The 111989-nt window shown below is 65.4% G+C and carries 108 protein-coding genes and 1 other RNA gene (2 of these 109 cut by a window edge); 51 read left to right on the top strand and 58 right to left on the bottom strand.

The features are described 5' to 3' along the window. Positions 1–25: the end of a hypothetical protein gene (locus TSA1_RS24265; RefSeq protein WP_100178533.1), read on the top strand. 200 nt of this gene lie to the left of the window's left edge; the window shows 25 of its 225 coding nt (coding positions 201–225); the start codon falls outside the window, past its left edge; it ends in the stop codon at positions 23–25. 222 nt (positions 26–247) lie between these two features. Here TSA1_RS24265 and TSA1_RS24260 read toward each other — a convergent pair whose 3' ends face one another. After that, positions 248–490 carry a PilZ domain-containing protein gene (locus tag TSA1_RS24260; protein WP_174719056.1) on the bottom strand — a complete coding sequence of 81 codons (243 nt, stop codon included), beginning with the start codon at positions 488–490 and terminating at the stop codon, positions 248–250. 181 nt (positions 491–671) lie between these two features. Here TSA1_RS24260 and TSA1_RS24255 point away from each other — a divergent pair, with 181 nt between their 5' ends. Continuing rightward, positions 672–965 (top strand): HdeA family protein, encoded by a 294-nt coding sequence (locus tag TSA1_RS24255; protein ID WP_174719055.1) that lies wholly within the window; start codon positions 672–674, stop codon positions 963–965. A gap of 114 nt (positions 966–1079) precedes the next feature. Here TSA1_RS24255 and TSA1_RS24250 read toward each other — a convergent pair whose 3' ends face one another. Further along, positions 1080–1544 carry a PaaI family thioesterase gene (locus TSA1_RS24250; RefSeq protein ID WP_100178530.1) on the bottom strand — a complete coding sequence of 155 codons (465 nt, stop codon included), beginning with the start codon at positions 1542–1544 and terminating at the stop codon, positions 1080–1082. A gap of 364 nt (positions 1545–1908) precedes the next feature. Here TSA1_RS24250 and TSA1_RS24240 point away from each other — a divergent pair, with 364 nt between their 5' ends. Together TSA1_RS24240 and TSA1_RS24235 are read left to right on the top strand one after the other, a co-directional pair. Then, positions 1909–2199: a hypothetical protein gene (locus tag TSA1_RS24240; RefSeq protein WP_100181309.1), complete on the top strand. Its 291-nt coding sequence runs from the start codon at positions 1909–1911 to the stop codon at positions 2197–2199. Between the two features lie 109 nt (positions 2200–2308). Continuing rightward, complete coding sequence (locus TSA1_RS24235; RefSeq protein ID WP_100178529.1) at positions 2309–2563, top strand: hypothetical protein; 255 nt, start codon at positions 2309–2311, stop codon at positions 2561–2563. 1 nt (position 2564) lies between these two features. Here the strand turns inward: TSA1_RS24235 and TSA1_RS24230 are convergent, their stop codons facing one another. Then, the gene (locus TSA1_RS24230; RefSeq protein ID WP_100178528.1) at positions 2565–2798 is read right to left on the bottom strand and encodes a DUF6894 family protein; all 234 of its coding nucleotides are present in this window, start codon (positions 2796–2798) and stop codon (positions 2565–2567) included. Positions 2799–2948: 150 nt separating this feature from the next. After that, entirely contained in the window at positions 2949–3143 is a 195-nt protein-coding gene (locus TSA1_RS24225) for a hypothetical protein (protein ID WP_100178527.1), read from the bottom strand. A gap of 224 nt (positions 3144–3367) precedes the next feature. On the opposite strand from TSA1_RS24225, the gene TSA1_RS24220 reads away from it, so the two are divergent. The 11 genes from TSA1_RS24220 (at position 3368) to TSA1_RS24170 (ending at position 12191) form a co-directional block, all read left to right on the top strand. Further along, entirely contained in the window at positions 3368–3625 is a 258-nt protein-coding gene (locus tag TSA1_RS24220) for a DUF2798 domain-containing protein (protein WP_100178526.1), read from the top strand. A gap of 742 nt (positions 3626–4367) precedes the next feature. Beyond that, a complete protein-coding gene (locus tag TSA1_RS24210) occupies positions 4368–5453 on the top strand; it encodes an IS5 family transposase (RefSeq protein WP_100174552.1) in 1086 nt (361 codons plus the stop codon). Between the two features lie 216 nt (positions 5454–5669). After that, the gene (locus tag TSA1_RS24205) at positions 5670–6356 is read left to right on the top strand and encodes an MAE_28990/MAE_18760 family HEPN-like nuclease (protein WP_100178525.1); all 687 of its coding nucleotides are present in this window, start codon (positions 5670–5672) and stop codon (positions 6354–6356) included. Between the two features lie 24 nt (positions 6357–6380). Next, on the top strand, positions 6381–6668 hold the full coding sequence (locus TSA1_RS24200) for a type II toxin-antitoxin system HicB family antitoxin (protein ID WP_100178524.1): 288 nt from the start codon (positions 6381–6383) through the stop codon (positions 6666–6668). 88 nt (positions 6669–6756) lie between these two features. Then, on the top strand, positions 6757–7170 hold the full coding sequence (locus TSA1_RS39845; protein ID WP_142248845.1) for a hypothetical protein: 414 nt from the start codon (positions 6757–6759) through the stop codon (positions 7168–7170). After that, positions 7170–7841, top strand: coding sequence for an OmpA family protein (locus TSA1_RS39840; protein ID WP_142248846.1), 672 nt, complete (start codon positions 7170–7172; stop codon positions 7839–7841). The genes TSA1_RS39845 and TSA1_RS39840 overlap by 1 nt, the downstream gene beginning before the upstream one ends. A 171-nt stretch (positions 7842–8012) precedes the next feature. Continuing rightward, positions 8013–8531 (top strand): Mpo1 family 2-hydroxy fatty acid dioxygenase, encoded by a 519-nt coding sequence (locus TSA1_RS24190; RefSeq protein ID WP_174719054.1) that lies wholly within the window; start codon positions 8013–8015, stop codon positions 8529–8531. Positions 8532–8559: 28 nt separating this feature from the next. Beyond that, positions 8560–9591 carry an NAD-dependent epimerase/dehydratase family protein gene (locus tag TSA1_RS24185; RefSeq protein WP_100178521.1) on the top strand — a complete coding sequence of 344 codons (1032 nt, stop codon included), beginning with the start codon at positions 8560–8562 and terminating at the stop codon, positions 9589–9591. Positions 9592–9618: 27 nt separating this feature from the next. Beyond that, positions 9619–10245, top strand: a complete 627-nt coding sequence (locus tag TSA1_RS24180) for a methyltransferase family protein (protein WP_100178520.1) — start codon at positions 9619–9621, stop codon at positions 10243–10245. 284 nt (positions 10246–10529) lie between these two features. Then, entirely contained in the window at positions 10530–10739 is a 210-nt protein-coding gene (locus tag TSA1_RS24175; protein ID WP_100178519.1) for a hypothetical protein, read from the top strand. Positions 10740–10886: 147 nt separating this feature from the next. Further along, complete coding sequence (locus TSA1_RS24170) at positions 10887–12191, top strand: PQQ-dependent sugar dehydrogenase (protein WP_100178518.1); 1305 nt, start codon at positions 10887–10889, stop codon at positions 12189–12191. 231 nt (positions 12192–12422) lie between these two features. Here the strand turns inward: TSA1_RS24170 and TSA1_RS24165 are convergent, their stop codons facing one another. Then, positions 12423–13247, bottom strand: a complete 825-nt coding sequence (locus TSA1_RS24165; RefSeq protein WP_100178517.1) for an aspartate dehydrogenase — start codon at positions 13245–13247, stop codon at positions 12423–12425. Between the two features lie 34 nt (positions 13248–13281). Continuing rightward, on the bottom strand, positions 13282–14199 hold the full coding sequence (locus TSA1_RS24160; protein WP_100178516.1) for a LysR substrate-binding domain-containing protein: 918 nt from the start codon (positions 14197–14199) through the stop codon (positions 13282–13284). Between the two features lie 144 nt (positions 14200–14343). Between TSA1_RS24160 and TSA1_RS24155 the strand changes: the two genes are divergently transcribed. After that, a complete protein-coding gene (locus tag TSA1_RS24155) occupies positions 14344–15417 on the top strand; it encodes a tartrate dehydrogenase (protein ID WP_100178515.1) in 1074 nt (357 codons plus the stop codon). Between the two features lie 100 nt (positions 15418–15517). Here the strand turns inward: TSA1_RS24155 and TSA1_RS24150 are convergent, their stop codons facing one another. Both TSA1_RS24150 and TSA1_RS24145 read right to left on the bottom strand, forming a co-directional pair. After that, positions 15518–16465, bottom strand: a complete 948-nt coding sequence (locus tag TSA1_RS24150; RefSeq protein WP_100178514.1) for a LysM peptidoglycan-binding domain-containing protein — start codon at positions 16463–16465, stop codon at positions 15518–15520. Positions 16466–16610: 145 nt separating this feature from the next. Continuing rightward, positions 16611–17228 carry a CGNR zinc finger domain-containing protein gene (locus TSA1_RS24145; RefSeq protein ID WP_100178513.1) on the bottom strand — a complete coding sequence of 206 codons (618 nt, stop codon included), beginning with the start codon at positions 17226–17228 and terminating at the stop codon, positions 16611–16613. Positions 17229–17347: 119 nt separating this feature from the next. On the opposite strand from TSA1_RS24145, the gene TSA1_RS24140 reads away from it, so the two are divergent. Continuing rightward, positions 17348–18199 carry an alpha/beta fold hydrolase gene (locus TSA1_RS24140; protein ID WP_100178512.1) on the top strand — a complete coding sequence of 284 codons (852 nt, stop codon included), beginning with the start codon at positions 17348–17350 and terminating at the stop codon, positions 18197–18199. A gap of 103 nt (positions 18200–18302) precedes the next feature. Here TSA1_RS24140 and TSA1_RS24135 read toward each other — a convergent pair whose 3' ends face one another. Beyond that, on the bottom strand, positions 18303–19022 hold the full coding sequence (locus TSA1_RS24135; protein WP_100178511.1) for a hypothetical protein: 720 nt from the start codon (positions 19020–19022) through the stop codon (positions 18303–18305). Positions 19023–19309: 287 nt separating this feature from the next. On the opposite strand from TSA1_RS24135, the gene TSA1_RS24130 reads away from it, so the two are divergent. Together TSA1_RS24130 and TSA1_RS24125 are read left to right on the top strand one after the other, a co-directional pair. Further along, positions 19310–20233, top strand: coding sequence for an ABC transporter ATP-binding protein (locus TSA1_RS24130; protein ID WP_100178510.1), 924 nt, complete (start codon positions 19310–19312; stop codon positions 20231–20233). Beyond that, a complete protein-coding gene (locus TSA1_RS24125) occupies positions 20230–20991 on the top strand; it encodes an ABC transporter permease (protein ID WP_100178509.1) in 762 nt (253 codons plus the stop codon). The genes TSA1_RS24130 and TSA1_RS24125 overlap by 4 nt, the downstream gene beginning before the upstream one ends. A 53-nt stretch (positions 20992–21044) precedes the next feature. On the opposite strand, the gene TSA1_RS24120 is transcribed toward TSA1_RS24125, so the two are convergent. Then, positions 21045–21368, bottom strand: a complete 324-nt coding sequence (locus tag TSA1_RS24120) for a hypothetical protein (RefSeq protein ID WP_100178508.1) — start codon at positions 21366–21368, stop codon at positions 21045–21047. Positions 21369–21706: 338 nt separating this feature from the next. Here TSA1_RS24120 and TSA1_RS24110 point away from each other — a divergent pair, with 338 nt between their 5' ends. Continuing rightward, positions 21707–22492 (top strand): L,D-transpeptidase, encoded by a 786-nt coding sequence (locus TSA1_RS24110; protein ID WP_245448400.1) that lies wholly within the window; start codon positions 21707–21709, stop codon positions 22490–22492. A 2-nt stretch (positions 22493–22494) separates the two neighbouring features. Here TSA1_RS24110 and TSA1_RS24105 read toward each other — a convergent pair whose 3' ends face one another. Continuing rightward, on the bottom strand, positions 22495–23757 hold the full coding sequence (locus TSA1_RS24105) for a hypothetical protein (RefSeq protein ID WP_174719053.1): 1263 nt from the start codon (positions 23755–23757) through the stop codon (positions 22495–22497). A gap of 129 nt (positions 23758–23886) precedes the next feature. On the opposite strand from TSA1_RS24105, the gene TSA1_RS24100 reads away from it, so the two are divergent. Beyond that, on the top strand, positions 23887–24870 hold the full coding sequence (locus TSA1_RS24100) for a glycerophosphodiester phosphodiesterase (protein WP_100178505.1): 984 nt from the start codon (positions 23887–23889) through the stop codon (positions 24868–24870). 106 nt (positions 24871–24976) lie between these two features. Here the strand turns inward: TSA1_RS24100 and TSA1_RS24095 are convergent, their stop codons facing one another. After that, on the bottom strand, positions 24977–27256 hold the full coding sequence (locus TSA1_RS24095) for a fused MFS/spermidine synthase (RefSeq protein ID WP_100178504.1): 2280 nt from the start codon (positions 27254–27256) through the stop codon (positions 24977–24979). Between the two features lie 208 nt (positions 27257–27464). Here TSA1_RS24095 and TSA1_RS24090 point away from each other — a divergent pair, with 208 nt between their 5' ends. Next, entirely contained in the window at positions 27465–29075 is a 1611-nt protein-coding gene (locus TSA1_RS24090; protein ID WP_100178503.1) for a phytoene desaturase family protein, read from the top strand. Between the two features lie 478 nt (positions 29076–29553). Here the strand turns inward: TSA1_RS24090 and TSA1_RS24085 are convergent, their stop codons facing one another. Next, complete coding sequence (locus TSA1_RS24085) at positions 29554–29709, bottom strand: Flp family type IVb pilin (RefSeq protein WP_091961919.1); 156 nt, start codon at positions 29707–29709, stop codon at positions 29554–29556. A gap of 163 nt (positions 29710–29872) precedes the next feature. Here TSA1_RS24085 and TSA1_RS24080 point away from each other — a divergent pair, with 163 nt between their 5' ends. Then, positions 29873–30760, top strand: coding sequence for a 50S ribosomal protein L11 methyltransferase (locus TSA1_RS24080; protein ID WP_100178502.1), 888 nt, complete (start codon positions 29873–29875; stop codon positions 30758–30760). Between the two features lie 119 nt (positions 30761–30879). Here the strand turns inward: TSA1_RS24080 and TSA1_RS24075 are convergent, their stop codons facing one another. Beyond that, complete coding sequence (locus tag TSA1_RS24075) at positions 30880–31059, bottom strand: hypothetical protein (RefSeq protein WP_100178501.1); 180 nt, start codon at positions 31057–31059, stop codon at positions 30880–30882. 187 nt (positions 31060–31246) lie between these two features. Here TSA1_RS24075 and TSA1_RS24070 point away from each other — a divergent pair, with 187 nt between their 5' ends. From TSA1_RS24070 to TSA1_RS24055, 4 genes are all read left to right on the top strand, one after another. Next, entirely contained in the window at positions 31247–33076 is a 1830-nt protein-coding gene (locus TSA1_RS24070; protein WP_100178500.1) for an aminopeptidase P family protein, read from the top strand. A 301-nt stretch (positions 33077–33377) separates the two neighbouring features. Then, on the top strand, positions 33378–34655 hold the full coding sequence (locus tag TSA1_RS24065; protein ID WP_100178499.1) for a multidrug effflux MFS transporter: 1278 nt from the start codon (positions 33378–33380) through the stop codon (positions 34653–34655). 157 nt (positions 34656–34812) lie between these two features. Further along, positions 34813–35256, top strand: a complete 444-nt coding sequence (locus TSA1_RS24060; RefSeq protein ID WP_100178498.1) for a hypothetical protein — start codon at positions 34813–34815, stop codon at positions 35254–35256. A gap of 25 nt (positions 35257–35281) precedes the next feature. Beyond that, entirely contained in the window at positions 35282–36640 is a 1359-nt protein-coding gene (locus TSA1_RS24055) for a radical SAM/SPASM domain-containing protein (RefSeq protein ID WP_100178497.1), read from the top strand. A 27-nt stretch (positions 36641–36667) separates the two neighbouring features. Here TSA1_RS24055 and ligA read toward each other — a convergent pair whose 3' ends face one another. Then, entirely contained in the window at positions 36668–38815 is a 2148-nt protein-coding gene (gene ligA / locus TSA1_RS24050; RefSeq protein ID WP_174719051.1) for an NAD-dependent DNA ligase LigA, read from the bottom strand. Positions 38816–38929: 114 nt separating this feature from the next. On the opposite strand from ligA, the gene TSA1_RS24045 reads away from it, so the two are divergent. Next, positions 38930–39217 carry a GIY-YIG nuclease family protein gene (locus TSA1_RS24045; RefSeq protein ID WP_100178495.1) on the top strand — a complete coding sequence of 96 codons (288 nt, stop codon included), beginning with the start codon at positions 38930–38932 and terminating at the stop codon, positions 39215–39217. Positions 39218–39309: 92 nt separating this feature from the next. Here the strand turns inward: TSA1_RS24045 and recN are convergent, their stop codons facing one another. The 20 genes from recN to rsmH form a co-directional block, all read right to left on the bottom strand. After that, positions 39310–40983 (bottom strand): DNA repair protein RecN, encoded by a 1674-nt coding sequence (gene recN, locus TSA1_RS24040; protein ID WP_100178494.1) that lies wholly within the window; start codon positions 40981–40983, stop codon positions 39310–39312. A 13-nt stretch (positions 40984–40996) separates the two neighbouring features. Continuing rightward, on the bottom strand, positions 40997–41902 hold the full coding sequence (locus TSA1_RS24035; protein WP_100178493.1) for an outer membrane protein assembly factor BamD: 906 nt from the start codon (positions 41900–41902) through the stop codon (positions 40997–40999). Positions 41903–42146: 244 nt separating this feature from the next. Further along, a complete protein-coding gene (gene lpxC, locus TSA1_RS24030; RefSeq protein WP_100178492.1) occupies positions 42147–43109 on the bottom strand; it encodes a UDP-3-O-acyl-N-acetylglucosamine deacetylase in 963 nt (320 codons plus the stop codon). Positions 43110–43473: 364 nt separating this feature from the next. After that, positions 43474–45276, bottom strand: coding sequence for a cell division protein FtsZ (ftsZ, locus tag TSA1_RS24025; RefSeq protein ID WP_100178491.1), 1803 nt, complete (start codon positions 45274–45276; stop codon positions 43474–43476). 87 nt (positions 45277–45363) lie between these two features. Further along, complete coding sequence (gene ftsA / locus TSA1_RS24020) at positions 45364–46686, bottom strand: cell division protein FtsA (RefSeq protein WP_097663106.1); 1323 nt, start codon at positions 46684–46686, stop codon at positions 45364–45366. After that, entirely contained in the window at positions 46683–47711 is a 1029-nt protein-coding gene (locus tag TSA1_RS24015; RefSeq protein WP_100178490.1) for a cell division protein FtsQ/DivIB, read from the bottom strand. Before TSA1_RS24015 ends, ftsA begins: the two co-directional genes overlap by 4 nt. 349 nt (positions 47712–48060) lie before the next feature. Then, a complete protein-coding gene (locus tag TSA1_RS24010) occupies positions 48061–49047 on the bottom strand; it encodes a D-alanine--D-alanine ligase family protein (RefSeq protein ID WP_174719050.1) in 987 nt (328 codons plus the stop codon). 70 nt (positions 49048–49117) lie between these two features. Next, positions 49118–50038: a UDP-N-acetylmuramate dehydrogenase gene (gene murB, locus TSA1_RS24005; RefSeq protein ID WP_100178488.1), complete on the bottom strand. Its 921-nt coding sequence runs from the start codon at positions 50036–50038 to the stop codon at positions 49118–49120. Between the two features lie 187 nt (positions 50039–50225). Further along, positions 50226–51629, bottom strand: a complete 1404-nt coding sequence (murC, locus tag TSA1_RS24000; RefSeq protein ID WP_100178487.1) for a UDP-N-acetylmuramate--L-alanine ligase — start codon at positions 51627–51629, stop codon at positions 50226–50228. Positions 51630–51849: 220 nt separating this feature from the next. Next, positions 51850–52680, bottom strand: a complete 831-nt coding sequence (locus TSA1_RS23995; RefSeq protein WP_100178486.1) for a class I SAM-dependent methyltransferase — start codon at positions 52678–52680, stop codon at positions 51850–51852. 92 nt (positions 52681–52772) lie between these two features. After that, the gene (gene murG, locus TSA1_RS23990) at positions 52773–53873 is read right to left on the bottom strand and encodes an undecaprenyldiphospho-muramoylpentapeptide beta-N-acetylglucosaminyltransferase (protein WP_100178485.1); all 1101 of its coding nucleotides are present in this window, start codon (positions 53871–53873) and stop codon (positions 52773–52775) included. 167 nt (positions 53874–54040) lie between these two features. Next, positions 54041–55192, bottom strand: coding sequence for a putative lipid II flippase FtsW (gene ftsW, locus TSA1_RS23985; RefSeq protein ID WP_100178484.1), 1152 nt, complete (start codon positions 55190–55192; stop codon positions 54041–54043). A 193-nt stretch (positions 55193–55385) separates the two neighbouring features. Next, on the bottom strand, positions 55386–55781 hold the full coding sequence (locus TSA1_RS23980; RefSeq protein WP_100178483.1) for a hypothetical protein: 396 nt from the start codon (positions 55779–55781) through the stop codon (positions 55386–55388). A 2-nt stretch (positions 55782–55783) separates the two neighbouring features. Further along, entirely contained in the window at positions 55784–57181 is a 1398-nt protein-coding gene (gene murD, locus TSA1_RS23975; RefSeq protein ID WP_100178482.1) for a UDP-N-acetylmuramoyl-L-alanine--D-glutamate ligase, read from the bottom strand. A 112-nt stretch (positions 57182–57293) separates the two neighbouring features. After that, positions 57294–58397: a phospho-N-acetylmuramoyl-pentapeptide-transferase gene (mraY, locus tag TSA1_RS23970; RefSeq protein ID WP_100178481.1), complete on the bottom strand. Its 1104-nt coding sequence runs from the start codon at positions 58395–58397 to the stop codon at positions 57294–57296. Between the two features lie 166 nt (positions 58398–58563). Continuing rightward, positions 58564–59943, bottom strand: a complete 1380-nt coding sequence (locus TSA1_RS23965; RefSeq protein WP_100178480.1) for a UDP-N-acetylmuramoyl-tripeptide--D-alanyl-D-alanine ligase — start codon at positions 59941–59943, stop codon at positions 58564–58566. Beyond that, positions 59940–61397 carry a UDP-N-acetylmuramoyl-L-alanyl-D-glutamate--2,6-diaminopimelate ligase gene (locus TSA1_RS23960; protein WP_100178479.1) on the bottom strand — a complete coding sequence of 486 codons (1458 nt, stop codon included), beginning with the start codon at positions 61395–61397 and terminating at the stop codon, positions 59940–59942. Before TSA1_RS23960 ends, TSA1_RS23965 begins: the two co-directional genes overlap by 4 nt. An 84-nt stretch (positions 61398–61481) precedes the next feature. Beyond that, positions 61482–63224, bottom strand: a complete 1743-nt coding sequence (locus TSA1_RS23955; RefSeq protein ID WP_100178478.1) for a peptidoglycan D,D-transpeptidase FtsI family protein — start codon at positions 63222–63224, stop codon at positions 61482–61484. Further along, a complete protein-coding gene (gene ftsL, locus TSA1_RS23950) occupies positions 63221–63613 on the bottom strand; it encodes a cell division protein FtsL (protein ID WP_097663117.1) in 393 nt (130 codons plus the stop codon). The genes TSA1_RS23955 and ftsL overlap by 4 nt, the downstream gene beginning before the upstream one ends. A gap of 3 nt (positions 63614–63616) precedes the next feature. Beyond that, entirely contained in the window at positions 63617–64606 is a 990-nt protein-coding gene (rsmH, locus tag TSA1_RS23945) for a 16S rRNA (cytosine(1402)-N(4))-methyltransferase RsmH (RefSeq protein WP_174719049.1), read from the bottom strand. Positions 64607–65132: 526 nt separating this feature from the next. On the opposite strand from rsmH, the gene TSA1_RS23940 reads away from it, so the two are divergent. Further along, positions 65133–65915, top strand: coding sequence for an N-acetylmuramoyl-L-alanine amidase (locus TSA1_RS23940; protein ID WP_100178476.1), 783 nt, complete (start codon positions 65133–65135; stop codon positions 65913–65915). 169 nt (positions 65916–66084) lie between these two features. On the opposite strand, the gene TSA1_RS23935 is transcribed toward TSA1_RS23940, so the two are convergent. After that, positions 66085–67317, bottom strand: coding sequence for an RNA polymerase sigma factor (locus tag TSA1_RS23935; RefSeq protein WP_100178475.1), 1233 nt, complete (start codon positions 67315–67317; stop codon positions 66085–66087). A gap of 13 nt (positions 67318–67330) precedes the next feature. Then, positions 67331–67684, bottom strand: coding sequence for a YciI family protein (locus TSA1_RS23930; RefSeq protein ID WP_100178474.1), 354 nt, complete (start codon positions 67682–67684; stop codon positions 67331–67333). A gap of 150 nt (positions 67685–67834) precedes the next feature. Between TSA1_RS23930 and rnpB the strand changes: the two genes are divergently transcribed. Continuing rightward, positions 67835–68261: RNase P RNA component class A (gene rnpB / locus TSA1_RS23925), an RNA gene on the top strand. 243 nt (positions 68262–68504) lie between these two features. On the opposite strand, the gene TSA1_RS23920 is transcribed toward rnpB, so the two are convergent. Both TSA1_RS23920 and TSA1_RS23915 read right to left on the bottom strand, forming a co-directional pair. Beyond that, positions 68505–69218, bottom strand: a complete 714-nt coding sequence (locus tag TSA1_RS23920; RefSeq protein ID WP_174719048.1) for an alpha/beta fold hydrolase — start codon at positions 69216–69218, stop codon at positions 68505–68507. 70 nt (positions 69219–69288) lie between these two features. After that, entirely contained in the window at positions 69289–69753 is a 465-nt protein-coding gene (locus tag TSA1_RS23915) for a DUF983 domain-containing protein (protein ID WP_283811649.1), read from the bottom strand. A 49-nt stretch (positions 69754–69802) separates the two neighbouring features. On the opposite strand from TSA1_RS23915, the gene TSA1_RS23910 reads away from it, so the two are divergent. Beyond that, positions 69803–71173 carry an aminotransferase-like domain-containing protein gene (locus tag TSA1_RS23910; RefSeq protein ID WP_174719047.1) on the top strand — a complete coding sequence of 457 codons (1371 nt, stop codon included), beginning with the start codon at positions 69803–69805 and terminating at the stop codon, positions 71171–71173. 7 nt (positions 71174–71180) lie between these two features. Here the strand turns inward: TSA1_RS23910 and TSA1_RS23905 are convergent, their stop codons facing one another. Further along, positions 71181–71441 (bottom strand): hypothetical protein, encoded by a 261-nt coding sequence (locus tag TSA1_RS23905; protein ID WP_174719046.1) that lies wholly within the window; start codon positions 71439–71441, stop codon positions 71181–71183. Positions 71442–71660: 219 nt separating this feature from the next. Here TSA1_RS23905 and TSA1_RS23900 point away from each other — a divergent pair, with 219 nt between their 5' ends. After that, positions 71661–72404: a sulfite exporter TauE/SafE family protein gene (locus TSA1_RS23900; RefSeq protein ID WP_100178469.1), complete on the top strand. Its 744-nt coding sequence runs from the start codon at positions 71661–71663 to the stop codon at positions 72402–72404. Positions 72405–72529: 125 nt separating this feature from the next. Then, on the top strand, positions 72530–73297 hold the full coding sequence (locus TSA1_RS23895) for an FkbM family methyltransferase (protein WP_100178468.1): 768 nt from the start codon (positions 72530–72532) through the stop codon (positions 73295–73297). Here TSA1_RS23895 and TSA1_RS23890 read toward each other — a convergent pair. The 5 genes from TSA1_RS23890 to TSA1_RS23870 all read right to left on the bottom strand — a co-directional run bounded on the left by TSA1_RS23890 (position 73294) and on the right by TSA1_RS23870 (position 81355). Further along, a complete protein-coding gene (locus TSA1_RS23890) occupies positions 73294–74568 on the bottom strand; it encodes an O-antigen ligase family protein (RefSeq protein WP_100178467.1) in 1275 nt (424 codons plus the stop codon). The genes TSA1_RS23895 and TSA1_RS23890 overlap by 4 nt on opposite strands. A 65-nt stretch (positions 74569–74633) precedes the next feature. After that, the gene (locus TSA1_RS23885; protein WP_100178466.1) at positions 74634–76040 is read right to left on the bottom strand and encodes an MATE family efflux transporter; all 1407 of its coding nucleotides are present in this window, start codon (positions 76038–76040) and stop codon (positions 74634–74636) included. A gap of 82 nt (positions 76041–76122) precedes the next feature. After that, a complete protein-coding gene (locus TSA1_RS23880; protein WP_100181308.1) occupies positions 76123–77922 on the bottom strand; it encodes an ABC transporter ATP-binding protein in 1800 nt (599 codons plus the stop codon). A gap of 505 nt (positions 77923–78427) precedes the next feature. Further along, entirely contained in the window at positions 78428–80011 is a 1584-nt protein-coding gene (locus TSA1_RS23875) for a DHA2 family efflux MFS transporter permease subunit (RefSeq protein WP_100178465.1), read from the bottom strand. Positions 80012–80041: 30 nt separating this feature from the next. Beyond that, on the bottom strand, positions 80042–81355 hold the full coding sequence (locus tag TSA1_RS23870; RefSeq protein ID WP_100178464.1) for an HlyD family secretion protein: 1314 nt from the start codon (positions 81353–81355) through the stop codon (positions 80042–80044). A 196-nt stretch (positions 81356–81551) separates the two neighbouring features. On the opposite strand from TSA1_RS23870, the gene TSA1_RS23865 reads away from it, so the two are divergent. Together TSA1_RS23865 and TSA1_RS23860 are read left to right on the top strand one after the other, a co-directional pair. After that, a complete protein-coding gene (locus TSA1_RS23865; protein WP_100178463.1) occupies positions 81552–82187 on the top strand; it encodes a TetR/AcrR family transcriptional regulator in 636 nt (211 codons plus the stop codon). A gap of 44 nt (positions 82188–82231) precedes the next feature. Continuing rightward, complete coding sequence (locus TSA1_RS23860) at positions 82232–82573, top strand: DUF6665 family protein (protein ID WP_100178462.1); 342 nt, start codon at positions 82232–82234, stop codon at positions 82571–82573. 79 nt (positions 82574–82652) lie between these two features. On the opposite strand, the gene TSA1_RS23850 is transcribed toward TSA1_RS23860, so the two are convergent. Both TSA1_RS23850 and TSA1_RS23840 read right to left on the bottom strand, forming a co-directional pair. Next, the gene (locus tag TSA1_RS23850) at positions 82653–83858 is read right to left on the bottom strand and encodes an extensin-like domain-containing protein (RefSeq protein ID WP_100178461.1); all 1206 of its coding nucleotides are present in this window, start codon (positions 83856–83858) and stop codon (positions 82653–82655) included. 475 nt (positions 83859–84333) lie between these two features. Continuing rightward, positions 84334–85191 carry a DUF2147 domain-containing protein gene (locus tag TSA1_RS23840; protein WP_100178460.1) on the bottom strand — a complete coding sequence of 286 codons (858 nt, stop codon included), beginning with the start codon at positions 85189–85191 and terminating at the stop codon, positions 84334–84336. 192 nt (positions 85192–85383) lie between these two features. Between TSA1_RS23840 and TSA1_RS23835 the strand changes: the two genes are divergently transcribed. Then, the gene (locus tag TSA1_RS23835; RefSeq protein WP_100178459.1) at positions 85384–86178 is read left to right on the top strand and encodes a DUF2147 domain-containing protein; all 795 of its coding nucleotides are present in this window, start codon (positions 85384–85386) and stop codon (positions 86176–86178) included. A gap of 273 nt (positions 86179–86451) precedes the next feature. After that, positions 86452–87927 (top strand): FecR domain-containing protein, encoded by a 1476-nt coding sequence (locus tag TSA1_RS23830; RefSeq protein WP_174719332.1) that lies wholly within the window; start codon positions 86452–86454, stop codon positions 87925–87927. A 189-nt stretch (positions 87928–88116) separates the two neighbouring features. Here the strand turns inward: TSA1_RS23830 and TSA1_RS23825 are convergent, their stop codons facing one another. Both TSA1_RS23825 and asd read right to left on the bottom strand, forming a co-directional pair. Next, entirely contained in the window at positions 88117–88704 is a 588-nt protein-coding gene (locus TSA1_RS23825) for an NUDIX hydrolase (protein ID WP_100178457.1), read from the bottom strand. A gap of 67 nt (positions 88705–88771) precedes the next feature. After that, positions 88772–89635, bottom strand: coding sequence for an archaetidylserine decarboxylase (gene asd / locus TSA1_RS23820; RefSeq protein ID WP_100178456.1), 864 nt, complete (start codon positions 89633–89635; stop codon positions 88772–88774). Between the two features lie 35 nt (positions 89636–89670). On the opposite strand from asd, the gene TSA1_RS23815 reads away from it, so the two are divergent. Then, a complete protein-coding gene (locus tag TSA1_RS23815; protein WP_100178455.1) occupies positions 89671–91335 on the top strand; it encodes an aminotransferase class III-fold pyridoxal phosphate-dependent enzyme in 1665 nt (554 codons plus the stop codon). Positions 91336–91568: 233 nt separating this feature from the next. On the opposite strand, the gene TSA1_RS23810 is transcribed toward TSA1_RS23815, so the two are convergent. The 3 genes from TSA1_RS23810 to TSA1_RS23800 form a co-directional block, all read right to left on the bottom strand. Further along, positions 91569–92228, bottom strand: a complete 660-nt coding sequence (locus tag TSA1_RS23810) for a hypothetical protein (RefSeq protein ID WP_100178454.1) — start codon at positions 92226–92228, stop codon at positions 91569–91571. A 139-nt stretch (positions 92229–92367) separates the two neighbouring features. Further along, entirely contained in the window at positions 92368–93057 is a 690-nt protein-coding gene (locus TSA1_RS23805; protein ID WP_100178453.1) for a class I SAM-dependent methyltransferase, read from the bottom strand. Positions 93058–93089: 32 nt separating this feature from the next. After that, a complete protein-coding gene (locus TSA1_RS23800) occupies positions 93090–94142 on the bottom strand; it encodes a glycosyltransferase family 4 protein (protein ID WP_174719045.1) in 1053 nt (350 codons plus the stop codon). A 274-nt stretch (positions 94143–94416) separates the two neighbouring features. Here TSA1_RS23800 and TSA1_RS23795 point away from each other — a divergent pair, with 274 nt between their 5' ends. The 3 genes from TSA1_RS23795 (at position 94417) to TSA1_RS23785 (ending at position 96189) form a co-directional block, all read left to right on the top strand. Continuing rightward, positions 94417–95124: a L,D-transpeptidase gene (locus TSA1_RS23795; protein WP_100178451.1), complete on the top strand. Its 708-nt coding sequence runs from the start codon at positions 94417–94419 to the stop codon at positions 95122–95124. 113 nt (positions 95125–95237) lie between these two features. Beyond that, positions 95238–95657: a c-type cytochrome gene (locus tag TSA1_RS23790; protein WP_100181307.1), complete on the top strand. Its 420-nt coding sequence runs from the start codon at positions 95238–95240 to the stop codon at positions 95655–95657. Between the two features lie 193 nt (positions 95658–95850). Next, on the top strand, positions 95851–96189 hold the full coding sequence (locus TSA1_RS23785; protein ID WP_100178450.1) for a GIY-YIG nuclease family protein: 339 nt from the start codon (positions 95851–95853) through the stop codon (positions 96187–96189). Positions 96190–96279: 90 nt separating this feature from the next. Here TSA1_RS23785 and TSA1_RS23780 read toward each other — a convergent pair whose 3' ends face one another. Together TSA1_RS23780 and TSA1_RS23775 are read right to left on the bottom strand one after the other, a co-directional pair. Next, positions 96280–96561 carry a hypothetical protein gene (locus TSA1_RS23780; RefSeq protein WP_100178449.1) on the bottom strand — a complete coding sequence of 94 codons (282 nt, stop codon included), beginning with the start codon at positions 96559–96561 and terminating at the stop codon, positions 96280–96282. Beyond that, entirely contained in the window at positions 96554–97345 is a 792-nt protein-coding gene (locus TSA1_RS23775; RefSeq protein WP_430649803.1) for a DUF899 domain-containing protein, read from the bottom strand. The genes TSA1_RS23780 and TSA1_RS23775 overlap by 8 nt, the downstream gene beginning before the upstream one ends. 142 nt (positions 97346–97487) lie before the next feature. On the opposite strand from TSA1_RS23775, the gene TSA1_RS23770 reads away from it, so the two are divergent. Both TSA1_RS23770 and TSA1_RS23765 read left to right on the top strand, forming a co-directional pair. After that, positions 97488–98708: a helix-turn-helix domain-containing protein gene (locus tag TSA1_RS23770; RefSeq protein ID WP_100178447.1), complete on the top strand. Its 1221-nt coding sequence runs from the start codon at positions 97488–97490 to the stop codon at positions 98706–98708. Positions 98709–98737: 29 nt separating this feature from the next. Next, positions 98738–99376 carry a Vgb family protein gene (locus TSA1_RS23765; protein ID WP_100178446.1) on the top strand — a complete coding sequence of 213 codons (639 nt, stop codon included), beginning with the start codon at positions 98738–98740 and terminating at the stop codon, positions 99374–99376. Between the two features lie 62 nt (positions 99377–99438). On the opposite strand, the gene TSA1_RS23760 is transcribed toward TSA1_RS23765, so the two are convergent. Both TSA1_RS23760 and TSA1_RS23755 read right to left on the bottom strand, forming a co-directional pair. Further along, positions 99439–99936 carry a hypothetical protein gene (locus tag TSA1_RS23760; protein ID WP_100178445.1) on the bottom strand — a complete coding sequence of 166 codons (498 nt, stop codon included), beginning with the start codon at positions 99934–99936 and terminating at the stop codon, positions 99439–99441. Beyond that, a complete protein-coding gene (locus tag TSA1_RS23755; RefSeq protein ID WP_145984363.1) occupies positions 99923–100306 on the bottom strand; it encodes a hypothetical protein in 384 nt (127 codons plus the stop codon). Before TSA1_RS23755 ends, TSA1_RS23760 begins: the two co-directional genes overlap by 14 nt. Positions 100307–100547: 241 nt before the next feature. Here TSA1_RS23755 and TSA1_RS23750 point away from each other — a divergent pair, with 241 nt between their 5' ends. From TSA1_RS23750 to TSA1_RS23720, 6 genes are all read left to right on the top strand, one after another. Further along, entirely contained in the window at positions 100548–102116 is a 1569-nt protein-coding gene (locus TSA1_RS23750) for a DUF4403 family protein (RefSeq protein ID WP_100178443.1), read from the top strand. A gap of 244 nt (positions 102117–102360) precedes the next feature. After that, a complete protein-coding gene (locus tag TSA1_RS23740) occupies positions 102361–103470 on the top strand; it encodes an ABC transporter ATP-binding protein (protein WP_100178442.1) in 1110 nt (369 codons plus the stop codon). A gap of 66 nt (positions 103471–103536) precedes the next feature. After that, positions 103537–104586 carry an ABC transporter substrate-binding protein gene (locus tag TSA1_RS23735; protein WP_100178441.1) on the top strand — a complete coding sequence of 350 codons (1050 nt, stop codon included), beginning with the start codon at positions 103537–103539 and terminating at the stop codon, positions 104584–104586. A gap of 241 nt (positions 104587–104827) precedes the next feature. After that, complete coding sequence (locus TSA1_RS23730) at positions 104828–106078, top strand: ABC transporter permease (protein ID WP_100178440.1); 1251 nt, start codon at positions 104828–104830, stop codon at positions 106076–106078. Beyond that, the gene (locus TSA1_RS23725; RefSeq protein ID WP_174719044.1) at positions 106075–106905 is read left to right on the top strand and encodes an ABC transporter permease; all 831 of its coding nucleotides are present in this window, start codon (positions 106075–106077) and stop codon (positions 106903–106905) included. The genes TSA1_RS23730 and TSA1_RS23725 overlap by 4 nt, the downstream gene beginning before the upstream one ends. A gap of 288 nt (positions 106906–107193) precedes the next feature. Further along, on the top strand, positions 107194–108405 hold the full coding sequence (locus TSA1_RS23720) for an ABC transporter substrate-binding protein (protein WP_100178439.1): 1212 nt from the start codon (positions 107194–107196) through the stop codon (positions 108403–108405). A 103-nt stretch (positions 108406–108508) separates the two neighbouring features. Here TSA1_RS23720 and TSA1_RS23715 read toward each other — a convergent pair whose 3' ends face one another. Both TSA1_RS23715 and TSA1_RS23710 read right to left on the bottom strand, forming a co-directional pair. Then, the gene (locus TSA1_RS23715) at positions 108509–109036 is read right to left on the bottom strand and encodes a PRC-barrel domain-containing protein (protein ID WP_100178438.1); all 528 of its coding nucleotides are present in this window, start codon (positions 109034–109036) and stop codon (positions 108509–108511) included. 228 nt (positions 109037–109264) lie between these two features. After that, positions 109265–109828, bottom strand: a complete 564-nt coding sequence (locus tag TSA1_RS23710) for a hypothetical protein (RefSeq protein ID WP_174719043.1) — start codon at positions 109826–109828, stop codon at positions 109265–109267. Positions 109829–110008: 180 nt separating this feature from the next. Here TSA1_RS23710 and TSA1_RS23705 point away from each other — a divergent pair, with 180 nt between their 5' ends. Continuing rightward, positions 110009–110794, top strand: a complete 786-nt coding sequence (locus TSA1_RS23705; RefSeq protein ID WP_100178437.1) for a response regulator — start codon at positions 110009–110011, stop codon at positions 110792–110794. A 14-nt stretch (positions 110795–110808) separates the two neighbouring features. Beyond that, positions 110809–111989, top strand: the 5' portion of a protein-coding gene (locus TSA1_RS23700) for an ATP-binding protein (protein WP_100178436.1). The gene runs 142 nt beyond the window's last position; 1181 of the gene's 1323 nt are visible here — the first part of the coding sequence; the start codon lies at positions 110809–110811; its stop codon lies off the right edge, out of view.

Below are 111989 nucleotides of genomic sequence, written 5' to 3'. Positions count from 1 at the left end.
CGAACCCGCCAAGAAGTCGAAATAGAGTCGGGCCTTCGGATCGCACGCCGGTGCGCTCGCGGTGGACGGGCTCGGCATCGCGACTCAGTTGCGCTCCGCCAATCGTTGCGTCAGCCACACTTACGGGATCGACCACGAGGCGCCCGCGAGCGGCGCGCGAGCCTTGCGATGACGTCGCAACTCGCCGCATCACACGATCATCATCGTGATGTGGATGCGATGCGAACGCTCGTTCACATCGCGCGCGCTATTGCACAAAGGCGAGGCCGACGCGCTTGTCACGGCGCCAAACTGTGCGACAATTCCGTACGAAATCGTCGCACGAGATCGAGAGCGTGAACGATTGCGGCAACATGACGGGAGCATCGAGGTCGATCGCCGCGCCGCCAACCGACATGTTTCGCACGGTGCAGGGGATGCCGCCGTTTTCGAAGGTGATCGTTCCACCCTTGAAAACACGGTGACGCTGCGCTGTACGCTTCTCGATCATCGGCGTCGATCCATCATGATGATCTTGGAGTAGTGCATAGAAATTACGTTGAAATAAACTCAATACTGGCGCTACTTCGATGGCGTTTCAGACTTCGTTTACGACGTTCGCGCGGAGAGCCTCTCCGCCGACTTTCACGAAAAGCCTTCTTTTATGGCGCTGTGCGCCGATGGAGATTCTGATGAAGACCACGCTTTCGCTTCTGCTCGCCGCAGCGTTCTCGCTGTCGTCGATGCCGGCCCACGCGGTCAAGTGGGACCTTTCGACCATGACCTGCAAGCAGTTCCTCGACAGCGGCGAAGACAACATCGCGGTCGTGCTGACCTGGATGGACGGCTGGTACAAGGGCGACGAGGACAACGCGATCATCGACACCGAGGTGTTCATCGACAACGCCAAGAAATTCGGTGCCTATTGCGGAAAGAATCCGACCGTCAGCGTCGTCACCGCGGCCGACGAAATTCTCGGCAAGTAGCGCTCGCGAAGTTCGATGACCTCGGCGCGATCGGAACGCGCTTCGGTCTTGCGCTTCGACGACACCGTTGGAGAGCCGCGATGCGCCTTGCGCGCACGCGGCTCTCTTCTTTGATCAGCCCGGCAACATCGCGAAAGCGCTCGAGACCATCGCCACCGGCTTGTTGTCGCCAGCCGAGAGCAGCGTGACGCGGCCAAAGCTCATGGTGCGCCCGAGCCGCACCACGCGCGCATCCGCCAGCACGTCCATTGAGGACACCGCGCGCATGAAATGCGTGGTCTGGTCGACCGTGGTCATGGGGCGATAGCCGCGATTGGCGGCCAGGATGGCGATCACCATCGCGGTGTCGGCAAGCGCCATCAGGGCCTGTCCGCAGACCACGCCGCCGTTCCGGCAGAGCCGCTCCGAAAACGGCATGCGCAGCAGCGCGCCCGGCTGCCAGTCCGGCGCATCCGCCGGCTGCGCGTGCTCGATGCGCTCGACGGCGAGGTTGAGGTCCTGGACCCAGGGTGCAAAAACCTCGCCCAGGATGCGTCTGGCGTCGGACAGGCCGAATTCGGCGTCTGGCTGCATCTGCATTGCTGTCGCACTCTCCCCTATTGCCGGATGTTTCGCCCCATTGTGCGCGCATCGGCGCGGCAAAGTCACCCGGTCTCGCGGCGGTCCGGTCGGCTTGAAAATGCCCGACTTGGGCCGATATGATGGCCTGGTTGGGTAGGGGTGGATGATGTTGCGCCGGTGTGTCCTCTTTTTCTGCATGGCCGCGCTCGGCCTCGCGCTGAGCGGGTGCACCAAATGCGGCCCGATCTGGGACGACTGGCTGCATGGGCCCAAATCGTGCAGGTCGGATCGGCTCTAGCGGGCCTCCAGCGGCCCCGGGGGCGGCGACACGGATGACGAGGCGCGGGCGATCCGAGCCTCATGGATGATCAAGGAGTGGACGATGAAGCTTTTCCGTTTGGCCGCGGTGCTGGCCGTGGTGGCGGGACCTGCCTATGGGCAAATGCCCCAGCTCAATTTGCTGCAGGATGCCCCGAGCAAGACCCCCGAGGAGAAGGCCGCGGAAGCCGAGCGTGACAAGGCCTACAAGGAAACGCTGAAGAAGATTCCGGACACCAAGGCGTCCAACGATCCCTGGGGCGGCATGCGCGCCGATCCGCCGAAGCAGCCGGCACCGAAGGCATCGGCCGCGACCAGCGCGCCGAAGAAGAAGAGCGGCACGGCCGCCAACTGACCGCCGCTCGATTCCGGCAGGCCGACAGCGCCTTCCGGACGGGACTCCTCTTCCCTAGGCCGGCGCCCTACATCTGGCTGAGCGTGAGTTGCGCAGGGGAGGGCAGGCCATGGCCGATCGTCCGCGGGATCTTGCCGAGCGGATGGCGCGCCGGCGCAAGCTGGCCGGCAAGCCCGGCCAAACGGTCGGCGACGGCTATCTGCGCGAGACCTTCACATTGCCGCGCGCGGCAGCACGGGAGAGGGCGCAGGCTTTCTTCGCCCGCTACCCCAAGGCCGGCTATATGAGCGCGGTCGAGACCTGGCGCGAATTGCCCGGCGGCGACATCGAATTCACCATGCGGCGGCTGCCCAGCGCGGATTAGTCTAGTCGAGGGTTTCGGCGACGATACGGATCCGGAACACCGGCTCCTTGGCCTCGTCAAGCAGCTCCATCTGCCATTCGGAATTCTCCTGGAGCTTGCGGGCAATGCCGGCGGTCATGTCGGCACAGACGCTGGTCATCTCTTTCCAGGCCGAATCGCGATTTGCAAACTCCGTCGCCTGATCGGCGCAGCCGGAGTAACGGCCATTCCGGATTCGAAAGAAATAGAGCGGCATGGCTGGCACCGATCGCGCCCGTGATGGCCTCGCCCCCCAAGGCCATGGGCGCGCGCACTCCAATCCCAAACCGGCGCCAGATCAATTCCGGGCGGCTACGGATCATGCCGCCGCGGGGTTAGTCGCGGCGCAAGGTGCCGTGCGACAGTCCTAACCGGCGGGTTCAGCCCGTCCGGATCGCTTCAGCTCCCGGTCGATGCGCAGCTGCACGCGCCGGATCGCCAGCAGGTCAATCTTCGTCTCGGTCTTGCCGGACTTCAGCTGCTCGCCGATCCGGAACTGCCATTGCCAGATTCCGGGAATCGCCGTCTTGGCGACGGTGAACTCGATGCCCCTGTGATTCATGGCGACCTCCCACGATTCACGTCCTTGAGTGTTAACATGTTGGTCGTCATAATATTCCGAAAGACAAGCAAAATCCGTAGACCCCTCAGGTGCCCGTGGTTCTCCGACCATGAACAGAGTTCCTGAGCCGCGTCCGCAGGGCTGGTTCCCGCCGGGGAGATGTCCTGACCGCGGCGGCATGTGCCTTGCTTGGTGTCGTGACGGCAACCAGACATGGGCTCCACATGCTCGGCATTTCCCGCCGCTACAGTCATTTCGTCTTCGGCATCATCCAGTCCGGATTGACCTCGCTGATCGCCGCGGGGATCGCCAGCTTTCCCGCGGGCAGCACGACGAGCTTCGTCAGGCACTGGATGGTCTCGTGGCTGATCGCCTGGATCGCGATGCTGCCGGTGGTGCTGCTGGCGGCGCCCGCGATCCGTGCCTTCGCGCTGCGTCTGACGCAGGAGGACAGGGATTCGCCCGCCGGCGAGAAGGCATGAAAAAACCCCGCCTGGGGAGAGCCAAGCGGGGTCAGGAGTTATTGGAGGCTGAGGTGCTGGGCTGCAACACCATAGCCGCTTTACCCTAGCGGGCTCCGCTTACGGCAGCCTGACAGGTGGCGGATTTCCTCCCGAGGCCGCAGACAGGCCCTGCACCCGTCCAAATTTCGACATCCGTTCGCACAACTGCCGACACACAGGTCGGCAAGATTCCACGTCGTTCGGCGCAGCCATGGGGGAACGTGGCACGCCGGCAACGGGGTGGCATCATGGACAACGTTGAGCGGTCATTCGCCGCCGCGACAGCGGCTGGCTTCGTCGTGCTGGTGATCGGACTCGTGCTGCTGGCGCTGCTGTAGGAGAGACCCGCGGAATGGCCGCCGTCCCCTGCGGGATGAGGGCACACGGGCGTGCCGCATCCTCAAAAATTGCAAAACAACCCCATGCACAGTAGGCAGCATGGAAATTTCGTCGGCTTCTCAGTGCCTTAGGTGGTAGTATTTAGATACTTCCATCGCGCCCGGCCCGCTTTGTCGGGCCTTTGCCAGTCCCGGTGGCTTCTAGAGCGTTTTCGAGCGAAGTGGACACCGGTTCGCGTGAAGAAAACGCGTCAAAACAAGAATCTAGAGCTTCGGTTCTGATTCAATCAGAACCGAAAATGCTCTAGCAGTCTGCTGAAAAACTATCGTTTTTGTCGGAGTTTCGTGATTCACTGATTTGCATTGGATCTCGGAGGCTGGGGATGCGTGGCAAGTTCGAGGATCAGGGTGGACTGTTCTCGTATGTTTTGCCTGAGGCGCTGGTTCCGAAGGACCACCCGTTGCGCAAGATACGAGATCTTGTACGTGCCGTTCTGAGCGATCTGAACCGGACATTGAGCGGGCTGTATTCGAAGGAAGGTCGTCCTTCGATCCCGCCCGAGCAGTTGTTGAGTGCTCTGCTGCTGCAGGCCTTTTATGGCATCCGCTCGGAACGACAGCTGATGGAACAGCTGGACTATAATTTGCTGTATCGTTGGTTCGTGGGGCTTTCGCCGGATGATCCGGTCTGGGACCCGACAACGTTTACGAAGAACCGTGCCCGGTTGGAGAACGGCGAGGTGTTCGCCAAGTTCATGGCGAAGCTTCTGAACCATCCGGATGTGAAGCCCCTGTTGTCGAGCGAGCACTTCTCGGTGGATGGCACGCTGATCGAGGCCTGGGCTTCACAGAAGAGCTTTCGCCCCAAGGACGGCAGCGGCGACGATGATGACGGCGCCAACTTCCATGGCCAGAAGCGCAAGAACGACACCCATGCGAGCACCAGCGACCCTGACAGCCGGCTCTATCGCAAGGCGGCCGGGCGAGAGGCCAGGCTTTGCTATATGGGCCACGCCACCATGGAGAACCGGCACGGGCTGGCGGTAGCCGGCAAGGTCACGCATGCCAATGGTACCGCCGAACGCCGGGCTTCAGAGGCGATGCTGAAGGCGAGACGCAAAGCCGCAGGCCGCCGCATCACCGCCGGTGAGGACAAGGCGTACGATACGGCCGAGCATGTCGACAATCTTCGTGCCATCGGCGTGACGCCGCATGTGACCCAGAACCAGGCCGTCACCAAAACCGGCAAGACCCGCAACAGCGCCATCGACGAGCGCACAACGCGGCACCCGGGCTACAGCATGTCCCAGTCACGGCGGGCGATGGTCGAGTGCATCTTCGGATGGGGCAAGCAGCATGGCACCATGCGCAAGACCAAACATCGGGGCATCGCTCGCGTCGCCGCCGACTTCCTGCTCAATCTGATTGCCTACAACCTCGTCCGGATACCCAAGCTCGTCGCAGGTTGAGGTCGCCGATCGGAGAGGCAATCGCCGCTCCGACATCAAACTTCCGACCAAGGTCCAACCCAAACGCCAATCAGCAACGAATTTGCCGGTTTTTCAGCAGACTGCTAGAGCGGATTAAGCTCGATCCGGATTTCATCAGGATCACGACCGGAGGAGGAAAGAACTCGCCCGGCCCCCTCAATAATAGAATCAACTTTGTTTCCAGCAGGCTCAAAAATGAGTTTGCCTGATGACGTGTTTCGACAGATGGAGAGCGATCGATCTGTTCGCGAAGGCGAAATTCGCCTGATAGGCAATATCGCCCGACAGGTTCCGGGCGACAACGAACGGAACATGCTTTTCCGAACTTCGGTTCTGCTCACCTATTCGCATCTTGAAGGATTTTGCAAGTTTGCGCTTACAGCCTACGTGTCCGCTATCAACTCGCTTAATCTTGGTGCCGAGGAAGCGTCTCCACCCTTGGTCGCCGGATCGATGGCCGAGATCTTCGCTGCGCTGCGTCATCCCCAAAGTAAGCATGAATTCTTTTCTGGTCCGCTGCCCGACGACGCTAAACTTCATCTTTTCGCAAGAGAGAGGGAGTTCGTTGCAAACTTCAAAGCTGCCATGGCCCGTCCAGTTAAGCTGCCGGATGATTTGATCGACACCGAGTCAAATCTGAAGCCCATTGTCCTAATGAAGAATCTCTACAAGCTCGGACTAGATTATACTCAAGTCGAACCCCATAAGGGTACGGTGAATAAGCTCCTCGGCGTAAGGAACGCGATCGCGCATGGAGCCAGTTTGAAAGCTCCGACGTCAGAAGAAATCGACGAATATGTAAAAACCACGTTCGGTGTAATGGGCTTCGTTCAACAACAAATCTACATGGCCCTGAGGCAGGAACATTACCGTAAACGCTAATTTTCTCTACGTTAAATTGTAGTCATGCCCCACTACGTTGCCATCATTGAGAACGCCGGCCCGGACCACGCCGTTGGCGTGTGGTTTCCGGACCTGCCCGGCTGCATTTCTGGCGGCGACGACATCGATGAAGCCTTGGAGAACGCCCCCGAGGCGCTCGCGCTTTATGCGCAGGAGCTGAGCGCGGATGGCCGCGCGCTTCCCCCGCCGCGGACGCTGGAGGAACTGAAGGCCGATCCTGATGTCGCCGACGACCTCAAAAACCATACCGTTGCCCTGATCGACTGGCCGCCCCTCGACACCGCCGAGTGAGGACTGTTCGCCGCACTCGCCGAACTCTCGACAGATCTCCGCCGAACAGCCCTTGACCATCGCGAACTTCCCCGTATCAGATGCAGCCATGGTCCGGGGCATCGCACTGATCTTGCTGACATTGGGGATGCCGTCGCTTGCGGCGGCGGAGACCATGAGCTTTGGCGATTCGATCGGGCTCCTGGCCAAGAGCTGCGGTGCGGAAATCGTCGCCAATTGCCGCGGCGTCAACCCGGATTCGACCCGCCTGAAGGAGTGCCTGTCGCGCAACCGCGACGTCCTGTCCCAGCAGTGCGCGAGCGACTATCTCGGCGCGTTCGACGCCATCCAGAAGCGCGTCGCCGCGCGCGTCACGGTGGCGAACGCCTGCCAGCGCGAGATCGTCAAGGTCTGCGGCGGCTCGACCAAGGAGACCAGCAAGTCGATCCCCTGCCTGGTCTCGACGCCCAAGGGCATCAGCAACAACTGCCTGAAGGCCGTCGACGATGCGGGGTACCGCTGATGCGCGCGAACAGGTTCTTCATGGCCGGAACGGTCCTCGCGCTCGGCTTCGCTCTGCTCGCGGGCGCAGCCGGTGCCCAGACAACGGCGCCGACCCGCGACGACATTGTCGGCAAGCTCAACCATCTCGAAGAGCCCGGCGAGGTCGATCTTCCCGCGCTCAAGCAGCAGGTGATGGAGCGCGCCAAGGCCAGGATCAAGAACGATCCGGGCCCGGTGAACCGGCCGCCGATCGCCCCTGACCTCGCCAAGCTGCCGACCTTCAATGCGCAGATCCAGTTCGACGCCGACACGCCGATCATCCAGCCGGCCTCCTACCAGACCGTTGGCCGCATCGCGGACGCCCTGGTTCATTCCTCGCTGCTGCCCTACACGTTCCTGATCGTCGGCCACGTCGAATCCAATTCGAAGACGCGCGAGGCCAATGCGATTCTGAGCCAGCGCCGCGCGGACGCGATCCGCGACGTGCTGGTGAACACGTTCAAGATCTCGACCAAGCGGCTGCATCCGATCGGCCTCGGCGAGGAGCAGTTTCTCGATCGGGCCAAGCCGACCTCGGCCGTCAACAGCCAGTTGCAAATCCTGACCTATGCAAAGGTACCCGAGGACGCGCCTGCGCATCCGGCCGCGGCGCCAGCGCCTGCGGCGAAAAAGCCCGCCAAGAAGCGTTGAGCGAACGCGGCGTCGCAGCCAACGGAACCCTTTGAAGTCCTGATCGTTTTGCAACCTGTCCCGGGCGCACAAACACGGTTTCGCGCGACAAAAGCGCCGGTTTGTGCACCGCCCGGTCCAGTGCTATAGCCACTGTTCGCCCTTCCTGACCCCGTGCTGCATGAGACCGAAATGGGTGGCTTTTTCCAGCGCCAACTTGCCGTTTATGTCGAGTACCACCGCGACCCCCGGAACACGGCGATGCATGTGGTCGGCATACTCCTGTTGTTCACCGGCGCCGTGCTGCCGCTGACGCTGGTCAAGTTTCCGCTGTTCGGTTTCAACGTCAGCCTTGCGGTGATCCTGGCCCTGCCGGTTTTGATCTATTGGCTGCTGCTCGACGCGGCGCTCGGGATCGGCATCCTGGCGGTTTCCATCGTGCTGTTTTCGGTTGCGACGAGCATTGCGGCGCAAGTCAGCATCGCGACCATGTGGGCGATCTTCGCCGCCTTGGTGGTGCTCGGCCTCGCCGCGCAGACCATCGGCCACAAGGTTTTTGAGGGCCGCGAAGCCTCGTTGTTCACTTTTCCGTCGCACCTTTTGCTTGGACCGATGTTCGTGATGGCGAAATTATTCATTGCACTGGGCTTCCGTCGCGACCTTGCCGCGATTCTGGCGCCTCTTCCGGCCAATTCCCTTTCAACCCGATAGTTCTAGAAGCGAAACAGCAACCTTCTGCATGGCTCTCGTACTGGTTACCGGTGGCAGCGGCTTCATCGGACATCATCTCGTCGAAGCGCTCCGCGCCCGTGGGCAGCGGGTGCGTGTTCTCGATGTCCGCGCGCCGGCTGCGGCGAACGCCGACGTCGAGCACGTCCACGGCTCGGTGCTGGACGGCGCCGCCGTCGATGCCGCGATCGCCGGAGTCGATCAGGTCTATCACCTCGCCGGTCTGCCCGGCATGTGGGTCGCCAACAAGCAGGACTTTCACGACGTCAACTGCCGCGGCACCGAAATCGTGCTCGCGGCCGCAATGAAGCGCGGCGTCTCGCGCTTCCTGCACTGCTCGACGGAATCGATCCTGTTCCCCTATTCCGACCTCAAAGGCGCTCCCGCCGAAGAGGCGCTGCAGCCGGCCGAGGTGATGCCGGGCGCCTATACGCGCTCGAAGTCGCTCGCCGAGCATCATGCCGCAAAGGCGGCGGCCAGCGGCTTCCCGCTCGTGATCGGCACGCCGACCATGCCGATCGGCGCTGCCGACCACAATCTGACGCCGCCGACCGCGATGCTCTGGTACTTCCTGCAGAAGAAGGTGCAGCCGCATCTCAACTTCCTGGTCAATCTCGTCGACGTCCGCGACGTTGCCATGGGCCTCGTGCTGACGATGGAGCGCGGCCGCCTCGGCCAGCGCTACATCCTCGGCGGCGACTGCGTTCCGCTCGGCAACATCCTGCGCATGATGTCGGCGATGAGCGGCCGTCGGCAGTACCCGATCGTCGTGCCCGGCAAGATCGCCGAGCTCTCCGCGATCATGCTGGAATACATCTCCGATCAGTTCACGCGCCGGCCGCCCAACGGCACCGCCGAGGGCGTGCGCATTGCGCTCGCCGCGAGCGATCTTTCGATCGGCAAGGCCCGTAACGAGCTCGGCTATTCGCCGCGTCCGATCGAGCCGGTCTTGCGCGAAACCATCACCCATCTTCTCGCCCGCAACGGCCAGCAGCCCTCCGGCGCCATCGAGCATCGCGCGCTCTCCTCGCGCGCCAGCTGAAGCCGCCACCCAACGCAAAGAACCTTCATGTCCTTCGATTTCAGCAAGCTTGTCTCCGTCGCCTGGGGTGGCTGGACCACGACCTGGCCAACCGAACTCCTGGCCCTGCTCTGGCTCGCCTTTCTCGCCAGCTGGGTCGGCGCCTCGTTCTGGCAGGGGCAGACCAAGAAGCAGGTCATGACGCTGGAGTCGCAGCGCTATCGCCTGCCGATCCTGGTCGGCGGCATCCTGTACACGCCGTGGGTCGCGGAGATCCTGGGCTGGAAGCCGCTCTGGGTGCTCGGCAACACCGGCATCACCATCGCAGCGCTCCTCTCGGCCGCCGGCATTGCCTTCGCCTGGTGGGGCCGGCTGCATCTCGGAAAATTCTGGTCCAACACCATCACCCACAAGGAAGACCATCGGGTCATCGACACCGGGCCCTACGGCATCGTGCGCCACCCGATCTACACCGGCCTGATCTTCGGCATGCTGGTGACCGGCGTTGCGATCGGCCTGATGACGACGATCCTCGGCGCCATCCTGATTTCGCTCGGCATGTGGCAGAAGGGCCGGATGGAAGAGGTGTTCCTGTCCAAGGAGCTCGGCGAAGACGCCTACGGCGCCTATTGCCGCCGCGTGCCGATGATCATCCCGTTCCTGTCGCCGCGGTGAAGGGCTTCCGCTTTTTCAGCGTAGGACGCTTGTTGGTCCCGTCATCCTGAGGTGCGAGGTTCGCGATGCTCATGCATCGCGAACCGAGCCTCGAAGGATGTACGGCCGAGATGCAGCCGGGCCCTCCATCCTTCGAGGCTCCCCATGCGGCGCGTTGCGCCCCATGGCTCGCACCTCAGGATGACGGGAACGGAATGGCGCACCCGGAACATTCGCCCAGGAACTGCCACTCCGCCAGCTTGTTACCCATTCGACGCATGCAATTGGCCGCAGAGCATCGAGTCATGTCGGACGCCTACGATTATTTTCGCGAGCACGCGATCGCCGCCATCCGCAAAGCGCGGGCGTTGCCGCCGGGGCGGACGAAGCAGAAGCAGCGCACGGTGGCACGGGTCTATCATCTGCTGTCCAGAGAGGCGGCGCTCGCACCGAACGTCCATCACCTCGACGATTTTCGCGTGGCGCGGCAGCTCGAGCGGCAGATCGGCCGCTGATCCCGTAGCCCCCTTGGGCCCGCCTGCGTACGTCCCATGCAAATTCGATCGGCTGCCATTCCACGGGAATAGCCCCCGCCGGCCCGCCGCACCGGTTGACGTGGGCCCCGTCAGCCAGTTGGATGCGCGCGCAAACAGGGGCTCTTCATGACTTTTTCAGGCATCTTCGCGCAGTTCGTCGCATTCATTGGCGGCATCGCGCTGCAATGGCGCAAGATGACAGGCACCGAGCCCGCACCGGCCTGGGGAGAGAAGCCCGCGATCCCCGACGCGAAGCCGCAAGGCGCGATCCCGACACTGAAAATGCCGACCGCGCGCGGCTGGAGCGAAGGCCAAAAGCCGACGGTCGCGCCCGGGCTCAAGGTCAACGCATTCGCAGCCGGGCTCGACCATCCGCGCTGGATCGAGGTGCTGCCCAATGGGGACGTGCTGATCGCGGAGGCAACGCAGATCGCAGGCGCACCGCGCAGCGTGTTCCACTACGCGATGCAGGCGACGATGCGTCGCGCCGCAGCGCTCGGCGTGTCCGCCAACCGCATCACGCTGCTGCGCGACAAGGACGGCGACGGCGTTGCCGAAGTGCGCGGCGCCTTCATGGAAAACCTCAACCAGCCCTTCGGCATGGCGCTGGTCGGCGACACCTTCTACGTCGGCAACACCGACGGCGTGATGGCCTTCCCTTACGTTGCAAATGCCGACCGCATCACCGCGTCCGGCAGGCGGCTCACGACCTTCAAGCCGGGCGGGCACTGGACGCGCAGCCTGCTCGCCAGCCCCGACGGCAAGAAGCTCTATGCCGGCGTCGGCTCGCTCAGCAACATCGCGGAAATGGGCATGGAGGTCGAGGAAGGCCGCGCCGCGGTCTACGAGCTCGACCTCGTCGCCGGCACGCATCGCATTTTCGGCGCCGGCCTGCGCAATCCCGTGGGCCTTGCCTGGGAGCCAACTACGGGCGTGCTCTGGACCGTCGTCAACGAGCGCGACGGGCTCGGCGACGAGACGCCGCCGGACTATCTCACCTCGGTGCGCGATGGCGGCTTCTACGGCTGGCCCTATTGCTACTGGGGCAAGACGGTGGACGACCGCGTGCCGCAGGACCCGGCGATGGTCGCGAAGGCGATTCAACCGGACTACGCGCTCGGCGGCCATACCGCTTCGCTCGGCCTGTGCTGGATGCCCGCAGGGACCCTGCCCGGCTTCGGCGACGGCATGGTAATCGGCCAGCACGGCTCGTGGAATCGCAGCAAGCTGTCCGGCTACAAGCTGGTGTTCATCCCGTTCGAGAATGGCAAGCCGTCCGGCCCCGGTCGCGACATCCTCTCGGGCTTCCTGTCCCCGGACGAGAAGGAATCCTACGGCCGCCCGGTCGGCGTCGTGATCGGTTCCGACAAGAAGTCGCTGCTGATGGCCGACGACGTCGGCAACGTGATCTGGCGTGTGACGGGGGCGTAGGGGAGATATGTCGAGATAGGCGCTGCGGCGATCGCATTTCCGTTCCGTCATCCTGAGGTGCCAGACGCGTGGCGCAACGCGCCACGTGGGGAGCCTCGAAGGATGAACGGCCGCGATGCAGCCGGGCCGTCGTCCTTCGAGGCTTGCCCTGCGGCGCATTCGCTTCGCAGAGCAAGCACCTCAGGATGACGGTGGTGGAGCGTAGCGTCGTCTGAGGCCAATCGGGTCTCGTCACGTTCCTACACACAACGTGGCACGCTGCTTGCGGAGCAGCGCGATCACGGACAGTGCGGTGATGATCCCGGTCTTTGGATTTTCGGACGGGATGTTCTCGATGCTCATCGAGAAGCGCGCCGAATCCGCTTCGACCTCGATGCGGTGAACATTGCGCGTCACGGTGGGGTCGGCCCAGACCTGGATCTGGGTACGATCGGGCCCGATGCCCGCCAGCGACAGCGCGACGGCGACATTGACGTTCGCCGGAAAGCCCTTCGCCGCGTCGCGCGCGCTGCCCTCGAACAGTTTCAGCGGCTCGCGCAGATTGTCGATGTCGATGTTGTTCTGCACGATGAACGGCGCGCCCTTCAGCCCGTCGATCGGCTTGCGCGTCACCATCTTCACGGAATGAATGGTGCCGACCGCGGCGGCGTTGACGGCGTCGAGGCCGATCAGCGCGCCGGTCGGCACGATGATTCGGCCGCCATTGGCGCGGGCGAGATCGACGAGATCGAAATTGTCGAGCAGGCCGCCGACGCTGACCACGACCGCAGCCTTGCCGCGCTTCACCGCGGGCTCGACGATCGCGCGCAACTGGCTGCTCGGCGCGCACTCGACGACGATGTCGGCGGCATCGCCGAGCTGGTCGATCGGCAGGATTTTCGGCGGACGCTTCAGGCCGCCGATGAAAGCCTGATGCTTGGCGGGATCGCGCACGGCGACGGCCGACAGCGTCAGCCCTTCGATGCCCTGATCCAGCGCGGTCGCGACCTTGGTGCCGATCGAGCCCAGACCCGCGATGGCGACTCGCAATTCGTTCGATGCGCTCGGTTCAGTCATGGCAACACCTTCTCCGGTCCTTCGTCATAGCCGCTCACGCCTCCCGCGCATAGCTGCGCAGGCGCGCCTCCAGCACGGCCAGCATCGCATCGCGGGCCGGATCGCGCGAGCCGCGCAGCCAGGCGGCGGCAAGCGGCAGCCGGCCAACCGGGCCGCTCTGCCTCGGCCGCAGCGGCACGAAGCGCACGCCCGAGACCGCCATCCGCGTCGTCCAGCGCGGCACGATCGCGACGCCGAGCCTGGTCGCGACCAGATTGATGATGGTCTGCTTCTCGTCGGCGACCTGCACGATGCGCGGCATGAGGCCCGCCTGCTCGAACAGCTTGATGGTGAGGTCGTGGCTGTGCGGCCGCGAGCGGCGGTCCGGCACCAGCATCGCCTCGTCGGCGATGTCGGCCAGCGTGACCCACTGGCGCGCCGCCAGCGCGTGGCGTTGCGGGAACGCGACGATCGCGGTCTCCTGCAGCAGATCGCGGAATTCGAGCCGTTTGTCCGCCCGATCAGGCGGACGGACGAAGGCAAGATCGAGCGCGCCGGTCAGGATCTTCGGCAGCAGCCGGACGGTCTTGTCCTCGAGAAGCTGCACCGCGACCTCGGGATGCTTGCCGCGGAAATCGCGCAGCAGCGGCGGCAGCAAGCCCGCCGCGGCGCTGTCGATGGCACCGATCCGCAGCCGCCGCGCGGCGCCCGCGCGCGAGCGGTTGCGCAGATTACTCTCGACCGCCTCGACCTTGGCGAGGATCGCGCGGGCATCGCGCAGCAGCGTCGCGCCGTCCTCGGTGAGCGACACCGCGCGCGTCGTCCGCGCGAACAGCCGCCTGCCCAGATCCTCCTCCAGCAGCCTGATCTGGCGGCCGAGCGCCGACGGCAGCATCTGGAGCTGCTGCGCCGCGCGGCCGAAATGCAGCTGCTCGGCCGCCGCCACGAAGCATCGGAGCTGATGCAATTCCATCCCGCAATCCCCATCCACGCGATGATTATATCATTTTTTTGTATAAACCAGCGGCAATTGAGTTGCCCCCGCGCTCGCCCTAGGCTCGCCGCCGGGCGCAGATGGACGGATATGCGGGCGCCATTTCTCACACGGAGCCAATCCATGCGCACCCATTCGATCGCAGCCATTCCCGCCGACGGCATCGGCCCCGAGGTGATCTCGGCCGGTGTCCGCGTGCTCGAAGCGCTCGCCAAGCGCAGCGGCGACCTCGCCTTCAACGTCAAGACTTTCGACTGGGGCTCGGACTATTACAAGAAGCACGGCGTGATGATGCCGGCCGACGGCCTCACTGAGCTGAAGAAATTCGACGCGATCTATTTCGGCGCCGTCGGTGCGCCTGACGTGCCCGATCACATCACGCTGTGGGGCCTGCGCCTGCCGATCTGCCAGGGCTTTGACCAATACGCCAATGTGCGCCCGACCAAGATCCTGCCGGGCGTCGCCTCGCCGCTGCGCAACGTCGGCGTCGGCGATCTCGACTGGGTGATCGTGCGCGAGAATTCGGAGGGCGAATATGCCGGCATGGGCGGCCGCGCCCACAAGGGCCTGCCGGAAGAGGTCGGCACCGAAGTCGCGGTCTTCACCCGCGTCGGCGTCACCCGCATCATGCGCTATGCGTTCCAGCTCGCACAGTCGCGGCCTCGCAAATTCCTGACCGTGGTGACCAAGTCGAACGCGCAGCGCCATGGCATGGTGATGTGGGACGAGATCGCGGCCGAAGTCGCGACCGAATTCCCCGACGTCACCTGGGACAAGATGCTGGTCGATGCCATGACGGTGCGCATGACGCTGCATCCGAAGAGCCTCGACACCATCGTGGCGACCAACCTCCACGCCGACATCCTCTCCGACCTCGCCGGCGCGCTGGCCGGAAGCCTCGGTGTCGCGCCGACCGGCAACATCGATCCGCAGCGCCGCTTCCCCTCGATGTTCGAGCCGATCCACGGCTCGGCCTTCGACATCACCGGCAAGGGCATCGCCAATCCGGTCGCGACGTTCTGGACCGGCGCGCAGATGCTCGAGCATCTCGGCGAGACGGATGCGGCGTCGCGGCTGATGAAGGCGGTCGAGCGTGTCTGCGCGGCGGGCGTGTTGACGCCAGATGTCGGCGGCAAGGCGACGACGAAGGAAGTGACGGATGCGGTGATCGACGCGATCAACGGATCGAACGTGTGAGGCCATTGCCTCTATCAACGCCAGCCCAGGGGCTGGCTCGCTCCGCCTCCCCCGCTTGCTGGAGAGGGAGCGCACCGCGTGCGTGGCTACGGGTGAGGATCTACTTCCGCTTCGCGGTCGCTGCCGGCGGCGGCGTCACCATCGCCGAAGCAGGCTCGGGCGGCATCAAATGCCGCGGCACGATGATGGTTTGCCCCGGGGTGAGCGTCGCGTTCTCCGCAAGCGAATTGCTCTGCGCGAGCGTCCACAGCGGCACGCGATTGGCGGCGGCGATGCTCTCCATGGTGTCGCCGCGGCGCACCGGCACCCGCACGCCGCTGTCCCACAACTCGACCAGAGTGTCAGCGGGCACGAGATAGCGCAGCGGCACGGCATCGGCCTGGGTCTGCGGCGGAATGCGCGGCAGCTGCGTCACCATCGCGACGATCTGGCGATGGATGTCGTCGGACTTCTCGATGTTGATGTGCGAGACCCGCGCGTTTTCCTTCAGGTCGTAGCTCGCATAATGGCCGCGAAAGCCGGGCACCGCCACGACATCGCCGCCGCCGAGCACGCTGTCGGACAGGAAGATGTTGATGAAGCGCTCGACATTGAGCGGCACGTCGCCGGTCGCATGCGCGGGATCGATGGCGATGACGAGGCTGATCGGGATGTTCTCCTTGGCCGCCATCTCGGAAATGACGATCGAGCACAGCCCGCCCATCGAATGCCCGATCAAGACGATCGGCGCCGGGCTCTCCTTGTAGCTGGAGATGGCGCGATCGCCGATCCATCGGCAGATGGTGAATTCATAGACGTCGGCTGAGAAGCCGGCCTGCGTCAGTTTCTCGCCGAGCCGGTCCATGCCGGTCGAGAAGATGGGGCCCATGGCGCCGCGGAACAGGTAGATCTTCGGCGGCGGCAGCGGCTCGAATGGCGGAGGCGGCGGCGCAACCGGCATGGCGGCCGCAGCAGGCTTCGACTTGGCGGGTGAAGCGGCGGCAATGCCGGGATCCAGGGCGAACAGCGCAACGGCTGCCAGCACGACGAGGCGCCTCAGATCAATCATCAGTCCAGCAGTCCCACCACGGGAGGCAGAGGCCTCCCCTCGGGGCTTAGTGACGAGCGATTTGGTGCATTTTGGGGCGCGGGAACTGAGGCACGCGCCCCATCAAGGACCCGTGACCTCGTGGACGGGGACACTCTCGGCGCGGTCACTGTCTGTTCCTGAGCCGGCTGCGATGCGCGGCCTGCTTGGCGCGATTGCCGCAGACCGCCATGATGCACCATCGCCGTGCGCGCCTGCGGGTGTGGTCGGCGAACAGCATCGTGCAGTTATGACCCTCGCATGCCTTCACGTCGGAAAAATCCTCGTCGCAGACGAGCTTCGCCATTGCCTCGCCGATAGGCAGCAGCAGGGAGTCCGGCGACCGCCAGCGGCGCTTCATGCGCAGCGCGAGCACGCCGCCATCGTCCGGCCCGGGCTCGATCCGCCTGAACATTTCGTCGCGCTCGAGCAAGCTGTTCAGCGGACCGAGTTCGCGCAGTCCATCCACCGCCAGCGGCCGGCCCGCATGCTTGCGCACGAAGCCGCGAAACCACTCGCGCAAGGCACGGGCCCGATCGGCGACCTTGTCGAGCTCGCCCGGCTTCGCACGCGCCTTCAGTTCGTCCAGCTCCTCCGCCGGCACCAGCTTCGCCTGGGCCAGCCAGTCGATCAGGCCATCGCCGTCGTCGAGCCAGTCGACAGGCGTATCGACCGGCGTCGCCACCGAGTTGAGGAAATCAAGGCCGAGCGAGTCTGCGATGAACATCGCGGGTGGTCTGTCCATGGGCGGTCCCTGAAGCAAGCTCACAAAGATGTAACCTATTAAAATGGCATTGACAAGTTACCTCAGGAGAAGATAACCCTCAATTACGGATTTAACAGGTTAGTTCCATGGAGATGGCTATGACCCCAACCACCTATCGCACCGCCGATGTCGATGGCTTCAAGGTGTTCTATCGCGAGGCCGGCCCCAGGGACGCGCCAAAGCTGCTGTTGCTGCACGGCTTCCCGAGCGCCGGCCACATGTTCCGCGATCTCATCCCGCTGCTCGCGGACGGGTTTCACATCGTGGCGCCGGACCTTCCCGGCTTCGGCCAGTCCGACATGCCCGCGCGTGAAACCTTCCGCTACACGTTCGACAATCTCGCGCAGGTGATCGAGCGCTTCACTGAAGTCATCGGCTTCGATCGTTTCGCGGTCTATGTCTTCGACTATGGCGCGCCGACCGGCTTCCGGCTCGCGCTGCGTCACCCCGAGCGCATCACCGCCATCATCTCGCAGAACGGCAACGCCTATGAAGACGGGCTCAGCGACGGCTGGTCTCCGATCAAGGCCTATTGGCAAGATCCCACGCCTGCCAATCGCGACGCGTTGCGCAGCCTTCTCACGCCGGAGGCAACGCGCTGGCAGTACACGCATGGCGTTCCTGATCCGGCGACCGTGTCACCGGACGGACAGAACCTCGACAATTTCTATCTGGCGCGCCCAGGCTCGGACGACGTGCAGCTCGACCTGTTCGGCGATTACAAGAGCAACGTCGCGCTCTATCCGGCCTTCCAGGATTATTTCCGCAAGCACAAGCCGCCGTTCCTGGCAGTCTGGGGCAAGAACGATCCGTTCTTCATTCCGCCCGGCGCGGAGGCGTTCAAGCGCGACAATCCCAACGCCGTGGTGCAGTTCTTCGACACCGGCCATTTCGCGCTGGAGACGCATGCACGGGAGATCGCGCAGAGCATTCGCGCGTTCCTGAAATGACGGCGGGAGGCACGATGGCGCGCAGGCGCGCTCGCGAGCTTCACACGTGCAGGCATTGTCATCAAAAGAGTGCTGCGCGACGGATCCCCTCGCGCAGACCGGCTCAGTTCCTTGCCGGAGCCGTCGCCGCCGCCGAGCGCGCCTGACGCGGCGCCCCCTGTTCGGCAACCGGCAGCGCCGGCGCACGCGAGCGCATGATCGCGGCGTCGATCTCGGCGATGACGCGGCGCTGGATCGCCTCGTTCTTGTCGATCGAGATGTGGCCGACGCCGGTGCCGCGCACGTCGACATTGTCGAGCTTGCCGCGGAACCCGTTTGCGGCGCGCACCGGCTCGCCGGGACCGTCGCCGATATAGATGTTGATGTAGCGCTCCGCCCCGGTCGAGAGCTTGGTCTTGAACACGGAGTCGAGACCGATCGCGAGCTTCACGGGCACGCCGAGCTGATTGAGCTTGGCGATCATGTCCGGCAGCGCGGTGGCGCCGGAGGAATGGCCGACCAGGACGATGGTCTTGAGCCGGCCGGCCTTGTAGGCGGTCGCGGCTTCATCGGCGAGCGAGGACCATGAGACGAAGTTGGCGACCGTCACCGGGATGCCCTGCGCCTGCAGCCGGGCGCCGATGGTGTCGAGGCCGAGCGAAAAGATGTTGAGCACGCCACGGAGCAGATAGACATGCGTGGTCGCGACCTGAGCCTGGCTCGGGGCCGCCCGGGCCGGGGTCGGGCTGATGGCAACAGCTGACAGCAGGAGCAGGCCCATCGCCCAGACGCGGAGGGCGGACAACTGGCTGGCGCCGGCGGTGTGACGGCCGTTCGGTCTCATCGATCTTTTCCCTGGGGACAATACGCTTTGCGATTGGCCGGAATCGTAGCCACGGCGCGCTCGCAGACGCAACAAAGAGCCGCGTGAATGGCAATCTTAGCCACAGCCCGTGACCATCGCGCAACACCTGCCCGAAACCTGCCACTGAAGGGCCTGCTTTGAGACCATTTTTCTCCGGGCAATTGCGGCCGGGCAAGGCCGTTCCTATCTCAGGGCTCCGCTGACCCGCCCTCCCGGCAGGTTCCAGCCTCCCCTCCCCAGCCCCGCCCCTCAGCCCTGCGGCCATCATGTCCTCCATCATTTCCGTCGCCAATCTGTCGAAGACCTATGGGTCCGGCTTCAAGGCGCTCAAGAACGTCAATCTCGACATCAAGCGCGGCGAGATCTTCGCGCTGCTCGGGCCCAACGGTGCCGGCAAGACCACGCTGATCTCGATCATCTGCGGCATTGCCAATCCGAGTGAGGGCCGCGTGCTCGTCGGCGGCGAGGATATCCAGACCTCCTACCGCAAGGCCCGCTCGCTGATCGGCCTCGTGCCGCAGGAATTGCACACCGACGCCTTCGAGAGCGTTTGGGCGACCGTGAGCTTCTCCCGCGGCCTGTTCGGCAAGCCGAAGAACCCTGACCATATCGAGAAGGTGCTCAAGGACCTCTCGCTGTGGGACAAGAAGGACAGCAAGATCATCACGCTCTCCGGCGGCATGAAGCGCCGCGTGATGATCGCGAAGGCGCTGTCGCACGAGCCGCAGATCCTGTTCCTGGACGAACCCACAGCCGGCGTCGACGTCGAGCTGCGCAAGGGCATGTGGGAGGTGGTGCGCACGCTGCAGCAGTCCGGCGTCACCATCATCCTCACCACGCATTACATCGAGGAAGCCGAGGAGATGGCCGACCGCATCGGCGTCATCAACAAGGGCGAGATCGTGCTGGTCGAGGACAAGGCGACCTTGATGCAGAAGCTCGGCAAGAAGCGGCTGACGCTGCACTTGCAGAACAAGATCTCCTCGCTGCCGGAGAGCCTTGCCCATTACGAGCTCGACCTCTGCGATAGCGGCGCGACGCTGGTCTACGACTACGACACCAAGGGCGATCGTACCGGCATCACCAGCCTGCTCAGCGACCTGCGCAACGCCGGCATTCGCTTCAACGATCTCGACACGACGCAATCGTCGCTCGAGGACATCTTCGTCGACCTCGTGAGGACGTCATGAACCACCGCGCCATCCGCGCCATCTATCTGTTCGAAATGGCGCGCACCTGGCGCACGCTGCTGCAAAGCATCGTCTCGCCGGTGGTCTCCACCTCGTTGTATTTCGTGGTGTTCGGCGCCGCGATCGGCTCGCGCATCAGCCAGGTCGAGGGCGTCAGCTACGGCACCTTCATCGTGCCGGGCCTGATCATGCTCTCGGTGCTGACACAGAGCATCGCCAACGCCTCGTTCGGCATCTACTTCCCGAAATTCACCGGCACGATCTACGAGATCCTGTCGGCGCCGATCTCCTATTTCGAGATCGTGCTCGGCTATGTCGGCGCCGCCGCGACCAAGTCGATCATTTTGGGCCTCATCATCCTGGCCACCGCCGGCCTGTTCGTGCCGCTGCACATCCACCATCCAGTCTGGATGCTGGCCTTCCTGGTGCTGACGGCGGTGACGTTCAGCCTGTTCGGCTTCATCATCGGCATCTGGGCCGACGGCTTCGAGAAGCTGCAGATGATCCCGATGCTGGTGGTGACGCCGCTGACCTTCCTCGGCGGCAGCTTCTATTCCATCGACATGCTGCCGCCCGCCTGGCGCACGGTCGCGCTGCTCAACCCGGTCGTCTATCTGATCTCCGGCTTCCGCTGGAGTTTTTACGAGATCGCCGACGTCAGCGTCGCCGTCAGCATCGGGATGACGATTGCCTTTCTGGTGATCTGCCTGGTCGTGATCTGGTGGATTTTCCGCACGGGGTACCGGCTGAAGAACTGATGGCTGTCATTCCGGCGCGCCCGAAGGGCGAGCCCGGAATGACGACCGAAGACTCACCGATAGCAATGGAAGCGGTGGTAGCCGTCGTAGTAGCCGCGGCAGCGGCGGTAATGACGGTGGGGAATGCCGAGCGCACCTTCGACTGCGCCAACGGCGCCGCCGACACCGGCACCAACGACGCCTCCGACCGCACCGCCCACGGGGCCGGCGATCCGGTTGCCTTCATAGGAGCCTTCTTGGGCGCCGCGCACGATGCCTTGGGCGTGGCCGGGATGCGGCAACACCAGCAGCGCGAGCAAGAGGGCGGCGGCCGCGAACAACAGGCGGCCGGGCAAGCTGGCCGGCAGCTTGGCAGCGGCGATATGGGCTTTGTTCATTTTCGGTCTCGGGGAAAGGCCTGGAGGGAAGCGAGTGGCAGCGGCCACGCGCCAGGGGTGACCATCATCAACGCACCGAGCGGCCGAATGGTTGCGCCATTGTGACGAATTGTCGGCGTTGTGAACGCGCGCGCTCGCGAAAATGTCAGTACCGGCGCCCGCCGCGCGGCACAAAGCGGCCTTGCTTACGTCAGGCATCACGTTAACGATGGCCGGAAGGTTACCTTTGCAAGCTGCTGGAACGGAAGCCGGATTGCAGGCATATTGCAGGCCGGGGGACGGAGAGCCGCGGCGCCTTATGTGAACAGGCCGGAGCCAGAACTCAAATGCGTTTCCAGATGCGTCCATTTTTCATTGCTTTCACATCCCTGATGTTTCTCGGCGCAGGCAGCGCGCAGGCCAAGGTCGAGATCACCGTCGACAAGGATAATCAGCAGATGACCGTCGCGGTCGACGGCGTCGCGCGCTATCACTGGCCGGTGTCGACCGGCATCCCCTCGCGCGAAACGCCGAACGGCTCGTTCCGCACCTTCCGCATGGAGGAGGATCACTACTCCAAGGAATTCGACGACGCGCCGATGCCGCACGCGATCTTCTTTACCAAGGTCGGGCACGCCATCCACGGCACGGACTCGGTCGGCCGGCTCGGCTCGCCGGCCTCGCACGGCTGCGTGCGGCTGTCGCGTCAGAATGCCTCGACGCTCTATGCCCTCGTGCAGCAGCAGGGCGTGCTCAACACCACGGTGACGTTGACCGGCTCGGCGCAGGTGGCGCTGGCGCGCAATCCGCGCGGCCGCACCAACAACGCGGTGGCCCGCGCTCCGCAGCAGCCTGCCGAAGAGCAATACGCCACCACCGGCGATCCCGTGAACCTGACGCCGCCGGCACAGCCCGCCCGCCGGTACATGCCGCAGGACGACAGCTACATCTATCCGGCCGACGGCACCGACACCGGCGCGCGTTATCCGGCACCGCGCTCGATCACGCGCCCCTATGGCACGCAGGCCTATCAGCAACTGCCGCAGCCAACCTACGACCAGGGCTACGGGCAGCAGGGCTACTATTATCAGCAGCAGCAGCCTCGCCAGTACTATCAGCCGCGCAACTACTACTACCAGAACTGAGGCTATCTGAACGCGGCATCGCCGCGTTCGACGATCTTTCGCGCCGCATCGACGAAGGCCCGCGCGACGGGCTCGAGGATCTCGGGCCCGGTCGCGCCGAGATCATCCGACGGCGTATGGAACGTGCGATGCCGGCCGGCCATGCCGAGGAAATTGGCGTAGCCCGCCGCGTGCACGTCGCGTAACTCGCCGACCGCCTGTTTCTCCGTCACCAGGCGCTTCGCCGCGACCCTGGCGAAGGCCTCGTCGGTCAGAGCGACGGCGGACTTGCTGAGCACGAGATAGCGCTCTTCCTCGGGCCGGTCGGTGCGGACGCCTTCCGCAAAGGCGTAGCACGCGTTCGACGATCCGAAATGAATCCACGCCAGCGTGTCCTTCGGCGCCGGCGCCCCCTTTTTCAAGAACAGCTCCATGCCGCCATGGCCGATCTCGTGGCCGGCGGTGGCGATGAAGACGAGATGCGCCGGCCATTTCTCGGCAGTAGCGGTGCGCGCCAGCGCGAGAAAGTTGGCGATTCCGGGACCGCGCTCGCAGACGCAGGAATACCAGCCGGTCATCGGCGTGGAGACGACGATGGTCGGGCCGCGGCCGGCGCCGATCTCCGCAAGCACGTTCCGGCCGGCGACATCGCGCTCGTAATGGCCCTTGACGTCGAAGGTGACAGGCATGCCTGCGGCGAGCGCGCGCTCGAACTCCGCGCGCGACTTGGCACCGACCACCATCACCGGCACCGGCCAGGGCGAATCCTCCTGCGTGACGTTGTAGGCGAAGCGATCGTCGGCGAGGTTGCCGATCATCAGCAGGATCGCCGCCGGCTTCTTCGCTACCGCTTCGTTGATGGCGGCACGATGGGTCGGCCCTAGATAGGCGCCGCGATCGAACGGCAGATCGAGCAACAGGATCTTGCCGGCGACATCGCTATCGCGTGCGAGCGGCGCGGACAAATGGAAGCTCGCCCGATCCTCCGGCGGCCACCAAAATGGTGTCGCTTCAACCGTCGTGCCGGCAACTTCGGCGCTGGCCTGCTCGACGACATATTGCCGGCCGAGCACGACGGGCTGAAAGCTGACGTCGAAACCCGCCCGCTTCATCTCGCCGGCGATCCAGTCCGCGGTCGCGCGATCGCCGGTCGAGCTGAAGCGGTGCAGGCCGAATGAGGCATAGCGCGACACGTCTTCATAGAGGCTCGCGCCCGAAAGCACATCCCTGGCTGCCGCCTGTCCGACCATGAGAACCGCCATTGTTGCGATGAAGACCTGCCGCACGTGAGTGGCTCCCTGAACCTTATTTTTGCTGCGCAGTTTCCGCCTTCCGCGGCCGCCGTCAACCGCGAGACTGGACGAAGCGCGCAAAGATTTCATAAGCTGCTGTCTTCTCGAGCGCTGCGAACCCCGATGCCGTCACGTGCCACCACAATTCTGACTGTGCTCTCGGTTCTGATAACGGGGCAAGCCATGGGATTCGATATCGAGGCGCATCGCGGCGGCCGGGCGCTGCTACCGGAGAACACCCTGCCCGCCTTCGCCAACGCGCTGTCGATGGGCGTGGACACGCAGGAGCTTGATGTCGGCGTCACCGCTGACGGCGAGGTCGTCATATCGCACGAACGCGGGCTCAACGCCGATATCACGCGGGATGCGAGCGGCGCCTACGTGGTTCCGCCCGGGACGCCCTTTGTGAAGCTGCGGCTGGCCGACATCAAGGCCTATGACGTCGGCCAGATCCGGCCGGACAGCTCCTATGCGAAACAATTCCCCGATCAGCGCGCCGTGCCCGGGACACGCATCCCCACGCTCGGCGAGCTGTTCGCGCTGGTGCGCAAGTCCGGCAATACGCGCGTGCACTTCAACATCGAGACCAAGATCGATCCGAACCGTCCGGACGAGACGCTCGATCCGCAGGGTTTCGTCGCAAAGCTGCTCGCGGTGATCCAGGCCGAGGGATTTTCAGATCGCGTCATGATCCAGTCCTTCGACTGGAGGACCCTGCTCCTGATCCAGCAGCAGGCGCCGAAAATTCCGACGGTGTACCTGACGCTGCAGCGCGGCTCGGCTCCAACCATCGCGCTCGAGAAAGCGACCAGCTGGACGGCGGGTTTCAGCCCGGCCGATCACGGCGGCTCGCTGCCGCGGACGATCAAGTCTGCGGGCGGCGCGATCTGGTCGCCCTATTTCGGCGATGTGACCGCGACGCTTGTTTCCGAAGCCCATGCGCTCGGACTGCGCGTGGTGGTCTGGACGGTCAACAAGCGTGAAGACATGGCGCGGATGATCGAGATCGGCGTCGACGGGATCATTTCCGATAGACCCGACCTGTTGCGCGAGGTCGCCGGCGAAAAGGGAATTGCGCTGCCTTCGGGAACGCCTGTGGCGCCGTAGCGTCCCGCCGCCTTGTAGCCCGGATGGAGCGGAGCGCAATCCGGCGCCGCTCGCACGTTGGACGCAATCCCGGATTACGCTTACGCTCCATCCGGGCTACGGAGCATCACTCCCCGTCCCGCAAGCGCCGGTACAGCGCGCCGAGGATGTTGGAATAGTCGTCGGTCCACACCCGGACCCTGTCGTCGGCTTCAGTCTGCTCCCATGACTTGGAGGCGGCGAGCCGGCCGATGTCGGCGTCCTCGCGCGCGGAGATGACGACGTCGGTCGAGAAGATATAGTCCGCATCTCGCCCGGAATCCTCGTTGAAGACCCAGCTCTTGAGATCATTGGCGTCGGCGATGCCGACCACGACAGTCTCGAGATCGAGGTGGCGGTTGGACACATGCATCACCACGGCGCCGTGCGGGGCAAGCTTGTCCTTGTAGATCTTCATCGCCTCTTCGGTGGCGAGATGGATCGGGATCGCATCGGACGAATAGGCATCGACGATGATGAGATCGTAAGCGCCGTCCGCCTCCTTGGCGAAGGTGAGGCGCGCGTCGCCGATCACCGGCTTCAGGTCGGGCAGGCAGCTCGAGATGTAGCGGAAATTCTTGGGGTCGCGCGCGGCATCCACCATCGACTGGTCGATCTCGAAGAATTTCCAGTCCTCGCCGGGCTCGGCGGCGCAGGCGAGCGTGCCCGATCCGACGCCGATCGCCGCGACCTTGAGCGGCGCGCCCTTGCGCTCGCGGATCGCGCTGACGGCCTGACCGATGCCGCCGTCCTTGTGATAATAGGTGATCGGTTCGGGCCGGCGGGTGACCGGGGTGCCGTCATTGTTGCGGAAGCGCTCGGCGCCGTGGATGGTGGTGCCGTGCATCAGCACGTGGAAATAGCCGCCGGGCGTCTCCACGATCTTGTGCACGCCGAAGAAGCTGCGCACGGTGGTGACGCGGCCCTCGTCCGCCGGATAGATCCGGATCAATGCCAGCGCCAACGCGACGGTGGCAAAAATCTTCCAGCGGCTCACATTGAGCGCCAGTGTCAGCAGCGCGGCGAGCACGCCGACCGAGCCTGCGACCCAGACGCGGTGATCCTCGAACCAGGTCGAGAGGTTGCCCGTGGTGTAGGACGGCGCAACGAGCGCCACCGCGAGCGCGGCGAGCGCCAGCCAGTACCATTTGACGATGCCGGCGAGGCGCTCGTTCGTGGGCGGGCGGCACAGCGCGGCGAACGCGATCAGGATCGGATATTCAGCGATCCAGGAGAACGTGAAGGGCGCGACGAGGCCGGCAAAGAGGCCGCCGACCATGCCGCCGAACGACAGCGCGACATAGAATCCGGTGAGATATTTGGCAGCCGGCCGCGTCCGCGCCAGCTCGCCATGGCAAGCCATGGCGATGACGAAGAAGCAGAGTTGATGACCGCCGAGCGTCAGCAGCAAATTCTGCTCGCCGCCGAAAGCGAGCAGCACGACGACGCCCGCGATCGCGACCGGCTGGAGCATCAGCATCCATGTGTGCGGCAATAGCGGCCGCGACTGGAACACCACCACCCAGGTGAGCAGATACAGCGACAGCGGCAGCACCCAGAGCAGCGGCGCCGCCGCGACGTCGGTCGAGATGTGCGCGGTGACGGCGATGAGCAGGCCGGACGGCACCGCGGCCAGGAAGATCCAGCGCAGCCGCATCACGAGGCCGGGCGCCGGCGCATTGATCTCCTCGGTTCGCGCGTCGACCACCGCAAGCTTCGGCGAACGCAGCAGCAGCACGCCGCAGGCGGCGATCAGGAGAAGCAGCAGGCCATAGCCGCCGGTCCACAACCGGTTCTGGGTGTGCAACGTGAATATCGGCTCCAGCAGGAACGGATAGGACAACAACGCGAGGAAGCTGCCGATGTTGGAGGAGGCGTAGAGGAAATAGGGATCGTGGCCGGCGGGATGGCCGGTGCGGACGAACCAGGCCTGCAGCAGCGGGTTGTTGGCGGCGAGCGCGAAGAACGGCAGCCCGATCGAGACCACGAACAGGCCGAGCAGCCAGACCGCATAGCCCGAAGCCGGCGGCTCGCCATAGTCCGAGGCAATGCCGAGCGGCAGCGTGGCGAAGGCCGCGATCAGCAGCACCAGATGCACCGCGACCGGAATGATCCGGTTCCTCGCCTGCATCAACAGATGCGCATAGGCATAGCCCGCCAACAGCAGCGACTGGAAGAACACCATGGCCACCGACCACACCGCCGGCGAGCCGCCGAGCCGCGGCAGCACCATCTTCGTGAACAACGGCTGTACCGAGAACAGCAGCAGCGCGCTGACGAAGATCGCCGCGGTGTAGACCGTCAGCAGCAGCCGGTTGCGCGAGGCGGACGGCTGCTCCGTGGCGGCGGGTTGCACGATCGAATCCATGGAAGCTCCGGCTCAAACCCCGGCGGGCGCCGGACGCGCGCAATGGAGCACAAGCCGCCTGAACGGGCAATAAAGGGGCTCGTGATGTTGCAGCGAGGAATGCTTGATATACAGATGTCATTCCGGGGCGCCTCGAAGCGGCGAACCCGGAACCTCGAAATTCCGGGTTCGATGCTACGCATCGCCCCTGAATGATGCCAAGAGAATCATGACCGAAACCGACGTCCTCATCATCGGCGCTGGCCATAACGGCCTCACCTGCGCGGCCTATCTCGCGATGGCGGGTTTGCGCGTGCGCGTGGTCGAGCGCCGCAAGGTGGTCGGCGGCGCCGCGGTCACGGAGGAGTTTCACCCCGGATTCAGCAATTCGGTCGCGGCCTATACCGTGAGCCTGCTCAATCCGCAGGTGATCCGCGATCTCGGCCTCGCCGAGCAGGGACTGCGCATCGTCGAGCGGCGTGCCCAGAATTTCCTGCCCGCGCCCGACGGCAGCTATCTCCTCACCGGCGAGGGACGGACGAAGGCATCGGTCGCGCGGCTGAGTGCGCATGACGCAGGCGCGCTCGACGGGTTTTCACGCGAGCTGGAAGATATCGCCGACGTGCTCAGGCAGTTCGTGCTCCGTGCGCCGCCGAACCTCGTCGATGGTCTTGGCACGGCGGCTGTCCGCGAAGGCATCAACGCCTTCAAGACCGCCAGCATCCTGCGCGGACTCACCCTGGAGCAGAGCCGCAGCCTGCTCGATCTCTTCACCCGCTCCGCCGGCGAGATGCTGGATGAGCGCTTCGAGCATGATCTGGTCAAGGCGCTGTTCGGCTTCGACGCCATCGTCGGCAACTATGCCAGCCCCTACGCCGCGGGCTCGGCCTATGTGATGCTGCATCACGCCTTCGGCGAGGTGAATGGCAAGAAGGGCGTCTGGGGCCATGCCATCGGCGGCATGGGCGCGATCACGCAGGCGATGGCGCGCGCCGCCAAGGCGAGGGGCGTCGTGATCGACACGGATGCCGGCGTGCGCGAGGTGATCGTCGAGCGCGACCGCGCCGTCGGCGTCGTGCTGGAGAACGGGGAGACGATCCGCGCGAAATATGTCGCGGCCAACGTCAATCCAAAACTGCTCTATACGCGGCTGATCGCAGCCGACGCCCTGCCCCAGGACTTCCTCGCGCGCATCAAACACTGGAAGAACGGCTCCGGCACCTTCCGCATGAACGTGGCGCTGGACCGCCTGCCCTCCTTCAGCGCGCTGCCCGGTGAAGGCGATCACCTCACCTCCGGCATCATCCTGGCGCCGAGCCTCGGCTATATGGATCGCGCCTGGCTCGATGCGCGGGCGCAGGGCTGGAGCCGAGAGCCCGTCGTCGAGATGCTGATCCCCTCCACGCTCGACGACACGCTGGCGCCTTCGGGAAAACACGTCGCGAGCCTGTTCTGCCAGCACGTCGCGCCGGAGCTTCCCGATGGAAAATCGTGGGACGAGCATCGTGACGAGGTCGCCGATCTCATGATTGCAACGGTGGATAAATACGCGCCGGGTTTTGCGGCGAGCGTGCTGGGCCGTCAGATCCTGTCCCCGCTCGATCTCGAACGGCAGTTCGGCCTGCTCGGCGGCGACATCTTCCACGGCGCGCTGAGCTTGAACCAGCTGTTCTCGGCACGGCCAATGCTGGGCCATGCCGATTATCGCGGGCCCCTGAGGGGCCTCTACCATTGCGGTTCTGGCGCCCATCCCGGCGGCGGCGTCACCGGAGCGCCCGGCCACAACGCGGCGCAGGTGATCTTGAGCGATCACCGGTCGCTGTTCAAAAGCCGTGGGTAGACCTGTGGATGGGCTGTGGAAAGGCTGTTGGCAGGGCTGTGGCAAACCTACCGTCGTCTTTCAACACAAGCCTGGATCAAGCTGTGGAAAGGGCGCGGGATAAAGAGGGTATAAAGCTGTGGATGGGTCGCGAATAGCGCGCGCACAGGCTGTGGACGTCGAGTGGTATCTCGCATGATCGACGAGAATAGAAACGCAAAAGATATCCGCTGGAGCGAGCAAGTTGCGGCGTCGGTCGTGGATGAATAGCTGGTCGCCAAGCTGATTGCGGAAGATCAGGCCGAACGGGCGCGCCGGATCGTCGCCCAAGACATTCGTCTGCGGCGTCAGGCCACCAAATTCGGACTGAGATTCGACCGGCCTGCCTGCGAGAACCGGCTCCAAAACGACCTCGCCCGCCGGAGGCAATTCCCCGCGCGGGCGCTCGTCAGGCTCAGCCTATGAAGAAAGTGTCCCCGCTGGGAAATGAGGACGGAAATTACTTCAGGGAGCTGCTAATGGACGTGAACTTGTCGTTCAGGGTGACGCCCAGGCTGTTGACCACGGTAATGATCGCAAGAGCGATACCCGCGGCAATCAGACCGTATTCGATCGCCGTTGCACCGGACTCATCCGACCAGAACTTCTGAATCATGTTCTTCAAGACTCGCCTCCGTTTCAATTCCAAGCTGTGTTGGCTTAATTCAACATCCGGAAGGGTACGGAACACAAACTACGGCCCGGTTAACCCGGGAACCGCAACTTGTGGCGATAATTGGCCACAAAAGTTCCAAAAATTGAACTCAACGGAACCTTGAATGCAGCCTTCTCCCACCCATCGCGTCAGCTTTTCGATCGGTAGTGAAGCCGACGCCAGGCGCGTCGTCGACGTGCTCACCGAGATGTTCTTCGAGGGCGATGCGGCCGTTGCGGCCTTCGAACGCCCGGACGGAGAATGGGACGTCACGCTCCATTTCGCCGACGCGCCCGATCAAGCATGGCTACGCGAACTCATTGCAACTTCAGCAGGAAATGAGATCGCCGCGACGCTTGCCTTCGACACCGTCGAGGCCAAGGACTGGGTCAAGGCCAGCCTCGAAGATCTGGTCCCGGTCCCGGCCGGGCGCTTCGTCGTGCACGGCAGCCATGACCGCGATCGGGTGGCGCCGAACAAGCTCGCAATCGAGATCGAGGCGGCGCTCGCGTTCGGCACCGGCCATCACGGCACGACGCGTGGCTGTTTACTGCTGCTTGACCATGTCCTCAAGAGTTCCCGCCCGGCGAACCTGCTCGACCTCGGCACCGGGACGGGCGTGCTGGCGATCGCCGCGGCCAAGGCGCTGCACCGCGCCGTGCTCGCCTCCGACATCGATTTGCCCTCCGTGCGCGTGGCAGCTGAAAACGCCACCCTGAACAAAGTCGGCACGCATGTCCGGGTGATCCGCGCCACCGGCTTTGCCGCGCCGGACTTTGGACGCGCCGGTCCGTTCGACCTCGTTTTGGCGAACATCCTCGCCAACCCCTTGCGGCAATTGGCGGGCCCGATGGCGCGGCATCTCGCAACCGGCGGACGCGTCATCCTCTCCGGCCTGTTGACGCATCAGGCCCCCGCCGTGATCGCCGCCTATCGCGCGCGCGGCCTCGTGCCGCTGAAGCATCTGCGGATCGAGGGGTGGAGCAGCCTGTTGTTGAGGAAGATGGATTGAGCGAGGTGACGCAGGATGGGCAAAGCGAAGCGTGCCCACCCTTTCAGCCTCGAATGAAGCAAACATGGTGGCCACGGCGCCAAGCGCCTTTACCCACCCAACGGCATTATAAATGCCGCCTATTCCGACGGCTTATCGTCCCGCCGCAGCGCGCGCTCGTGCTGCAAGCTGCGCTTGGCTCGGCGCTCGGCAATGCGGTCGATCACCTGGCTGATGACGCTGCGCGGCTTCTTCGGTACCGGAGCAGCCGGGCTGCGGCGCGCCGGCGGCGAAATCTTCTCAAACGTGAACGCTGGCATCGTGTGTCCCCTCGCCGTTGAGATGAACCACCTGCTCGAATTTCCCTGTTGTCCGGACGAAGCGCAACTGCCGCATCCTTTACTCCACTCAATTCGAATGGAACCATTCAAGCACAGTCCATGCCAGATGCGGCGCGAAATGCGTCCAGATTGCGGACTCGTCCCCATGATCCTAAAGTGATCCACCATGTTCGAAGCACACTTCCAGACATTCGAGGAGCCGGAGGCCGGCGTCGCATTGACGGCGCGGCTGGCGGCACTTCGCGAAGAACTCGCCCGTCACAAGCTTACCGGCTTCGTCGTTCCGCGCGCCGATCAGCAGCAGAATGAATACGTACCGCCGTCGGAAGAGCGGCTGGCCTGGCTGACCGGCTTCACGGGCTCGGCGGGATTCGCGGTGGTTCTGAGCCAGGAAGCCGCATTGTTCGTCGATGGCCGCTACACGCTTCAGGCCGCCAAGCAGGTCGATGCAAAGGCCTGGGCCGTGGAATCGCTGATCGACCCGCCGCCGGAGAGTTGGGTCTCGGCGCATCTGAAGGCCGGCGACCGCCTTGGATTTGATCCGTGGCTGCACACTTTTGCGGCAGCCGAGCGCCTGTCCGCCGCTTGCGCCAAGGCCGGCGCCGAGCTCGTTGCCGTCGACAGCAATCCGGTCGACGCGATCTGGCAGGACCGTCCGCAGCCGCCGCTCGCCCCCGTCGCCGTCCACGGACTGCAGCATGCCGGTATCACGGAGGCCGAGAAGCTGAGGCAGATCAGAAGCGAGATCGGCAAGCTCGGCGTCGATGCACTGGTTCTGTCGGACAGCCACGCGGTCGCCTGGACCTTCAACATCCGCGGCGCCGACGTCGCCCACACCCCGCTGCCGCTGTCCTACGCGCTGGTGCCGAAAGACGGCCGGCCCACCATCTTCATCGACCACCGCAAGCTCTCCAACCTCACGCGCGACCATCTCGAGCAATCCGCCGACGTGCGCGAGCCCGATGCGATGGCGCCGACATTGATGGCGCTCGCCAAGGGCGGCGGGTCGATCGCTCTCGACAGCGCTACCGCGGCCGACGCGCTCGGCCGCCTGATCACGGGCGCCGGCGGCAAGCCGGTGCGCGGCAGCGATCCGATTGCGCTGCTGAAGGCAGTCAAGAACGCGACCGAGATCAAGGGTACGAAGACGGCCCATGTGCGCGACGCCGTGGCACTGGCGCGCTTCCTCGCATGGGTCGATCGGGAAGCCCCTAGCGGCAAGCTGACCGAGATCGACGCGGTCGAGGCGCTGGAGACGTTCCGCCGCGACACCGGTGCGCTGAAGGACGTGTCGTTTCCGACCATCTCCGGCACCGGCCCGAACGGCGCCATCGTGCACTATCGCGTCACCCGCAAGAGCAACCGGCGGATCGCGCCCGGCGACCTCCTGCTGATCGATTCCGGCGCGCAATACGAAGACGGCACCACCGACGTCACGCGCACCATGGCCGTGGGCGAACCGACGGACGAGATGCGCGACCGCTTCACCCGCGTGCTCCGCGGCCATATCGCGATCGCGCGCGCGGTCTTTCCGGACGGCACCACCGGCGCGCAGCTCGACACGCTGGCGCGGCAATATCTCTGGGCCGCCGGCGTCGATTTCGAGCACGGCACCGGCCACGGCGTCGGCAGCTATCTCAGCGTGCACGAAGGTCCGGCGCGGATCTCGAAGCTCGGCACCACGCCGCTGAAGCGCGGCATGATCCTCTCCAACGAGCCGGGCTATTACAAGACCGACGGTTTCGGCATCCGCATCGAGAATCTCGAGCTGGTCGTCGCTGCCGAGATCAAGGGCGCCGAGAAGCCGATGAACGCCTTCGAGACGCTGACGCTCGCGCCGATCGACCGCCGGCTGATCGAGGTCGAGATGCTGAGCAAGGGTGAGCTCGACTGGCTCAATGCCTACCACGCGCGCGTGAGGGCCGAGGTGCGGCCGGCGCTGGACGCGGCGACGAAGGCCTGGCTCGATCAGGCGACGGCGGAGCTGACGGCATAGCGCGCATGGCGCCACGCGACTGGCGCAATGCTTGTGCCTAGCCTTCGCTGTCATTCCCCGCGCAGGCGGGGAATCCAGTATTCCAGAGGCAGGAGACGTAGGCGGAGAGGCCGCAGCGTACTGGATCGCCCGCCTTCGCGGGCGATGACACCGACTTTACGGCACGAGCAACGCGCCCAATCGGGCACCATCGTGCCCGCATCATAACCGTCCCAAAATCCGAATAGCCGCATTCCGAAACGCCGATATCCGTCTTGCGCGGGCGCGCTACAGTCGATTCGAATTCGAAAGACGGACGTTTATGCACGGCATGATCAGCAAGCCGCCGAGAACGGCGACCAACCTTGCGACCTCGCGCGCGGTGTTGCTGCTGCTGGTCGTCATGACCGGGATCGCGCCGATCTCGCTCTACATCCTGGTTCCGGCACTGCCGGTGCTGGCGACGAATTTCGGGCGCGACATTTCGATCGCGCAGATGACGGTGTCGCTCTACATGGTCGGCATCGCGCTGTCACAGCTCATCATGGGGCCGCTGTCGGATAGATTCGGCCGTCGCCCGGTGCTGCTGGGCGGCCTCGCGCTGATGGTCGTGGCGAGCGTCGGCTGCATCTTCGCCGAGACCCTGCCGCAATTGATCGCCGCGCGCTTCTTCCAGGCGCTCGGCGGCGCCTCCGGCATGGTGATCAGCCGGGCCATCATCCGCGACATCTACGAGCGTGACCGCGTCGCCTCCATGATCAGCCTCGTGGTCGCCGCCCTGATGATCGGTCAGATGGTCTCACCGCTCACCGGCGGCCTGATCGAGACCGCGTTCGGCTGGCGCGCGATCTTCTATGCCGTCACGGCCGGCGCGCTTACGGTTACCGTCGGCATCGCACTGGCGCTGCCCGAGACGCGCCGCGACCGCGCGGTCGGCAGCGGCGGCTTTCGCAGCGACGTCGGCACGCTGGTCAAGAGCCGCGCCTTCATCGGCTATGTGATGTGCCAGGTGCTGGCCTCGCAGATCATCTTCACCTTCGCCGGCGGCGGTCCTTACATCGTCGTGACGCAGATGGGCCGCAGCAGCGCCGAATACGGCGCGTGGTTCGCAACGACCGGATTTGCGTATCTCGTCGGCAACCTGCTCTGTGTGCGCTTTGCGCCGAGGCACTCGCTGGAGAGGCTGATCTGGTTCGGCCTCGCGCTCCAGCTTGCCGGCAGCCTGTTGAACCTGCTGTGGAGCCTTGCCGGCTGGAACGAAGCTCCGGCCTGGCTGTTCGGCACGCAGATGATCGTGATGGTCGGCAATGCCTTCGTGATGGCAAATTCCGCCGCCGGCGCGATCAGCATCCGCCCCGAGGCCGCCGGCACCGCGTCGGGCGCCATGGGCTTTCTGCAACAGGGCATCGGCGCGCTGATGTCGCAATTCGGCGCCTATCTCGGCGGCCACTCCGTCACAACGCTGCCGCTGACCTCGGCCGTCCTCGCCATCTCGCTGCTATGTGCCTGCATGATGATCTTCGTCGTGCCCCGCCGCGAATTGGTGGTGAGCAAGACGTTGATCGAGCAGGCGGAAGAGGAAGAGAGCGGGGTGATGTGAAGTGGCGGACGGACTCCGGCAGTTCCGATCCAGCACCCGGTTACCACAACCAAAGCGCATAGACAGGCAATAGACTCCCGCATGGGTTGATACAGGTCAATGCGGGCTGGCCGACCTTCGAAGAGCGTAATGGCGGATTCGAGCAGGGAGGAAGGTCATGACCGAACGCAGCGCCGGCTACGACATCAAAAGCGCAATCGATCCTCGAGACGTCGCCAACATGCTCGAGGCGATGAAGCAAATCGGTCTCGATATCTCGGTCCCCGCCGTCAACGAAGAAGCCCGGATCGGCAACGTTCTGTACGCCAGCGGCGGCTGCGACCCGCACGACTGCTCCGGCTTCAAGCCGGGAAGCTGCAGCGGCGTCACATGCCCCACGAAGTCCAGCGCCTGCCCCACCGAAGCATGCTCGACCAAAGTCTGCGCCAACCATACGTGTCAGAGTGTGAGTTGCGGAAAGGTCTCCTGCAACAACTACCACCATTGGGAATCGCGGGCATCGACACTCGGCGCCCTGACCGAAGCGATGTCCAGGCTCCCGGCCGGATCCTGGTCGCAGCTGTCATCCCGTCCGCTCTCAGGACCCGATCTCGCGACCTGACGGTCCATGCCCGGCGACACCGACAATGAAGATCTCGGCCTATAATTGTCTGACCTCATCCTTCGCTCCGGGCAAGCATCTCGCGTTCAACGCGCTGACCGGAGCGTTCCTGTCGCTCGATGCCGAACGGCTCGACGACTACGAGGCCCTGCTTGCGTCGATCGAGACGACAGGGAGCCCACCCGAACCCGTCAGGCCGTTTCAGAAGACCCTGATCGAGAACGGTTTCGTCATTCCGGACGAATGCGACGAGCAGACCGAAATCAGCAACCGCTATCACGGCGGCAAGGCCGCCTCGCGTGGCCTCGGCCTCACTATCGCGCCGACGATCACATGCAATTTCGGATGCGGCTATTGCTTCCAGAGCCATTCGAACACCCGTATGGACGATGCAAGGATCGACGATCTGCTGGCGTTCGTGGACGCCCGGCTGGAAGCCGGGACGTCGCTCAACGTCACCTGGTTCGGCGGTGAGCCGCTGGGCGCATTCGATGTGATCGAAAAACTGGCTCCCCGGCTTCACGCGCTCGCGATGGAGCGCGATTGCACGTTCGGGCACAGCATCATCACCAACGGCTATCTGCTGACGGAGGCACGCGCTGCCTTCCTGGCAAGTATTCCGGGCTTCGGCGATGCGCAGGTCACGCTCGATGGTGCACGGAGGCATCACGACATCCGTCGACCGACCCTTGCCGGCAACGGCACCTTCGATCGCATCCTGGACAATCTGGTGGCCGCGGCCCGGCATATCCCGATCCTGGTGCGCGTGAATGTCGACCATCGAAACGTCGACGGTCTGGAGGAGCTGCTCGATGCGCTCACGGAACGCGGATTGCGCCACGTCGGCGTCTATCTCGGCCATGTCTGGCACTACACCGACGAGGTCGGCGCGACTGATATCCTGACCAAGGAGGAGTTCGCAGCCATCGAGACGCAATTCAAGTTCCTCAAGTTCCGCAAGGGATTCGCCAGCGGGGCCATGTTGCCGCAACCCAAGCGCGGGGCGCTCTGCTCGGCGGACAGCAACAACAGCTTCGTGCTCGGCCCGGGCGGCGGCATCTTCAACTGCTGGAACGAAGCGCACCAGGATGCGCGTCAGGCGCTGGGTCGCTATAGTCCGGCGACGGAGCCGCAGCCCAACGAAGTCAAGCAGCAATGGGCGGGGTATGAACCATCAGCCAAACCCGCGTGCCGGAGCTGTCACGTCGCGCCGCTGTGTATGACGGGCTGTCCTTGGGAAGCGGCGAAAGTGACCGACACAGGCGACTGCATCTCGGCGCGCTTCAATCTCGCCGACCAATTGCGGTTGTACGATCTCGAGCAATCCGTGGCACTCGCGGACAAGACCAGGCAACAATCGGCAGGGGCCGCCGGGATCGCCTGAGGCCGGGGGAGGTCACGGCGCCGGCGGTCACTCCCCGATCAGCTTCAGCCACTCGTCCTCGGTCAGCACCTTGACGCCGTGCTTGTTGGCCTCCGTCAGCTTCGAGCCCGCGCCGGGGCCGGCGACGACGAGATCGGTCTTCTTCGACACCGAGCCCGACACCTTCGCCCCCAAGCGCTCAGCCGTGGCCTTGGCCTCGTCGCGCGTCATCTTCTCCAGCGAGCCCGTGAACACCACGGTCTTGCCGGCGACGGCGGAGTTGCTCTTCGGCTTCTCGGCGTCGACGATCTCGACCTCCCTGGTCAGCCGCTCGACGATGCCGCGATTGTGGCTCTCGCCGAAATAATCGGCGATGCTCTTGATCACGGTGTCGCCGATCTGGTCGAGCGCGTCCATTTCCGCCATCGCCTCCTCGTCGCCCTTGGCGACCTTGAGGCAGGCGTCGTGGAAGGCTTCCCACGAGCCGTAGCCGCGCGCCAACGCCAGCGCCGTGGTCTCGCCGACATGGCGCATGCCGAGCGCATAGATGAAGCGCTCCAGCGCAATCTTGCGGCGGCTCTCGATGGCGCCGAACAGGTTGCGCACCGAGATTTCGCCGTAGCCCTCGACCTCTTCCAGCTTGAGCTTCGAATTGCGCTTCTCGAGCGTGAAGATGTCGGCGGGCTCCTTCACCCATCCCTCGTCGAAGAAATACTGCAACTGCTTCTCGCCGAGACCGTCGATGTCGAAGGCGCGGCGCGACACGAACAGCTTGAGATGCTCGATCTTCTGATAGGGGCAGGCGAACTCGCCGGTGCAGCGGGCGCGCGCTTCCTCTTCGCCGGCGGCGGTCTCGCCGCGCACGACATCGGTGTGGAGCGGACACGGACACTTCTTCGGGAAATGGAATTCGCGGGCACCCTTCGGCCGCTTGTCGAGGACGACGTCGACCACTTGCGGGATCACATCGCCGGCGCGCTGGATCACAACGGTGTCGCCGATCCTGATGTCGCGCCCCTCGCGCAACACCTCGCCCTTGTTGCCGATGCCCTTGATGTAGTCCTCGTTGTGCAGCGTGACGTTCTGCACGATCACGCCGCCGACGCCGACCGGCTCGAGCTTGCCGACCGGCGTGAACGAGCCGGTACGGCCAACCTGGATCTCGATGTCGCGCAGCACCGTCATGGCGCGCTCGGCCGGAAATTTGTGGGCGATGCCCCAGCGCGGCGTGCGCGAGACGAAGCCGAGGCGCTCCTGCCAATCGATGCGGTCGACCTTATAGACGACGCCGTCGATGTCATAGTCGAGCTCGGCGCGTTCTTCCTCGATGCTCTGATGGAACGCGATCAACTCCTCGACCGAATGGCAGAGCTTGGTCAGCGGATTGGTCTTGAAGCCGCAGCGCTCGAACCAGTGGATCATGCCGCTCTGGGTCTCCTCCGGCATCGCGCTCATCTCGCCCCAGGCATAGGCGAAGAAGCCGAGGGGGCGCGAGGCGGTGATGGTCGGGTCCTTCTGGCGGAGCGAGCCCGCGGCCGAGTTGCGCGGATTGGCGAAGATGGTGTCTCCGGCCGCCTTTTGCCGCTCGTTGAGCGCAAGAAAGGCCTTCTTGGTCATGTAGACTTCGCCGCGCACCTCGCAGATATCGGGGATGTTGCGGCCCTTCAGCTTCTGCGGCACGTCCTCGAGCGTGCGGATATTGGCGGTGACATCCTCGCCGACCGCACCGTCGCCGCGCGTCGCCGCGGTGACGAGCTCGCCGCCTTCATAGCGCAGGGACATCGAAAGCCCGTCGATCTTGGGCTCGGCGGAGAAATTGATCTTGTCGTCATCGAGCTTCAGGAAGCGCACGATGCGGCCGACGAAGTCGCGCACGTCCTCCTCGGCAAAGGCGTTGTCGAGCGACAGCATCGGAACGGAATGCCGGACCTTCTTGAAGCGGCCGGACGGCGCGGCGCCGACCTTCTGCGACGGCGAATCCGCGCTGACGAACTCCGGAAAGCGTTTTTCGATCGCATTGAGGCGCTGCCGCAGAGCGTCGTACTCTGCGTCAGTGACGGTCGGCGCGTCTTCCTGATAGTAGCGCTCGTTGTGCCCCTCGATCTCGAGCGCCAGCCGCATGTGCTCGACCTTGGCCTGTGCCTTGGTGAGATCGGCGACGTCGCGAGGCGGTTTCGATTTTGCTGCTCTGGCCATTATACTTAAAGTTGTGGCTCGTCGTTCCGGGATGGTCCGAAGGACCAGACCCGGAACCTCGAGATTCCGGGATCGCGCTTCGCGCCCCGGAATGACGAAGTCGTGGGAGGGGCTATGGCGTATTACGTCTATATTCTAGCAAGCCGACGCGATGGGGCAATCTACGTTGGCATCACCAATGACCCGGTGCGCCGCGTCTATGAACATCGAATCAAAGCGGTCCCTGGATTCGCCGCTAGATACAACATATCCCGGTTGGTTTGGTTCGAGGCCTATGACGATCCAATCTCGGCAATCTCACGCGAGAAAGAACTCGAGACGTGGAGGCGGGCTTGGAAAACCCAGCTGGTCGAAAAGGACAATCCAAACTGGGATGATCTATACGAGTCGAACTGCAATTGAGCAGTCATTCCGGGGCGGCTCGAAGAGCCGAACCCGGAATCTCGAGATTCCGGGTTCGATGCTGCGCATCGCCCCGGAATGACGGTGGAAGCCTAAGCCGTCGCCGCCTTGAGCAGCCGGTCCGCGGCCGCCCTCGCCTCGGCGGTGATCTCCGCGCCGGCCAGCATGCGCGCGATCTCCTCGCGGCGGTGGTCGGCGGCGAGCGCGTTGACGCGGGTGGCGACGCGCTTGCCCTTGTCGAGGGCGTCCTTGGAGATGAGCAGATGCTGGTCGGCGCGGGCGGCGACCTGCGGGGCGTGGGTCACGGCCATCACCTGGACCTTGCCGGCCAGCCGCGCCAGGCGAGCGCCGATGGCGTCGGCAACCGCGCCGCCGACGCCGGTGTCGATCTCGTCGAAGACGAGCGTCGGCGCCGAGCCGCGATCGGACAGCACGACCTTGAGCGCCAGCAGGAAACGCGACAGCTCGCCGCCGGAAGCCACCTTCATCATCGGCCCCGGCTTGGTGCCCGGATTGGTCTGGACCCAGAACTCGACGCGGTCGAACCCCTGCGGCCCCGGTGCGGCTTCGTCGGTCGCGACCTGGGTCATGAATTTTGCGCGTTCGAGCTTGAGCGGGGCGAGCTCGGCGTTGACGGCCTTGTTGAGCTTCTCCGCCGATTTCTGCCGCGCCAGCGACAGCTTCTTGGCAGCGGCGGCATAGCGACTGTCCGCCTCGATCGCGGCCTGCTCCAGCTTCTTCAATTGCGAGGCGCCGGCATCGATCATCACGACGTCGGCGGCATATCTGGCGGCCAGCGCGGCGAGCCCGTCGACCGGCGTCGAATATTTCCGCGAGGCGGCGCGCAGGGCGAACAGCCGTTCCTCGATACGCTCGAGCTCGGCCGGATCGAAGTCGGTGGCAGCGAGCGCGGCCTGGAGGTGCTGGTCGGCCTCCTCCAGCGCGTTGATCGCGGCGTCGATCGCCTTCACGGCGGGCTCGACCAGCGCCGGCGAATTGACGCCGCGGCGCTCCAGCCGGCGCACGGCGGCCGACAGGGCCGCGACCGGCGAATGATTGCCGCCGACCGCCTCCTGTGCCTCGCGCAGATCGGAGGCGATCTTCTCGCCCTGCATCATGGTGGTGCGGCGATGGGCGAGCGAGGTCTCCTCGCCGTCCTTGGGCGCAAGCTGCTTCAGCTCGGCCGAGGCGTGACGCAGATAGTCGGCCTCCCGCGCGGCGCGCTCCATGCCGGCGCGATGCTCCTCGAGCGCGGTGTTGGCGGTGCGGCGGGCGTCCCAGAGCGTTTCGACCGCGGCGACGTCCTTCTCCAGCCCGGCGAAGGCGTCGAGCAAGCGGCGGTGGGTGGCGGCATCGACCAGCGCGCGCTCGTCATGCTGGCCGTGGATCTCGACCAGGGCGGCGCCGACCGCCTTCAGCGTCTGCACGCTGATCGACTGGTCGTTGATGAAGGCACGGGTGCGGCCATCGGTGAGCTGCACGCGGCGCAAGATCATTTCGCCGGTATCGTCCAGACCGTTCTCGGCGAGGATCTTCGCCGCGGGGTGATTCTTGGGGACATCGAACACGGCCGTCACCTGCCCCTGCTCCGCGCCGTGGCGCACGAGGCCGGCATCGCCGCGGCCGCCGAGCGCCAGCGCAAAGGCATCAAGCAGGATGGATTTGCCCGCACCGGTCTCGCCGGTCAAAACCGCGAGCCCGGCGGCGAATTCGATATCGAGCCGTTCGATCAGGACGATGTCACGGATCGACAGACGCGCCAGCATGGAACCCTATTTCCTAGCCGAGACCCATTTTCTTGAAGGTCTTGCTGATCCAGGACCCCTGATTCTCGCTCGGCTCGAGACCGCCGGATTTTACAAGATTATAGGCGTCCTTGTACCAGCGGCTGTCAGGAAAATTGTGGCCAAGCACAGCCGCCGCGGTCTGCGCCTCCCCCACGATGCCGATCGCCATATAGGCTTCGGTCAGCCGGTAGAGCGCCTCTTCGACATGGCGGGTGGTCTGGTATTGTGTGACGACGGTCTTGTAGCGGTTGATCGCGGCCGTGTAGTCGCGCTTCTGCGCGTAGTAGCGGCCGGTATTCATTTCCTTGCCGGCGAGCTGGTCGCGCGCGCCCTCGATCTTGGCCTTGGCGGACGTCGCGTATTCCGAGTTCGGATATTTGCGCACCACCTCTTCCAGCGCGGCGATCGCCTTCTCGGTGCGAGCCTGGTCGCGGCTGACGTCCGGGATCTGGTCGTAATGTGAGGCTGCGATCAGATATTGCGCATAGGCCGCGTCCGGGCTGCCGGGATGCAGCGTCACGTAGCGCGTGGCGGCGCCGATGCAGCCGTCGTAGTCACCGCCCTGGTAGGACGCATAGGCCGACATCAGCAGCGATTTACGGGCCCAGTCGGAATAAGGATGCTGGCGGTCGACCTCTTCGAACTTCTTGTTCGCCGCCTTCATGTCCTTCTTCTCGTTCATGAGGTACAGGCCCTCATTGTAGATCTTGTCGGCGGGCTCCTCGACGAAGGTGTCGTCCTTGGCGGTGAACTTGTCCCAGAGCGAGCCGGTGCCGCAGCCGGCGAGCGGCAGTGCAAGCAGAACGAAGGTGACGGCCTGAAGCAGCCCACGGGCTCGCGACGAGACCTCTCGGGACGAGGCCTGGAAATATCCGCGCGTCATACGCTGTGCCGACATGAGTTTAAGCCCTGACGCCCTGTGATGCGGTGCCCGCCAGCCCATGAACCCCGTCATGGGCGCGAAATGTAACCGTGGTGCCTTGCCATGCGACCACGCCGATGTATCCGAAAAGCGATCTTTAACCAACCGGATAGGCAGGCATTCCGCCCGGATTAAGGCGAACTTGCCGCAATGCTAGCCGATCATGGTTACCAGGAGTTTCCCGGGGTAGCCGCGGCCAATGCCCGCGACGGTAAGGCCGTCAGGATACGTCCGGCCCGTAGGCCGCAGCGATCCGGCCGCCGACGATGCCGCGACCGACGTCGCCCACGGGACGCGTGGTGCGGCGGGCCGCCTCGCCCTCGACCACCCGCCAAGCGGTACGATCGGCGAGCAGCGCGGTCAGGACAGCGTGGTTGAGCTTGTGGCCGCCACGCACCGAGCGGTAGGCGCCAAGCAGCGGCAGGCCGGCCAGCGAGAGATCGCCGATCACGTCCAGTACCTTGTGGCGGGCACATTCATCGGCGTAGCGCAGGCCCTCGGGATTGAGGAGCCGTTCCTCGTCGAACACCACGGTGTTGCCGAAGGAAGCACCGCGACCGTAGCCGGCAGCCCAGAGCCGCGCTTGATCGCACATCAGACCGAAGGTCCGGGCGCGCGCAACTTCACGGCGGAACCGCTCCGGCACCAGCTCCAACGTGTAGCTCTGCCGACCAATCACGGGATTGGCAAAATCGATCTCGACTTCGGCGCGGAAGCCATCGGCATAGGGCCGCAATTCGCCAAAGGAGTCGCCGATTGCGACAGAGATGGGCTTCAAAACCTGGATGAAGCGGCGCGGCGCCGGTTGAGTGACAATCCCAGCCTGATCGATCGCCGCAACGAAGGCCGCGGCGCTGCCGTCCATGATCGGCACTTCCGGACCGTCGACTTCGATGGTGGCATTGTCCACGCCCATGCCGCGCAAGGCTGCCAGAACATGCTCGGCGGTAGAGACGAGCGGTCCCTCGCTGTCACCCAGCACGGTCGCGAGATCTGTCGCAACCACTTGCCCGGCCGTCGCCTGAACTTCGCGGTCACTTCCCTCGAGCCCGGTGCGGACAAAAATAAAACCCGCGTCGACAGGCGCGGGCCCAAGCGTCAGGGTAACGGGAAGACCGGAATGAACGCCAACGCCTGCCACGGAGGCTTGCGCACGAAGCGTTGTTTGCCGGCTAAATTTCATCAGGAACCCGCCCCACTACGACCCACTGCGACTTATACGAGACCCGCTTGGCCGGCCAGCGCCGACGCTTACGAATCTCCGTATCCCCAAGTCACGGCAAACCATAGTCACTGCCTCAAACAGCGCCAACTCACGCTTTTTTACCGATTGTTACCCCAAACCTGCCGTATTCGCGCCAAGGCTTAACCAAATTGCGCCGAGGTTTTGGGCCGTCTCCGGCAGTTTTACTGAACACCCGAATACGTAATTAATGATTTAAAATCAGTTGTTTGGTCGCATAATCGCGGCATGCAGGGGACAAAAGGAAAGGTCCCGGCAAGCTTGTTGCCGGGACCCTTTTTCGTCCGCCTTATTGTAACAATCCTCAGGTCGCCTGCCGCCGCAGGAAGGCCGGGATATCAAGATGGTCGTCGCCCTGTGGCGTCGGCGCAACAGGCGCCGGTCGGCCATGCATGTCCAGCCCCTGGGGCGCGGGACGGCGAGCATACTCGGATACCGGCTCACTCGACGCGATCTGCTGCGCCACGGTCTTCTGCGGGCGGCGCTCGGGCAGCGGCGGCATCGCGGGACCGGCGGTGCGGGCGGCGGGCGCCGGCTCGCTCTCCTCGTCACGACGGCCGAGGCCGACATTGGCGAGGCGCTGCAGCAACGACAGCCGGGTCTTGTGCGTGGGCTCTTCCTCGACCTCGCCACGGGCCTGGCGAATCTCGGCCTGGGCCTGGATCGGCAGTTCGTCGATACGCGGCATCCGGGGCGCACGGCTCGGCCCCCGCTCGGCCTGCGGCGGGATGAAGGTTTCGGGCGTCATCGGCTCCTGGATCGCAAGCGGGGCCTGCTCAGGCTCCGGAAACAGGGTCGGCTTCTGCGCGATCGGACGCACGGTCACGTCGCCATAGGTCTGGGTCGGCGCAGGTGCCTGCGGGACATCAGCAACGGCAGCCGCGATGGCGGCGAGCGCGGCGCGCTCGACGTTCGGACGGGGCGCCATCGGCGAGGCAGCGGTCGGAGCCTGGGCTGCGGGGATCGAGGATTCCAGCTTCTGGGCGCGTTCGGCCAGGCGCTGGTTGTCGGCGCGCAGACGCGCGGTCAGGTCGGCGAGACGGCTCTCGGCGGCTGCGGCCGGAGCTGCGGGCGCCTGCTGCGCCTGGGGCGCGGCGTTCGCGACCGGAGCGGAGGTCGCCTGGCTGTTGCGGGCGATCGCAGCCTGCTCGATGCCGGTGGCGACGACCGAGACGCGGATCAGGCCGTCGAGCGCTTCGTCGAATGTGGCGCCGACGATGATGTTGGCGTCCTGGTCGACTTCCTCGCGGATGCGGGTCGCGGCTTCGTCGACCTCGAACAAAGTGAGGTCCTTGCCGCCGGTGATGGAGATGAGGAGGCCCTTGGCGCCCTTCATCGAGGAATCGTCGATCAGCGGGTTGGCGATCGCGGCTTCGGCGGCGGTCAGCGCGCGCTTGTCGCCGGAGGCTTCGCCGGTGCCCATCATCGCCTTGCCCATCTCGCGCATGACGGCGCGGACGTCGGCGAAGTCGAGATTGATCAAACCTTCCTTGACCATCAGGTCGGTGATGCAGGCGACGCCCGAGTAGAGCACCTGGTCGGCCATCGCGAAGGCGTCGGCGAAGGTGGTCTTCTCGTTGGCGACCCGGAACAGGTTCTGGTTCGGGATGATCAGGAGCGTGTCCACGACCTTGTGAAGCTCGTTGATGCCGGCTTCAGCCGTGCGCATGCGGCGGCCGCCCTCGAAGTGGAAGGGCTTGGTCACGACGCCGACGGTGAGGATGCCCATGTCGCGCGCGGTCTTGGCGATCACGGGAGCAGCGCCCGTGCCGGTGCCGCCGCCCATGCCGGCGGTGACGAACACCATGTTGGCGCCCGAGAGATGGTCGCGCAGCTCGTCGATGACTTCTTCAGCAGCAGCAGCACCGACGTTCGGCTGCGAGCCGGCGCCGAGGCCTTGCGTGACCGCGGTGCCCATCTGCACGATGCGCTGCGCCTTCGACATCGTCAGCGCCTGCGCGTCGGTGTTGGCGACCACGAAGTCGACGCCCTGAAGGCCCGCCGTGATCATGTTGTTGACGGCGTTGCCACCGGCGCCGCCGACGCCGAACACGGTGATCCGGGGCTTCAGTTCGTGAATATCAGGAACGTTGATGCTGATGGTCATGTTTGCCTCTCGATCACGCGCGCGTGGGTTCGCCCCGGCCAGCGGCCGCGGGAGTTGGTGAAAGTCGGGAATTGCGGAAATGATTCATCAGAAGCCCTCGCGTAGCCATCGTCCGACCTTTCCGAAATAGCCGCCGGTCCCTGTCTTGACCTGCTGCCGCGTATGCCGCGGTTCGACATGTTCGAGGTGAACATATTGCGGGTAGACGAGGAGTCCGGCCGGCACCGCGAACGCGGCGTTCTTCGCCTCGTTGGGCAGCCGGCCGAAGCCGAGCGGACGTCCGACCCGCACGGGCCGGCCGAGAATCTGGGTTCCGAGTTCGACGAGGCCGGTGAGCTGCGAGGCTCCGCCCGAAAGCACGACGCGGCCGTTGGGCTCTGAGGCGAAGGGCGAATCCTTCAACTTGTCCCGAACCATTTCGAAGACTTCCTCGGCACGGTGCTTGACGATGTTGGCGATGGTGGCGCGGGAAACGATCTGCGGCAGATCCTGCTCGTCACCGGCCGTCGGCACAGACATCAGCTCACGCGAGTCCGATCCGCCGGTGATGACGGTCCCGTATAACGTCTTGATTCGCTCGGCATCGGCAATGGTCGCGGAGAGTCCGCGCGCCAGATCCATCGTGATGTGTTGCCCGCCGACCGCAAAACCCGCCGCATGCACGAAACGGCCGCCGGAATAGACCGCGATCGTGGTGGTGCCAGCGCCCATCTCGACGACGGCAGCGCCGAGATCGGCCTCGTCGTCGGTCAGCACCGACAGGCCGGCCACATAGGGGCTCGCCGCCATGGCTTCGACATTGATGTGGCAGCGCTCCACCGCCAGCATCAGGTTCCGCGCCACGGTGGCGTCGCAAGTGACGACGTTCATGTCGATGCCGAACTGGTGGGCAACCATGCCGCGGGGGTCGCGGATGCCCTTGACGCCATCGAGCGTGTAGCCGACCGGCAGCGCGTGCAGCACGGTGCGGCCTTCGCCGGTGGCGTGGCGCATGCCGGTGGAGGTGACGCGGCTGACATCGGCCTGCGTCACGGCGCCGCCGCGGATGTCGGCTGCGGCCTCGACCAGCTGGCCGGAAAGCCGGCCACCGGAGACCGAGAGCAGCACGGACTCGACCCGCACCTTGGCCATCTTCTCCGCGAGCGCGACGGCTTGGCGCACCGCCTGCTCGCATTCGCCGAGATCGATCACCGCGCCGGCCTTCATGCCGCGCGACTGGATCTGGCTGTATCCGATCAGTTCCACCGCATGGGTGCGGCCGCGCAACGCCTCACTTGGCGCAGACGGCTTCAGCCGCGCGATCATGCAGGCGATCTTGCTGGTGCCGATGTCGAGGCAGGCGACGAGGCCGCCGCGCTTATGCGGCATCTGGCGGGTCTTCGGCGTCTGGGTGCGATCGAGACCGGTCATGCGGAATCCCCGGTCTTCTTTTTCTTCTTGTCCTTGAACAGATCCTCGCGCGCCTTGGCGGCGTCCTCGGATAGCTGCACCACCAGCCGATCGGGCAGGCGCATGTCGACGGCGACGATGTCGCGGGAGAACAGCCGGTCCTCCTTGTCGAGCTTGGACAGCATCGCGAGCGCGTTGCCGACGTCCTGCTCGGGCAGGCGGATGTCGAGGCCGTCCTTCAGCCTCAGATTCCAGCGCCGCTCGCCGACGTAGATCGCCGCCTTCGTCACCGCATTGACCTGCGGATAGCGTGCCAGCAGCGCCAGGAAATCGCGGGCCTGGGTTTCGGCGCCCTTGCCGACCACGAGCGGCAACGACAGGAAGCGGCGCGAGACATAGGGCTCGAGCACGGCACCGTCGTCGGCGATGACCGAGAGCCGTCCGGCCTCCTGCCACAGCGCGAACGCCTTGCGCTCGGTGAGCTCGATCATGAGCCGGCCCGGGTAAAGCTTCAGCACGGTCGCGTCCGCAATCCAGGGATTGGCCTTGAGCTTGTCGCGCACCGCGTCGGCGTCGAGGAACAGCAGCGAAGAGCGGCCGCTGACGCCGCCGATCGCCAGGATCTCGTCCTGGGTGAGCTGCTTGCGGCCGTTGATCACGACCGAGGTGATGCGGAACCCGGCGGAATTGGCCAGCGCGTTACGGGCGTCGCTCACCGCCGTGATGAAATCCTGGAGATGGCCGCCCTTGACGATGCCGAAGCCGCAGCTGCCGATCAGCAGCAGCACGGTCATGCTGATCCCGACCCGGCGCGGCAGATAGCGCTCGACCAGCGCGACCAAGCGCGGCGGCGGCTCGCGCTCGACGACGGCCTTGGCCCGGGCCTTGGTCTTGATCCTGTCCTTGGCGGCGGCGCGGGCCTCAGCGTGCTTGTCCTGCATCCACTCGCGCAGAAGCACGACCGCTCCGATCGCGGCCGCCTTCAGGTCAGCTTGGGGCCTCAGCGATCTGAAAAAGGACCGGGTGAGGCTTCCTGCTCCATCCATTGCACGAGCTCGTCAACAGTTTCCCCGCGACATCGCGCGGATCCTGGCGAACATGACGTCTCGGACGTGCCGGGTCGGGTGCTGGTCTTCAGCAGAAGAAGCCACTCCCCTTCAAAGCGTGCGCCGGGGGTGACATCACCCGCGACAGCTCACGCGCCGGCAGCCAAAGCGCCATATGCGCCGCCAGCGTTAACCTTCGGACGTCCTGGTAAACAAAAGGTAAAGTTCGTTAACGTCCGGCGCATTTTGCCCCGCTCTGTGAGGCATTTGTACCGCGATGTCCGGCATTTTACCGGTTTTGGACGCCAAACCGGCCCATTTCGCCGATGCGGCCGTTAACCAGTCCTAACTATTTCCGTACGCCCCGCCCGGCGAGCTCGACCAGGCCGCGCAGGAAGTCGTCGAACGCGATGCCCTCGGCTTTCAGCGCCTTGGGGTAGAGCGAGGACTTGGTCAGCCCGGGGAGCGTGTTGGTTTCGAGATAGACGAGACCCTTGGCCGAGACGATGAAGTCCGAGCGGGAATAACCGGTGCAGGACATCGCCCGGTGCGCCAGCATCGCCTGCGCCTTCAGCGCGGCGGTGATTTCGGGTGCGAAACGGCCGGGGCAGATCTCCTGGGTCGTCGACAGGAGGTATTTTGCGGCGTAGTCGAAATTGCCCTCGCCCGGAATGATCTCGATCGGCGGCAGCGAGATGATCGAGCCATCGGTGCGCTCCAGCACGCCGCAGGTCGCCTCGACGCCGGCGATATAGGGCTCGATCACGTAGTCCTCGTGCTTGGCCGCGTTGCGGACGGCGACGAGGTCCTGCCTGGCGTTGACGAAGATCAGGCCATAGCTCGATCCGTCACGGGCCGGCTTTGCGATCAGCTTTCCGTATTCGGCGAAGGCCTCATCGATATCATCAAGCGCAATGTTGGCCGGCGGCGTCACGCCGCCGAGCGCGGCGAAGCGCTTGGCCGCGATCTTGTCGAAGGCGAGATGCGAGGACGCCGAGCCGGAGCCGGTGAAAGCCACGCCGCGCGCCTCGCACATCACCTGCAATTCGCCGTTCTCGGCCCGTCCGCCATGCAGGCCGAGCACCAGCACGCGATCTTCTGCCTTGGCCCGGTCGAGCGCCTGCTCCAGCGGAATGCCTGACGTTCCCGGCTTGAACTCGTCCTCAAACGGACGGGCATGTTCGAGCAGCTGCTTGGACTGCACCACATGCACCTTGTCCTCGACGTCCCACCACCAGAGATCGGCCTCGGGCAGTGCCTGATGCAGCGCCTGGGCCGAAGCGACCGAAACCAGACGCTCCCGGTTGGAGCCGCCGAAGAGGATGGTGATGCGCATGGTCATAGTCCGTAATCTCTCTCGTTCGTCATTCCGGGGCGCGACGAAGTCGCGAGCCCCGGAATGACACTCACACGGAAACCCCGATCCGCTTGATTTCCCAGTGTAGCTCAATTCCGGAATTTGCCTTCACCCGTTCGCGCACGGTCTCGCCCAGCGCCTCGATGTCGTGCGCGGTGGCATCGCCGGTGTTGATCAGGAAGTTGCAGTGCATCTCGGAGACCTGCGCGCCGCCGACACGCAAGCCGCGGCAGCCGGCGGCGTCGACCAGCTTCCAGGCCGAATGGCCGGGCGGATTCTTGAAGGTCGAGCCGCCGGTCTTCTCGCGGATCGGCTGCGCGGTCTCGCGATGGCTTTGCACCTCCGCCATGCGCGCGCGGATCGCATCAGGATCCCTGATCTCGCCGCGAAAGCGCGCGGAAGTGAAGATGATGGAGGGATCGACGCCGCTGTTGCGGTAGACGAACTTCATGTCCGCGTTGGAGAACACGTGCTTGGTGCCGTCGCGCCCGACGCCCCTCGCCTCGATCAGCACGTCCTTAGTCTCGCCGCCATTGGCGCCTGCATTCATGCGCAGCGCGCCGCCGATGGTGCCGGGAATGCCGAAATAGAATTCGAGCCCGCCGATATTGGCGGAGGCCGCGACTTCCGCCACTCGCTTGTCGAGCGCCGCCGCGCCCGCGGTGACGACATCGCCACTCGCACTCGCTTCGCCAAAGGCACGCGGCGCAAGCCGGATCACGACGCCCGCAATGCCGCCGTCGCGCACGATGAGGTTGGAGCCGACGCCGACGACATGGACGGGAATGTCGGAGGCGAGATGCGCGAGGAAATAGGCGAGATCGTCCTCGTCCGCCGGCGTGAACAGCACCTGCGCCGGACCACCGACGCGAAACCAGGTGAGCTCGGCGAGCGACTGGTTGGCCAGCAGCCGGCCGCGCAAGTCCGGCATCGCCACTTTGAGAGCGGGGGTGATGTCGGGAAAGGTCACGTCGTCACCTCACGTGAGGGACGCAAGCGTTCTCCGTTCCCTCCCCCCTTGTAGGGGAGGGTCAGGGAGGGGGGTAGCCCCAAGCGAGATCGGAGTTTGTGGCTACCCCTCTCCCCCGCCCTCCCCCACAAGGAGGGAGGGAGCGCAGTTTGCCGTGCGGCTGGCTGCAAGCCTCCCATCGGCATGCTCACCCCAACGCCTTCAACTGATCTGGCAAGGCATATGCCCATTGCGTGATGTTGCCCGCGCCGAGGCACACGACGAGATCGCCGGACTTCGCCAATCCCTTGACGATGCCGGCAAGCTCCGGCGCCGCCCGCAGCGGCACCACCTCGCGATGGCCATGCGCGCGCAAGCCTTCCACGAAATGATCGCGGTCGATGCCCTCGATCGGCGCTTCACCGGCGGCATAGACGTCGGCGACAACAACCGCGTCCGCGTCGTTGAAGCAGGTGCAGAATTCCTCGAACAGCGATTGCAGGCGGGTGTAGCGATGCGGCTGCACCACGGCGACGATCTTGCCATTGGTGGACTCCCGTGCCGCCTTCAGCACCGCCGCGATCTCGACGGGATGGTGGCCGTAGTCGTCGATCACGGTCACTCCGTTCCATTCGCCGGTCTTGGTGAAGCGCCGCTTGACGCCGCCGAAGCCGGCGATCGCCTTGCGGATCGCCTCGTCGGAGACGCCGAGCTCGCGCGCGACCGCGATCGCGGCCGTCGCGTTGGAGGCGTTGTGGCGGCCCGGCATCGGCAGCATGAGGTCAGCGATCTCATGCACGGCGCCGGTCTTGCGATCGCGGAACGCGACCTTGAATTTCGATCCGCCACCCATCGGCGTGAGATCGACCAGCCGCACGTCGGCCTGCGGGTTCTCGCCATAGGTGATGATGCGGCGATCCTCGATCTTGCCGACCAGGCTCTGCACCACGGGATGATCGATGCACATCACGGCAAAGCCGTAGAACGGCAGGTTCTCGACGAAGTGACGGAAGGCGTCCTGCACGGCCTCGAAGGTCTTGAAGTGATCGAGATGCTCGGGGTCGACATTGGTGACGATCGCGACGTCGGTCGGCAGCTTCAGGAACGTGCCGTCGCTCTCGTCGGCCTCCACCACCATCCAGTCGCCGGCCCCAAGCCGTGCGTTGGAGCCGTAGGCGTTGATGATGCCGCCGTTGATCACGGTCGGATCGAGCCCGCCGGCATCGAGCAGCGTCGCGACCATCGTGGTCGTCGTGGTCTTGCCGTGGGTGCCGGCGATGGCGACGCAGCTCTTCAGCCGCATCAGCTCGGCCAGCATCTCGGCGCGGCGCACCACGGGAATGCGCCGCTCGCGCGCCGCCATCAATTCAGGATTGTCACGCTTGATCGCGGACGACACCACGACCACCTCGGCGCCGTCGACATTCTCGGCCTTGTGGCCGACCGAAACCTTGGCGCCCTTCTTGCGCAGACGATCGAGATTGTAATTGTCGGAGGCGTCCGAGCCCTGCACGGCATAGCCGAGATTGACCAGCACCTCGGCAATGCCGCTCATGCCGATCCCGCCGATCCCGACGAAGTGGATGGGTCCGATCTCGCGCGGCAGTCTCATTGTTGTGTCTCTATCTATCCTTCCCGGCCTGGCATCTCCGCCTGAGGCAGCCGGCCGGCGGCGAATCTCCTCCACTTCATGCAAGACTGGGCGCACCGGGACAAGCCCGGTCCGGCCGTCGCGTTCGGTAATTTCCGGCTTGAATGCCCCATTTTGGCCGGTTTCCGGGGCCGCCAGGCCCCGCTCCGATCCGCGAAGGGAACGGGCCGCGGCGGATGTCTCAGGCGGGCCGGTAGCGAGCGGCCGCTTCGTCCTGAAGATCGAGCACCCGAAGATAGTTGCGCAGGCGATTGGCCTCGAGCGCGCGGATGAGCTTGTTCTGGTGATAGGGCAGCAGGAGATCGGCAAGCGGCGCGCTCCAGGGCGCGGTGAGGTCGAAGATCACGCCAAGCCCGAACACTGCCGGGATCTCGGCAAAGCCGAACTCCCTGCCGTCCCTGAGCGCCTCGGCCAGAAAGTCGTCGATGGCCGTCATCACGCCGTTGCGCGGACCGCCAAAACCTTCCGCGAAGGCGAACTGACCCATGCCGCGGAATCCGCGCCCCTCGACCAGCGCATCGCGGCCCGGAATTGCACCGGCCTGAAAGCTATGGGCATGGCGATGCTCCGCGGGGATCCGTTCGGGCGCGTAGTAGAAGTCGCGCCGGCCGCAGGGCCAACCGATGTCGTGCACGAAGACCAGAAGCGGCTTGCCGGCGCGCCGGCAGATCGCGTCGATCTGGCCGAGCTCGTTGTAGACCGTGTACCAATTATGGTCGCCATCGACGACCCAGGCGTCGGCCCCGTTAATGTCGGCGAACGCCTCGAGGCTCGTCTTGGCGAGATGGCGAATGTCGGGGCTGACCTTCAGCCATTCCATGAACTCGCGCTTCGGCGCCGGATCGATCGTGGTCAGTTGCCCGTCGCGCGCACGACAATGCGCGGCGAGAAAAGGCGACATGCCGCCATATTCCGAGCCGATCTCGACGATGTCGCGCGCGTCCGCGAGCCTGAGCGCCTCGAGGATGAGGTCGGAGAACTCCGAGAGGGAATGAATCAGTAGGCCGTCCACGACCGGGTCCTTCGCGCCTGTTCGCCGCGGCCTCGACAGGCACGCGTCGCGATCGGGCCGGGAGGCCCTTACGATCCTAAACGGCGGAGGGATCAAATTCCGGCGGTCTTCACGACGAGGTCGGCGAGCCGCTCGGCGGCATCGAGCCGGCCGGCCCCCTTCGCGGCCGCAGCCATGGCGGCAAGGCGCGCGGGCTCGGCGGCAAGGCCGGAAATCTCGGCCGCGAGACGGTCGGAGGTGAACTCGGTCTGCGGGATGCGGATTGCGCCGTCGACCTTGGCCAGCACGCCGGCATTGGCGAACTGATCCTGGTCGATCGCGCCCGGCAGCGGCACCAGGATCGAGGGCCGGCCGATCGCGGCGAGCTCGGCGACCGTGCCGGCGCCGGAGCGCGACACCACGAGATGATTGGAAGCGAGCCGGGCCGGGAGATCCGTGAAGAACGGCGCGAGCTCCACCTTGATCTTGAGCTTGTCGTAGACCGCGCGCACGCGGGTCATGTCCTCGTCGCGGACCTGCTGTGTGAGCACGAGCCGGCTCCACAGCGCCGGCTCGAGCCGCTCGATCGCGCCGGGCACGATGTCGGCCATGATGCGCGCGCCCTGGCTGCCGCCGACCACGAGCAGGCGCAGCGGCCCGTTCACCTCGGGCGCCGCATAGGGCACGGCGGCAGCGGCGAGGATTGCCGGGCGCATCGGCGTGCCGACCGTCGTGGTCTTGCCTGCCAGCGCCGGGTCGCGGTCGAGCACGCCGGGCAGCGACGTCGCGATGGCGCGGACATGGCCCGACAGAAACCGGTTGGCACGGCCGAGCACGGCATTGGCGTCGTGGATGATGCCGGGCACGCCGGCGAGCTTCGCCGCAACCAGCGGGGGCAGCGTCGGATAGCCGCCGAAGCCGATGACGGCCGCGGGCTTCAACCGCTTGATCAGCCGATAAGCCGCGAGCGTGCCGGCAGCGAGCGTGAGGCCGGCATAGGCGAGCTGCAAGGGGTTACGGCCGCGCGCGGTCTCGCTCGAGACGACGTCGATCATGTCCTTGGTGAACAGCCCGCTGTAGCGTAGCGCCCGCTCGTCGGTGACGAGGCGGACGCGAAAGCCGCGCCGGATCAGCTCGACGCCGAGCGCCTCGGCCGGAAACAGATGGCCACCGGTGCCGCCCGCGGCGAGAAGAATCAAGGGGGAGGTATCCATAAACGCCCTTTTACAGGGGCTGCGTCGTCATTGCGAGCGGGGGCACGTGCCCCGGGCGCGGCGCAGCGCGCTGCCCTTCGCAGCGTGGTGCACCGCTGACCGGGGCCCATGGTTACGGCATTCTGGGTCCCGGATCTGCGCTTCGCTTGTCCGGGACACGAGAGCAACTACGCGTAACTGCGCATCGCCTCGGCGTGGCCGCTGGCCTCGACCTCGGTGCGCGGGCGCAGCCGCGTCAGCGCCAGCATCATGCCGACGCCATAGGCGAGCGACACGATCGAGGAGCCGCCATAGGAGATGAACGGCAGCGTCATGCCCTTGGCGGGGATCAGTTGCAGGTTCACCGACATGTTGATCGCCGCCTGGATGCCGAACAGGATGGCGAGACCCGAGGCCGCGAAGCGCGAGAACATGTCCTCATTGGCATAGGCCCTCGACAGCGTGCGGATCACGACGAAGGCGAACAGCGCCAGCATGGCCAGACACAGGATGATGCCGAACTCTTCGGCCGCGACCGCGAACACGAAGTCGGTGTGGCTGTCCGGCAGGCTGCGTTTTGCAATGCCCTCGCCCGGTCCGAGGCCGAACCAGCCGCCGTTGTAGAAGGCCTCCATCGCGGTATCGACCTGGAAGGTGTCGCCCGAGGCCGGGTTCATGAAGCGCTTGATGCGCCCCGCCACGTGCGGGACGAACAGATAGGCGCTGAACAGGCCGGCTGCACCGAGACCCGCGAGCCCGAACACCCAGATCATGCGCATGCCCGCGATGAAGAACAGCGAGCCCCACACCATCAGGATCAGCATGGTCTGGCCGAAATCCGGCTCCATCACCAGGAGCGCGACCAGCATCATGAGCAGCACCAGCGCCATCGTGGTCGCCGGCATCTCCGGACGCTTGGTCGATTCCGCGAACAGCCAGGCGGCGATGACGACGAACGAAGGCTTGGCGATTTCGGAAGCCTGGATGTTGACGCCGAGCAGCGTGATCCAGCGCCGCGAACCCTTCACCTCCGGGCCGATCGCGAGCGTCAGCACGATCAGGATGATGCTGGCCGCGAAGATGATCAGCGCCGAGCGGCGGATCGACCGCGGCGACAGGAACGAGACCCCGAGCAGCACCAGGCAGGACGGAAGAAGGAACAGCACGTGACGGCTGAAGAAGTGGAACGGATCGAGCCCGATGCGGGTCGCAACCGGCGGGCTCGCCGCCAGCGACAGGATCACGCCGGTCAGCATCAGGCCCAAAATGGCGCCCATCAGCGGCTTGTCGACGGTCCACCACCACTCGGAAAAGGGGGTGCGTTCTTCACGGGAGAGCATGGGCGGCCGCTTTCGGACAGAGGTCCGTCCATTGGTCGCCGAGGTTGGTTACCGCAGGGTTAAGGAACCGCGGATGTTTGGAGATGATGTCCGCTGCCTCGACAAAACACAGTCATGCCCCGGTTTGACCGGGGCATCCAAGCCGGGCGACGACAGCGGAGCAAGGCGCAGCCAGCTCCTCTCACACCACCTGCTATTCGTAGTAGATCGCGACATCCCCCGCGCGTTGATCGCGCTTGTAGACCTGCTCTGGCCCGGGAATGAAGCCGATCCTGACCGCCCGCTCGCTGCTCCAGGCGACGACAACATCAAGATGCCCGCGCACACTGACGAAGGTTGGCGTGCTCTCGGGCGAGAACGTCCGGCCACGTGCCACGACGCTGGCTTGCGTACTATCAGGCACCGTTGCTCCGCACGACTTCCAGACCACGACGACCAGCTGGCTTCCGCTGGGCGAGGCGAATGCGCGCTGGCGAACGACGCGGCACGCGCCGAATCCGCTCATGATGCTGTCAACGAGCACAACGAAGAGGAAGCCTGCGACAACGAGCACAACGGCGCCAATCCCGATCCAGCGTCGCCGCGACATCCTCACACCACCGGCTTCACGCCCGGCAGCGCCTGAACCAGCTCGCGGAACCTGGTGCCGCGGATCTCGAAATTGCGGTACTGGTCGAAGGACGCGCAGGCCGGCGACAGCAGCACGACGGCATCCGTGAGGCCGGAGGCTTCCGCCTCGCGCGCGGCGTGCTCGACGGCGACGTCGAGCGTCTGGCTGATCTCGTGCGCAACCGAGCCCAGCGTTCCCGAAAACTCCTGCGCGGCTTCGCCGATCAGATAGGCCTTGCGGATGCGCGGGAAGAACCCCGTGAGGCTGGTGATGCCGCCCGCCTTCGGCTTGCCGCCGGCGATCCAGAAAATATCGCCGAACGACGACAGCGCATGCGCGGTAGCATCGGCGTTGGTGCCCTTGGAGTCGTTGACGAACAGCACGTTGCCGCGGCGGCCGACCTGCTCCATGCGATGCGCGAGGCCGGGAAAGCTGCGCAGGCCGTTCTGCAGCACCTCCGGGCTGATGCCCATCGCGAGCGCGGCGGCTGCCGCGCAGGCCGCGTTCTGCGCATTGTGCTGGCCGCGCAGCGAGCCGATGCCGCCGAGCGCGGCGATCTCGCTGCGGGCGCCTCCGGACGTGCGCACGATGTTGCCATGCTCGACATGGATGCCTGAAGCCAGCGGGTTCTTGACGGAGATGCGCACCACATTCTTGCCGGCGCGATCGAGCCGGTCGGCGATGTCGCGGCAAAAGCCGTCGTCGACGCCGACGATAGCGGTACCGCCGTCTTGTACGCCGGCCACGAGGCGCTCTTTCACTTCGGCGTAGTGCGCGATCGTGCCGTGACGATCGATATGGTCCTCGCTGACATTGAGCAGGATGCCGACGGAAGGATCGAGCGAAGGCGTGAGATCAATCTGGTAGGACGACATCTCGATGACGTGGACGCGGCCCATGCGCGGCGGCTCCAGCGACAGGATCGCGGTGCCGATATTGCCGCCCATCTGGGTGTCGTAGCCGGCGACCTTGGTCAGATGCGCGATCAGCGCCGTCGTGGTCGACTTGCCGTTGGTGCCGGTGATGGCGACGAACGGCGCGTTCGGCGCATGCCGCCGCCGCTCGCGGCAGAACAGCTCGATGTCGCCGATCACCTCACAGCCTGCCTCGCGCGCCTTCAGGACGCTCCAATGCGGCACCGGATGGGTGAGCGGCACGCCGGGCGCGAGCACGAGCGCGGCAAAGTTCGCCCAGGAGACGTTGCGCAAGTCCGCGGTGACGAAGCCCGCCTGCGCGGCCTTGGCGACGTTCTCGGCGTTGTCGTCGGCCGCGATCACCTCGGCACCGCCGGCCTTCAGCGCGTGGCAGGAGGCGAGCCCCGAGCCGCCGAGGCCGAACACCGCGACGGTCTTGCCGGCAAAGGACGTGACGGGGATCATGACCACACCTCTGTCATTCCGGGGCGACGCGCCGGCGTCGAACCCGGAATCTCGAGATTCCGGATCGCCGCTTTGCGTCGTCCGGAATGACGATCCTGAATCAGCACCGCGATCACCGCAGCTTCAGCGTGGAGAGGCCGGCGAGCGCCAGCATCACCGAGATGATCCAGAAGCGGATCACGATCTGCGGCTCGGTCCAGCCGAGCTGCTCGAAATGGTGATGGATCGGCGCCATCCGGAAGATGCGCTTACCCGTCAGCTTGAACGACACCACCTGCACGATGACCGAGACCGCCTCGAGCACGAACAGGCCGCCGATCACCGCGAGCACGATCTCGTGCTTCACCGCGACCGCGATCGCACCCAGCATGCCGCCAAGCGCGAGCGAGCCGGTGTCACCCATGAAGATCGAGGCCGGCGGCGCGTTGAACCAGAGAAACCCGAGGCCGGCGCCCAATAGCGCACCGCAGAGCACCGCGAGCTCGCCGGTGCCGGCGACATATTTGATCTGGAGATATTCGGCGAACACGGCGTTGCCGGCGAGATACGCGATCATCGCAAAACTCGCGGTCGCGATCATCACCGGCACGATTGCGAGGCCGTCGAGACCGTCGGTGAGATTCACCGCGTTGCCGGAGCCGACGATGACGAAGGCGCCGAAGATGACGAAGAACCAGCCGAAATGCAGCACGGTGTCCTTGAGGAAGGGAATCGTCAGCGCGGTCGAGGCGGGATCGCGGTTGAGCCGCACCAGCGCGTAGCAGGCCACCAGCGCGATCGCCCCTTCGATCAGCAGGCGGAGCTTGCTGCCGAAGCCGCTCGTGGTCTGCTTGGTCACCTTGAGGTAGTCGTCATAGAAGCCGACGAAGCCGAAGCCAAGCGTCACCGCCAGCACGATCCAGACATAGGGGTTGAGCGGATTGGCCCACAGCACGGTGCCGACCGTGAGACCGGACAGGATCATCAGCCCGCCCATGGTGGGCGTGCCCTTCTTGGCGAGATGCGATTGCGGGCCGTCGGTCCGGATCGGCTGGCCCTTGCCCTGGCGGATGCGCAAATGATCGATGATCCAGGGCCCGAACAGGAACACGAACAGCGCGCCAGTGACCACCGCGCCGCCGGTGCGGAAGGTGATGTAGCGGAAGACGTTCAGGAAGGTGCGAACGGCACCGAAGCCCGGAAAAGTGTTGGAGAGCTCGATCAGCCAGTAAAACATTCAAACGGTCCTATGGCGCTTTGCACGCACGATCTGGGCCTTGATCATGGTCGTAACGTGCCTCATGCGCATTCGCTGGTCTTCATCATGGGCCGCGCGACCTCGGGAAACCGGACGGCTTCGCGCCGCAAAGGGTGGGATTCGGGAACGGCGCCTTCCAAGCAGTTTACGCCTTTGCCTGCAAGGCGGCCACCAGGCCGGGCACAAACTTGTTGACCCAGAACATCTTCTTGCTGCCCTTGACAACCACGACATCGCCCGCCTTCAGCAGGCTCGCGACCTCGCCCGGCTTCAGCGTGGCGGGATCGTCGTGCCAGCCGAGACCCTTGCCGGCCGGGAGCACATCGTAGAGGTGGCGCATCAGGGGGCCGACGCAGTAGACGGCGTCGATCCCGTCGAGATGCTTGGCGAGGGCGGTGTGATAATTGGGCGCGTCATCGCCGAGCTCCAGCATGTCGCCGAGCACCGCGATGCGGCGGCCGCCGGTGATGTTGCGGGCCTGCAGGCTCTGCAGCGCCGCAGCAACGCTGGCTGGATTGCCGTTGAAACTGTCGTCGATCACGGTGATCCCGCCGATCGCCTGCTCGACGCCGCGGCCGGTCATGATGCCGACCCGGTCGAGCTTGATCGCGAGCGTCGCCGGATCGAGATGGGCCGCACGGATGGCGGCGAGCGCAGCCAGCGCATTCTGCACGCGATGCGGCGCGCCCGGCGTCAGGCTGAAGGCGATCTCCTTCTTGCCGATCATGGCCACGATCTGCCAGCTCTCGCCATGCGGCGCGTGCGCAACCTCGTGCACCTCGGCATGCTCGCCGAAGCGCACGACCTTGCCTTTCCATTCCGACGCCTTGAGCCCGGCGGGCAGCACCAGCACGCCGTCCTCGGGCAGGCCGTGCGCGATCGACACCTTCTCGTGCCTGATGGCTTCGAGCGAGCCGAGCTTTTCCAGATGCACGGGCTGGACGTTGACGACGAGCGCCACCGTCGGCCGCGTCAGTTCGCTGAGCCGTGCGATCTCGCCCTTCTGGTTCATGCCCATTTCGACGACCCAGAGGCTGGAATCGGTGCGCGCATTGCACAGCGTGAGCGGCACGCCCCAGAAATTGTTGAAGCTCGAGGGGCTGGCATAGGCGTTCGGATAGGCCGCCAGGAATTCCTTGGTGCTGGTCTTGCCCGCGCTGCCGGTGAGCCCGATCACCGGCCCGTGGAAACGGGCGCGCGCGGCGCGTGCGAGGCCCCAGAGGCCGTCGATCAGGGTATCCTTGACGACGATCTGCGGAATGCGGATGCCCGCGATCTCGTGCGGCACGATCATCCCGACCGCGCCGGAAGCTTCCGCCTTGTCGGCGAACTCCCAGCCGTCGCGGGTGCTGGCGAAGGCCGAGATAAAGCCTCCGCTCGGCGTGCCGCTCAGCGCCACGAACAGGCTGCCCGGCTTCACCAGACGGCTGTCCTGGGTGACGAAATCGATCGGAGTATTGGGGAACGGTCCGGCGGCGCCCAGCGCACGCGCCACTTCGGCAACCGTCCATATGGGCCCGCTCATGCTGTCCTCAACGTCAATGCGGCCGCGACCGCCTCGTGATCACTGAAGGGCAGCGTCTGGCCGCCGACGATCTGCCCGGTCTCGTGGCCCTTGCCGGCGACGAGCAGCGCATCGCCTTCTTCAAGTTCTTCGATCGCGATTCGGATCGCGGCGGCACGGTCGCCGATCTCGCGGGCGCCCTTGGCCGTGGCAAGGATTGCGGCGCGGATCGCTTCCGGCTTCTCGCTGCGCGGATTGTCGTCGGTGACGATGATTCCGTCGGCGTTCTCGGCCGCGATCTCGCCCATGATCGGCCGCTTGCCGGCATCACGATCGCCGCCGGCGCCGAACACGACGACCAGTTTTCGTTTCGCGTAAGGCCGCAGCGCCTGCAGCGCCTTGGCCAGCGCGTCGGGCTTGTGCGCATAGTCGACGAAGATCGGCGCGCCGTTGCGCTCACCGACCCGTTCGAGACGGCCCTTGGCGCCTTCGAGATGCTCAAGGCTTGCGAAGACATCTGCGGCATCGCTGCCAGTGCCGATCGCAAGGCCCGCCGAGACGAGCGCGTTCTCGATCTGGAATTCGCCGACCAGCGGCAGCCGGATTGCATAGCCCTTGCCACGGTGCTCGACAGTCAGCTTCTGCGAGAAACCTTCGACCACTGCCTCGGTGAGACGGATGCCCTCGCCTGCCCCGTCGCCGCTGCGGCCGACCGCCATCACGCGCAAGCCGCGCGACTTTGCCGCAGCGATCACTTCCGCCGAGCACTCATGATCGGCCGAAATCACCGCCGCGCCGCCCGGGGGCACGAGCTCCCGGAACAGCCGGAGTTTCGCGGCAAGATAATGCGCGACGGTCGGATGGTAATCCATGTGGTCGCGCGACAGATTGGTGAAGCCACCGGCGGAGACGCGCACGCCGTCGAGCCGATACTGATCGAGCCCATGCGAGGACGCCTCGAAGGCGAGATGCGTGACGCCGTCGCGCGCGATCTCGTCGATCTGCCGGTGCAGCGCGATCGGATCCGGCGTCGTCAGCGAGCCATAGACGGTGCGCTTGGGCGAGACGAGGCCGATGGTGCCGATACTGGCTGAAACATGCCCCAGCCGCTCCCAGATCTGGCGTGTAAACGCGGCGACCGAGGTCTTGCCGCTGGTTCCGGTCACGGCCGCGATGGTCGCCGGCTGGGCGGGAAAGAATTTGGCTGCGGCCAGCGCCAGCGCGCGGCGCGGATTGGCGACGGCGACGAACGGCACCTTGCCGCCGGCGGGGGCATGGTCGCCGACAACGGCAACGGCGCCTGCGGCAATCGCGGCGTCGACGAAGCGCGCGCCGTCGGTCTTGCTGCCCGCGAGCGCAAAGAAGAGATCGCCCGGCTTGACCGCGCGGCTGTCGAGCGCAAGGCCGGTGACGTCGAGCGCCGCGGCGGCGGGCTCGATCGCGGCGTCATTGCCTAGCAGGGCGGACAGCTTCATGGTCTTCCAGTCGACAATGCCGTGCCGGAAAGCCGAATCCCTGGGAAAATCCCGACTCAGCCGCGGCGATGGCCACCCCGTTGATTACTGGGTTGTCCTGGATGCTGCAAGAATAAGGCGGTCCGCAGGCGGCAGGTCGAACCGGGGCTCGACGCCCAGAAGCGGCGCGATCCGCTCGATCACCTTGCCGCCGGTCGGCACCGCGTTCCAGCCCGAGGTGATGAAACCCTTCGTTTCGGGAATCGCCTGCGGCTCGTCCAGCATGATCAGGATCTGATATTTCGGATCGTCGCACGGCATGATCGCCGTGAACGAGTTGAGCACGCGCTTCTTGGCATAGCGGCCATTGATGACCTTCTCGGACGTGCCGGTCTTGCCGCCGACGTAATAGCCCTTGACGTCGGCGGTCTTGGCGGTGCCGATCTCGGCGTTCAGCCGCATCAGGAACCGCATCTTGTCGCTGGTTTCCGTCTTGATGACGCGCTTGGCCATCGCCGCGGCTTCGGACTCGCTGCGCTTCATGAAGGTCGGCGGAATCAGATAGCCGCCGTTCACCAGCGCATTGATGCCCATCACCGCCTGCAGCGGCGCCACCGACATGCCCTGGCCGAACGCGATGGTGACAGTGTTCAGTTCGCCCCACCGTCGCGGCACCAGCGGCGCCGCGCTCTCCGGCAGCTCGGTGCGCAGGCGCGTCAGCTGGCCCATCTTGGCGAGGAACGCCTTGTGCGCCTCCACGCCCTGGCTAAGCGCGATCCGCGCGGCGCCGATGTTGGACGAGAAGGTGAAGACTTCCTTGGTGTTGATGAAACGTCCGAGCGGGTGGCTGTCGTGGATGGTGAACTTGCCGTAGTGCAGGTTTCCGCGCGCATCCCACGACGAGTTCAGATTGATCTTGCCGGAATCGAGCGCCATCGCCAGCGTGAACGCCTTGAAGGTCGAGCCCATCTCGTAAACGCCCGTGGTCAGGCGGTTGATGCGATCGGGATCGTGCGCCTCCTTCGGATTGTTGGGGTCGAAATCCGGAAGAGACACCATCGCCACGAGTTCGCCGGTCTTGACGTTCGAGACGATGCCGGAGGCGGCCTTGGCGTGGAACTTGTCCTTGGCCTTCAGCAGCTCGTCGCGCAGCGCGTGCTCGACGCGCAGGTCGATCGACAGCTCGATCGGCTTCTGCAGCCGGTCGGTGGCAAAGCCGGCGCGGTGGAGATCGGCGAGGCCCTGATTGTCGAGCCACTTCTCCATGCCGGCGATGCCCTGGTTGTCGATGTTGACGAGACCGATGAGGTGGGCGACCTCGTTGCCGGTCGGATAGACGCGCTTGTTCTCGCGCAGGAAGCCGATGCCGGGAATGCCGAGCTTGTGGATGGCCTGCTGCTGCTGCGCCGTGACCTCGCGCTTGAGCCAGACGAAGCCCTTGCGCGTCCTCAGGCGCTCGCGCACCTCGGCCTCGTCGAGGTCGGGCACGGTCGCGGTGAGAAGCTCGATCGCCTCGTCCTTGTCGATGATGCGGCGCGGCTCGCCGAACAGGCTCGCCGCCTTGACGTCGGTCGCGAGGATGGCGCCGTTGCGGTCGACGATATCAGGGCGTGCGGTCGCCACCACCTCCTGCGCCGCGGCGCGGCGGGCGCCATGGGCGTCAGCGCCGATTGCAAACATCACGAGCCGGCCGCCGATCAGGGCGTAGACCGAGGCGAAGGCGAGCATGGCGAGGCCAACGCGCGCGCGCGCCTTCGCGGCGCGGTCGACATTGCGCCCGTAGAGCAGGCTGCGGATCAGACGCTGCCGCCAGGGTTCCGCAGGTTTGGATTGAGTCGCAGCGCTCATTGATTGTCCTCGGGCTGAGGCACGGAGCCCGTCACGGTGTCAGGGTCGCTTGCGGCTTCGATGGTGTTGAGCATGGCCCCGATCGGGTCGGGCTCGCCCGGCCTGAACATCCGCGGCGGACGCTCCGGCAGGTTCTTCAGCGAATCATATTGCGTGCCGTTGACCGGCTTGAGCTGCAGATGCCGGTCGGACAGGCCTTGCAGGCGCAGCGGCGCATCGAGCTTTGCCCATTCGGAGCGCAGCGATGCGATCGCGTCGCGCTGCTCGCGGATCTCCGCATGCAGCCGCAGCACCTTCTCGGTGCGCGCCGTAGAGTCCATCTTGATCCGGTAGACATAGGCCGCCGCGAAGATCAGCGCGCCGATGACGAGGAGGTGGATGATGCGCATGCGCTAGCCGCCCCTCAACACGTCGGAGAGCTTGGGCCAGGACGATGCCTCGTCGTCCTCATGCGCGGGCGCAGAGGTCCGCTCGGCCGCGCGCAGTTTTGCGGAACGCGCGCGCGGATTATGCGCGACTTCGTCTTCACCGGCGACGACAGGCCGCCGCGTCAGCAACTGGAAGCTCGGCGGAACTTGCGCCACCTCCGGCAGATGCCGCGAGCCGCCGCCGGTCTTCGAACGCGCAGACAAGAAATTCTTGACGATGCGATCTTCCAGCGAATGGAACGAGACCACCACAAGGCGGCCACCCGGCTTGAGCACGCGCTCGGCCGCAGCCAGCGCGGTCTGAAGTTCCTCGAGCTCCTCGTTGACGAAGATGCGCAACGCCTGAAACGTCCGCGTCGCCGGATGAATGTCTCCGGGCTTCGAGCGCACGACCCTGCCGACGAGATCGGCAAGCGCACGCGTGGTCGTGAACGGCGTTTCCTGCCGGTCGGCCACGATGGCGCGCGCGATACGGCGCGAATGCCGTTCTTCGCCGAGCTGATAAATGATGTCGGCGAGATCGCTTTCCGAGGCGCGGGCCACCACGTCGGCCGCAGTCGGGCCCGACTGCCCCATCCGCATGTCGAGCGGGCCGTCGAGGCGGAACGAGAAGCCGCGGCCGGCCTGGTCGAGCTGCATCGAGGACACGCCGACATCCATCACGACGCCGTCCACCGCGTCCACGCCCTGCGCCGCACAGACCTCGGCGAGGTCAGAGAAGCGGTGCTCGACCAGCGTCAGCCGGCCCGCGGAGCGTGCGACGAGATCAGCACCGCCGGCGATGGCGGTGCGGTCACGGTCGATCGCGATCAGGCGGGTTCCCGGGACGTCGAGGATGGCGCGGCTATAACCGCCGGCGCCGAAAGTGGCATCGACATAGATCCCGCCCGCGCGCGGCGCGAGGTGATCGATGGCCTCGCGGCCGAGCACGGGGATATGAGCAGCGGGGCTCATGTGCCAAACCTTGTGACCCAAAGCCTGCCGAGCGACCAAGCCAGATCGGGGGCGTGCCAGCCCATAGCGCCTCGAATCATTCCGCGTCGCGGCGGTTCCACGACAAAGCCCCCGTCCAGCATGATGACCGAGTCCGGTCGTCCCGGGCCGCAAACCGAGTGTTCCCAGCGGAATTTGTCGGGCAGCCATGGATTTCGAGCCAAAATACGCTTTGGCCGCCTCCGGACGCGGGTCGGCTCTTCATCCCTCAGTAACGACCCTTAGCGTTAAGAAAGCGTTGCTCGGCTCGTTACAAGTCGAAAAGGTGAAGCGGCAGTGATGCTTCATCCACACACATGCGCAAAATAGATCCGTTAACCGCGCCGCGCGATTGCGCGCGGTGGAGGGTAAAGGAATAGTAAAGAGAAGGGCTTGGCCCATTCGCGTCCGACCTGAGTTGTTTATGCCGCCGTCCGGTTCCTCCACCCCGTCTGGATCTGATTCGAAGCGTCAACGCGTTCTCCCGGTTCCCAAGGCCGCGGCGAACATGCGGACGTTCGAGCCGGATTCCTCGATCGTCTCCGACATCATCCCTTCGCCGAACTATGGCGAGCGCAACAAGGGACGGCAGCCCGACATGATCGTGCTGCACTACACCGGCATGCCCGACGTCGAGGGCGCGCTGGCGCGTTTGTGCACGGCCGGCACCGAGGTCTCGGCGCATTACGTCGTGCTGGAGGACGGCCGCATCGTGCAATGCGTGTCCGAGGCCAAGCGTGCCTGGCATGCCGGCGTCTCCTCGTGGGCCGGCGAAGACGACATCAACTCCTGCTCGATCGGCATCGAGATCATCAATCGGGGCCATGACTGGGGCTACCCGGAATATCCGCTGCGCCAGATCGCCGCCGTGATCGCGCTGTGCCGCGGCATCATGCTTCGCCGCAAGGTGCCGTCCCATCGCGTGCTCGGCCATTCCGACGTCGCGCCCGCGCGCAAGAAGGATCCCGGCGAGAAATTTCCGTGGCATTCGCTGGCCAATTCCGGGGTCGGTCACTGGGTGACGCCCGCGCCGGTCGTGCGCGGCGAGAGCCTGATGCTCGGCACCATCAGCGACGAGGTGCTGAGCATGCAGCAGGCGCTCGCCAAGTACGGCTACGGGGTGCCGCTGACCGGCAAATACGATGCCGCCACCATGGAAGTCGTCACGGCCTTCCAGCGCCATTTCCGCCCGGCGCGGCTGGATGGGGTTGCGGACCACTCGACGCTGTCGACATTGCAGGCGCTGCTGGCGAGCCTGCCGACGGATGGGACGACCGTCGCGTCGAAGTGAGGATGTGGCCGCGCAGTTCGCTCTCGTGTCCCGGACGCGCGAAGCGCGAGCCGGGACCCAGTGGGCGACACGACTCGCGGCGGGATGGGCCCCGACTCTGCAGCGCATCGCACCGGACGATGCTTCGCATCGCCGGGGACGCTGCGCTGCGTCCGGGGCACGAGAACCTCTACCTCATCTCCCTCACCCGCCGCGCATACAGCCGCCGCAACGGCTCGAGCTGCGTCGCCGCAGTCGCTGCCTGATAGGCCTCGCGCGCCTCGTCCTTGCGACCCAGCCTTCGCAACAGATCCGCGCGCACCGCAGGCAGAAGCGCGTAGCCGCGGAGCCCGCCACGTGCACTGATCGCGTCGACCAGATCGAGCGCACGCGCCGGGCCATCGACCATCGACAGCGCGGCAGCGTGGTTGAGTTCGATCACCGGCGAGGGACCGATACGTAGCAAAACCCCATAGAGCCCGGTGATTTGCCGCCAGTCGGTCTGCTCATAGCTCGGCGCCCGGGCATGCAGCGCGGCGATCGCGGCCTGCACGAGATAAGGTTGCGGCAAGCCGGGCACGCGCAGTGCGTCGTCGACCAGGCGCAGACCTTCCTCGATCTGCGCACGATCCCAGAGCGAGCGGTCCTGCTCTTCGAGCAGCACGATGTCGCCGGCCGCGGTCTCGCGTCCGGCACGGCGCGCATCGTGCAGCAGCATGAGAGCGAGCAGGCCCTTGATGCCGGCGCGATCCGGCATCAGCCGATCGAGCAGGCGCGCGAGCCGGATCGCCTCGATCGCGAAATCCGGGCGCATCAGATCTGCGCCCGACGTCGCGACATAGCCCTCCGTGAAGACCAGATAGATCACCGCGAGCACGCCTTCGAGCCGCGTCGCCAGCTCTTCGCGCTCCGGCACCTCGTAGGGAATGCCGGCGAGCCTGATCTTCTGCTTGGCGCGAACCAGCCGCTGCGCCATCGCCTCCTCGCCGACGAGGAAGGCGCGCGCGACCTGCGTGGTCGACAAGCCGCAGACGGTACGCAGCGTCAGCGCGACCTGAACCTCGGGCGCGAACGCGGGATGGCAGCAGGTGAAGATCAGCCGCAGCATGTCGTCGTCGAGCATCGCCGGCGGCTCGTCGGCGGCTGGCACATTCAGCTCAATCTCGTGCACCAGTGCCTCCTGCTTGCCGCGAAAGACGGCCTGACGGCGGATGCGATCGATCACCTTGTGCCTGGCGACATTGACGAGCCAGGCGCGCGGATTGGCCGGCACCTCGCCCGCTGCCCAGCGATCCAGCGCGACGGCGAACGCATCCTGCAGCGCGTCCTCCGCCAGATCGAAATCTCCGACGAGGCGGATCAGCGTGGCCAGCGCCCGCCCCGCCTCGTCGCGAAATATTCTGTCGATCTCAGAAGGGGTCATTCCCCGCCGCCGCTCACTTGTCGTGCTCCCAGATCGGCCGCACCTCGATCGAGCCGATGCGCGCGCTGGGTATCCGGGCCGCGATCGCGGTTGCCGCATCGATGTCCTTGGCCTCGATCAGGTAATAGCCCGCGAGCTGCTCGCGCGTTTCGGCGAACGGACCGTCGGTCATCAGCGTCTTGCCGTCGCGCACGCGCACCGTCGTCGCGGTCGTGGTCGGCCGCAAGCGGTCGCCCCCCTTGTAGTTGCCGCTCTGGACGATGCTTTGCGTGAAAGCCTGGTACTCGGCCAGGATCTTCTGGCTGGTCGCCTCGTCGTTCTTCGCGTACTCGGCCTCGTTCTGGTAGATCATCAGCAGATATTGCATCGCTTCACTCCTGTTGTTCGGCTGTGTCGCCGACATCCAGTCGAACGGGGCACGCAGCAGACGACATCTTCAGGATAAAATATTTCGGGCCGGGTGTGCGCGGCGATCTCGGCTTGACGAAACCGATGCAAATGCCCCATGCATGCCCCGTCAGTCGGCCGGACGGCCGCTCCGGCAGGTGCCGAAAGGCCGCCGGGGAGGAAAGTCCGGGCTCCCTTGACATACGGTGCCGGATAACGTCCGGCGGGGGCGACCCCAGGGAAAGTGCCACAGAGAACGAACCGCTCCGCTTTGCCTTCGGGCTTCGCGGAGTAAGGGTGAAAAGGTGCGGTAAGAGCGCACCGCGGATCCGGCAACGGAGCCGGCATGGTAAACCCCACCGGGAGCAAAACCGAATAGGGACGGCGTAGCGGGCTGTTCGCGAAAGCGATAACGCCGCGGGGCGATGTCAGGCCCGCCGTCCGGGTAGGTTGCTCGAGGCCGTGTGCGAACACGGTCCCAGAGGAATGGCCGTCACGTATCGTTCGCGCAAGCGGGCGGTGCCCTACAGAACCCGGCTTACAGGCCGGCTGATATTCTAAAGCGTTTTCGAGCGAAGTGGTTTTCCGGTTCGCGTCAAGAAAACGCGTTAGACTAAGAAAGTGACGAGGGGTTCGATGCTGACCGCATCGGACCCCTCACCATTTGCGGAGTGCGAGCGCAGCCAATCAGATGCTGTCATTCCTGGGCACGCGAAGCGAGAGCCCGAAATCCATCGGGCGGCGCAATCGGTTGAGGAATGGATTCCAGGTTCGTGCTGCGCACGCCCCGGAATGACGAGCTAGGCGACGATCTCGTTCAGCACCTTCGTCAGCGCCTCCGGCGCCGTCACGTTCGGCGCATGGCTGGCGTCGAGCTCGACATAGCGCCACCCCTCCTCGTTCTTCGTCCGCGCCGCGAATTGCCCGAACACGTCGCCCGGCGGAATGCGGGTGCAATAGACGTAGCTGCGCGGGATCGCCGGCTCGCCATGCGCGAGCCTCAGCTTCGTCTCGAAGCATTTGACCGGCATCGCGACCCGGCGCGCGTTGAGCCAGTCGAGATCGGCCGGCGGCGTATCCGGTGGCGGCGGGTTCGGCGGGATGCGGTAGCCGTCACCGGAGGCGGCTGCCTTGCGCATCGGCTCGCGGCCGGCTTCGTTAAGGTCGAACAGCGACTGGCCGTCGCGTGGCACGAAAGCGTCGAGATAGATCAGCTGCGTCACGCGCTCGCGGGCGCGGTCGGCGACACCGGTCGCGACCATGCCGCCATAGCTGTGGCCGAGCAGCACGATGTCGCTGAGATCTTCGAATCTGATGACGTTGAGGACGTCCTCGATATGCATGTCGAGATCGATCGCGGGACTGGCGAGATGCGCGCGTTCGCCGAGGCCCGTATAGGTCGGCGTCACCGGGCGGTGACCGGCCCCGGCCATCAGCGGATGCATCTTCTTCCAGGCCCACCCGCCGGACCATGCGCCGTGACAAAGCAGAAAAGTCTTCTCGCGTGCGGCCATCGGCGTTTCCATCGTTCTTGTTTGTACGATGGAGTGTAGCGGCCGCGCCCGCGATGTAAACGCCGCCAGCTCAGGCGGCGCGCGAGTCCACCTTCACAAGGACAGGCGCAAGCCCGGCGGCTTCGCGCCGCAGCTTGCCCGCCTCGAAACCGTGCATGCCGACCTGCCATTGCAGGCCGACGATGGCGCCCTTGGTCGGTTGCAGCAGCGCAAGCGAGGCGAACAGCGTCACCGGCAGCCACACCGCGAGTTGCAGCCACTCCGGCGGCGCATAGGCGGTCTCGACCGCGAGGATCGCCGGCACCACGAGATGGCCCACCACGACGATCACGAGATAGGCGGGAAAATCATCGGCGCGCTGGTGAAACAACTCCTCGCCGCAATGGTCGCAAGCGTCGGCAACCTTCAGGAAGCGGCCGAACAGATGGCCCTCGCCGCAGTTCGGACATCTGCCGCGGAAACCGCGCCACATAGCCTTCGCCAGAGAGATCGAACCGGTCGCCATGACCACACCTCTTCCTTTTTGACGATCCATACAATAATGTCTTGCATCCATACATTCAAAGGATATGGGCCTAAATTGCATGGATTGGATCCCGACAATCTCGGAGCTGTCAGGCCCGCGCTATCAACGCATCGTCGATGCCATGGAGGCCGACATTGCCGCCGGCCGGCTGGTGCGCGGCCAGCAATTGCCGACGCAGCGCGCGCTGGCAAAGGCGCTCGACGTCGATCTCACCACGGTGACGCGCGCCTACACCGAGGCACGGCGACGCGGCATCATGGAGGCGCGGGTCGGACAGGGCTCGTTCGTGTCGGAGACCAGCGCGCGTCGCGCGGTCGACCTGCCGCATCCCGTTGCGATCGATCTGTCGATGAACGTGCCGCCGCATCCGCTGGAGGCGCAACTCGACGAGCGCATCATCGCCGGGATGGATGCCGTTCGCGCGCAATCGGGGCTGACGGCCTATCTCAACTATCAGCCGCCCGGCGGCAGCGCGCATGAGCGCGAAGTGGCCGCGCGCTGGATGCGTTCACGGGTGCCGCATGCACGTGCCGACGGGCTCGTGATCTTTCCCGGCGCGCAAACCATCCTGTTCAACCTGCTCGCACACCTTGCGCGGCCCGGTGATATCGTGCTGACGGAAGCGCTGACATTCCCCGGCATCAAGGCCGCAGCAGTGCGGCTCGGCATCAAGCTCGTCGGCGTCGCCATGGATGACGGCGGCATCCTGCCCGAAGCGCTGGCGAAGGCCTGTCGCACGTACGAGCCGAAGGCCGTCTATCTCATTCCGACGCTGCACAATCCGACCACCACGACGCTCTCGCCCGAGCGGCGCGGCACCATCGCGAAGATCATCCGCGATAGCGACACGATCCTGATCGAGGACGACGCTTACGGCCTGCTCGACCGCTCGGCCGTGCCGATCGCAAACCTCATTCCGGAGCGGACTTATCTCGCGACCACGCTGTCGAAATGCATCGCGCCGGCGCTGCGCGTTGCCTACCTGGTGACGCCCGACAGCGACGCGCAGCGGGAGATGCGTGCATATTTGCAGGCGACCGTGCAGATGCCGGCGCCGCTGATGGTCGCGCTGGTGACGCATTGGATCGAAAACGGGATTGCCGATCGCATCATCACCGCCATCCGCAACGAGGCGGTCGGCCGACAACAGCTCGCGCAGCGCACCCTGAAAGGCTTCCAATTCCTGGCTAAGCCCGCAGCACATCATCTGTGGCTGCGGTTGCCCGAGGGCCGACCCGATGTCGCCGCACATCTGCTCCGCAATGGACTGGCGGTCGTCGCCGCCGATGCCTTCATCGTCGACGGGACACCGCCGCACGCGGCACGTGTCTCGCTGGGAGCGGCGCGGAACAGGTCTGAATTGACGGAAGCGCTGCGCATCCTGGTTGGCGCGCTGCAGAAGCCAGCCGACACCAGGCAGATCGTCTAGTCTGTTCTCAACGGTGGTGACGGCGGTGGCGAGGGCGAACGGCCGGGGTCGCACCTGACGGATAAGCCGCATAGGCTTCGGTCGGCGCCGCTGTCTCGCCACGGGCCGCGCGTCCCGCGGGCGTGAGCTGGCCGCCATTCAGCACATCGCGGTCAGGATGAGCGGCCTGATAGGCCGCGGGCTCCGAAAACTGAGCCTGGGCAAATGTCGGCATCAACGCCGCTGCCGACAACAATGCAGCCGCAACGGCGACGTTGGTACGGGTCATCGTCATTCTCCGTCATCTCGTTCGGGGCTGGCCGATCAGTGAGCACGATCGCGGCGATCGGCCCCGGATTGAAGTACGACCGTCATGTAGGCGCGTCTTCCACGAACGCCCGACACCGCAGATCACGCTTGCGTGCGCGACGGATTGACTTGCACGACGGCAGCCGTGCTATGCGGGCGATGGCGATCAACAATTCGGGATCGCTGCAAAGGACACTCTGTGGACACTCTGACCTACGTCCTGCTGCCCCTCGGCGCATTGGCCGGCGGCTTCGTCTCGGGGCTGGCCGGGTTCGGCACGGCATTGATGGCGCTCGGCATCTGGCTCTACGTGCTGCCGCCTTCGCTTGCGGTGCCGCTGGTGCTGATCTGCTCGGTGATCGCGCAGACCTCGACGCTGCCGTCGATGTGGAAGAGTTTTGACCTCTCGCTGGTCTGGCCGTTCCTGATCGGCGGGCTGATCGGAGTGCCGCTGGGAACCATGCTGATCGCCACGGCCGATCCAAAAGTGTTCAAGCTGAGCGTCGGCGTTCTGATTCTGGTTTTTTCGAGCGCGATGTATCTGAACAAGCGGCCGCTCGCGATCAAGTTCGGCGGCCGGATCGCCGACGGCGCAATCGGCTTTGCCGGCGGTATTCTGGGCGGCCTCGCCGGCTTGTCCGGGCCGCTGCCGATCCTGTGGGCCAACATCCGCGGCTGGAACAAGCACGAACGGCGCGGCATCTTCCAGCTCTTCAATTTCACGGTGCTGGCGACCGCGCTGCTGCTGCAGACCGCATCGGGTCTCGTCGAGCTCAAGGTGATCTGGCTCGCGATGGTGGCGTTTCCAGGCACGCTGATCGGCGCCTGGGCCGGCGCGCGGGTCTATCACGCCCTCAACGACAAGCATTTCGGCGATGTCGTGCTCGGCCTGTTGTTCCTGTCGGGCCTCACCCTGGTCTGGAACAGCATCGGCGCGATCTAGATCGCGGCGCACCCTCGAACACCGTTGGCAGGGACGCAACGCGCGGTTGCAGCGAGTCCGGTTGCGGGCTACGGTTTGGCATTGCCTGAAGTTCATTGACGCCTGCAAGAGGATATTTTGACCCAATGGCCATTTTACGCGCCTGGCTTACGGCCACGAGCATCCGATTTCGGGTTCGTGCGCTGAAGGCGCTGCTACGCAACGAGCGGACCGAGCTCACCGCCATTTGGCAGCATCTCAAACCAGGCGATATCGCCTGCGACGTCGGCGCCAACAAGGGCAGCTTCATCTACTGGCTGTCGTGGTGGGTCCATGACGGACGGATCTTCGCGTTCGAACCGCAGCCCGAACTGGCGCACGCGCTCACCGGCATCTGCGACGTCATCGGACTTGCGAACGTGACCGTCGAAGCCAAGGCCGTTTATTCGCATTCCGGCCCGCAGGATCTCTACGTGCCGGAGGGCCATCAGCCCGGCGCCTCGCTCTGCCACGGCGACGCAAAGGCCGAGCGCGTTTCCGTGCTTACCGTGCCAGCAATCGCGCTGGACGACTACTTCAGGCCGACCGAGCGGATCGCTTTGCTCAAGATCGACGTCGAAGGCGCCGAACTTGCCGTGTTCAAGGGGGCCGAACGAATCCTGCGCAACGACGGGCCGCTGCTGGTCTTCGAATGCGAGAACCGCCACCTTGCGCCCGGTCATGTCGGCGACGTCTTCACATTTCTCGAACGCCTCGGATACGAGGGACGCTTCGTGTGCCAGCACCGGGTGCTTCCCATTTCGCAATTCGACGCGGCCAAGCATCAGCGGCAGGACGGCGACTGGTTCTGGAAGCGCAAGGACTACTGCAACAGCTTCATTTTCCGAAAGCAGTCGGCCGGATCGGTGAGCTAGGCTCGCGCCCTCTTCGCGGCGAGCGCCATGCCTCCGGCAACACCGACCCCGAGCACGTAGATCCAGCCCGGGACAAAATCGAACAGATGGGTGTTGAGCAACGAGGTCAGCATGTTCTGCACCACGATCAGAAGCCCGATCCGGCAGGCCAGCCCCTCGCCGCGAAACATCGAGAGGTGCGCAAACCACAGCGCGTAGAGGGCAAGGACACCGATGACGCCCCACTGCACGGCCACGCTCAGCGTCTGATTGTGCGGATTGCCGACGATCTCGCGGCGCAGCGGGTCGTCGCGCCCATCGGCGGCCGCACTTGCAAACAGGCTGCGGATCGCGCCGGTGCCGTGGCCGATCAGCGGTGCATCGGCGACGAAGCGAAGGGACTTCCGCCAATATTCCAGCCGTGAACCCATGCCGCTGACCTGACCATCCTGCACGCTCGCCTCATAATCGGCCTGAAATTTCGCAACCGTCGTGCGCAGATGCGGCGACACAGCCAAGAGCAGCAGGGCCGCCAGCGCCATCGCGCCTGCCGCGAGCAGCGCCGCGCGCCGGCGCAGATGCAGGAGCGCGAACACCAGCACCAGGATCGGCAGCGTCACCAGCGCCGTGCGCGAGACCACGACGAAGATCATGTTGGCGAGGAATCCGATCGCGAGCACTGTGAACACCGCCGCGCTGCGGGCTCGACCTTGCCGCAGCAGCGACACGATCGGGTAGACCAGCGCAAGCGCACAGAGCGCGAACTCCTGGCTCTGGTCGATATAGTTGCGCACCGCGATCCCGCTTTCGACCTTGTAGGGCCCGCGCGACAGATAGAGCTTCAGCGAGAGCGAGGGGTCGATGGCAACGGCAAAGGAATAGAGCATCAGGGCCGTGCAGGACGCCAGGAAGGCGGAAAACACCCAATGGCCGTAGGGCCAGCGCTCGAACTGGTAGATCAGGAGCGGAATGACCAGCAGCTTCGCTGCCGGCCCGATCGCGTGGATTCGCTCCGGCCAGGGCGCATCCGACCAGAGCGTGCCCATGACGGCGAGCACGACCAGTGCGATCGGCAGCAGGCAGATCGGGCGAAGCAGCGAGCGCGGAAATTCGCGGAGATCGAGGAAGGCGAAGGCGATCAACCAGGGAACGAGCGCGAAGATCAACCCGGTCGTGGTCCACGGCAGAAGCAACGCGATCAGCGCGACGAAGCGGGCCGGCGTGCGGTAGCGCGCCGCCCAGATCGCGGCGAGCCACGATGCCGCCTGCTGCTCCTTCGCCACCTCCGTCATCGCGCCCCTTTGACCACCGCACGGTACTGCGAAACTAGCCGGAGCCGCGGGCCGGTCACAAGCGGCTAGGCCGGCGCACGCGCGGGCGGCGCCACGGCATCAGCCTCGGCCTGCGCTGCGGTCTCCGCCGGTCGAACCGGCGTCAGGCGCTTGCTGAATTCGCGGCGCAGCAGCCACAGGCTCAAGCCCGCCTGGAGCGTGGTCGCCGCGACCGACAGGTACCAGACGTACTCCATGCGAAAGCCCGGCCGCGTCGAGAGCCAGATCGCCGGCAGCGAGTAGGTGAACACGCGCGTCGCCGAGCTCAGGAGCACCGGCTTGGTGTTGCCGAGGGCCTGGAACATGCTCGAGCAGGTGAAGATCAGACCCTGTGCGATCATGTTGAGCGAGATGATCCGCAGGAACAGGTATGCGATCTCCATGGTCTCGCGGTCGTTCGAGAAGCCCGCGAGCAGCAGCTGCGGCCTCACCTGCGCTAGGATCATGAAGCCGGTCATCACGGTGGTGACGATCAGCGCGGCCTTGACGAAGGTTTCCCGCACACGCGCAGCGTCGGCCGCGCCGACGTTCTGGCCGGCGATCGGTCCTGCGGCCAGCGCCACCGCGAGCGCGGGCATGTGGATCAGGCCGAGCACGCGCTGCCCGATGCCGAATCCGGCCTGCGTCGCCGCGCCGAAATCGCTCAGCACGTAGTAGACGACCGCCATGAAGATGAACATCATCGCGAACTCGCCGCCGGCCGGCAGGCCGACGTTGAGAATGCGTTTCAAATGGTGCGGCTGCGGACGCCATTGCGCCGGATTGAAGGCGACGTAGCGCTCGACCTTGCGAAAATACGCCAGCAGCATCAGAGCGCCGATGGCGACCGCAATCGAACTCGCCAGCCCCGCGCCGGCGACGCCGAGCGCGTACCCGGTGCCCCAGCCCGAGATCAGCACCGGCGCCAGCGCGATGTTGATGACGACCGCGACCACCCGCACCAACATGGCGGGGCGCACGATGCCGGTCGCGCGGAGCGCGGACGCAATCACTTGCATGACGAACTCCAGAGCGAGCGCTGGCATGAACCACAGCAGATAAACGGTTCCCGCCTCGATCGTGGCCTGGTCCGCGGCGATCGAACGCATGTAGAGGCGGGACAGCACCGCTCCGGCGACCAGGGTCAACAGGCCGAACAGCACCGACAGCGCGACCGCCTGGTTGAAGATCAAATTTGCGTCCGCCCGATCCTTACGTCCCACGGCATGCGCCATCAGCGCGACCGTGCCGACGCCGAGCACCTGCATCAGCCCGTTGACGAGAAAGCCGGCGTTGCCGGCCGCAGCGACACCCGCAACGGCGGCATCGCCCTGGCCCGACACGAAATACAGATCGACCAGCTGGCAGATCATGATCGAGATCATGCCGGCCATGATCGGAGGCGCCATGGCCAGGATATGTCTCACGATGGAGCCGTTCGTCAGGTCTTTCATGACATCTCATCCTTGACAGCTTCCTCGACGGCTTCCTGGACGTATTCCTTGGCGGCGGGACGCTCGCCCGCCGCCGCGCGCCTCACTCTGCTGCCGCGATATGCCCGAGCTCCACCACCTGGCGCTCGAACAGGCCGCGATAGATGCCGTCCGGCTTGCGCGCGAGCACGGCGTGGGTGCCTTGCTCGACGATCTCGCCGCGGTCGAACACCAGGATGCGGTCGAGGCTCTTCACCGTCGACAGCCGGTGCGCGATCACGACCGAGGTGCGCCCCTTCATCAACCGCTCCATCGCCTGCTGGATCAGCGCCTCCGATTCCGAATCGAGGCTCGAGGTCGCCTCGTCCAGGATCAGCACCGGCGCGTCCGCCAGGAAGGCCCGCGCCAGCGCCACGCGCTGCCGTTCGCCGCCCGACAGCTTCACGCCGCGCTCACCGACGAGCGTGCCGTAGCCCTTCGGCAGGCGCAGGATGAAGTCGTGCGCATTCGCAAGCCGCGCCGCATGCTCGATCGCCTCGAGGCTGGCGCCCGGCCGGCCGTAGGCGATGTTCTCGGCGAGCGAGCGGTGAAACAGGATCGGGTCCTGCTGCACGATCGCGACCTGGCTGCGCAGCGATTGCTGCGTGGCGTGCGCGATGTCCTGCCCGTCGATCAGCACGCGGCCGCCGGTGACGTCGTAGAGCCGCTGCACCAACTTGACGAAGGTGGTCTTGCCGGAGCCCGAGCGGCCGACCAGGCCGACCCGTTCGCCGGCGCGGATCTTCACCGACAAGCCGTCGTACAGCGGCGCGTGATGACCGCCATAATGGAACGTGACGTCGTCGAACACGATCTCGCCGCCTTCGATCGCAATCGGCCGTGCGTCCTCAGCATCGGCAATCCCGATGGGCTCGGCGTGGATCGCCACCAACTCGTCCATGTCGTTGACCGAACGCTGCAGGTTGTTGATGTGCATGCCGACGTCACGCAGATAGGCGTGGATGATGTAGTAGCTGGTCAGCACGTAGGTGACGTCGCCGGGCGAGGCGTGGCCGTACATCCACAGCAGAACCGAACCGCCAATGACCGACGCGCGCAGGCATAGCAGCAGCGACAGCTGCGCCATGGCCGTGTAGTTGTAGCGGAGCCAGGTCCGCCGCACCCGCACCCGCCAGCGGCCGATGACGCGCGCAAGTCGCACATCCTCGCGCAGCTCGGCGCCGAAGGATTTCACCACCGCGTTGCAGGTGAGCGCGTCCGCCAGCGTGCCGCCGACCTTGGTGTCCCACGCGTTCGAGACCCGCGCGGCCGGCGCGATGTAGCGCGTCGAAAACACCACGGTGATGGTGACGTAGAAGATCGCCCCCACCGCGATCACCACGCCGAGCGACGCCCAGTGCAGGCCGATCAGGACCATCGAGCCGATCAGCACCAGCAGCGACGGTGCCAACGCCATCAGGATGGTGTCGTTGAGCAGGTCGAGCGCCCACATGCCGCGCGTGATCTTGCGCACTGTGGAGCCCGCGAAGGAGTTGGCGTGCCAGTCGGTGGAGAAACGCTGCACGCGTGTGAAGGTCTCCTGCGCGACGTCCGACATGGTCTTGAGCGTAAACGGCACGATCGCCTGCAGGCCGGTCAACCGCAGCACCACGGCGGCCGCGCCCAGCGCCACGATGGAGCCGAAGGCCACCAGAGCCGCATGGCGTGCAGCAGGATCGGACGGGCCGCGCGTCAGCGCGTCGACCAGCTGTCCCGAGAATACGGGCATGAACAGGTCGGCGACGGTCGCACCCAGCAGGCCACTGGCCACGATGAGCCCCCGCCCCGGCTGTTTCAGCCAGTGCCGGAACACGAAGGGCAGTACCACGCGTATCGCCGCGGGCTTCTTGGACAGAGCGGTCATGACATCATCCGGCCGCTTTGCGCGGGCCGGCTCCATCGATGGACGCGGGCCAGCCGCGAGGGCCGGACGGGCGTCACTTGAAGTTGGCTTTGACTTGGGAAGAGGAGCGATCGGGACGTGGCGCCCAATCGAAGCTGGCGGAAGAGGCCTCTAGCAGGCCGCGTACATACCGAACCAGACGATCATCGAGCGCGGGCGTACGATCTGCGAATGCGACGAAATCATGCAAATCCCTCCCGGTTCGATTGAATGAGGTGCGCTTTATAGATGTGCCGCTCGCGCTTTGCAACGGGGCTCGCGCGAGATCACGGATGAGTGTTGCAATTTGGTTTGCGGAGTAGCGCACCGCTTGGGTAGGCGTTGCTCCCGCCTCATCTCCGCTGTCATGCCCCGGCTCGACCGGGGCATCCAGTACGCCGCAGCGCATGTGGCGAGCACTCCAACGCCGGCCTCCGGGATACTGGATCGCCCGGTCAAGCCGGACGACGACAGCGAGTGCGTGGGCTCAGTGCGCGTCGCCGCCGGCGGTCGGCGAGACCGGCTTGCTCAGCAGCGTCACCAGCAGGCTGAGGCCGAGATAGAACAGCGTCAGCACGAAGAAGGCATCGCCGAAGCTCATCACCACGGCCTGGCGGTGCACGAGCTGGGAGAGCTGTTTCATCGCCATCAGCGTGGAATCGCCGAGCCCCTGGAACTTCTGCATGAACATGGTGAGGGTTTCGGTCGCGGTGGCGTTGCCCCAGGTCACGCGCTCCTGGAGGCGGGTGATGTGGAGGTCAGTGCGGTCGTTGAGCACGGTGTTGATGACGGCGAGCCCGACCGCGCCGCCGAGATTGCGCATCAGGTTGAACAGGCCCGATGCGTTCTTCACCCGGTCGGGCGCCAGCGTGCCGAGCGCGATGTTGTTGGTCGGCACCATCGCGAACATCATGCCGACACCGCGCAGGATCTGCGGCACCAGCAGCTCGTAGAAATCGTAGTCGCGGGTGATCCAGGTCATCTGGTAGGAGCCGATCGCGAACACGACGAGGCCGAATGCGATCATGTAGCGCATGTCGATCTTCACCATGAGACGCCCGACCAGCGGCGCGATCAGGAACATGGTGATGCCGGAGACGAACATGGTCTCGCCGATCATCAGCGCGCTGTAGCCGCGCACCTCGGCGAGATAGCGCGGATAGATGTAGGTCAGGCCGTAGAGGCCGATGCCGATGCAGAACTGCAGCACGCAGCCGATCGCGAAATTGCGGTTGGAGAAGGTACGCAAATTGACGATCGGCTCGGCCGCCGTGAAGACGCGCCAGAAGAAGGCGATCGCCGAGATCGCGCAGATCCACGCGCAGATCGCGACCGAGGTATCCTGCAGCCATTCATATTGCGGCCCCTCCTCCAGCACGTATTCGAGCGTGCCGAGGAAGCCGGCCATGAACGACAGGCCCCACCAGTCGAAGCGGTCGAGCAATTCGAAATGCGGCTCGTCGAAATCGACCAGCGCCAGCACACCCAGCGTGATGCCGATGCCGGGCACGACGTTGATGAAGAACAGCCAGTTCCACGACATCAGGTCGGTGATGTAGCCGCCGACCGTCGGCCCGATCGTGGGCGCGAGGGTCGCGACAAGCCCGATGATGGGACCGACGATGTGGAATTTCGACCGCGGGAACACGGTATAGGCCGAGGCGAACACCGTCGGGATCATGCCGGCGCCGAGGAAGCCCTGCAGCGCGCGCCAGAGGATCATCTCCTCGATGGTCGTGGCAAAGCCGCAGAGCAGGCTCGATATGGTGAAGCCGGCCGCCGAGATCGCGAACAAGAGCCGCGTGCCGAAGGCGCGCGACAGGAATCCCGACAGCGGGATCGCGATGACTTCGGCGATCAGATAGGCGGTCTGCACCCAGGAGACTTCGCTGGAGCTCGCCGACAGGCCAGCCTGGATTTCGCTCAAGGACGCCGAGACGATCTGGATGTCCAGGATCGACATGAACATCCCGAACACCATGATGATGAAGGCGAACAGCCGCTTCGGCGCGATGCGGTCCGAAGCAGGGGCCGCCATCATGGCAGGTGAAGCAGTCGTGGCATTGGCCATGGTCCGACCTCGCAGCGCTGGGATCGCGATTTACTGCGGGTGGATCGCGGTGGGATCGTCGAGATCGACCTCGCTGTCGGCGTCGGCTGCGCCCTTGTTGGTGTCGACGGTGGCGTAGACCGACATGCCGGCGCGGAGCAAATTCTGCTTCGCCACCGACTTCGGCACGCGGATGCGGACCGGCACCCGCTGCACGATCTTCGTGAAGTTGCCGGTGGCGTTGTCGGGCGGCAGCAGCGTGAACACCGAGCCCGCGCCCGCCGCGATGCTGTCGACCACGCCGGAGAACTTGCGCATGCCGTAGGCATCCACCTTGATCATCACCGGCTGGCCGGGACGAATGCGCTTGAGCTGCGTTTCCTTGAAATTGGCGTCGATATAGACCTCGTCGAGCGGCACGACATTGCCGAGGCGCTGGCCGACCGCGACGAAGTCGCCGGTGTTGACGAGACGGTTCGAGAACGTGCCGTCGACCGGCGCGCGCACCGCGGTGAAGCTGAGATCGCGCTCGGCCTTGGCGAGCGTGGTCTTGAGCTCGGCGAGCTGGGCTTGCGCTTCGGCCTGCTGGGCCTTGGCGACATCGACATTGCTGACGGCAACGTCGTAGGCGGCCTGCGCGGCCTTGACCGCGGCGGCGCCCTGGTCACGACCGGCCTCCGAACTCTCGAAGGTGGCGCGCGAGGCAAATCCCTTGTTGCTGAGGGCCTGCTGGCGCTCGTAATCGAGATCGGCCCGCTTGAGGCCCGCCTGGGCCGAGACAAGCTGCGCCTTGGCCTGCGCCACCTGGCTGTCGAGCGCCGCGATCTGGCGGCCGATGCGATCGATGGTGGCCTGCTGGGTCGCGATCTTCGTCGCGGCGGCATCGACCGCGATCTTGTAGTCACCGTCGTCGATGCGCAGGACGATGTCGCCGGCTCTCACCGGCGTGTTGTCGCCGGCGAGGACCGCGGCGATGTGTCCGGACACGCGCGCGCCCAGCATGGTGTTGTTGGCACGGACATAGGCGTCGTCGGTGGAGATGTAGAAGCGGCCGACCAGCGTGTAGTAGCCGGCGTAGCTCGCGGCCGCGAGCGCCAGCACCAGACCAACGCCCATCAGGACGAACTTGCGCTTGCCGGCTTTGGCAGCGCCGGCGGCGGGTACGTCCGGTGCGGATGCGGCCGGCTTGTCGGTCACGGGCTTTTCCGGCGCCTCAGCGGTGCGGCGCTTGGCCTCCTCGGCCACATGGGCGCGCAATTGCTCGGCAAGGGGTGCAGAGCCCTCGATCGCAGCGTCACCACCCGCGTGCTCCTCCACCGCTTCCTGGCGAAGGACGCGCGCAGCCTGGTCTCTCGATACGGCCATAAAGGCCTCCCCAAAAAACGCGATCAAGGAGACGGCAGGCCTCTGGCCCGCTCTCCGCTCGCTGATCCAAATACCATTGACCGAACGGTTCGGTCAATATACATAATATTCCCGGCCGAACCCTACTGACGAGAATCCTTTATTCGGGTTTCATGGCCGCAGACCCGACTCAAAAACCTTCCGAGACCCTGAACCAATGGTTGTAGCCGGCCACGACCAACTGCACGTCATCCAGGAGGAGGAGGGCTCCAAGCGTCGCCAGATCCTGGACGGCGCCCGCAAGGTGTTCATGGATCTCGGTTTCGACGGCGCCAGCATGGGCGAGATCGCGCGCGCGGCGCAGGTCTCCAAGGGCACGCTCTACGTCTACTTCGCCGACAAATGCGCGCTGTTCGAAGCCATCCTCGAGCAGGAGGCACTCCAGCACGGCCAGGTCGTGTTCAATTTCGATCCCGCGCGCGATGCCGAGACCACGCTGAAGGAGTTCGGCCTCGCCTATCTTCACCTGGTCTGCCGGCCCGGTGGCGGATCGGCGATCCGCACCGTGATGGCGATCGCCGAACGCATGCCGGATGTCGGCCGCCGCTACTATGCGCGCGTGCTCGACAAGAGCATCAACCGCCTCTCCGCCTATCTCCAGGCCCGCGTTAGTTCCGGCAATCTCGATATCGACGATTGCGACCTTGCCGCCTCCCAGTTCATGGAATTGTGCAAGGCTTCCCTCTTCCTGCCCTTCGTGTTCCAGGCCGCACCCGCGCCATCGGTGGAGCGCATGACCGAGGTGGTCGGCAGCGCGACGCGGATGTTCCTGGCGGCGTATCGGACGAAGTAACGGCGCGTTGCGCAGACGGGACAGGCAGCACTATATTTGCGGCCATGTCCCGTGATCTTCGCCCGCCCGTCGATATCCTCCATTATGAGATCGTCCAGGAGCAGGCCTCGGCGCTTGGACGGATGGGGCGCGCGCTGGAGCAGGCGCTGGCGCGTTTGCGCGAGTTCGACGCCGCTCACGCACTGCCGGAAGTTCCGGTCTCGATGCAGCCGGCGCGGCGCAAGCTGGTGCTGGAAGCCGGTCAGGCGCTCTGGATGTTCGTGGTGCAGCGAGAGGCGACCGGCTTGCGCGACAGCCGCCATATCATGCGGACCTACAACGTCCCGGGCGAGGTGCAGCGCTGCATGGGGCTGGCGCCCACAATGTCGAGGCCGGCGAGATCGTAGCCCGCATGGAGCGAAGCGGAATGCGGGGACAGTCTCCCGGATTGCGCTTTCGCTCCATCCGGGCTACCGGCAAAAGCGCTCAATCGTCGGCGTAATCGTCGTCCTCGCGCTTGTGCGCCGTCGTCTTGCGCCCACCGAGCGAGCCGGTGACCGAGGGTTCGCGCGCACTGGCATAGGGCCTGCGCGACTGCGCGCGCGAGGCGACCTCTTCGCCGGAGACCGCGGCGGGCTGGCAGATCAGGCGGCGGCTGGCGCGGCGCATCAGATCGACGTGGATGTGATCGTAGTGATAGACGTTCGATCCCGGCGCCAGCACCGTGGTGAAATGCGCGCAGGCCCCCGACTGCACGTCGCGCAGGAATCCCTGCTCCTCCGGCATGCCGCGCCAGCCGTCCTTCACGGTGACGCGGCGGCCGTCGGCGAGCACGAAGGCGGCAATGTCGAGCGCGTTGCCGAACGCGTGCTCGGAGATGTGAGAATGCGGATTGCCGTTCATGCCGCGGCAGGAATAGGCGGAGATCTGCTTGATCTCGGCGACGCGGACGCCGAACCAGCGCATCGCCGAAGGCTGCACGGTGTCGGCGAGCCAGCGGTCGAGTTCGGAGACGATCGGACAGGCGAGCGTCGCGGTCGGCTTGATCGCGACCGGGCCGACGGTCGTGACGGGATTGCCCTGGGCAGGGCCGAGGCGCGGCAGCGGCTGCTGCGCGGGCGCCTGCGAGTAAGGCGCCCGCCGGGCCGGATAGCTCGGCGCATTCATGTAGCGCGAGGCACCGGCGGCGTCGGTGCCATCGGGCGGCAGGTCGATCTCGTCCTCCTGCGACTCCACGCCGGGCGCGTTCAGCGACATCGGCCCGGACGATGCACCATAGCCGGCGGGCTGGCGCACCGCGCTTTCAGGATAGTTCGAACGCTGCGGGTTGGCCGATGCCGGATAATTCTGGGCTTGCGGATAATTCGACCGCGGCTGCGTCACCGGCCAGCGCGGCTGGCCGCCGATGCTGCCCGGCGGGCGCAACTCCTCGTCGGCAAAGCCGTAGCTGCTCGAGGCTTCGCCGAGGGCGGCGACCTTGAGCGGAAACTCGGCGCCGCACATGCCGGGCCCGGAGATCGGATCGATCCGGACGAGATCCGGCCCCTCTTTCACCGCGCCCGATTTCAGGCATGCGGCTTCTGCCTCGGCCCGCCATGGCTCGCGCTCGGCCTGGAAGAAGCCGCGACCGCAACCCGCTAGCGAAACAAGGACGATGGAGCCGACGAGATACAAACGAACTCCGCGCGTCATGCACGCACGTTCGGTGAATTTACTTAAAGACTCTTCAACACGTTGGTTTCACTGTTCTTTAACCATGCCGGCCGGCGCGAACCAAAACGCTGCCGACGCTGAGCGGCAGCAAGGCTGACTTTTTCGCGGCGAGACTTTCTGTTAACCATGAGGGCTCGCGCGGAATCTGACGCGCGTGGAGGAGCGACCTCATGACGTTCGCCGGGAGACTGAGCGTAGTCACCGCGTACCTCGCCATGGCCTTCGTCGGCGCCATCGTGCTCGGCATGGTCTAGAGGCAACAGTCGACCACGACAGCTCTCTTACCCTCCCCTGGAGGGGGAGGGTCGCTGCGCATGTAGCGAAGCGGAATGCGCAGCGGGGTGGGGTGACGGTCTCTCCCCATCCAACAGTACCTGAGTGGAGAGATCACCCCACCCCGCTCGCGCTTCGCGCGATCGACCCTCCCCCTCCAGGGGAGGGTTACAAGCACCAACTACGACCGCTCGCTCCACTGCCGCGACGTCGTGAGCAGCTGCACGCGCGGCGCCTCGACCCGCGTCCAGTCGTTGCCGGAGCACCAGAAATGGCCGATCGCGCAGGCTTCGACGTGAAGCCTGCCGGAGCCCTTCAGCGTCATCGTCCCGTAATAGGTGCGTCCACTGGAGCGGCTGTAGATGCTGCCGGTCCAGACGTCGTGCGCTTTCGGCTTCATGTTGACGAGCACGCTCTCGCCGCGATTTGAAGCCTCGGTCAGCGCGTAACCGCACAGCGCGGGGCCACAGCGCTCGATGCGCACCGTGCCCTTGGCGCCGACGCTCTCCCATTCGCCGAGCGGCGTATAGCCCTGCGCCTCGTCGTTGCGCTGCGCGGCCGTCACGGCCTGCTTGATCTCCGGGCTCGGAGCGGGCGGCGGCTCCATGCGCGTCGGATCGAGGCGCGGCAGGTCAACCCGCGGCGGATTGGGATTCAGCGCCTCCGGTCTTGATGTCTCTGGTTTTGGGGCCTGCGGCGGCACAACGTGCTGCGACGTCGTCGCGGCAAGGATGGGCGCTGGAGGCGCAGGTGGTGTCGCGACCACGGCCGTCGGCGGCGGACGAATCGAAGCGGCCGGAGCGACTGGCGCCTGGACAATTGGCGCCGGCGGCGGGGCCGGTCTCGTTGCGGTCTCTGCCACCGGCCGAAGGCTGCGATTGGACGAGATCGACACACAGGATGTGGACCGGCACGTCTTGGCCGCCTCGACATGGAAGCGGTGGCCGCCGATCGAGAAGGAATACGAGCCGGCCTCGGCTGCGGGCGCGACCACCGTCAAAGCGATCAATGTGCCAAGCGAAGTCAGAAGCCGGGTCATCGGCGCCTCCTGTCGTGTCGGGACAGGTTATGCGGGATGAACGGCGGCTGGATGTGCGCTGGCTCACCCTGGCCTCTGGAGCCGTTGTGATTCCCATCACAGAACGCCCCGCCAGCGCCGCGTAGGGTCGAACCACGCTTCACCCACCGGCGACTTCAGTCCATCGGGACCACGCCATTTTCGGAGGTTGTCATGAACAAGCTCACCATCGCCGCCACCGCACTCTTCCTGGCGTCGACCGCCGCCGCGCATGCCGGCGGAAATACGATCGCGTTCCAGATCGAGGGCCAGCACATCCGCATCGAGACGCCGCGCAACTGCGCCTCGCTCAATTGCGTGACCATCGTCGCGCCGGGCCTGTCGGACAAACCGATCAAGCTGAACAACATCAACCTCAAGGGCCTCGGCGGCTCCAAGGACGATGACGTCGACACCACACCGGCTCCGGCCACCAATGCGCAACCCGCGCCTGCTCCGGTCCAGCAACAATCCGTGCAGCAGGCCCCGGTCCAGGCTACCGCCCCGGCCGCGCCTGCGGCGCCCGCTCCGGCAGCGACGGCGGCCGCCGCTCCGTCTGCCAGCTACGACAATGCGACGCCGCCCGTGCCCGTTGCGGCTCCTGCTCCTGCTCCCGCTCCTGCACCGGTCGCGGTTGCTCCCGCACCTGCTCCGGCCCCGGTGGCTGCGGCGCCCGTGGCCGCCCCGAACTCTCCGATCGGCGTGTGGGCGACCGAGGAGAACAAGGGCAATGTCCGCGTCGAGCAGTGCGGCGCCAATCTGTGCGGCTATGCCGAGAAGACCAACGAGCGCATCCTGATCAACATGAAGCCCGAGGGCTCGAAGTGGAGCGGCCGCATCCACGATCCCAACTCCGGCCGCAACTACGACTCGACCATCGCGATGAAGGGTCCGAATGCGATGCGCGTGCAGGGCTGCGCCTTCGGCGGCATGTTCTGCGGCGGCCAGACCTGGAAGCGCGTGAGCTGACACCGAAGGTGTCATCCCGGGCGATGCGAATGCATCGAACCCGGGATCTCGCGCCACATACACAATCGTTCGTCATGCCCGGGCTTGTCCCGGGCATCCAGGTTCTTCGTACCGCAATCAAGACGTGGATGGCCGGGACAGGCCCGGCGATGACGGTGTGGGGACAGCTCGTCCTCCCCCCGCACCACACACGTTCATCCGCCATTCAGGTCGCCCCGGCTGAAATCCGCTGATCTCGCCTCGCGTTCTCACCGGGACCTCTTCGTGACATCAATGCTGGCTTGGCGCCGCTTCGTGTTCGCGCTCGTGCTGCCGGCATTGCCGCTGGCAGGCAGCAGCGCGGCTTGTGCATCGGAGACGATCGAGATCGCGCAGGCGCAGCCCCAAGCCCAAGCCGAACCCGCGCCTTCCCCGACGCCCGCCGCCTCGCCGGCACCCGCGGCCGATGCACAATCCGCCGCCGTCGAGCCGATCGGCAACGTCGCGACCGTCACGGGGATCGCGACCGTGATCCGCGACAAGAACTCCTATCCGCTGCGCGTACGCGACGACATTTATCTCAACGATGTCGTGCAAACCTCGTCGAACTCGACGCTCGGCATCACCTTCAACGACGCCACCACGTTCAACCTTTCCGCCAGTTCGAAGATCACCATCGACAATTACGTCTATGAGGACGGCGGCAAGCAGAACTCGGGGATTTTCGACATCGGCAAGGGCACGGTCGCTTTCGTCGCGGCGGCGGTGGCCAAGACCGGCGACATGAAGATCACGACGCCGACGGCGACGCTCGGCATCCGCGGCACCACCGGTGTCGTCGACGTGCCCGAAGGTGCAACCGCCGGCGGCGCCAACAACGTCAACATCAAGCTCTATCCCGATGCCGACGGCCGCGTCGGTCACATCGACGTCGACGACCGCACCAGCGGCACGCGGCTCGGCGCACTGACGCAAGGTGCGAGCGGCTTTGCGATCCGGCCCGGCGCCGCCGTTGCCGGCACGATGCGCTTCGCCGCGGTGCCGATCACGATTCCCGCACAGCAGATCGCGCGCGACCGCGGCTTCGTCAGCCAGGTCCATCTGGCCCAGACCACTGGCCGCCAGATCGTCACCGAGCAGCGCGACTTCCGCCGCGCCAATCCGACCGCGCTCAGCCGCATTCCGCGCCCCAGCCAGCCGCCGCAGCAGCAGCAATTGCGGCCGGCGACCGTGCCCGCCCAGCAGCCGCAGCGCCCGAACGGCCAGCCCGGCCAGAACAACCGTCCGGGTCAGCAGCAGCCGGGCACGCCGGGCCGGCAAGGCGCCCAGCCGCCGCAGCGACAGGGCCAGGGACAGCAAGGTGGCGCGGTGCAGCCGGGCGCACCGCGTGCGGGGCAAGGACTGCAACAAGGGCAACAGCGAGGCCCGCATCAGGGGCAACCGCAGTCCGGCCAGCAGCAAGGCGCGGGACGTCCGGGTGCGCCGCGGGCCGGACAAGGCTCACAGCCAAACGGCGCGCAGCAAAAACAGCCGCAGCGCGATGGACGAATTCCCCCCGGCGGAATCGTGCCGCCGCAACCGGGCGGGACGCAGCCACCAGCCCCGCAGCCGCAACAGCCGCGCACCGGCCTGCAGCCGGGCCAGCCACCCGCGGTTCAACCGCCGAGCATCCAACGCCAAGGCGGATTCCAGCAACGCCTCCCCGCCGCACCACGCCCCGCAGCGCCGCGCAAGCCGATACCGCCACCGAAGGAGAAGGAGCGACGGTGACTTTTTTCCTTCTCCCCTTGTGGGAGAAGGTGGCGCGAAGCGCCGGATGAGGGGTTCTCTCCGCACGTTCAATTGAGAGTTGGAAACGCGCGGAGAGAATCCCTCGCCCGTCTCGCCGCTTTGCGGCGAGCCACCCTCTCCCACAAGGGGCGAGGGTGCACCGTCAACGCGGAGAGAGGTACCGACAACTCACGCCTCGCCGCGCAGCCAGGCCTTCACCTTCTGCAACAGGCCGTGCCGCAACTCGTCGACGGAGGCGGCTTCGGCCGGCGTCAGCGTCTGCAAGGCTGCGTCGATCTCGTCGCTCGCCAATGGCGACGCCGACTCGGAAATGGGCGTTGGCGACGCCACGTCTGTAGGCACCAGCCCCGACGCCGCAAGCGCGATCGGGCCGATCTGTGTCAGGAACGCGCGCTCATATTCGCGCGAGAGACGCCCGATCGCATCGTCCAGCGCGAGCCAGTCGACCGCCTTGATGTCGTTCATCAGCTTGCGGACCGGCCCGCCTTCGGCCTCCATCCGCCAGAAATGCACGACCTTGGAGCGACCGCCGGATTGGTAGACGAGCGTGCCGAGAAATTCGTGCACGGCGACGTCGTGGCCGGTCTCCTCCAGCACCTCGCGGTGCGCGGCTTCCTTCGGCGTCTCACCGTCATCGAGCTTGCCCTTGGGCAAGACCCATTCGTTGCGCTTGCGCTGGCGCACGACCGCGATCAGCGGGACAGAGCCTCGCCGCAGCACAATACCACCCGCCGCCATGACCGGCGCCCGCGCCATCACCAAATCCGTCGTCGTCAAATCGTCCCCGCGAACGATATAGGCGACGGGGACGGCGGATTGAAGGCTACTTTCTCCTCAGCAGCGCCTGACCGGCGCGAATCCGCGTGCCCTCGGCGATGCCGTCGCAGAAGCTGAAATCGCCGGGCGCGAGAATGATGATGGTCGAGCCGTGTTCGAACCAGCCGAGCTCCTCGCCCTTGCCCACCTTGACGTCGCAGGGGAAGTTGACCGGCCCGCGTGTCTGCGCGTTCAGCACCATGTCGAGGAAGTGCAGGCGGATGCTCGCGACCAGGATCGCAGCGACCGGCACCAGCGTCACGGCCTCGCCGGTCGAAAGATGCGTGCGGATCACCGCGCGCTCGTTCTTGCAGAACAGGCGCTCGACCCGCTTCAGCGCGATCGGATTGACGTTCCAGACGTCACCATGGATCAGCGTGACGCGTTCGATATGGGCGTCATGGGGCGCATGGAAGCGGTGATACATGCTCGAGGTCAGCCGCAGCGTGACGAAGCTGCCGTTGCGGTGCTGGTCAACCAGCGCGGAATCGCCGACGAGGTCGAGCAGCGAATAAGGCGCCCCTTTGACCTGGAACAGCTCCGTGTCGGCGATCTTCCCGTGGGCGCCGACGATGCCGTCCGACGGACTGGCGACAATGGAGGGATCCGGATCAAACGGCCGCAGGCCGGGCTTCAGCTCCCGCGTGAAACAATCGTGCAGGCTTTTGAAATGGGTCTTGCGTGCCTCCGACAGATCGAGATCTGAGAACAGCTTCCACAGCGCGATCGAGAAGTCCCTCACCAGCGGATTCTCGATCTTGGAGAACCAGCCCATGAAGCGGGTCAACGCCGCGCGGGGAATGCGGTTGGTCAACAGGAAGTTGAGGTCTTCCTGCTGGGTGAAGGAGGCAATGAGGGCTTTGACTGTCATGAATCTGTCAGCTCACAGTATTAGCGCTTGTTGACATGGAAACGACACTCCCGATTCTCTCGATGTCCGTGGCCGCCGCAGCGTCCGCTGCCGCCGTCCTCCCGAAGATCAAGGCGCGGGTCGAACTGTCCCGCGCCAAGCACCGCTCGCTCGCCGGACACTCCAAGATGTCGCGCCGGGTGGCAAAGCTGCTCCCGTTCTACGAGTTCGGAGAGAGCGATTACTTCTCCTGCGACGGCGCACCGGCGAACATCGCCGCGCGGCGTAAGGACGCCTTCTTCCGCCTCGCCAAGCTTTACGCCGAGCGCTACCCGAAGGGCCGCGCGATGACGAGGGAAGCGGCGGAGACGATTTCCGACCTGAACTTCACCGAGAGCTACCGTGTGCCGTTCCAGTTCTCGCGTCTCGTCCGCGAGCATCTGGGCACCTCGACCTTCATGGAATCGTCCAGCGGCGTCACCGTCACTGACGTCGACGGCAACACCTCCTACGACCTCACCGGGTCCTACGGCGTCAACATCTTCGGCAACGACTTCTACAAGGAGTGCATCGAGGGCGCGGAGAAGCGGGCGCATGCGCTCGGCCCGGTGCTCGGCCCTTATCACCCCGTCATCCTCGAGAACGTGCAGCGGCTCCGCCATATCTCCGGCCTCGACGAGGTCTCGTTCCACATGTCTGGCACCGAGGCCGTGATGCAGGCCGTGCGCCTCGCGCGCTACCACACCCGGCGCACCCATCTGGTTCGTTTCGCCGGCGCCTATCACGGCTGGTGGGGCGACGTGCAGCCCGGCGTCGGCAATCCCATTGCCGCGCACGAGACCTACACCCTCGCCGAGATGTCGGAGAAGACGCTGCACGTGCTGAAGACGCGCAAGGACATTGCCTGCGTGCTGGTCAATCCGCTGCAGGGCCTGCACCCGAACGTCAACGCGCCCGGCGATTCCTCGCTGGTCGATTCCTCCCGCGGCGGCAATTTCGATCGCGCAGCTTACACCGAATGGCTGAAGAAGCTTCGGGAAGTCTGCACCGAGCGCGGTATCGTCTTGATCTTCGACGAGGTCTTCGTCGGATTCCGTCTCGCCGCCGGTGGCGCCCAGGAATACTTTGGCGTCAAGGCCGACATGGTGACCTACGGCAAGAGCCTCGCAGGCGGCCTGCCGGTCGGCGTTGTCTGCGGCAAAAGCGAGCTCATGCGCCGCTTCCGCGACGACCGCCCCGCCGACATCTGCTTCGCCCGCGGCACCTTCAACTCGCACCCCTACGTCATGACGGCGATGGACGAGTTCTTGAGCCGCCTCGCCAGCCCGAATTTTCGCGCGGTGTATGAGGGCCTCGATGACACCTGGAACGGCCGTGTCCAGAAGCTCAACCAGATGATGGCGGGCGCCGACCTGCCGGTGCGGTTCGCCAATTTCTCGTCGATCTGGACGGTGAAATACACCACACCATCCCGCTACAACTGGATGCTGCAATATTATCTGCGCGCCGAGGGCCTGGCCTTGAGCTGGGTCGGCACCGGCCGGCTGATCTTCAGCCTCAACTACACCGACGCCGATTTCACCGAGGTTGCCGAGCGCTTCGTCCGCGCCGCCGAGAAGATGAAGGCCGACGGCTTCTGGTGGCACGACGGCGCGCTCACCAACAAGCAGATCAAGCGGCAGATCCTGAAGGAAATGCTGGCCAAGCGTTTTGGGCGTTGAGGTCGGTCCCCCGCTAACCACCACCGTCATTCCGGGGCGGCTCGAAGAGCCGAACCCGGAATCTCGAGATTCCGGGTCTGGTCCTTCGGACCACCCCGGAATGACGGCGCTTACGGCGGCCCCCTGCCCCCGCGCGAGCAACGGCGAGGAAGCCTCCAACACGTGGAGGCCCGGCACGAGGCCGGGCATGACGCAACCATCAGACATCGGAGTGTTCGATATGCGCGGCGCGCTCAGGCGTGCTGCTCTTCGAGCACGGGCTCGCCGATGAGGCCCAGCGTGTGCTCGGGGTTGAGGTGCAGGCCCGGATCCATCAGCTCGCCGCGCATCAACGCCAGCGGCGCACCGCGATAGAGCATCAAATCGTGGAACGGATCGGTCAGGATCTTGGTCATCCAGACGAGGCCGGTCTCGACGTCGCGGATGAAGAACAGGTGCACGGTGCGGAACAACAGGCCGCCGCCGCCGACCACGAGCCAGATCTTGGCGACCTGCCGCATGAAGTCGGTCGCACTTGCCCAGGGCGTGAAAAGGCCGAACAGCGTGGGATCGACGACCAGCACCAGCGGCGAGGCCGCCCAGATCGCCATCAGCACCACCTTGCGCTGCAGGTTGTAGCCGACCTTGATCTCTTCCTTGTGCTCGTGCGTCGCCTGGTTGATGTGGTCGTAGGTATGCGGCTCGAAGAAGAAATGGCCGGCCTGGCGCGAGGTCATCGAGACCAGCCAGCCCACCAGCGCGGAGACGACGGGATCGACGAACAGCCAGACATAGGCGAAGAGGAAGCTCAGCGCGCTGACGAAATGCAGGCTCTGATTGATGCGGCTGTGGTGATAGTAGCGATGGTCGTCCCAGCGCTGGATCCGCAGCTGCTCGAGATAATTCTTGATCATGCTCTTCCCCAAAATGCTTTCGGGTACGGGGTTACAGGGATTCGATGTACGCCGTGTGACAACATCATCTTGTCATGTGACGGCACGCAGCGGCGCGGTGACGCACGCAACGCGTGAGCTTCAGCTCACGCCGCCTTTCTCACGCCGCCTTGGCGACGTCGACCTTGCGGAAGCGCACCAGCGAGAAATGACCGAGCGGCGGGATCAGGCGGCGCTCGGCGAGCTCGATGCCGTGAGCGCCGGCCAGCCACTTCGCATAGCGCGACCAGGCGAACTCGGCGGTGCGGAAGCCGAGCGGACGCACCACCGGCTGCAGCTTCTGCTCGATGAAGCGGCGCATACCGGCATCCGCGCTGACGCGGGTCAGGATGATCAGCTCGCCGCCGGGACGCAGCACGCGGGCGAATTCGTCGAGCGCCTTCTCCGGGTTCGGCACGGCGGTGACGACATATTGCGCCATCACGACGTCGAAGGAATTGTCGGGGAATTCGAGCTTCTCGGCGTCCATCACCGCGAGCCCCTCGACGTTCTTCAATCCGCCCTCGGCGACGCGCCGGCGTGCCTTGTCCAGCATCGCTTCCGAAATGTCGGTACCGAAGATGCGCAGGTTCGGCGCATAGAGCGGCAGCGAGATTCCGGTGCCGACGCCGACCTCGAGCACGCGGCCGCCGATCTTGTTGGTGGCCGCGATCGCCGCCTGCCGGCCCTTGGCGAACACGCCGCCGAACACGAGATCGTAGACCGGCGCCCAGCGATCATAGGCCTGCTCGACCGTTCCGCGGGTGAGGTCGAGCTGCTGGGTGCCGTCAAGGTTCATGATCTTGGCCATCGATGGGTTCTCGCTGTGGTTCAAATGAATGATCAGCCGCGCACCGGCCGCCGCGCCATGCGGGGCGAGGCGCGCAGGACGCGGCTGGGCTGGAGGGAGGTGAGATTGCCGACGAACTGACGCGCGCTGTTTTCCCAGGAGCGCTCCAGCGCAAAATTGCGGCAGGTCTCGCGCGACATGGTCAGCGCGCGCAGGCACGCGGTGCGCAGATCGTGATCGATTGCGCCGATCGGATGATCGGCGATGACGTCCTTGGGCCCCGTCACCGGAAACGCCGCGACCGGCGTGCCGCAGGCCAGCGCCTCGAGCTGCACCACGCCGAACGTATCGGTCAGGCTCGGAAACACGAACACGTCGGCGGCGGCGAGATGCGCGGTGAGATCGGCGCCCTTCTTCTCGCCGAGGAACACCACGTCCGGATATTTCTTTTCGAGCGCCGCCTTCTGCGGACCGTCACCGACGACGACCTTGGTGCCGGGCAGATCGAGCGAGAGGAACGCTTCGAGGTTCTTCTCCACCGCCACGCGCCCCATGGTCATGAAGATCGGGCGCGGCAGATCGAACTTGGCGGGGCTATCCGGATGGAACAGCTCGGTGTCGACGCCGCGCGTCCAGAAGCCGAGCCGCTTGAAGCCGCGCTCGGACAGCTCCTGCCGCAGCGAGGGCGTCGCCACCATGGTCATGGCGGCGGCATCGTGGAAGTGGCGCAGCACGGCATAGCCGACCGCCGCCGGGATGCCGGTCCGTACCGAGATATATTCGGGAAAGCGCGTGGTGTAGGAGGTGGTGAAGGCGAGCCGGTTGCGACGGCAATAGGCCCGCGCCGCCCAGCCGATCGGACCTTCGGTCGCGATGTGGAGCGCGTCCGGCGCGGCCTTCTCGATCCGCCGCGCGATCTCCTTTCCGCTCGGCAGCGCTATGCGCAGGCCCGGATAGGTCGGCAGCGGCCAGGACGGGAAGCCGTCCGGCGTCAGGAAGTCGATCTCGACATCGAGCGCCTTGGCGGCATTCGCCAGCGAGGTCAGGGTGCGGACCACACCGTTGACCTGGGGATGCCAGGCGTCCGTCGCGATTAATACCCGCATGGGGAAATCCCGAGAGTTTGATGATTCTCGGTTTCCGACCATCAACGAAGGATATTTCAGGCGTGTGACGTCACAGAAGTGTCGGCCCACCGTTTTGTTCGTTAACGGGCGCCTGCGGCCACGAAACTGTCATGAAACAATCCTTTCCGCGACGAAACCGTTTTCGGTTTTCCGCGCAAATGTCCCGAAACGTTTTTCCGTTAGTGATCCAGGCAACGGAGCACCGCAAGGGTGCCGCGGTGGCCGAGACCACCGAGCAAACAGGGGCGATCACATGTTCAATCTGGACAGGTTCAGGAATTTTTCGCGCGCCGTTGCGCTCGGTGCAGTCGCGGTCTCAGCAATCGCGTTCGCAGGTGCGGCCGAGGCCGCGCCGGTGCAGATCTTCCCCTTCTTCCAACCGCTGCCGCCGTTCGCCGCGCCGCAGCCGGTCCAGCCCTACCAGGCGCCGGCCTATCAGACCGAGCCGTCCGACGATCAGGACGCAGTGGAGATGCCGGCGCGCTTCCGCCGCCAGACCGTCTCCTACGCGACGCGCGAGGCGCCGGGCACCATCATCATCGACACCCCCAACACCTATCTCTATTACGTGCTCGGCAACGGCCAGGCGCTGCGCTACGGCATCGGCGTCGGCCGCGACGGCTTCACCTGGTCCGGCGTGCAGTCGGTGACCCGCAAGGCCGAGTGGCCGGCCTGGACGCCGCCGCCGGAGATGATCGCCCGCCAGCCCTATCTGCCGCGCCACATGGCCGGTGGCCCCGGCAATCCGCTCGGCGCCCGCGCCATGTATCTCGGCGGCACCATCTACCGCATCCACGGCACCAACGCCCCCGACACCATCGGCAAGCGCGTCTCGTCCGGCTGCATCCGCATGACCAATGACGACGTCACCGACCTCTATTCCCGCGTCAACGTCGGCACCAAGGTCGTGGTGCTGCCGATGACGGAGCGCCGCGCGGAGCTCGGAACCACGGCGCGCTAAGCGACAGGACATTGTGACGCAAACGGCCCCGGAACCCCGCCGGGGCCGCTTTCGTTTGCCCTCGACGTGTCGGCGCGCGCTTGCTGCGGCGCGGATCCCTGACGGAGGCGCACATGCAATCACGCCTGCAATCCTCGCGATATCAGCGGCTGCACGGCCTCGCCAGCGCCGTCCTACTGACGCTGCTCCTGTCCGCGCCCTCCTCGCTCGCGCAGCAGCCGGCGGGCGATGAGGCGGCGCAGCAGGCTTTCAACAATTCCTGCCGCACCTGCCATTCCGCGAAGGAAGGCGACAACCGCCTCGGTCCCAATCTCAACAAAATTCTGGGACGCAAGGCCGGCTCGCTGCCGGACTACAATTATTCCTCTGCAATGAAGGATGCCGGTTTCATCTGGGACGAGGACAAGCTCTCGCGCTTCATGGTCAAGCCGGACGAGGTGGTGTCGGGCAACAAGATGCAGCCATATGGCGGCATCTCGCCCGATGAAGCGGCGAAGGTGGTTGCGTATCTTCAGGCGGCGGGCAGGCGATAACCGCGCGTTCAGGCTTGCGTCGGAAATCGTGGCGCATCCTTCGAGACGCCCGCCGATGGCGGGCTCCTCAGGATGAGGGCGGAGTGCGCGGCCGCCAGTGTTCACGCAACTCTTGCGCAAGACCGCATATGCCAGTTAGCCTCATCCTGAGGAGCGCGCTCTTGCGCGCGTCTCGAAGGACGAGGCGTTCACGATGACTGATGGCGCTTGGCTCTACATTCTCAGATGCGTCGACGGCAGTTACTACATCGGCACGACGCGCACCGAGCTCGACATCAGAATCGCCCAGCACAACACCGGCACGTTCGAGAGCTATACAAAGTCGCGTCGCCCCGTGACGTTGATCTTCTCGCAATGGTTCGATCGCATCACCGACGCGATCGAATGCGAGCGGAAACTCAAGAAGTGGAGTCGCGCGAAGAAGGAAGCTTTCATGCGCGGCGATTTTGCCGAACTGCAGGAGCTGGCAAAGCGCGGATCGCATCATCCTTCGAGACGCCCGCCTGCGGCGGGCCCTCAGGATGAGGTCTGAGTGTGCGGCAATATTGTCGACGCGGAACTGCTCGCAGTTAGCCTCATCCTGAGGAGCGCGCCCTTGCGCGCGTCTCGAAGGACGAGGCGTTCACTCCGGCGGAGGTGCGCGCCGCCGCTCCGCAATCAGCCTCAGCCACGCCACCGAGTGAAACGCGCTCATCAGGAGATACATCGGCGCCATCCCGCCGAGCGCAGAGGCGTACCCGGCGGAGCAGAGCATGTCCGCCGAACCGCTGCCGGCGACGGCCGTCACCCCAGCCATGATCGCGAAGGTCGGCGTGGCCGCCAACGCCAGCCACCGGGCGAGATGGCGCGCCGCCGCCGCGCCGTCCCGGTTGGCAGCGGCGGTTGCGCTCACGCCACTAGTCACGTCCTTCCGCCGCTTCCTCGCGAAACGCCTTCTCGCCTGCGTCGGAGATCTCGACCCACTTCTTGTCGGGCTCGGCGCCCTCCGTGTAGCTGTCGTGCCAGTTCCACCATTTGTAGGTCGGCGTCTGCGGATAGCCCTTCGGCGAATCCTCCCAGACCTCCTGGCGGCCGAGCGGGGTGATGTCGAGATAGTTCCAGGTGCCGCCCATCTGCTCGTCGCCGCGGCTCTTGACGAAATAGGTGCGGAAGATGCGCGTCCCGTCGCGGTAGAACACGTTGGTGCCGTGCCATTCGTCGACGCCGAAATCGGCATCGAAGCTGTCGGTGACGGTGACCCACGGCATGGTCCAGCCCATCCGCTGCTTCAGCCTGATGATGTCGGCCTGCGGCGCGCGCGAGGCGAACACCAGCGTGGTGTCGCGGGCATTCAGATGCGCGACATGGGCGACCTGGTCGGCCACCATGGAGCAGCCGCGGCAGGCGTGATCGGGCCAGCCGAACACACCGGGCTCGAAGAAGGCGCGGTAGACGATCAGTTGCCGCCGCCCCTGGAACAGATCGGCCAGACTGAGCTTGCCGCCGGGCCCCTCGAACGCATAGGTTTTGGTCACTTCCATCCACGGCATGCGCCGGCGCTCGGCGGCCAGGACGTCGCGGGCACGGGTATGCGCCTTTTCCTTCACGAGCAGTTGCTGACGGGCGGCCTCCCAGTCCTGCGGCGACACCACCGGCGGTATTTGCATGGCAGCCTGTCCGTTATTCGGTTCGTTCTGGGCTAATGTCATCATGACTCTCCAAATCTTCTGCCTGGGCGATCGGCCTAGCGTCTCGCGGAACCGCTCGCCTCTCACCGCACATCGTCGGCCGTCAACGATTTCTGACACCGCGCGGTTGCGCGGTGGGAGTAACAAGTGTGGCGGGATTTGAATGGAGTCGCTGATCACGGCCGCCGCACGCGCGTTAGAGGCGGGCGATCCGCTCGGCGCGCTGAACCGGGTTGCGCTGCGCAACGACGCGCCGTCGCTGGCGCTGCGCGGCATCGCGATGGCGCAGCTCGGCGATCTCGCCAAGGCCAAGGCGCTGCTGCGCAGCGCCGTGCGCGCGTTCGGCCCGCGCGAGGCGGTGGCGCGTGCCAGATGCGTGGTGGCCGAAGCCGAGATCGCGCTGGTCTCGCGCGATCTGGGCTGGCCGGACAGGACGCTCGCCGCGGCGCGCGCGACCCTCGAGAAGCACGGCGATCTCGCCAACGCGGCGCATGCAAGCCACATCGCGGCGCGGCGCCTGCTCCTCCTCGGGCATATCGACGAGGCCGAGCGTACGCTCGCAGAGCTCGGCGCCCTCGCGCTGCCGCCCGCCGCTCTCGTCGTCCGCGAGCTCGTGCTGGCCGGCATCGCCATACGGCGGCTCCGAACCAAGGACGCGCGCGCGGCGCTGGCGCGGGCGGCCCGCGCGGCGCAGCAGGCCGGTATCCCCGCGCTCACGGCCGAAGTCGATGCCGCAAGCCGCGTGCTGGACACGCCGGCCGCACGTCTGATCGTGCGCGGCGACGAGCGGCCCCTGCTGCTGGAGGGAATCGAGGATCTCGCGACATCCCGGGCGCTCGTCATCGACACCTTCCACCATTCGGTTCGCAGGCGCGGCACCGTGGTGTCGCTCGGCACCCGGCCGGTGCTGTTCGCGCTCGTCCGCATCCTGGCGCAGGCGTGGCCCGCGGACGTTTCGCGGCAGGCGCTGATCGCGGGCGCATTTCACGCCAGGCATTTCGATGAATCGCATCGCGCGCGGCTGCGGGTCGAGATCGGGCGGCTCCGCAGCAAGCTCAAACCGCTTGCCGACGTGAGCGCAACCAGGGACGGATTTGCGCTGGCGCCGCGCAAGACGCGCAACGTCCTCGTGCTGGCACGACCCGTCGAGGAAAAGCACGCCGCTGTTCTCGCCTTCCTCTCCGACGGCGAGCCCTGGTCGAGCTCGGCGCTCGCGCTGGCGCTGGCAACGAGCGCGCGCACGGTGCAGCGGGCCCTCGACGAGCTGGCGCGGTCGGACAAGGTGCAATCGTTCGGACATGGGCGGGCGCGACGCTGGATGACGCCGCCCGTCCCGGGTTTCCCGACAGGCTTGTTACTCCCCACCCCGCTCCCGAAGGCGTAAATTGGGACCACATCACAGGGAGCGAGCCGATGAAGCGTTCAGCCGCCGAGATCATCAGGGAATACGGGCCCTTTGCGGGCGTCGAAGCCGTGCATGGCGTCACCTATGACGGCAGCCATGTCTGGTTCGCATCCGGCGACAGACTGAATGCGGTCGATCCTGATAGCGGCAAGGTCGCGCGCTCCATCGATGTCGCCGCGCATGCGGGCACGGCGTTCGATGGCCGGCACCTGTTCCAGATCGCCGAGGACCGCATCCAGAAGATCGATGCGGCCTCGGGCAAGGTGCTGGGCACGATTCCGGCGCCGGGCGGCGGTGGCGATTCCGGCCTGGCCTGGGCCGAGGGCTCGCTGTGGGTCGGACAATACCGCGAGCGCAAGATCCATCAGGTCGATCCCGAAACCGGCAAGATCCTCCGCACCATCGAGAGCAAGCGCTTCGTGACCGGGGTGACCTGGGTCGACGGCGAGCTCTGGCACGGCACCTGGGAAGGCGAGGACAGCGACATCAGGCGGATCGACCCGGAAACCGGCAAAGTGCTCGAGCAGCTCGACCTGCCTGCCGGGACCATGGTGTCAGGGCTGGAGTCCGACGGCGGCGACCGCTTCTTCTGCGGCGGCGGTGCTAGTGGCAATGTGAGAGCGGTCCGCCGCCCTCGGCGCGGCTAGCCACAATCACGGCCTGATTGCATGCGCCGCGTAAGTTTCGGCGTGACCGCGAGTCCAACAGCCTAGCGAGGAACAAAGGTGATCTGCCAGTCGAAATAGTTGTTGTCGTCCGAAGTGAACTCGATCGTCACCTTTGAAACGTTCCTGATTCCAGCAATGCAGAGATCGGGAGGACTCGTGGAAGATAGATCATCCGTCGGGTCAAAGGCCTGCTCGACGGTTTCCAGCCTGTTTGTCCCGTCGATCATCAGTTTCGTAATTTTTGCGCGATAGCTGTGGGATTTTCCGTCGAGTGTCGGACGCCCATAGTGATTGAAGACGAAGCAATACCCCTGTTGCGAAGGTAACTCTATATCGCCACTTGCCGTCACGGCACGAAACCGCTTCTTTGCGAGGTTGTCCGCATGTCTTATTGCAGTCGCATTGAAGAACAGGCTTCCGTACGCGGTATCGCGATGCATGTCGCGGTAACTATCGTATGAAGCTCCTAGCTGAGCAGCGTAAAGTGGTTCGCATCCGAAACCGAGGAGCAAAATCGCCGACAATCTAACCAGGCGCATCGGGATTCCTTTGCGGAATTGCAAGAAATAAAGTGAGAAGGCTGTAGAAAATGAGCAGGCTGGGCGCAACAATTTCTATGTTCTCACCGAGCCCCCACGGCGCATCTTTGAAACGCGTCGTATCGATATTCATTGCCCAGACGAGAAAGCCGCAGAGTAAAATGAACTGAACAAACGCGTTCTTCACATTGTAGAACTTCCAGTAGATCGCAACGTTGAAAACGGAGAGACCAACCAAGACCCAAAGCATGAATTTCGTGTACTCGCCAGGCTGCACGCCATTTGTCTTCAACAACGATTGGAATGCGAGATACGCGCCCGTCACTTCTGCCGGAAAATACATTCGAAGATTTTCAAGTCGCTTGTCCATCTTGCCCCCCCGATCGCTTGACATATTGAAGCGCTTCTCCGATGTTTTCAACTAGGACGCGCATCTGATCCGGTCTCGATAAGACCGACTTCGTCAACGCCTCCGAGCCGACTTCCCGCCGCCGCCGGCTTCGGGGGCCGCGCTACGGACCACATTCGCCGCAATTCCACCCCACCGGTGCGCTCTAGCGCCCTGCTCGCCTGCCCTGTAGACTTCTGCCCCGGGGCGGCCTGGGGGATTGATGCGACTAACGTTGAATCTGAAGACGATCCTGATCGGCGTCGCGGTGCTTGCGGCGTCGTTCTTCATCAGCTTGAAGGCGATGGACTTGCTGTCGCCGCGCGCGACGAATTCGGCACCGCCGGTCGCGCAATTGCCGCCATTGCCGCCGGCCTCGAAGAGCTCGATCGTGATCGCGCCGGTCGCCATCGCGCTGTCGGCGATCCGCGACCAGGCCGAGAAGGCCGCGCCGCGTAATTTCGCCGGCAAGGCCGACAACCCGATCTCGCAGATCCTGGAGAACGCCGACATAGGCTGGACCGCCGTGCGCGGGCCGATGGCCGCCAGCGGCGACAAGGACGTGCTGACGATCTCGACGCCGCTGAGCGGCAAGCTCAATGTGACGGGCTCGCTGTCATCGAAAGCCACCGGCGCGCTCGGCGATGCGCTCAGCGGCGTGCTCGGCGGTGACGCGGCGAAACGGATCGGCGCGGTCAACATCAAGAATCTCAACGCCAGCGCCGAGATCAGGGGCAACGTGGTCGTCACCTCGCGCCCGAAGCTCGCGGCCAACTGGCACCTCGAGCCCAATCTCGGCGCCCAGGTCAATCTCGGCGACACCAACCTCAACGTCTCCGGCGCCAAGGTCAACGTGCCGGCGCAGGTGAAGCCTTTGATCGACAAGAATGTCGGCGAGCAGATCAACCTCGTCTCCGAGCGCATCCGCAACGATCCCTCCTTGCGCGAGAATGCGAAGCTGCAATGGGCCAAGGCGTGCCGCTCGATTCCGCTGCAGGGCTCGGGCGCCTCGGCCGCGCTGCCGCCGCTCTGGCTGGAGATGAAGCCGATCCGCGCCATCGCCGCGCAGCCGCGAGTCGATGCCCAGGCCGTGACGCTGCTGATGGGCCTGGAAGCCGAGACGCGCGTCACCTCGACGCCGACCAAGCCGGACTGTCCGTTCCCCGACAAGATCTCGATCGTGCCGCCGACCGGCACCGGCGTGAGCATCGGCGTTCCCATCGACGTGCCCTTCACCGAGATCAACAAGCTGATCGCGGCGCAGATGGTCGGCCGCACCTATCCGGAGGACGGCTCGGGACCGGTCGACGTCACGGTAAAGAGCGCCAACGTGATCCCGTCGGGCGAGCGCCTACTGATCTCGCTGCTGGTGCGCGCCAAGGAGAAGAAGAGCTGGCTCGGTCTCGGCGCCGAGGCGACCGTGCATATATGGGGCCGGCCGGTGCTCGACCAGGCGCAACAGACGCTGCGGCTCACCGACATCCAGCTCGCGGTGGAATCCGAGGCGGCGTTCGGCCTGCTCGGCGCGGCGGCCCGTGCGGTGGTGCCGCAGATGCAGCAGGCGCTGCTGCAGAAGGCGACACTCGACCTGAAGCCGATCGCCGCCAATGCGCGCGAGAAGATTGCTGGCGTCATCGCCGACTTCCAGAAAAGCGAGGACGGCGTCAAGGTCGACGCCAGGATCGACAGCCTGACCCTCGCCGACATCGCCTTCGATTCCAAGACGCTGCGCGTGGTCGCGGAGGCCGGCGGCTCGCTCAACGTGTTCGTGACCAAGCTGTCGGGGATGTAGCGCGCACGCCTCGTCCTTCGAGACGGCGCTTACGCGCCTCCTCAGGATGAGGCTAATCAGCGTCAGTGCCCATTGAAACTGCGGCCGCGCATTCCGTCCTCATCCTGAGGAGCCCGCCTAAAGCGGGCGTCTCGAAGGATGGCCACAAGCGGGGCCCCCACACCTCTTCGTCGCTTGCGCCGCTGGCATTCTCGCCGCAGGATGCTAGTCTCACACGGCACTTTAGGGACGACGCGAGGTCAACATGGAAGCCGGCATGGTCACGCCTACGCCGGCACTGGTGCGCTTTTCCGGCATTCAGAAGACCTATGATGGCGAGCATCTCGTGGTGAAGAACCTCGATCTCGACATCAGGAAGGGCGAGTTCATCACCCTGCTCGGCCCGTCGGGCTCGGGCAAGACGACCACGCTGATGATGCTGGCGGGCTTCGAGGTTCCGACCCATGGCGAGATCTATCTCGGCGAGCGGCCGATCAAGAACATGCCGCCGCACAAGCGCGACATCGGCATGGTGTTCCAGAACTATGCCTTGTTTCCGCACCTGACGATCGCCGAGAATATCGCCTTCCCGCTCTCCGTTCGTGGCACGAGCAAGGCGGACGTGCAGGAGCGCGTCGCTGCGGCGCTGCGCATGATCAAGATGGAGACCATGGCGCACCGTCGGCCCGGGCAGCTCTCCGGCGGCCAGCAGCAACGCGTGGCGCTGGCCCGCGCGCTGGTGTTCAATCCGCAGCTCGTGCTGATGGACGAGCCGCTCGGCGCGCTCGACAAGCGCCTGCGTGAGCAGATGCAGCTCGAGATCAAGCAGCTGCACGAGCAGATGGGCATCACGATCGTCTACGTCACCCACGATCAGAGTGAAGCGCTCACCATGTCGGACCGCATCGCCGTGTTCAACGACGGCATCGTGCAGCAGATCGACAGGCCCGACGCGCTGTACGAGCATCCGGTGAACAGCTTCGTCGCCCATTTCATCGGCGAGAACAACGTGCTGGCCGGCACGGTCGAGGCGGTCGACAAGGATCATTGCCGCGTCGCGCTGGCCGGTGGCGGTGTCGTCACCGCACGCGCGGTCAACATCTCGGGCGCGGGCGCATCGACCTCGCTGTCGGTGCGACCGGAGCGGATCGCCATTGTCCCGGACGGCAGCTCCGGAGACGGACCGAACCGCCTCCCCGCGAAGGTGCAAAACACCATTTATCTCGGCGACCATGCGCTGGCCGTGCTCGAGGTCGCAGGGAACGCCGAGTTCATGGTCAAGCTTCAGCCGGGGGCACATCATGACCTCACACATGGCGAAAGCGTCTTCATCACGTTCCGTCCAGAAGACTGCCTCGCTCTCGATCCGGTCTGATCCAACCCCAAGCGCGTCCGAAACAATCAACTTCAACGCAACTCACACGAAGAAGGAACGAAGACCATGCTGAACCGCAAGATTGCTCTGGGTTTTGCCGCGGCGTTCAGTGCCAGCGCTGCGCTGGCGACGGTCGCGGAGGCACGCGACCTCACAATCGTATCGTGGGGCGGCGCGTACCAGGATGCGCAGAAGAAAGTCTATTTCGAGCCGTTCAAGAAGGCGTCCGGAATTGCGATGAACGACGAGTCCTGGGACGGCGGCGTCGGCGTGCTGCGGGCCAAGGTGCAGGGCGGCGCCGCCACCTGGGACGTCGTTCAGGTCGAGAGCGACGAGCTCGCAGTCGGTTGCGAGGAAGGCCTGTTCGAGAAAATGGATTATACCAAGATCGGCGGCGAGGCCGCCTACATCCCGCCGTCGGTCAATCCGTGCGGCGTCGGCGCCATCCTCTACGACTTCGTGCTCGGCTACGACAAGGACAAGCTGAAGGAAGCCCCTAAGGGCTGGGCCGACTTCTTCGACACCAAGAAGATCCCGGGCAAGCGCGCCCTGCGTCAGGGCCCGAAGACCACGCTGGAGATCGCGCTGATGGCCGACGGCGTCCCGCCAAAGGACGTCTACCATGTGCTGGCGACCGACGAGGGCGTCGAGCGCGCGTTCCAGAAGCTCGACACCATCAAGGGCGATATCGTCTGGTGGAAGGCCGGCGCCCAGCCGCCGCAATTGCTCGCCTCCGGCGAGGTGGTGATGACCTCGGTCTATAACGGCCGTATCGACACCGCCAACAAGAACGAGAAGAAGAATTTCGGCATGGTGTGGGACGGCGCGCTCTTCACCCTCGACAGCTGGGTCATCCTGAAGGGCAGCCCGAACAAGGACGCGGCCTACAAGTTCCTGGACTTCGCCGGCAAGGCGGAGAACCAGTCGAAGCTGTCGGAGAACATCGCCTATGGCACCTCGAACAAGGACGCAGCCGGCAAGCTTGCGCCCGCCGTTCTGAAGGACCTGCCGACCGCGCCCGACAACATCAAGAACGCGGTCGAGATCAACGTTGCGTTCTGGCTCGAGAACATCGACCGCCTCACCGAGCGCTTCAACAAATGGGCCGCGAAATAGGGAGCGACAGCACCGGCGTGCGGCGCGCATTGAAGGCCATTGCGTTGCGGCCATCCTTCGAGACGCCCGCTTTAGGCGGGCTCCTCAGGATGAGGACGGAGTGTGCGGCCGCGACTTCACAGCCCCGGATGTCAATGAGCCTCATCCTGAGGAGACCGCAAAGCGGTCGTCTCGAAGGACGAGGCGCGCGCTCAGACCGCCCCGAAATGGCGAGGGACGTCCGGTCAAAGAGGTTCGCGCGATGACCGCGGCGTCCCTGACCGAGACCGAGGTGCCGCTCAAGCGCCGATTGAGGCGTGCGGAGCGCGCGCGTCAGGTCAAGGCACTGGCGCTGGTTCTGCCGCTTCTCGTCTTCCTGCTCTTCACTTTCGCCGGCCCCATCGCCGGCATGTTGTGGCGTGCGGTCGATGACCACGAGGTGCGTCAGGTCTTGCCGCAAACCATCGCTGCTCTCGCCAGTTGGGACGGCAAGGACCTGCCGGACGAAAAGACCTATGCGGCGCTGGCGAGCGACGTGCTGGCGGCACGCGCCTCTGGCACAATTGCGATTGCGGCCAAGCGGCTGAACTACGCGCTGAATGGGTTTCGCACCATCCTCACCAGCACGTCGCGCAATCTGAAGGCGGCTCCGGAGCCTGGCACCGCCAAGGAGACGCTGGGCAAGATCAACCCGGCCTGGCGCGAGCGCGCCACCTGGACGACGATCAAGGATGCCGGCGGTCCGGTCACCGGCTTCTATCTGCTGGCGGCGCTCGACCTGACGCGGAACGCGGATGGCGCGATCATCGCGGCGCCGCCGGACCAGGCCATCTACCGCGAAGTGTTCATCCGCACCTTCCTCATCAGCCTCAGCGTCACCGCGCTCTGCCTGATCCTCGGTTTCCCGGTCGCTTACCTCTTGGCGACGCTGCCGCCTGCCAGATCGAACCTGCTGATGATCTTCGTCCTGCTGCCGTTCTGGACGTCGCTGCTGGTCCGCACCTGCGCCTGGATCGTGCTGTTGCAGAGCAAGGGCGTCGTGAACGACAGCCTGCACTGGCTCGGCATCATCGACGAGCCGTTGCGCCTGATCTACAACCGCTTCGGCGTCTGCGTGGCGATGACGCACGTGCTGCTGCCCTTCATGATCCTGCCGCTGTACAGCAGCATGAAGGCGATCTCGCCCGCTTACATGCGGGCCGCCGCTTCGCTCGGCGCGCCGCCGGTCACCGCCTTCTTGAGGATCTACCTGCCTCAAACCCTGCCCGGCATCGGCGCCGGCAGCCTGCTCGTGTTCATCCTCGCGCTCGGCTATTACATCACGCCTGCCCTCGTCGGCGGCGCCGCCGACCAGATGATCAGCTATTTCATCGCGCTCTACACCACAGAGACCGCCAATTGGGGTCTTGCTTCGGCGCTCGGAGCCGTGCTGCTGCTGGCGACCATTTTACTGGCGCTCGTCTATGGCAAGCTGGTGCAGGGCCAGCAGGTGACGGGAGGCATGAAGAATTGAGCGAGAACTCCTCCTTGCGCACGCCCAGCCAGCGCATCGCGTGGACCGCGACCATCGTGGTCTCCGCGCTGGTGTTCGTCTTCCTGATCGCGCCGATCCTCGCGATCATGCCGCTGTCGTTCAGCTCGGGTGCCTATCTCACCTATCCGCTGCCCGGGCTGTCCTTGCGCTGGTACGAGGACTTCATCGCCTCGCCGCGCTGGGTGAACGCGCTGAAGAACAGCGTGATCATCGGCGTCGCCTCGACGGCGCTGTCCATGGTGCTCGGCACGCTCGCTGCGCTCGGGCTGGCGCAGTGGAAGAGCCGGTTCAAACCGCTCGCTCTGGCCTTCGTGCTGTCCCCGGTGGTCGTGCCCGGCGTCATCACCGCCGTCGGCCTCTATTTCTTCTTTGCGCCGATTGGCCTCACCGGCAGCTATCTCGGCCTGATCCTGGCGCACACCGCGCTGGCGACGCCCTTCGTGGTGATCACGGTCGGCGCGACGCTGCAAAGCTTCGACACCAATCTGGCGCGCGCCGCCGCCTCGCTCGGCGCCTCGCCAATTGAGGCGTTCCGCCGCGTGATCCTGCCGCTGATCCTGCCTGGCCTCGCATCCGGCGCGCTGTTCGCCTTTGCGACCAGCTTCGACGAGGTGGTGATCGTGCTGTTCATGGCGGGCCCCGAACAGCGCACCCTGCCGCGCGAAATGTTCAGCGGCATCCGCGAGAACATCAGCCCGACCATCACGGCTGCGGCGGTGATTTTGACGACGGTGTCGGTGATCCTCCTCGCGACGCTGGAAGCCTTGCGCCGACGCAACGAACGGCTGAAGGGCGGGGGCGCCTGAGCGGAGGTGTCGCTTCTCCCTCTCCCCGCTTGCGGGGAGAGGGTTGGGGTGAGGGGGGTCTCCGCAAGGACGGCGGCAGCTAGACTCGCGGAGAGTCCCCCTCACCCGCACCGCATCTTCGATGCGCTGCGGCCTCTCCCCGCAAGCGGGGAGAGGCGAAGGGAACACCGCCGCGCCCTGCATATTCGCTGCCCCCTCACGCATCTTTGGCTTACCTGCCGCGACCGATTGCCGCTACAACGGCTCCCTCAACAACGCCCAAACAACAACACACAGGGAGCAACAACCATGCAAAAACTCGTCGCCGCGGTCGCGGTCGGCATCGCGCTTGCCGCCACGTCGGGCGCCGCGCAGGCGCAGATTTCAGACGATATCGTCAAGATCGGTGTGCTCACGGACATGTCGAGCCTCTATGCGGACGCGACCGGCAAGGGCTCGCTCGCCGCGGTCGAGATGGCGGTCGCCGATTACGGCGCCAAGGTCGCGGGCAAGCCGGTCGCCGTGGTCGCCGCCGACCACCAGAACAAGCCCGACGTCGGCGTCAACATCGCCCGCAACTGGTACGACAACGACAAGGTCGATGCGATCTTCGACGTTCCGACCTCGTCGGTGGCGCTGCCGATCTCGGCGCTGACGCGCGAGAAGAACAAGATCAACATCAATTCGGGCGGCGGCTCCTCCGACATCACCGGCGTTGCCTGCTCGCCCAACACCGTGCACTGGACCTACGACACCTATGCGCTGTCGAACGTCGCCGGCAAGGCGATGGTCAAGCGCGGCGAGGACACCTGGTTCTTCGTCACCGCCGACTACGCCTTCGGCATGGCGCTGCAGCGCGACGCCGCCAACGTGGTCAAGGAGAGCGGCGGCAAGGTGCTCGGCGAGGTCCGTCATCCCCTCAACTCGTCGGACTTCTCCTCCTTCCTGCTGCAGGCCCAGGCCTCCAAGGCCAAGGTGGTCGCGCTGGCGAATGCCGGCGGCGACACCACCAATGCCTTGAAGCAGGCGGCCGAGTTCGGCCTGACCCAGGGCGGCCAGAAGATGATCGCGCTGCTGCAGGAGATCACCGACACGCATTCGCTCGGCATCAAGGCGACGCAGGGCCTGATCGTCACCGATGCCTTCTACTGGGACATGAACGACGAGACGCGCGCCTTCTCCAAACGTTTCAACGAGAAGGTCGGCCACATGCCGACCATGATCCAGGCCGGCCTCTATTCCGCGACCATGCACTATCTGAAGGCGATCGACGCCATCAAGACCGACGAGGCCCCGAAGGTGATGGAGCAGATGCGCAAGACGCCGGTCAACGACTTCTTCGCCAGGAACGGCAAGATCCGCATCGACGGTCGCATGGTCCACGACATGTATCTGTTCGAGGTCAAGAAACCCGAGGAGTCCAAGGGCGAGTGGGACCTCTACAAGCTGATCGCCACCGTGCCCGGCGACGAAGCCTTCCGTCCGCTCGACAAGGGCGGCTGTCCGCTGGCGACGCACTGATCCTGCCGCCTCTCTCCGCTTGCGGGCAGAGGCCAGACAAGACACGACAGTGCGCCCGGCGAAAGCCGGGCGCACGTCGTTTGGGCCGTCCGTCGAGCCTCATTTACTCCGAGTACTTGAACTCGGGCATGTTCTTCAGCTCGTCCTTGCTGGCATTGAACACGGCGTGGTCGGGATACCACTTCGAGGTCGACGAGGTGGTCGAGGCAGCCGGGGCCGTCGTCGTGGTCTTCTCGGTGCCGGTGGCAGCGCCGGTCGTGGTCGTTGCCGGGCGGGTCGTCGTGGTCGAGGCAACCGCCTCATTGACGAACTTCAGCTTCTCATAGGGCACGGCGACCAGATGCTCGCCCATGCCGAGGAAGCCGCCGACGCCGATCACGGCGATCTTGATGTCGCCGTTCTTGTCCATCAGCAGGTCGTTGATGGTGCCGATGTTCTCGTTGGCTTCGTTGTAGACCTTCAGGCCGTCCATCTTCGAGGTACGCCACTGACCCGACGCGGTGGTGGTCGTCGTCGTGGCGGTGGCCGCGGTCGGCGCCTTGTCGGCGGTGGCGGTCGGCGATTGCGCGAACGCAACGGTGGCAAGCAGTGCGGTACCGGCCAGGCCGGCGGCGATCGATTTCATCAGCATGTTGTCCTCTCCTTCACGAAAAACTCGTGTTGAGAGAACAGCGCTGATCACACGCAGTTCCTTGCGCGCGGCAATTTCGTCGCGCGATGCGCGAGCGATGGAATCTCGCAAGCACTGTTCCTGCGTCACTCAGGAACATTTTGCGACGCACGGTTCCCCGCCGACGATCATGCGCCCTGGGTGAAGCACGATCGCGGCGAGGCCCGCGCCGACCCGCGTCGCTCAGGGTCAGCTCTTGTAGTCGATCAGCAGCGCGGAGAAATCGGAGTTGCCGGATGAGCTGCCGCTCGCGCCGTAGGACGATGTCGACGATTGCGACTGCTGGAGCGCCTGCAGGAACTGCTGCAGAATCTCGGCGGTGGTCTGGTCGCTGGAGGTGCTGCTGGTCGTATCCGTCGAAGACGACGAATCCGAAGAGCTGTCGCCCGGCGGCGGACCGGGCGGCGGTCCGCCTGCGCCACCCGCCCCGCCCGGCCCGCTTGCGAAGGCGGACTGAAACACGCCCTTGAGCGCTTCGGCCTGGTCCGAGGTCAGCGTCCCGTTCGACACCTCGTTCGAGATGAGGTCGTCGATCTTGGACTGCATGTCCTCCTTGGAGGGACGCGTGCCGCTCGACTGGTCGCTGGACCGGCCCTGCTGGAGCGCCGTGTCGATGTCGGTCAGCGCCGTCGAGAGCGCGGACTGGTCCGAGGACGAGATCGTGCCGGCGGACACTTCCGACTGCAATTCCTGCTGCAGGCGCTGCAGCGGCGACTGGTAATTACCGGCGGAGGCCGCCGAAATCGAGGTCATGATGGCTCCGTGGCTTTTGCGGGGTTTCTTGTGCGCGGCTGCCACGGTATGGTTAACGGCCTTAACGAGACCTTGCCGCTCCGCGACGGTGCGATTGCCGCCTGTTGCAGGAAGCCGGACAGAAACAATCCGAAACAAAAATCTTCGCCATTTGGCCCGAATCTTGGACAAACAAAGCGCATGGCCATTCCCAATCCCAACATCCTGGTCGTCGAGGACGACCGCGAAACCCGGACGTTGATTGCGAAGTACCTGCGCAACAATGCCTGCAACGTCACCGCCGTGAGCGACGGACGCGAGATGTCGCGCGCCATGGCCGATCATCGCATCGACCTCATCATTCTCGACGTCATGCTGCCCGGCGAGGACGGCCTCAGCCTCTGCCGCAAGGTGCGCGCCGAGGCGCAGACGCCGATCATCATGCTGACCGCGCGCGGCGAGGACGTCGATCGCATCGTCGGCCTCGAGATGGGCGCGGACGATTATCTGTCAAAACCCTTCAACCCGCGCGAGCTGCTCGCCCGCATCAACGCGGTGCTGCGCCGGCAGGCCGCGGCGCAAGCGGCAAGCTCGATCGAAGGCGCCTCCGCACTCACCTTCGAGGGCTGGCACATCGACCTGCGGCTGCGCGAGCTGCGCAATCCCGAGGGCGCGCGCGTCGCGGTGACCAGCGCCGAATTCGATCTGCTCCGCACGTTCTGCGAACGCCCCGGCCGCGTGCTGTCGCGCGACAGCCTGCTCGACCTCACGCAGGGGCGCAACACCGGATCGTTCGAACGCTCCATCGACGTGCTGGTCAGCCGCATCCGCCGCAAGATCGAGCCCAATCCGGCCGATCCAACCCTCATCAAGACGGTTCGCTCCGGCGGCTATCTGTTCACGCCGCGGACGCAGGTTGCAGGGCTGCAAGCCGCAGGCACCCAGACGGCAGGCACGGAAGCAGTAGCGGCGCCCCTGAGCAATTGAAGGGGACGCCGACGATGAAGCCGTTCGGGTTCTTTCACCTCAAGGGGATCGGCGGGCAGATCGCCGCGCTGGTGCTGGCTTCGACCGTCGCGCTCCATCTCGTCGTCACCACCGCCTTCCTGATCAGCCGGCCGGACCGCCTCGACACGCCGCCGGACGGCGCGCACCAATTGACCGATGCCGCGCTGCTGCTCGGTTCGGCTGACGCCGGCGAGCGTCCGCGCCTCGTTGCCGACCTCGCGCGCGCCTTCCCCAAGCTCGGCATCGAAATGCTCGCGCCCGGCACCGCGAGCGTCGCGGAGAGCGACAATCAGCACCTGCGCGCGATGCGCCGCCATCTCGGGCGCGGCTACAAGGCGGTCCAGCTCGCCCCAGCCGGCAGCGAATCCCGCGTCGGCGTCGAGTTGCCCGACGGCACCATGATATCAGGACATGTCGATGGCGGGCCGCGGCCGTGGCTCTGGGGCGCACCCTGGCTGATGGCGCTGATGACCGCCTTCATCTGCGTCACCGTGCTCGGCCTGTGGGCGGCGCGCGCGCTGGCTGCTCCGCTGTCGTCCTTCGCCAAGGCCGCCGAAAATTTCAGCCTGGACGGCGGCTCCGAGCCGCTGCCCGAGCGCGGCCCGGAAGAGATCCGCTCGGTGGCGCGCGCGCTGAACCGCATGCATGAGCGGATCGCGCGGCTGATGTCGGACCGCACGCGGATGCTGGCCGCGATCAGCCACGATCTGCGCACGCCGATCACGCGGCTGCGCCTGCGCGCCGAGTTCATCGAGGACGAGGGCAACCGCAAGCGCATGCTGATGGACCTCGACCAGATGCGCACGATGCTGGAAAGCGTGCTGTCGCTGCTGCGCAACGACCGCAAGGTCGAGGCCGTCACGCTGGTCGACATCGCCAGCACACTCCAGCTCGTCGCCGATCAGTTCGGCGACATGGGCCATGTCGTGCACTATGACGGACCGGCGTCCGCGACCGCCGCCGCGCGGCCCGACGATCTGCATCGCGGCGTCACCAACCTGGTCGAGAACGCGGTGCGCTTCGGCGCCGAGGTGACGATCCGCCTCGACGTCTCCGGCACGACACTCGTCATCGACGTCGAGGACGACGGCCCCGGCATTTCGGATGCGCGCAAGCAGGAGATGCTGGAGCCGTTCGTACGCGGCGACGATGCGCGCACCATGGACGAGTCCAC

Origin of the sequence: Bradyrhizobium nitroreducens (assembly GCF_002776695.1) — a bacterium.
Lineage (GTDB): Bacteria > Pseudomonadota > Alphaproteobacteria > Rhizobiales > Xanthobacteraceae > Bradyrhizobium > Bradyrhizobium nitroreducens.
This window is presented reverse-complemented; position numbering and strand designations above follow the sequence as displayed.

What these genes read in the sequence shown, in the direction of transcription:
- TSA1_RS24260 (WP_174719056.1), bottom strand. Translation starts at nt 490, where the DNA reads ATGATCGAGAAGCGTACAGCGCAGCGTCACCGTGTTTTCAAGGGTGGA.
- TSA1_RS24255 (WP_174719055.1), top strand. Translation starts at nt 672, where the DNA reads ATGAAGACCACGCTTTCGCTTCTGCTCGCCGCAGCGTTCTCGCTGTCG.
- TSA1_RS24250 (WP_100178530.1), bottom strand. Translation starts at nt 1,544, where the DNA reads ATGCAGATGCAGCCAGACGCCGAATTCGGCCTGTCCGACGCCAGACGC.
- TSA1_RS24240 (WP_100181309.1), top strand. Translation starts at nt 1,909, where the DNA reads ATGAAGCTTTTCCGTTTGGCCGCGGTGCTGGCCGTGGTGGCGGGACCT.
- TSA1_RS24235 (WP_100178529.1), top strand. Translation starts at nt 2,309, where the DNA reads ATGGCCGATCGTCCGCGGGATCTTGCCGAGCGGATGGCGCGCCGGCGC.
- TSA1_RS24230 (WP_100178528.1), bottom strand. Translation starts at nt 2,798, where the DNA reads ATGCCGCTCTATTTCTTTCGAATCCGGAATGGCCGTTACTCCGGCTGC.
- TSA1_RS24225 (WP_100178527.1), bottom strand. Translation starts at nt 3,143, where the DNA reads ATGAATCACAGGGGCATCGAGTTCACCGTCGCCAAGACGGCGATTCCC.
- TSA1_RS24220 (WP_100178526.1), top strand. Translation starts at nt 3,368, where the DNA reads ATGCTCGGCATTTCCCGCCGCTACAGTCATTTCGTCTTCGGCATCATC.
- TSA1_RS24210 (WP_100174552.1), top strand. Translation starts at nt 4,368, where the DNA reads ATGCGTGGCAAGTTCGAGGATCAGGGTGGACTGTTCTCGTATGTTTTG.
- TSA1_RS24205 (WP_100178525.1), top strand. Translation starts at nt 5,670, where the DNA reads ATGAGTTTGCCTGATGACGTGTTTCGACAGATGGAGAGCGATCGATCT.
- TSA1_RS24200 (WP_100178524.1), top strand. Translation starts at nt 6,381, where the DNA reads ATGCCCCACTACGTTGCCATCATTGAGAACGCCGGCCCGGACCACGCC.
- TSA1_RS39845 (WP_142248845.1), top strand. Translation starts at nt 6,757, where the DNA reads ATGGTCCGGGGCATCGCACTGATCTTGCTGACATTGGGGATGCCGTCG.
- TSA1_RS39840 (WP_142248846.1), top strand. Translation starts at nt 7,170, where the DNA reads ATGCGCGCGAACAGGTTCTTCATGGCCGGAACGGTCCTCGCGCTCGGC.
- TSA1_RS24190 (WP_174719054.1), top strand. Translation starts at nt 8,013, where the DNA reads ATGGGTGGCTTTTTCCAGCGCCAACTTGCCGTTTATGTCGAGTACCAC.
- TSA1_RS24185 (WP_100178521.1), top strand. Translation starts at nt 8,560, where the DNA reads ATGGCTCTCGTACTGGTTACCGGTGGCAGCGGCTTCATCGGACATCAT.
- TSA1_RS24180 (WP_100178520.1), top strand. Translation starts at nt 9,619, where the DNA reads ATGTCCTTCGATTTCAGCAAGCTTGTCTCCGTCGCCTGGGGTGGCTGG.
- TSA1_RS24175 (WP_100178519.1), top strand. Translation starts at nt 10,530, where the DNA reads ATGTCGGACGCCTACGATTATTTTCGCGAGCACGCGATCGCCGCCATC.
- TSA1_RS24170 (WP_100178518.1), top strand. Translation starts at nt 10,887, where the DNA reads ATGACTTTTTCAGGCATCTTCGCGCAGTTCGTCGCATTCATTGGCGGC.
- TSA1_RS24165 (WP_100178517.1), bottom strand. Translation starts at nt 13,247, where the DNA reads ATGACTGAACCGAGCGCATCGAACGAATTGCGAGTCGCCATCGCGGGT.
- TSA1_RS24160 (WP_100178516.1), bottom strand. Translation starts at nt 14,199, where the DNA reads ATGGAATTGCATCAGCTCCGATGCTTCGTGGCGGCGGCCGAGCAGCTG.
- TSA1_RS24155 (WP_100178515.1), top strand. Translation starts at nt 14,344, where the DNA reads ATGCGCACCCATTCGATCGCAGCCATTCCCGCCGACGGCATCGGCCCC.
- TSA1_RS24150 (WP_100178514.1), bottom strand. Translation starts at nt 16,465, where the DNA reads ATGATTGATCTGAGGCGCCTCGTCGTGCTGGCAGCCGTTGCGCTGTTC.
- TSA1_RS24145 (WP_100178513.1), bottom strand. Translation starts at nt 17,228, where the DNA reads ATGGACAGACCACCCGCGATGTTCATCGCAGACTCGCTCGGCCTTGAT.
- TSA1_RS24140 (WP_100178512.1), top strand. Translation starts at nt 17,348, where the DNA reads ATGACCCCAACCACCTATCGCACCGCCGATGTCGATGGCTTCAAGGTG.
- TSA1_RS24135 (WP_100178511.1), bottom strand. Translation starts at nt 19,022, where the DNA reads ATGAGACCGAACGGCCGTCACACCGCCGGCGCCAGCCAGTTGTCCGCC.
- TSA1_RS24130 (WP_100178510.1), top strand. Translation starts at nt 19,310, where the DNA reads ATGTCCTCCATCATTTCCGTCGCCAATCTGTCGAAGACCTATGGGTCC.
- TSA1_RS24125 (WP_100178509.1), top strand. Translation starts at nt 20,230, where the DNA reads ATGAACCACCGCGCCATCCGCGCCATCTATCTGTTCGAAATGGCGCGC.
- TSA1_RS24120 (WP_100178508.1), bottom strand. Translation starts at nt 21,368, where the DNA reads ATGAACAAAGCCCATATCGCCGCTGCCAAGCTGCCGGCCAGCTTGCCC.
- TSA1_RS24110 (WP_245448400.1), top strand. Translation starts at nt 21,707, where the DNA reads ATGCGTCCATTTTTCATTGCTTTCACATCCCTGATGTTTCTCGGCGCA.
- TSA1_RS24100 (WP_100178505.1), top strand. Translation starts at nt 23,887, where the DNA reads ATGCCGTCACGTGCCACCACAATTCTGACTGTGCTCTCGGTTCTGATA.
- TSA1_RS24095 (WP_100178504.1), bottom strand. Translation starts at nt 27,256, where the DNA reads ATGGATTCGATCGTGCAACCCGCCGCCACGGAGCAGCCGTCCGCCTCG.
- TSA1_RS24090 (WP_100178503.1), top strand. Translation starts at nt 27,465, where the DNA reads ATGACCGAAACCGACGTCCTCATCATCGGCGCTGGCCATAACGGCCTC.
- TSA1_RS24085 (WP_091961919.1), bottom strand. Translation starts at nt 29,709, where the DNA reads ATGATTCAGAAGTTCTGGTCGGATGAGTCCGGTGCAACGGCGATCGAA.
- TSA1_RS24080 (WP_100178502.1), top strand. Translation starts at nt 29,873, where the DNA reads ATGCAGCCTTCTCCCACCCATCGCGTCAGCTTTTCGATCGGTAGTGAA.
- TSA1_RS24075 (WP_100178501.1), bottom strand. Translation starts at nt 31,059, where the DNA reads ATGCCAGCGTTCACGTTTGAGAAGATTTCGCCGCCGGCGCGCCGCAGC.
- TSA1_RS24070 (WP_100178500.1), top strand. Translation starts at nt 31,247, where the DNA reads ATGTTCGAAGCACACTTCCAGACATTCGAGGAGCCGGAGGCCGGCGTC.
- TSA1_RS24065 (WP_100178499.1), top strand. Translation starts at nt 33,378, where the DNA reads ATGCACGGCATGATCAGCAAGCCGCCGAGAACGGCGACCAACCTTGCG.
- TSA1_RS24060 (WP_100178498.1), top strand. Translation starts at nt 34,813, where the DNA reads ATGACCGAACGCAGCGCCGGCTACGACATCAAAAGCGCAATCGATCCT.
- TSA1_RS24055 (WP_100178497.1), top strand. Translation starts at nt 35,282, where the DNA reads ATGAAGATCTCGGCCTATAATTGTCTGACCTCATCCTTCGCTCCGGGC.
- ligA (WP_174719051.1), bottom strand. Translation starts at nt 38,815, where the DNA reads ATGGCCAGAGCAGCAAAATCGAAACCGCCTCGCGACGTCGCCGATCTC.
- TSA1_RS24045 (WP_100178495.1), top strand. Translation starts at nt 38,930, where the DNA reads ATGGCGTATTACGTCTATATTCTAGCAAGCCGACGCGATGGGGCAATC.
- recN (WP_100178494.1), bottom strand. Translation starts at nt 40,983, where the DNA reads ATGCTGGCGCGTCTGTCGATCCGTGACATCGTCCTGATCGAACGGCTC.
- TSA1_RS24035 (WP_100178493.1), bottom strand. Translation starts at nt 41,902, where the DNA reads ATGTCGGCACAGCGTATGACGCGCGGATATTTCCAGGCCTCGTCCCGA.
- lpxC (WP_100178492.1), bottom strand. Translation starts at nt 43,109, where the DNA reads ATGAAATTTAGCCGGCAAACAACGCTTCGTGCGCAAGCCTCCGTGGCA.
- ftsZ (WP_100178491.1), bottom strand. Translation starts at nt 45,276, where the DNA reads ATGACCATCAGCATCAACGTTCCTGATATTCACGAACTGAAGCCCCGG.
- ftsA (WP_097663106.1), bottom strand. Translation starts at nt 46,686, where the DNA reads ATGACCGGTCTCGATCGCACCCAGACGCCGAAGACCCGCCAGATGCCG.
- TSA1_RS24015 (WP_100178490.1), bottom strand. Translation starts at nt 47,711, where the DNA reads ATGGATGGAGCAGGAAGCCTCACCCGGTCCTTTTTCAGATCGCTGAGG.
- TSA1_RS24010 (WP_174719050.1), bottom strand. Translation starts at nt 49,047, where the DNA reads ATGCGCATCACCATCCTCTTCGGCGGCTCCAACCGGGAGCGTCTGGTT.
- murC (WP_100178487.1), bottom strand. Translation starts at nt 51,629, where the DNA reads ATGAGACTGCCGCGCGAGATCGGACCCATCCACTTCGTCGGGATCGGC.
- murG (WP_100178485.1), bottom strand. Translation starts at nt 53,873, where the DNA reads ATGGATACCTCCCCCTTGATTCTTCTCGCCGCGGGCGGCACCGGTGGC.
- ftsW (WP_100178484.1), bottom strand. Translation starts at nt 55,192, where the DNA reads ATGCTCTCCCGTGAAGAACGCACCCCCTTTTCCGAGTGGTGGTGGACC.
- TSA1_RS23980 (WP_100178483.1), bottom strand. Translation starts at nt 55,781, where the DNA reads ATGTCGCGGCGACGCTGGATCGGGATTGGCGCCGTTGTGCTCGTTGTC.
- murD (WP_100178482.1), bottom strand. Translation starts at nt 57,181, where the DNA reads ATGATCCCCGTCACGTCCTTTGCCGGCAAGACCGTCGCGGTGTTCGGC.
- mraY (WP_100178481.1), bottom strand. Translation starts at nt 58,397, where the DNA reads ATGTTTTACTGGCTGATCGAGCTCTCCAACACTTTTCCGGGCTTCGGT.
- TSA1_RS23965 (WP_100178480.1), bottom strand. Translation starts at nt 59,943, where the DNA reads ATGAGCGGGCCCATATGGACGGTTGCCGAAGTGGCGCGTGCGCTGGGC.
- TSA1_RS23960 (WP_100178479.1), bottom strand. Translation starts at nt 61,397, where the DNA reads ATGAAGCTGTCCGCCCTGCTAGGCAATGACGCCGCGATCGAGCCCGCC.
- TSA1_RS23955 (WP_100178478.1), bottom strand. Translation starts at nt 63,224, where the DNA reads ATGAGCGCTGCGACTCAATCCAAACCTGCGGAACCCTGGCGGCAGCGT.
- ftsL (WP_097663117.1), bottom strand. Translation starts at nt 63,613, where the DNA reads ATGCGCATCATCCACCTCCTCGTCATCGGCGCGCTGATCTTCGCGGCG.
- rsmH (WP_174719049.1), bottom strand. Translation starts at nt 64,606, where the DNA reads ATGAGCCCCGCTGCTCATATCCCCGTGCTCGGCCGCGAGGCCATCGAT.
- TSA1_RS23940 (WP_100178476.1), top strand. Translation starts at nt 65,133, where the DNA reads ATGCGGACGTTCGAGCCGGATTCCTCGATCGTCTCCGACATCATCCCT.
- TSA1_RS23935 (WP_100178475.1), bottom strand. Translation starts at nt 67,317, where the DNA reads ATGACCCCTTCTGAGATCGACAGAATATTTCGCGACGAGGCGGGGCGG.
- TSA1_RS23930 (WP_100178474.1), bottom strand. Translation starts at nt 67,684, where the DNA reads ATGCAATATCTGCTGATGATCTACCAGAACGAGGCCGAGTACGCGAAG.
- TSA1_RS23920 (WP_174719048.1), bottom strand. Translation starts at nt 69,218, where the DNA reads ATGGCCGCACGCGAGAAGACTTTTCTGCTTTGTCACGGCGCATGGTCC.
- TSA1_RS23915 (WP_283811649.1), bottom strand. Translation starts at nt 69,753, where the DNA reads ATGGATCGTCAAAAAGGAAGAGGTGTGGTCATGGCGACCGGTTCGATC.
- TSA1_RS23910 (WP_174719047.1), top strand. Translation starts at nt 69,803, where the DNA reads ATGGATTGGATCCCGACAATCTCGGAGCTGTCAGGCCCGCGCTATCAA.
- TSA1_RS23905 (WP_174719046.1), bottom strand. Translation starts at nt 71,441, where the DNA reads ATGACCCGTACCAACGTCGCCGTTGCGGCTGCATTGTTGTCGGCAGCG.
- TSA1_RS23895 (WP_100178468.1), top strand. Translation starts at nt 72,530, where the DNA reads ATGGCCATTTTACGCGCCTGGCTTACGGCCACGAGCATCCGATTTCGG.
- TSA1_RS23890 (WP_100178467.1), bottom strand. Translation starts at nt 74,568, where the DNA reads ATGACGGAGGTGGCGAAGGAGCAGCAGGCGGCATCGTGGCTCGCCGCG.
- TSA1_RS23885 (WP_100178466.1), bottom strand. Translation starts at nt 76,040, where the DNA reads ATGAAAGACCTGACGAACGGCTCCATCGTGAGACATATCCTGGCCATG.
- TSA1_RS23880 (WP_100181308.1), bottom strand. Translation starts at nt 77,922, where the DNA reads ATGACCGCTCTGTCCAAGAAGCCCGCGGCGATACGCGTGGTACTGCCC.
- TSA1_RS23875 (WP_100178465.1), bottom strand. Translation starts at nt 80,011, where the DNA reads ATGGCCAATGCCACGACTGCTTCACCTGCCATGATGGCGGCCCCTGCT.
- TSA1_RS23870 (WP_100178464.1), bottom strand. Translation starts at nt 81,355, where the DNA reads ATGGCCGTATCGAGAGACCAGGCTGCGCGCGTCCTTCGCCAGGAAGCG.
- TSA1_RS23865 (WP_100178463.1), top strand. Translation starts at nt 81,552, where the DNA reads ATGGTTGTAGCCGGCCACGACCAACTGCACGTCATCCAGGAGGAGGAG.
- TSA1_RS23860 (WP_100178462.1), top strand. Translation starts at nt 82,232, where the DNA reads ATGTCCCGTGATCTTCGCCCGCCCGTCGATATCCTCCATTATGAGATC.
- TSA1_RS23850 (WP_100178461.1), bottom strand. Translation starts at nt 83,858, where the DNA reads ATGACGCGCGGAGTTCGTTTGTATCTCGTCGGCTCCATCGTCCTTGTT.
- TSA1_RS23840 (WP_100178460.1), bottom strand. Translation starts at nt 85,191, where the DNA reads ATGACCCGGCTTCTGACTTCGCTTGGCACATTGATCGCTTTGACGGTG.
- TSA1_RS23835 (WP_100178459.1), top strand. Translation starts at nt 85,384, where the DNA reads ATGAACAAGCTCACCATCGCCGCCACCGCACTCTTCCTGGCGTCGACC.
- TSA1_RS23830 (WP_174719332.1), top strand. Translation starts at nt 86,452, where the DNA reads ATGCTGGCTTGGCGCCGCTTCGTGTTCGCGCTCGTGCTGCCGGCATTG.
- TSA1_RS23825 (WP_100178457.1), bottom strand. Translation starts at nt 88,704, where the DNA reads ATGGCGCGGGCGCCGGTCATGGCGGCGGGTGGTATTGTGCTGCGGCGA.
- asd (WP_100178456.1), bottom strand. Translation starts at nt 89,635, where the DNA reads ATGACAGTCAAAGCCCTCATTGCCTCCTTCACCCAGCAGGAAGACCTC.
- TSA1_RS23815 (WP_100178455.1), top strand. Translation starts at nt 89,671, where the DNA reads ATGGAAACGACACTCCCGATTCTCTCGATGTCCGTGGCCGCCGCAGCG.
- TSA1_RS23810 (WP_100178454.1), bottom strand. Translation starts at nt 92,228, where the DNA reads ATGATCAAGAATTATCTCGAGCAGCTGCGGATCCAGCGCTGGGACGAC.
- TSA1_RS23805 (WP_100178453.1), bottom strand. Translation starts at nt 93,057, where the DNA reads ATGGCCAAGATCATGAACCTTGACGGCACCCAGCAGCTCGACCTCACC.
- TSA1_RS23800 (WP_174719045.1), bottom strand. Translation starts at nt 94,142, where the DNA reads ATGCGGGTATTAATCGCGACGGACGCCTGGCATCCCCAGGTCAACGGT.
- TSA1_RS23795 (WP_100178451.1), top strand. Translation starts at nt 94,417, where the DNA reads ATGTTCAATCTGGACAGGTTCAGGAATTTTTCGCGCGCCGTTGCGCTC.
- TSA1_RS23790 (WP_100181307.1), top strand. Translation starts at nt 95,238, where the DNA reads ATGCAATCACGCCTGCAATCCTCGCGATATCAGCGGCTGCACGGCCTC.
- TSA1_RS23785 (WP_100178450.1), top strand. Translation starts at nt 95,851, where the DNA reads ATGACTGATGGCGCTTGGCTCTACATTCTCAGATGCGTCGACGGCAGT.
- TSA1_RS23775 (WP_430649803.1), bottom strand. Translation starts at nt 97,345, where the DNA reads ATGACATTAGCCCAGAACGAACCGAATAACGGACAGGCTGCCATGCAA.
- TSA1_RS23770 (WP_100178447.1), top strand. Translation starts at nt 97,488, where the DNA reads ATGGAGTCGCTGATCACGGCCGCCGCACGCGCGTTAGAGGCGGGCGAT.
- TSA1_RS23765 (WP_100178446.1), top strand. Translation starts at nt 98,738, where the DNA reads ATGAAGCGTTCAGCCGCCGAGATCATCAGGGAATACGGGCCCTTTGCG.
- TSA1_RS23760 (WP_100178445.1), bottom strand. Translation starts at nt 99,936, where the DNA reads ATGCGCCTGGTTAGATTGTCGGCGATTTTGCTCCTCGGTTTCGGATGC.
- TSA1_RS23755 (WP_145984363.1), bottom strand. Translation starts at nt 100,306, where the DNA reads ATGGACAAGCGACTTGAAAATCTTCGAATGTATTTTCCGGCAGAAGTG.
- TSA1_RS23750 (WP_100178443.1), top strand. Translation starts at nt 100,548, where the DNA reads ATGCGACTAACGTTGAATCTGAAGACGATCCTGATCGGCGTCGCGGTG.
- TSA1_RS23740 (WP_100178442.1), top strand. Translation starts at nt 102,361, where the DNA reads ATGGAAGCCGGCATGGTCACGCCTACGCCGGCACTGGTGCGCTTTTCC.
- TSA1_RS23735 (WP_100178441.1), top strand. Translation starts at nt 103,537, where the DNA reads ATGCTGAACCGCAAGATTGCTCTGGGTTTTGCCGCGGCGTTCAGTGCC.
- TSA1_RS23730 (WP_100178440.1), top strand. Translation starts at nt 104,828, where the DNA reads ATGACCGCGGCGTCCCTGACCGAGACCGAGGTGCCGCTCAAGCGCCGA.
- TSA1_RS23720 (WP_100178439.1), top strand. Translation starts at nt 107,194, where the DNA reads ATGCAAAAACTCGTCGCCGCGGTCGCGGTCGGCATCGCGCTTGCCGCC.
- TSA1_RS23715 (WP_100178438.1), bottom strand. Translation starts at nt 109,036, where the DNA reads ATGCTGATGAAATCGATCGCCGCCGGCCTGGCCGGTACCGCACTGCTT.
- TSA1_RS23710 (WP_174719043.1), bottom strand. Translation starts at nt 109,828, where the DNA reads ATGACCTCGATTTCGGCGGCCTCCGCCGGTAATTACCAGTCGCCGCTG.
- TSA1_RS23705 (WP_100178437.1), top strand. Translation starts at nt 110,009, where the DNA reads ATGGCCATTCCCAATCCCAACATCCTGGTCGTCGAGGACGACCGCGAA.